The sequence below is a fragment of the Flavobacterium polysaccharolyticum genome (assembly GCF_038739875.1).
Classification (GTDB): domain Bacteria; phylum Bacteroidota; class Bacteroidia; order Flavobacteriales; family Flavobacteriaceae; genus Flavobacterium; species Flavobacterium polysaccharolyticum.
The window spans coordinates 115344-230686 of sequence record NZ_JBCGDP010000005.1 but is presented as its reverse complement, the minus strand read 5'-3'; the positions used below and the strand labels follow the sequence as shown (position 1 = coordinate 230686).

The 115343-nt window shown below is 35.1% G+C and carries 108 protein-coding genes (2 of these 108 cut by a window edge); 63 read left to right on the top strand and 45 right to left on the bottom strand.

Annotated elements, in window-relative coordinates; all coding sequences use genetic code 11:
* From WFZ86_RS07480 to WFZ86_RS07465, 4 genes are all read left to right on the top strand, one after another.
* Positions 1-518: the end of a phosphoglycerate kinase gene (locus tag WFZ86_RS07480; protein WP_342691362.1), read on the top strand. The gene continues 670 nt to the left of window position 1, outside the view; only the last 518 of its 1188 coding nucleotides appear in the window; its start codon lies off the left edge, out of view; it ends in the stop codon at positions 516-518.
* Between the two features lie 200 nt (positions 519-718).
* Positions 719-2734 carry a LysM peptidoglycan-binding domain-containing protein gene (locus WFZ86_RS07475; protein ID WP_342691361.1) on the top strand — a complete coding sequence of 672 codons (2016 nt, stop codon included), beginning with the start codon at positions 719-721 and terminating at the stop codon, positions 2732-2734.
* Positions 2735-2782: 48 nt separating this feature from the next.
* A complete protein-coding gene (locus WFZ86_RS07470) occupies positions 2783-3763 on the top strand; it encodes a DUF4837 family protein (RefSeq protein ID WP_342691360.1) in 981 nt (326 codons plus the stop codon).
* An 8-nt stretch (positions 3764-3771) separates the two neighbouring features.
* On the top strand, positions 3772-4218 hold the full coding sequence (locus WFZ86_RS07465) for a GNAT family N-acetyltransferase (RefSeq protein ID WP_342691359.1): 447 nt from the start codon (positions 3772-3774) through the stop codon (positions 4216-4218).
* A gap of 283 nt (positions 4219-4501) precedes the next feature.
* Here WFZ86_RS07465 and WFZ86_RS07460 read toward each other — a convergent pair whose 3' ends face one another.
* Together WFZ86_RS07460 and rnpA are read right to left on the bottom strand one after the other, a co-directional pair.
* Entirely contained in the window at positions 4502-6139 is a 1638-nt protein-coding gene (locus tag WFZ86_RS07460; RefSeq protein ID WP_342691358.1) for a S41 family peptidase, read from the bottom strand.
* A gap of 73 nt (positions 6140-6212) precedes the next feature.
* Positions 6213-6638, bottom strand: coding sequence for a ribonuclease P protein component (rnpA, locus tag WFZ86_RS07455; RefSeq protein ID WP_342691357.1), 426 nt, complete (start codon positions 6636-6638; stop codon positions 6213-6215).
* Between the two features lie 127 nt (positions 6639-6765).
* Between rnpA and WFZ86_RS07450 the strand changes: the two genes are divergently transcribed.
* The 3 genes from WFZ86_RS07450 to WFZ86_RS07440 all read left to right on the top strand — a co-directional run bounded on the left by WFZ86_RS07450 (position 6766) and on the right by WFZ86_RS07440 (position 9259).
* Complete coding sequence (locus tag WFZ86_RS07450) at positions 6766-7500, top strand: lysophospholipid acyltransferase family protein (protein ID WP_342691356.1); 735 nt, start codon at positions 6766-6768, stop codon at positions 7498-7500.
* Positions 7501-7512: 12 nt separating this feature from the next.
* Entirely contained in the window at positions 7513-8499 is a 987-nt protein-coding gene (locus tag WFZ86_RS07445) for an acyl-ACP desaturase (RefSeq protein WP_342691355.1), read from the top strand.
* A gap of 106 nt (positions 8500-8605) precedes the next feature.
* Positions 8606-9259 (top strand): HD domain-containing protein, encoded by a 654-nt coding sequence (locus tag WFZ86_RS07440; RefSeq protein WP_342691354.1) that lies wholly within the window; start codon positions 8606-8608, stop codon positions 9257-9259.
* Between the two features lie 51 nt (positions 9260-9310).
* On the opposite strand, the gene WFZ86_RS07435 is transcribed toward WFZ86_RS07440, so the two are convergent.
* The 7 genes from WFZ86_RS07435 to WFZ86_RS07405 all read right to left on the bottom strand — a co-directional run bounded on the left by WFZ86_RS07435 (position 9311) and on the right by WFZ86_RS07405 (position 16457).
* Complete coding sequence (locus WFZ86_RS07435) at positions 9311-9712, bottom strand: hypothetical protein (RefSeq protein ID WP_342691353.1); 402 nt, start codon at positions 9710-9712, stop codon at positions 9311-9313.
* 95 nt (positions 9713-9807) lie between these two features.
* Positions 9808-11478 carry a hypothetical protein gene (locus WFZ86_RS07430; protein WP_342691352.1) on the bottom strand — a complete coding sequence of 557 codons (1671 nt, stop codon included), beginning with the start codon at positions 11476-11478 and terminating at the stop codon, positions 9808-9810.
* Positions 11479-11494: 16 nt separating this feature from the next.
* Entirely contained in the window at positions 11495-12277 is a 783-nt protein-coding gene (locus WFZ86_RS07425; protein ID WP_342691351.1) for an enoyl-CoA hydratase/isomerase family protein, read from the bottom strand.
* A gap of 11 nt (positions 12278-12288) precedes the next feature.
* Entirely contained in the window at positions 12289-13761 is a 1473-nt protein-coding gene (locus tag WFZ86_RS07420) for a sensor histidine kinase (protein ID WP_342691350.1), read from the bottom strand.
* A 63-nt stretch (positions 13762-13824) separates the two neighbouring features.
* The gene (locus WFZ86_RS07415) at positions 13825-14373 is read right to left on the bottom strand and encodes a CopD family protein (RefSeq protein WP_342691349.1); all 549 of its coding nucleotides are present in this window, start codon (positions 14371-14373) and stop codon (positions 13825-13827) included.
* Between the two features lie 61 nt (positions 14374-14434).
* Positions 14435-15451 carry a ferrochelatase gene (gene hemH / locus WFZ86_RS07410; protein ID WP_342691348.1) on the bottom strand — a complete coding sequence of 339 codons (1017 nt, stop codon included), beginning with the start codon at positions 15449-15451 and terminating at the stop codon, positions 14435-14437.
* 130 nt (positions 15452-15581) lie between these two features.
* Positions 15582-16457, bottom strand: a complete 876-nt coding sequence (locus WFZ86_RS07405; RefSeq protein WP_342691347.1) for a helix-turn-helix domain-containing protein — start codon at positions 16455-16457, stop codon at positions 15582-15584.
* Between the two features lie 228 nt (positions 16458-16685).
* On the opposite strand from WFZ86_RS07405, the gene hemA reads away from it, so the two are divergent.
* The 10 genes from hemA to WFZ86_RS07355 all read left to right on the top strand — a co-directional run bounded on the left by hemA (position 16686) and on the right by WFZ86_RS07355 (position 26101).
* Positions 16686-17939, top strand: coding sequence for a glutamyl-tRNA reductase (gene hemA / locus WFZ86_RS07400; RefSeq protein ID WP_342691346.1), 1254 nt, complete (start codon positions 16686-16688; stop codon positions 17937-17939).
* A 47-nt stretch (positions 17940-17986) separates the two neighbouring features.
* Positions 17987-18955, top strand: a complete 969-nt coding sequence (hemC, locus tag WFZ86_RS07395) for a hydroxymethylbilane synthase (RefSeq protein ID WP_342691345.1) — start codon at positions 17987-17989, stop codon at positions 18953-18955.
* Between the two features lie 149 nt (positions 18956-19104).
* Positions 19105-20259 (top strand): PDDEXK nuclease domain-containing protein, encoded by a 1155-nt coding sequence (locus WFZ86_RS07390; protein ID WP_342691344.1) that lies wholly within the window; start codon positions 19105-19107, stop codon positions 20257-20259.
* Position 20260: 1 nt separating this feature from the next.
* Positions 20261-20932 carry a uroporphyrinogen-III synthase gene (locus tag WFZ86_RS07385; protein WP_342691343.1) on the top strand — a complete coding sequence of 224 codons (672 nt, stop codon included), beginning with the start codon at positions 20261-20263 and terminating at the stop codon, positions 20930-20932.
* Positions 20933-21014: 82 nt separating this feature from the next.
* A complete protein-coding gene (hemE, locus tag WFZ86_RS07380; protein ID WP_159689228.1) occupies positions 21015-22043 on the top strand; it encodes a uroporphyrinogen decarboxylase in 1029 nt (342 codons plus the stop codon).
* Positions 22044-22167: 124 nt separating this feature from the next.
* Complete coding sequence (locus WFZ86_RS07375; protein ID WP_342691342.1) at positions 22168-22551, top strand: hypothetical protein; 384 nt, start codon at positions 22168-22170, stop codon at positions 22549-22551.
* A complete protein-coding gene (locus WFZ86_RS07370; protein WP_342691341.1) occupies positions 22548-23090 on the top strand; it encodes a GNAT family N-acetyltransferase in 543 nt (180 codons plus the stop codon). The genes WFZ86_RS07375 and WFZ86_RS07370 overlap by 4 nt, the downstream gene beginning before the upstream one ends.
* On the top strand, positions 23080-23982 hold the full coding sequence (gene hemF, locus WFZ86_RS07365; protein WP_342691340.1) for an oxygen-dependent coproporphyrinogen oxidase: 903 nt from the start codon (positions 23080-23082) through the stop codon (positions 23980-23982). Before WFZ86_RS07370 ends, hemF begins: the two co-directional genes overlap by 11 nt.
* Before the next feature lie 366 nt (positions 23983-24348).
* Positions 24349-25725 carry a CmpA/NrtA family ABC transporter substrate-binding protein gene (locus WFZ86_RS07360; protein ID WP_342691339.1) on the top strand — a complete coding sequence of 459 codons (1377 nt, stop codon included), beginning with the start codon at positions 24349-24351 and terminating at the stop codon, positions 25723-25725.
* Positions 25726-25735: 10 nt separating this feature from the next.
* Positions 25736-26101 (top strand): DUF4421 family protein, encoded by a 366-nt coding sequence (locus WFZ86_RS07355; RefSeq protein ID WP_342691369.1) that lies wholly within the window; start codon positions 25736-25738, stop codon positions 26099-26101.
* Between the two features lie 42 nt (positions 26102-26143).
* Here WFZ86_RS07355 and WFZ86_RS07350 read toward each other — a convergent pair whose 3' ends face one another.
* Together WFZ86_RS07350 and WFZ86_RS07345 are read right to left on the bottom strand one after the other, a co-directional pair.
* Complete coding sequence (locus WFZ86_RS07350) at positions 26144-28009, bottom strand: hypothetical protein (protein WP_342691338.1); 1866 nt, start codon at positions 28007-28009, stop codon at positions 26144-26146.
* Between the two features lie 15 nt (positions 28010-28024).
* Positions 28025-28657, bottom strand: a complete 633-nt coding sequence (locus WFZ86_RS07345) for a hypothetical protein (RefSeq protein WP_342691337.1) — start codon at positions 28655-28657, stop codon at positions 28025-28027.
* A gap of 192 nt (positions 28658-28849) precedes the next feature.
* Between WFZ86_RS07345 and hemB the strand changes: the two genes are divergently transcribed.
* Together hemB and WFZ86_RS07335 are read left to right on the top strand one after the other, a co-directional pair.
* A complete protein-coding gene (hemB, locus tag WFZ86_RS07340; protein WP_342691336.1) occupies positions 28850-29845 on the top strand; it encodes a porphobilinogen synthase in 996 nt (331 codons plus the stop codon).
* Between the two features lie 2 nt (positions 29846-29847).
* The gene (locus WFZ86_RS07335) at positions 29848-30252 is read left to right on the top strand and encodes a c-type cytochrome (RefSeq protein ID WP_342691335.1); all 405 of its coding nucleotides are present in this window, start codon (positions 29848-29850) and stop codon (positions 30250-30252) included.
* A 161-nt stretch (positions 30253-30413) separates the two neighbouring features.
* Here the strand turns inward: WFZ86_RS07335 and WFZ86_RS07330 are convergent, their stop codons facing one another.
* Positions 30414-31121, bottom strand: coding sequence for a class I SAM-dependent methyltransferase (locus tag WFZ86_RS07330; RefSeq protein WP_342691334.1), 708 nt, complete (start codon positions 31119-31121; stop codon positions 30414-30416).
* A gap of 278 nt (positions 31122-31399) precedes the next feature.
* On the opposite strand from WFZ86_RS07330, the gene WFZ86_RS07325 reads away from it, so the two are divergent.
* The 7 genes from WFZ86_RS07325 to WFZ86_RS07295 all read left to right on the top strand — a co-directional run bounded on the left by WFZ86_RS07325 (position 31400) and on the right by WFZ86_RS07295 (position 38089).
* On the top strand, positions 31400-32275 hold the full coding sequence (locus tag WFZ86_RS07325; protein WP_342691333.1) for a LysR family transcriptional regulator: 876 nt from the start codon (positions 31400-31402) through the stop codon (positions 32273-32275).
* Positions 32276-32341: 66 nt separating this feature from the next.
* Entirely contained in the window at positions 32342-32812 is a 471-nt protein-coding gene (locus tag WFZ86_RS07320) for a methylated-DNA--[protein]-cysteine S-methyltransferase (protein WP_342691332.1), read from the top strand.
* 66 nt (positions 32813-32878) lie between these two features.
* The gene (locus WFZ86_RS07315; RefSeq protein WP_342691331.1) at positions 32879-33592 is read left to right on the top strand and encodes a 3'-5' exonuclease; all 714 of its coding nucleotides are present in this window, start codon (positions 32879-32881) and stop codon (positions 33590-33592) included.
* A gap of 11 nt (positions 33593-33603) precedes the next feature.
* Positions 33604-34038, top strand: coding sequence for a hypothetical protein (locus WFZ86_RS07310; RefSeq protein ID WP_342691330.1), 435 nt, complete (start codon positions 33604-33606; stop codon positions 34036-34038).
* 3 nt (positions 34039-34041) lie between these two features.
* The gene (locus WFZ86_RS07305) at positions 34042-35481 is read left to right on the top strand and encodes a nucleoside recognition domain-containing protein (RefSeq protein WP_024980599.1); all 1440 of its coding nucleotides are present in this window, start codon (positions 34042-34044) and stop codon (positions 35479-35481) included.
* 187 nt (positions 35482-35668) lie between these two features.
* Positions 35669-36130: an IS200/IS605 family transposase gene (tnpA, locus tag WFZ86_RS07300; protein WP_342691329.1), complete on the top strand. Its 462-nt coding sequence runs from the start codon at positions 35669-35671 to the stop codon at positions 36128-36130.
* A 357-nt stretch (positions 36131-36487) separates the two neighbouring features.
* A complete protein-coding gene (locus WFZ86_RS07295) occupies positions 36488-38089 on the top strand; it encodes a fumarate hydratase (protein WP_342691328.1) in 1602 nt (533 codons plus the stop codon).
* 125 nt (positions 38090-38214) lie between these two features.
* On the opposite strand, the gene WFZ86_RS07290 is transcribed toward WFZ86_RS07295, so the two are convergent.
* The 15 genes from WFZ86_RS07290 to metG all read right to left on the bottom strand — a co-directional run bounded on the left by WFZ86_RS07290 (position 38215) and on the right by metG (position 54367).
* Positions 38215-38748 (bottom strand): hypothetical protein, encoded by a 534-nt coding sequence (locus WFZ86_RS07290; protein WP_342691327.1) that lies wholly within the window; start codon positions 38746-38748, stop codon positions 38215-38217.
* Between the two features lie 9 nt (positions 38749-38757).
* Complete coding sequence (locus WFZ86_RS07285; RefSeq protein WP_342691326.1) at positions 38758-39450, bottom strand: pirin family protein; 693 nt, start codon at positions 39448-39450, stop codon at positions 38758-38760.
* A gap of 52 nt (positions 39451-39502) precedes the next feature.
* Positions 39503-40237: a dioxygenase family protein gene (locus tag WFZ86_RS07280; protein WP_342691325.1), complete on the bottom strand. Its 735-nt coding sequence runs from the start codon at positions 40235-40237 to the stop codon at positions 39503-39505.
* Between the two features lie 131 nt (positions 40238-40368).
* Entirely contained in the window at positions 40369-41058 is a 690-nt protein-coding gene (locus WFZ86_RS07275) for a LytR/AlgR family response regulator transcription factor (RefSeq protein WP_342691324.1), read from the bottom strand.
* The gene (locus tag WFZ86_RS07270; RefSeq protein WP_342691323.1) at positions 41055-42170 is read right to left on the bottom strand and encodes a sensor histidine kinase; all 1116 of its coding nucleotides are present in this window, start codon (positions 42168-42170) and stop codon (positions 41055-41057) included. Before WFZ86_RS07270 ends, WFZ86_RS07275 begins: the two co-directional genes overlap by 4 nt.
* A gap of 229 nt (positions 42171-42399) precedes the next feature.
* On the bottom strand, positions 42400-43056 hold the full coding sequence (locus WFZ86_RS07265) for a CoA transferase subunit B (protein WP_342691322.1): 657 nt from the start codon (positions 43054-43056) through the stop codon (positions 42400-42402).
* Between the two features lie 132 nt (positions 43057-43188).
* Positions 43189-43887 (bottom strand): CoA transferase subunit A, encoded by a 699-nt coding sequence (locus WFZ86_RS07260; protein ID WP_342691321.1) that lies wholly within the window; start codon positions 43885-43887, stop codon positions 43189-43191.
* Positions 43888-44103: 216 nt separating this feature from the next.
* Entirely contained in the window at positions 44104-46419 is a 2316-nt protein-coding gene (locus WFZ86_RS07255) for a penicillin-binding protein 1A (protein WP_342691320.1), read from the bottom strand.
* Positions 46420-46422: 3 nt separating this feature from the next.
* Positions 46423-46902, bottom strand: coding sequence for a gliding motility lipoprotein GldH (locus tag WFZ86_RS07250; protein ID WP_342691319.1), 480 nt, complete (start codon positions 46900-46902; stop codon positions 46423-46425).
* Positions 46886-48208 (bottom strand): PSP1 domain-containing protein, encoded by a 1323-nt coding sequence (locus tag WFZ86_RS07245; RefSeq protein ID WP_342691318.1) that lies wholly within the window; start codon positions 48206-48208, stop codon positions 46886-46888. Before WFZ86_RS07245 ends, WFZ86_RS07250 begins: the two co-directional genes overlap by 17 nt.
* Positions 48209-48667: 459 nt before the next feature.
* Positions 48668-48898 (bottom strand): ferredoxin, encoded by a 231-nt coding sequence (locus tag WFZ86_RS07240; protein WP_024980634.1) that lies wholly within the window; start codon positions 48896-48898, stop codon positions 48668-48670.
* The gene (locus WFZ86_RS07235; protein ID WP_342691317.1) at positions 48898-50139 is read right to left on the bottom strand and encodes a peptidase U32 family protein; all 1242 of its coding nucleotides are present in this window, start codon (positions 50137-50139) and stop codon (positions 48898-48900) included. Before WFZ86_RS07235 ends, WFZ86_RS07240 begins: the two co-directional genes overlap by 1 nt.
* A gap of 172 nt (positions 50140-50311) precedes the next feature.
* Positions 50312-51670, bottom strand: coding sequence for an oxygen-dependent tRNA uridine(34) hydroxylase TrhO (gene trhO / locus WFZ86_RS07230; RefSeq protein WP_342691316.1), 1359 nt, complete (start codon positions 51668-51670; stop codon positions 50312-50314).
* Positions 51671-51802: 132 nt separating this feature from the next.
* Entirely contained in the window at positions 51803-52213 is a 411-nt protein-coding gene (locus WFZ86_RS07225) for a BrxA/BrxB family bacilliredoxin (RefSeq protein WP_342691315.1), read from the bottom strand.
* 99 nt (positions 52214-52312) lie between these two features.
* The gene (gene metG, locus WFZ86_RS07220; RefSeq protein ID WP_342691314.1) at positions 52313-54367 is read right to left on the bottom strand and encodes a methionine--tRNA ligase; all 2055 of its coding nucleotides are present in this window, start codon (positions 54365-54367) and stop codon (positions 52313-52315) included.
* Positions 54368-54657: 290 nt separating this feature from the next.
* Here metG and WFZ86_RS07215 point away from each other — a divergent pair, with 290 nt between their 5' ends.
* The 3 genes from WFZ86_RS07215 (at position 54658) to WFZ86_RS07205 (ending at position 55701) form a co-directional block, all read left to right on the top strand.
* Positions 54658-54885, top strand: coding sequence for a CDGSH iron-sulfur domain-containing protein (locus WFZ86_RS07215; RefSeq protein WP_159689314.1), 228 nt, complete (start codon positions 54658-54660; stop codon positions 54883-54885).
* Positions 54886-54905: 20 nt separating this feature from the next.
* Positions 54906-55085 (top strand): hypothetical protein, encoded by a 180-nt coding sequence (locus WFZ86_RS07210; RefSeq protein ID WP_342691313.1) that lies wholly within the window; start codon positions 54906-54908, stop codon positions 55083-55085.
* Between the two features lie 76 nt (positions 55086-55161).
* Positions 55162-55701: a DMP19 family protein gene (locus WFZ86_RS07205; protein WP_342691312.1), complete on the top strand. Its 540-nt coding sequence runs from the start codon at positions 55162-55164 to the stop codon at positions 55699-55701.
* A 54-nt stretch (positions 55702-55755) separates the two neighbouring features.
* Here WFZ86_RS07205 and WFZ86_RS07200 read toward each other — a convergent pair whose 3' ends face one another.
* Entirely contained in the window at positions 55756-56259 is a 504-nt protein-coding gene (locus WFZ86_RS07200; protein WP_342691311.1) for an outer membrane beta-barrel protein, read from the bottom strand.
* A gap of 303 nt (positions 56260-56562) precedes the next feature.
* Here WFZ86_RS07200 and WFZ86_RS07195 point away from each other — a divergent pair, with 303 nt between their 5' ends.
* The 7 genes from WFZ86_RS07195 to proC all read left to right on the top strand — a co-directional run bounded on the left by WFZ86_RS07195 (position 56563) and on the right by proC (position 64561).
* On the top strand, positions 56563-57693 hold the full coding sequence (locus tag WFZ86_RS07195; RefSeq protein WP_342691310.1) for a mycothiol transferase: 1131 nt from the start codon (positions 56563-56565) through the stop codon (positions 57691-57693).
* 170 nt (positions 57694-57863) lie between these two features.
* Positions 57864-59135: a serine--tRNA ligase gene (gene serS / locus WFZ86_RS07190; RefSeq protein WP_342691309.1), complete on the top strand. Its 1272-nt coding sequence runs from the start codon at positions 57864-57866 to the stop codon at positions 59133-59135.
* A 141-nt stretch (positions 59136-59276) separates the two neighbouring features.
* Positions 59277-61055 carry a tetratricopeptide repeat protein gene (locus WFZ86_RS07185; RefSeq protein WP_342691308.1) on the top strand — a complete coding sequence of 593 codons (1779 nt, stop codon included), beginning with the start codon at positions 59277-59279 and terminating at the stop codon, positions 61053-61055.
* A 110-nt stretch (positions 61056-61165) separates the two neighbouring features.
* A complete protein-coding gene (locus WFZ86_RS07180) occupies positions 61166-61477 on the top strand; it encodes a DUF4286 family protein (RefSeq protein WP_159689293.1) in 312 nt (103 codons plus the stop codon).
* Positions 61478-61608: 131 nt separating this feature from the next.
* Positions 61609-62388, top strand: a complete 780-nt coding sequence (gene rsmA / locus WFZ86_RS07175; RefSeq protein WP_342691307.1) for a 16S rRNA (adenine(1518)-N(6)/adenine(1519)-N(6))-dimethyltransferase RsmA — start codon at positions 61609-61611, stop codon at positions 62386-62388.
* Entirely contained in the window at positions 62378-63730 is a 1353-nt protein-coding gene (mgtE, locus tag WFZ86_RS07170; RefSeq protein ID WP_342691306.1) for a magnesium transporter, read from the top strand. The genes rsmA and mgtE overlap by 11 nt, the downstream gene beginning before the upstream one ends.
* 54 nt (positions 63731-63784) lie before the next feature.
* The gene (proC, locus tag WFZ86_RS07165; RefSeq protein WP_342691305.1) at positions 63785-64561 is read left to right on the top strand and encodes a pyrroline-5-carboxylate reductase; all 777 of its coding nucleotides are present in this window, start codon (positions 63785-63787) and stop codon (positions 64559-64561) included.
* 139 nt (positions 64562-64700) lie between these two features.
* Here proC and WFZ86_RS07160 read toward each other — a convergent pair whose 3' ends face one another.
* Both WFZ86_RS07160 and nhaA read right to left on the bottom strand, forming a co-directional pair.
* Positions 64701-65570 (bottom strand): DUF4349 domain-containing protein, encoded by an 870-nt coding sequence (locus WFZ86_RS07160; RefSeq protein ID WP_342691304.1) that lies wholly within the window; start codon positions 65568-65570, stop codon positions 64701-64703.
* Positions 65571-65622: 52 nt separating this feature from the next.
* Entirely contained in the window at positions 65623-66789 is a 1167-nt protein-coding gene (gene nhaA / locus WFZ86_RS07155) for a Na+/H+ antiporter NhaA (protein WP_342691303.1), read from the bottom strand.
* A 115-nt stretch (positions 66790-66904) separates the two neighbouring features.
* Between nhaA and WFZ86_RS07150 the strand changes: the two genes are divergently transcribed.
* Positions 66905-67852, top strand: coding sequence for a 2-hydroxyacid dehydrogenase (locus tag WFZ86_RS07150; RefSeq protein ID WP_342691302.1), 948 nt, complete (start codon positions 66905-66907; stop codon positions 67850-67852).
* 79 nt (positions 67853-67931) lie between these two features.
* On the top strand, positions 67932-68213 hold the full coding sequence (locus tag WFZ86_RS07145; RefSeq protein WP_342691301.1) for a TM2 domain-containing protein: 282 nt from the start codon (positions 67932-67934) through the stop codon (positions 68211-68213).
* Between the two features lie 67 nt (positions 68214-68280).
* Here the strand turns inward: WFZ86_RS07145 and WFZ86_RS07140 are convergent, their stop codons facing one another.
* Together WFZ86_RS07140 and WFZ86_RS07135 are read right to left on the bottom strand one after the other, a co-directional pair.
* On the bottom strand, positions 68281-68889 hold the full coding sequence (locus WFZ86_RS07140) for a superoxide dismutase (protein ID WP_342691300.1): 609 nt from the start codon (positions 68887-68889) through the stop codon (positions 68281-68283).
* Between the two features lie 170 nt (positions 68890-69059).
* Positions 69060-69743, bottom strand: coding sequence for a ComF family protein (locus WFZ86_RS07135; protein ID WP_342691299.1), 684 nt, complete (start codon positions 69741-69743; stop codon positions 69060-69062).
* 97 nt (positions 69744-69840) lie between these two features.
* Between WFZ86_RS07135 and WFZ86_RS07130 the strand changes: the two genes are divergently transcribed.
* Entirely contained in the window at positions 69841-71382 is a 1542-nt protein-coding gene (locus WFZ86_RS07130) for a glycine--tRNA ligase (protein ID WP_159689264.1), read from the top strand.
* A gap of 54 nt (positions 71383-71436) precedes the next feature.
* Here WFZ86_RS07130 and WFZ86_RS07125 read toward each other — a convergent pair whose 3' ends face one another.
* Positions 71437-71967, bottom strand: a complete 531-nt coding sequence (locus WFZ86_RS07125) for a DUF3575 domain-containing protein (RefSeq protein ID WP_342691298.1) — start codon at positions 71965-71967, stop codon at positions 71437-71439.
* Positions 71968-72302: 335 nt separating this feature from the next.
* On the opposite strand from WFZ86_RS07125, the gene WFZ86_RS07120 reads away from it, so the two are divergent.
* The 4 genes from WFZ86_RS07120 to WFZ86_RS07105 all read left to right on the top strand — a co-directional run bounded on the left by WFZ86_RS07120 (position 72303) and on the right by WFZ86_RS07105 (position 76379).
* Entirely contained in the window at positions 72303-73115 is an 813-nt protein-coding gene (locus WFZ86_RS07120) for a LytR/AlgR family response regulator transcription factor (protein WP_342691297.1), read from the top strand.
* Between the two features lie 176 nt (positions 73116-73291).
* A complete protein-coding gene (locus tag WFZ86_RS07115) occupies positions 73292-73531 on the top strand; it encodes a 3-oxoacyl-ACP reductase (RefSeq protein WP_342691296.1) in 240 nt (79 codons plus the stop codon).
* Positions 73532-73625: 94 nt separating this feature from the next.
* Positions 73626-75656: a tetratricopeptide repeat-containing sensor histidine kinase gene (locus tag WFZ86_RS07110; protein WP_342691295.1), complete on the top strand. Its 2031-nt coding sequence runs from the start codon at positions 73626-73628 to the stop codon at positions 75654-75656.
* A gap of 24 nt (positions 75657-75680) precedes the next feature.
* The gene (locus WFZ86_RS07105) at positions 75681-76379 is read left to right on the top strand and encodes a response regulator (RefSeq protein WP_342691294.1); all 699 of its coding nucleotides are present in this window, start codon (positions 75681-75683) and stop codon (positions 76377-76379) included.
* Between the two features lie 46 nt (positions 76380-76425).
* On the opposite strand, the gene WFZ86_RS07100 is transcribed toward WFZ86_RS07105, so the two are convergent.
* Positions 76426-78228, bottom strand: a complete 1803-nt coding sequence (locus WFZ86_RS07100; RefSeq protein ID WP_342691293.1) for a GNAT family N-acyltransferase — start codon at positions 78226-78228, stop codon at positions 76426-76428.
* Positions 78229-78427: 199 nt separating this feature from the next.
* On the opposite strand from WFZ86_RS07100, the gene WFZ86_RS07095 reads away from it, so the two are divergent.
* The 3 genes from WFZ86_RS07095 (at position 78428) to WFZ86_RS07085 (ending at position 81461) form a co-directional block, all read left to right on the top strand.
* Positions 78428-79189, top strand: coding sequence for an exodeoxyribonuclease III (locus WFZ86_RS07095; RefSeq protein ID WP_342691292.1), 762 nt, complete (start codon positions 78428-78430; stop codon positions 79187-79189).
* Positions 79190-79329: 140 nt separating this feature from the next.
* A complete protein-coding gene (locus WFZ86_RS07090; protein WP_342691291.1) occupies positions 79330-80268 on the top strand; it encodes an OmpA/MotB family protein in 939 nt (312 codons plus the stop codon).
* 155 nt (positions 80269-80423) lie between these two features.
* Entirely contained in the window at positions 80424-81461 is a 1038-nt protein-coding gene (locus WFZ86_RS07085) for an NADP(H)-dependent aldo-keto reductase (protein WP_342691290.1), read from the top strand.
* A gap of 269 nt (positions 81462-81730) precedes the next feature.
* Here the strand turns inward: WFZ86_RS07085 and WFZ86_RS07080 are convergent, their stop codons facing one another.
* From WFZ86_RS07080 to WFZ86_RS07060, 5 genes are all read right to left on the bottom strand, one after another.
* Complete coding sequence (locus WFZ86_RS07080) at positions 81731-82369, bottom strand: hypothetical protein (protein ID WP_342691289.1); 639 nt, start codon at positions 82367-82369, stop codon at positions 81731-81733.
* Positions 82370-82829: 460 nt separating this feature from the next.
* Positions 82830-84803 (bottom strand): transglycosylase domain-containing protein, encoded by a 1974-nt coding sequence (locus WFZ86_RS07075; protein WP_342691288.1) that lies wholly within the window; start codon positions 84801-84803, stop codon positions 82830-82832.
* Between the two features lie 37 nt (positions 84804-84840).
* Positions 84841-85413: a 5-formyltetrahydrofolate cyclo-ligase gene (locus tag WFZ86_RS07070; RefSeq protein ID WP_342691287.1), complete on the bottom strand. Its 573-nt coding sequence runs from the start codon at positions 85411-85413 to the stop codon at positions 84841-84843.
* A complete protein-coding gene (locus WFZ86_RS07065; protein ID WP_342691286.1) occupies positions 85388-86644 on the bottom strand; it encodes a pyridoxal-dependent decarboxylase in 1257 nt (418 codons plus the stop codon). The genes WFZ86_RS07070 and WFZ86_RS07065 overlap by 26 nt, the downstream gene beginning before the upstream one ends.
* Before the next feature lie 72 nt (positions 86645-86716).
* Positions 86717-87745: a succinylglutamate desuccinylase/aspartoacylase family protein gene (locus WFZ86_RS07060; protein ID WP_342691285.1), complete on the bottom strand. Its 1029-nt coding sequence runs from the start codon at positions 87743-87745 to the stop codon at positions 86717-86719.
* Positions 87746-88309: 564 nt separating this feature from the next.
* On the opposite strand from WFZ86_RS07060, the gene uvrC reads away from it, so the two are divergent.
* The 13 genes from uvrC (at position 88310) to WFZ86_RS06995 (ending at position 106499) form a co-directional block, all read left to right on the top strand.
* Positions 88310-90103: an excinuclease ABC subunit UvrC gene (gene uvrC / locus WFZ86_RS07055; protein WP_342691368.1), complete on the top strand. Its 1794-nt coding sequence runs from the start codon at positions 88310-88312 to the stop codon at positions 90101-90103.
* Positions 90104-90123: 20 nt separating this feature from the next.
* Positions 90124-92328, top strand: a complete 2205-nt coding sequence (locus WFZ86_RS07050; RefSeq protein ID WP_342691284.1) for a patatin-like phospholipase family protein — start codon at positions 90124-90126, stop codon at positions 92326-92328.
* A 157-nt stretch (positions 92329-92485) separates the two neighbouring features.
* Positions 92486-93649, top strand: coding sequence for a homogentisate 1,2-dioxygenase (locus tag WFZ86_RS07045; RefSeq protein WP_342691283.1), 1164 nt, complete (start codon positions 92486-92488; stop codon positions 93647-93649).
* 116 nt (positions 93650-93765) lie between these two features.
* Positions 93766-94926 (top strand): 4-hydroxyphenylpyruvate dioxygenase, encoded by a 1161-nt coding sequence (gene hppD / locus WFZ86_RS07040; RefSeq protein WP_064715790.1) that lies wholly within the window; start codon positions 93766-93768, stop codon positions 94924-94926.
* 296 nt (positions 94927-95222) lie between these two features.
* A complete protein-coding gene (locus WFZ86_RS07035; RefSeq protein WP_342691282.1) occupies positions 95223-95996 on the top strand; it encodes a DUF3108 domain-containing protein in 774 nt (257 codons plus the stop codon).
* Position 95997: 1 nt separating this feature from the next.
* Entirely contained in the window at positions 95998-96933 is a 936-nt protein-coding gene (locus WFZ86_RS07030; RefSeq protein ID WP_342691281.1) for a tryptophan 2,3-dioxygenase family protein, read from the top strand.
* Between the two features lie 101 nt (positions 96934-97034).
* On the top strand, positions 97035-98255 hold the full coding sequence (locus WFZ86_RS07025) for a M23 family metallopeptidase (RefSeq protein ID WP_342691280.1): 1221 nt from the start codon (positions 97035-97037) through the stop codon (positions 98253-98255).
* 122 nt (positions 98256-98377) lie between these two features.
* Entirely contained in the window at positions 98378-100027 is a 1650-nt protein-coding gene (gene pgi, locus WFZ86_RS07020) for a glucose-6-phosphate isomerase (protein ID WP_342691279.1), read from the top strand.
* Positions 100028-100327: 300 nt separating this feature from the next.
* On the top strand, positions 100328-103606 hold the full coding sequence (locus WFZ86_RS07015) for a TonB-dependent receptor (RefSeq protein WP_342691278.1): 3279 nt from the start codon (positions 100328-100330) through the stop codon (positions 103604-103606).
* Positions 103607-103709: 103 nt separating this feature from the next.
* Complete coding sequence (locus tag WFZ86_RS07010) at positions 103710-104132, top strand: hypothetical protein (protein WP_342691277.1); 423 nt, start codon at positions 103710-103712, stop codon at positions 104130-104132.
* Positions 104133-104193: 61 nt separating this feature from the next.
* Entirely contained in the window at positions 104194-104679 is a 486-nt protein-coding gene (locus WFZ86_RS07005) for a septal ring lytic transglycosylase RlpA family protein (protein ID WP_342691276.1), read from the top strand.
* 135 nt (positions 104680-104814) lie between these two features.
* A complete protein-coding gene (gene dinB, locus WFZ86_RS07000) occupies positions 104815-105897 on the top strand; it encodes a DNA polymerase IV (RefSeq protein WP_342691275.1) in 1083 nt (360 codons plus the stop codon).
* 92 nt (positions 105898-105989) lie between these two features.
* A complete protein-coding gene (locus tag WFZ86_RS06995) occupies positions 105990-106499 on the top strand; it encodes a PAS domain-containing protein (protein WP_342691274.1) in 510 nt (169 codons plus the stop codon).
* A 175-nt stretch (positions 106500-106674) separates the two neighbouring features.
* Here WFZ86_RS06995 and WFZ86_RS06990 read toward each other — a convergent pair whose 3' ends face one another.
* From WFZ86_RS06990 to WFZ86_RS06965, 6 genes are all read right to left on the bottom strand, one after another.
* Positions 106675-107445 (bottom strand): Bax inhibitor-1/YccA family protein, encoded by a 771-nt coding sequence (locus WFZ86_RS06990; RefSeq protein WP_342691273.1) that lies wholly within the window; start codon positions 107443-107445, stop codon positions 106675-106677.
* A 136-nt stretch (positions 107446-107581) separates the two neighbouring features.
* Positions 107582-109012 carry a pyruvate kinase gene (pyk, locus tag WFZ86_RS06985; protein ID WP_342691272.1) on the bottom strand — a complete coding sequence of 477 codons (1431 nt, stop codon included), beginning with the start codon at positions 109010-109012 and terminating at the stop codon, positions 107582-107584.
* A 5-nt stretch (positions 109013-109017) separates the two neighbouring features.
* Positions 109018-109506: an IPExxxVDY family protein gene (locus WFZ86_RS06980; protein ID WP_342691271.1), complete on the bottom strand. Its 489-nt coding sequence runs from the start codon at positions 109504-109506 to the stop codon at positions 109018-109020.
* 114 nt (positions 109507-109620) lie between these two features.
* Positions 109621-110361 (bottom strand): ribonuclease III, encoded by a 741-nt coding sequence (rnc, locus tag WFZ86_RS06975; protein ID WP_342691270.1) that lies wholly within the window; start codon positions 110359-110361, stop codon positions 109621-109623.
* 6 nt (positions 110362-110367) lie between these two features.
* Positions 110368-111621 (bottom strand): beta-ketoacyl-ACP synthase II, encoded by a 1254-nt coding sequence (gene fabF / locus WFZ86_RS06970; protein WP_342691269.1) that lies wholly within the window; start codon positions 111619-111621, stop codon positions 110368-110370.
* Between the two features lie 190 nt (positions 111622-111811).
* On the bottom strand, positions 111812-112048 hold the full coding sequence (locus WFZ86_RS06965; RefSeq protein WP_007137004.1) for an acyl carrier protein: 237 nt from the start codon (positions 112046-112048) through the stop codon (positions 111812-111814).
* A gap of 176 nt (positions 112049-112224) precedes the next feature.
* Between WFZ86_RS06965 and purN the strand changes: the two genes are divergently transcribed.
* The 4 genes from purN to WFZ86_RS06945 all read left to right on the top strand — a co-directional run.
* Positions 112225-112788 (top strand): phosphoribosylglycinamide formyltransferase, encoded by a 564-nt coding sequence (gene purN / locus WFZ86_RS06960; protein WP_342691268.1) that lies wholly within the window; start codon positions 112225-112227, stop codon positions 112786-112788.
* A 51-nt stretch (positions 112789-112839) separates the two neighbouring features.
* Positions 112840-113322, top strand: a complete 483-nt coding sequence (gene rnhA / locus WFZ86_RS06955; RefSeq protein WP_342691267.1) for a ribonuclease HI — start codon at positions 112840-112842, stop codon at positions 113320-113322.
* A gap of 105 nt (positions 113323-113427) precedes the next feature.
* Positions 113428-114351, top strand: coding sequence for a PfkB family carbohydrate kinase (locus tag WFZ86_RS06950; RefSeq protein WP_342691266.1), 924 nt, complete (start codon positions 113428-113430; stop codon positions 114349-114351).
* A 68-nt stretch (positions 114352-114419) separates the two neighbouring features.
* Positions 114420-115343 carry the 5' end (the start) of an amidophosphoribosyltransferase gene (locus WFZ86_RS06945; RefSeq protein ID WP_342691265.1) on the top strand. 975 nt of this gene lie beyond the right edge of the window, so 924 of the gene's 1899 nt are visible here — the first part of the coding sequence; the start codon lies at positions 114420-114422; its stop codon lies beyond the right edge, outside the window.

Here is a 115343-nt window from a genome sequence, read left to right as displayed (position 1 = left end):
CTTTTGTGAAAGCCTTAGGAGGGTCTGTTGGTGACTCAATTTGTGAAGATGACAAACAAGATTTGGCTCTTGAAATTTTGCGTTTAGCTAAAGAAAAAGGGGTGCAAATTCATATTCCTGTAGATGTAGTGGCTGCTGATGATTTTTCTAATACTGCCAATACACAAGTAGTAGATGTTAAGCACATTCCAGAAGGATGGCAAGGTTTAGATGCAGGACCAAAATCATTAGCTAACTTTAAAGAAGTAATTTTAGCTTCTAAAACTATTCTTTGGAATGGACCATTAGGAGTTTTTGAAATGCCAACATTTGCCAAAGGGACCATTGCTTTAGGTGATTATATTGCAGAGGCTACTGCTAATGGTGCTTTTTCATTAGTTGGTGGAGGTGATTCTGTGGCTGCTGTAAAACAGTTTGGTTTTGAAAATAAAGTGAGCTACGTATCTACAGGAGGAGGTGCAATGCTAGAAATGTTAGAAGGAAGAACCTTGCCAGGAATTGCAGCGATTTTAGAATAATCATAAATTTTGTAATTTTAAAAATTGCATTACTATTCGAATAATCCTACTTTAACATATTTTTTTAAATGAAAATAGGCTTAAAAACCATAAATATTGTATATTTAACAATATTTATGGTTTTTTTTAGTTTTAACCAAGTATTTTTACGACCTAAATTGGTTAACATGCTGAAATAAAGCACATTCAATTCAAACTATATGAGTCTTAAAAATACCACACTAAGCTTATTTTTTCTTATCTCGTTTGCCGCTTTTTCGCAGCAAGTCGCTGAAGTTAAATCGATTCAAGCTTCCCCAATACCTCTTTCCTATTTAGATTCTATCAAACAAACTTTTGTACGCCATACAACGACAGAACAAGTCGATAGTTTATGGATGAAAGAGCTAACAAATCTAAATATTTATGACGATTTAACTAAGGATATTCAAACCATCAATACAGATCAAAATATTGATTTCGAATTACCCACTGATCTATTAAAACAACGATTAGCAGCTATGGATGCTAAGTCTCCTTTTCACATTGAATACAATCAAGGATTGGAAAATTTAATCAAATCCTTTTTGAAAAACAGGAAAAAAGCTTTCGCGAGATTAATGGCTACTTCTGAATATTACTTTCCTATTTTTGAAGAGGCTTTGGCGAAAAAGAACATTCCTTTAGAAATAAAATATTTAGCTATAGTAGAATCTGCTTTGAATCCAAAGGCGGTTTCTAGAGTTGGTGCAACAGGACTTTGGCAGTTTATGTATCATACTGGAAAACAATATAATTTGCGAATCGATTCGTATGTTGATGAGCGATCGGATCCGTTGAAATCCTCTGAAGCTGCAGCACAATATATGGCCAATATGTATCCTTTATTTAATGATTGGGATTTGGTATTGGCATCGTATAATTCAGGTCCCGGAAATGTTACTAAGGCGATAAGGCGATCGGGCGGACAACAAACGTTTTGGGACATAAAAAAGCATTTGCCAAAAGAAACTCAAGGTTATGTCCCTGCTTTTTTAGCAACGATGTACTTGTATGAATACCATAAAGAGCATGGTATAAAACCTGAACGTGCGACTTTCAAACACTTCGAAATGGATACGATTCGTATTCAAAAAGAGATCTCCTTTAAACAAATTGCGGATTTAATCGACATCCCTGTAGTCGAATTGCAATTGTTGAATCCTTCGTATAAAATGAATGTTATTCCTGTTTACGGCGATCAACCCAATTATTTGCGATTGCCACAAAACAAAATTGCCACTTTTACTTCCAACGAAGCCAAAATATATGCTTATGTCGCTTATGACAATAACCAACGAAAACAACCTTTGCAATGGTCAAAATCGGCTTTGGCGTCTAGAGGGAAAGCAGCAGATTCTTCGGATTTGGCTACTATCAATGAATGGTATAAAATCAAAAAAGGGGATAATTTAAATACAGTGGCTGCCGATTTTAAAGTTGCCGTTGCTGACCTTAAACGTTGGAACGGAATCAAAGGTAATAGTGTTCCCTTTGGTAAAATATTAAAAATTAAAACGTCTCGTCATGGTTTAGAAAGCAATTCAATAGCTATTGCTAGTACTTCCGTTGCTGGAGTTAAATCTGTAGACAAAGCTAAGGAAACTAAGTTAGATTCGCTGTTGGTTTCACCAAATGCAACTCAATATGTCTTGCAAAAAGGTGATAATTTGAATATAATCGCTCGTAAATACAATGTTTCAGTAGAGGACTTACGTACTTGGAATCCTACGACAGCGAACAATTTGAAACCAGGAATGAGTTTTCAGGTCGCAGCTAGCGAGGCTGTTACCATTCAAGAAGTGCTAAAACCAGAGGTAAAAGACATTACCTATACCGTTCAGGAAGGGGATAATTTAGGAACTATTGCCAAAAAATTCGGAACAACATCGGCTAATCTAATAGCTTGGAATGCTATTTCAAAACAAAAACTACCAATTGGAACGGCGTTGATTGTGGCTAAAAATGAGATTGCCATCATTACTAATAACGCTACAGCTGATTCATTTAAGAAGAAGGAATTGTTTCCAACAGCAAAAGCCAAAAAGACAACGAATGATTATTATGTGAAAAAAGGAGATTCTCTTTTTAGCATTTCCAAAAAATATCCTGGAGTTACTATTTCTGATTTAGAGAAATGGAATGGCATTACCAGTCAAGATTTAAAACCCGGAATGAAGTTGAAAATAAACGGATAATACAATAAATTGGGCTACATTTGGGTTTTATTTTATAAGATAAAAATTATGAATAATTCCCATTTTTTATACCTTTTAGTTTCGTTATTCTTGTTTTCTTGCGGGAAAAAACAAGAGCCATTATTACGTGAATCGGTTGGTAAAATCAATACGATTGCCGTAATTATGAATGATGCTTTATGGAATGGGGAAGTGGGTGATTCACTGAGAAATAAATTAGCAGCTCCAGTTTTTGGCTTACCTCAGGAGGAACCTTTGTTTACGATCAATCAATATCCTGATAAATTAGTAGAAGGTTTCATCACGGATAGCCGAACTATTGTGGTGGTTAAAAAAGGAGCAACTACAGGTTTTGAAATCAAGAAAAACCAATATGCTACACCGCAAACCGTTTTTCATCTTACCGGTACTACGAATGATACACTCTTGTATTTATTAGAAAAGCACAGTCCCGAAATAATTCAGATGATTAAAGAAGGTGAAATTCAAGCCAATCAAAAAATTAATAGGGAGTCATTATTCAATCCAAAAATTATAGAGAACAAATTTCATATTCGTCTGGATGTTCCTTCAGATTTTGAATATGCCGTTCAAAAACCTCGATTTATTTGGTTAAAAAAAGAAATTGTGAGCGGTAGTATGAGTCTGTTGTTGTATCAAGTTCCTCTGAATACCATCAGAGCCAAGAACCCTATTGCTTCAATCATCCGAATGCGTGATTCTATCGGGAAGTTATACATCAAAGGGCGCGAAGCACAAACACCTATGATAACAGGCGAAGGTTATGCACCGTACTGGTTTAAAATAAAATTAGATAATTGTCCTACTTTTGAAACTAAAGGGACTTGGGAATTAAAAAATGATTTTATGTCTGGACCTTTCATCAATTATGTGATTTTTGACAAAGAATATAACCGAATTTTGGTGTTAGAAGGTTTTTGTTACTCACCCGCTGACGAAAAAAGAGATGTTATGTTTGAGTTAGAATCGATTATTAAATCGGTTCAAATAATTAAAAGAAAAAAATAAAAGTTGTTATGAGTTTACAATGGGAAATTAAATCCTTCGAGGCGTTGACTGTTCATGAGCTGTATGATATTTTAAGATTGAGAAGCGAAATTTTTGTAGTAGAGCAAAATTGCGTCTATTTAGATTTGGACGGAAAAGATAAAAAAGCGCTACACCTTTTTGGAATTTATGAAGATAAAGTTGTAGCCCATGCTCGATTATTACCTCCAGGTATTAGCTTTCTCGAAGCCTCAATAGGTCGAGTAGTAGTTGATGCTACTTATCGAGACAAAAAGTGGGGTCATGAACTCATGCAAAACGCTATTGCTGGAATTGCGACTCATTTTAAGGAATCAGTCATCACGATTGGCGCTCAATTGTATCTGAAAAAATTCTACGAGAGTCATGGTTTTGTGGCCATTAGCGAGATGTATTTAGAAGATGATATTCCGCATATAGAGATGAAAAGGGGATAATCAAATAAATTATGATTCTTAGATTTCCATTTACACGATTGCTGTTTTTTGTCACATCGAGCGCAGTCGAGATGCAGTAATGGTTCTCGACTGCGCTCGAACTGACATTAGAGTTGTTTTAAACTAGATTTTTTTATTCTAAAACATTAGGAGAAGAATTTAAAGGACATTAAAACTAACTTATATGGCCTTAAATTTCTTATATGGTAAAAATTAGACATTGACTGGAATACTTATATGTCTAATATGTTTAAGAATTGATGCTAATTTTTACTGCGTTCTTTTACAACTTCAAAATACTATTGTACTCCGCCGAAGTAGTCAACACGCTTACCGCCTTTTTAATCTCAGGATTGCTTTTGATGTAGTATTGGTACAATCCTTCTTGGTATTGGTAGCGTTTGATAATCTCGTCTAGTAATAAATTTTTAATTTCTTTTTGATTTTTATCCAAAGCGTTCCATTCACTTTTTTGAATAGCATTCAGTAATTGTTGGTATTCTGCCGTAATGCTTTCGTCTATTTTTTCTTTTATGGCAGCAGCCAAAGTCTTTTTCAAATTCAACTCGGTTTCAGTATCCAAATTGAATTTTTTATTTTTCAAAAATTGTTTGAAATCATTGTAATCAGCATCTGTGATGGTAGGGATAGTGTTGCCTAAATTTGGATTTTTGTAATAATACGTAGTGGCATAATCAAAGATAGCCTCGTTTCTTACTACTGCATTGGCCACGGCACTTACTTGTGTTTCTGACAATTCAATGTCAGGTTGAATACCTCCTCCATCGTAAACGGTTCTTCCTTTTCTAGTTTTAAAGGCATTATAATTTTTTTCTTCCGTACGTGTAGCTACTCCATTTTTATCTTTTCGGGTATAATCTAAAGCTTGGATGCAACGACCAGAAGGCGTGTAGTAACGAGAAATAGTTACTTTTACTTGTGTTCCAAAAGACATATCGATAGGACGCTGAACCAATCCTTTTCCAAAACTTCGACTGCCTAAAACCACCGCACGATCCAAATCTTGCAAAGCACCTGCTACAATTTCAGAAGCTGAAGCACTTTTTCCGTTGACGATGATGACTAACGGAATCCTCAGATCTACTGGTTCGCGAGTCGTTTTATAGGTGTTGTTGTATTTTTCTACTTTCGATTTGGTAGTTACTATGGTTTCGTTTTTGGGCACAAACAAATTGCAAATATTCACCGCTTCATTCAACAGTCCACCAGGATTGTCTCTTAAGTCTAGCACGATGCGTTCGGCGCCTTCTTTTTTGAGTTGTTCCAAAGCATCTTTTACTTCTGAGGAGGCTTTTTTGGTGAAATGAGTCAATACAATATAACCCGTTTTTGCATCAATTTTCCCGAAGAAAGGTACCGATTTGATTTCAACTTCATCCAAAACCAATTGGGTGCTTAGTGTTTTTCCTTGACGGATATATTTAATGTCAATCTTAGTGTTTTTGGACCCTTTGAGCAATTGTGACGCATCGTCTTTGAAGTCTTTCAAAACTACATCTCCAATTTGGATAATAGCATCTCCTGCTTTGAGACCCGCTTTGTCGGCAGGGAAATTTTTATAGGGTTCTTTGATAATCAATTGGTCTTCCTTACGACTGATTAATGCACCAATTCCAGTATATTCACCGGTATTGTTGATTTTGAATTTTACTACATCTCCTTCATTAAAGTAGTTCGTGTAAGGATCCAAACTCGCTAGCATCCCTTTTATGGCTTTATCCATCAAATCGCCAGGATTGGTTTCATCTACATAATTAGAGTTGACTTCTTTAAAAAGCGTGGTAAAAATTTCTATTTGCTTGGCAATTTCAAAAAAATCATTTTTGAAACTTACCCCAACAAACAAAAAGGCTGAAGCCAAAACAGGAATGATGTATTTTTTTTGAAAAAATGCTTTCATAAGGGAAGTGTTGGTTTATAAATAGACCTCTAAATTAATAATAAAACAGGAATAATTAAGGGAATTCGTTTTTTTAGGACAATTCGGTGCTGGACGAATCGGTACCTTTAGCTTGAGCTTCTTTCTTTTGAGCTAACTGTGACACAAATTTTTCAAACAATTGAATCGTTTTAGTATTGATTTCATCGAAAGACAGACGTTCTTTGGTTTGGTAAAAAAACATAAAACCATAGGGTTCATCCAAATGTGGAATCAGCAAATGCTTGTTTAGTCGATAAGTTTCTCTCAGTACGCGTTTGAAGTAATTGCGATCTACCGCTTTCTTGAAGTATTTTTTAGAAACCGAAACACCCATTTTTATTTTCTGTGTGGTTTCTTTTTTCTCTTGGCAATAGACCAATCGCAAAGGATATTTCGATACCGATTTTCCTTCGGTGAATAATAATCCGATGGTAATTTTGCTTTTTAGCTTTTCTTCTTTTGGGTAATTGAAATTCATTGCATTCGAAAAAAGTGGGATAATCCTAGCGAACAAAGGTACAATTAAACCCCAAATGGATTATTGTTTAGGATTTAAATCGCATTAAAAAATTTAATTCGTACTTTTGACCCTTTATTTCAATAGCATGCAAAAAATAATTTCGTACCCCATATCCGTAATTTACTATTTGTGTTTTGGGCTTTGTTTGGTAATTTTTCATCCTATTCAATGGATTTGTTTTAATGTTTTTGGTTATCAAGCCCATAAGAAAAGTGTCGATTATTTGAATTTTTTTTTGGTAAAATGCACTAATATTTTGGGCACTAGGTACCGATTTGAGAATTTGGGAAGTGTACCCAAAAACGTTCCTCTAATTGTAGTAGCCAATCATCAAAGTATGTATGATATCATAGCAATTATATGGTATATGCGTCGTTATCATTGCAAGTTTGTTAGTAAAAAAGAGTTAGGAAGCGGAATTCCTAGTGTGTCTTATAATTTACGACACGGGGGTTCAGTATTGATTGATAGAAAGGATCCGAAACAAGCCATTCCAACGATCAAGGGCTTGTCAGAATATATAGAAAAAAATACCCGTTCAGCCGTTATTTTCCCTGAAGGAACACGAAGTAAAACTGGAAAACCAAAAGAGTTTGCACAAAGCGGATTAAAAATATTATGCAAGTATGCGCCTTCTGCTTATGTGGTGCCAATATCCATAAATAATTCTTGGAAGATGGTGAGATTTGGTGCTTTCCCAATGGGATTGGGAAACAAATTAACGTTTAGCATTCATGAGCCTATGGCGGTTAAAGATTATGCTTTTGAGGAGTTGATTCAGAAAACAGAAGCCGCAGTAGTAAGTAAAATTCAATTTTAATAAATAAATACCATGTCAATAAAAAACATCCGATTAGAAGTGATGCAGTTTTTAGAAAAAAACGTCGACAGTTTTGTAGATCAATTTCTAATTCCGGTAGAAAAAATATGGCAACCTTCTGATTTTTTGCCAAATTCTGAGAGTGATTCTTTCTTAGATGAAGTAAAAGAATTAAGAGAAATTGCCAAAGATTTACCTTATGATTTTTGGGTAGCTTTAGTAGGTGATACTATCACTGAAGAGGCATTGCCAACCTACGAATCTTGGTTGATGGAAGTCGAAGGAATAGACAATCAAGAGCGCAATGGCTGGTCCAAATGGATTCGTCAATGGACTGGTGAAGAGAACCGTCATGGCGATTTGCTCAACAAATATTTGTATTTGTCAGGTCGTGTGAATATGCGAGAAGTTGAGGTTACTACACAACATTTAATCAACGACGGATTTGATATAGGAACAGGAACTGATCCTTATAAAAACTTTGTATACACTAGTTTTCAAGAATTAGCCACTTATGTTTCGCATAATCGTGTCTCGCAATTGGCTAAGAATTTTGGAGATAAAAAATTATCCAAAATGTGCAAAATGATTGCTGGAGATGAAATGCGTCATCACCATGCCTATAGCGAATTTGTAAATCAAATTTTTAAAGTAGACCCTAGCGAGATGATGTTGGCTTTTCAATACATGATGAAACAAAAAATCGTGATGCCTGCTCATTTTTTAAGAGAATCTGGTCAAAAAATCAGCTCTGCTTTTGAACAATTTTCAGATTCAGCACAACGTATAGGGGTGTATACTGCCACCGATTATGTTGAGATTATGCAGAAATTAATCGATAAATGGGAAATCGATAAAATAGGTGGGTTGACAGACGAAGCTGAAAAAGCAAGAGATTATTTGATGAAATTACCGTCAAGAATGGCTAAAATTTCAGAACGTTTGGTAATCCCAGCTGAGTCTTACATTTTTAAATGGGTTGAACCTGCAAGATTGTAATCCTTAATTTTGAACTATTTTAGATTGAAAGTAAGATCATAAAGAGAACTGATTTTTGAGGATACGACCTTTAAAAATCAGTTTTTTTATAAAAAAAATACCCCAAATGAATACCGCTAAACTAATTCACGATACGATTCTTTTTGTAAAACAAACACTTGCCGATGCAGAGGGAGGACATGATTGGTTTCATATAGAAAGGGTATATAAAAACGCTTTGCTCATTGCTTCATCTGAGTCTTGTGATACACTTGTTGTTCAGTTGGGCGCTTTATTACATGATATTGCGGATAGTAAATTTCATAATGGCGATGAAACGATTGGACCAAAAACGGCTCGAAAGTTTTTGGAAGAACACCAAGTTTCAGAAGAAACTATTTCGCATGTAGTTCAAATTATTGCGAATATTTCTTTTAAAGGAGGTAAAACCAAGCGCAGTTTTTCTTCTATTGAATTGGATATTGTACAAGATGCCGATCGTTTGGATGCTATCGGTGCTATTGGAATTGCCAGAGCGTTTAATTATGGAGGATTCAAAAACAGAGCATTGTACAATCCTGAGATTGCTCCCAATTTGCATATGACGAAGGAAGAATATAAGTCAAGTCAAGCACCAACTATCAATCATTTTTACGAGAAATTATTGTTGCTCGCTGATAAAATGAATACGAAAACTGGCGCAGCAATTGCCATAAAAAGACATCGTTATATGGAAAACTTCTTGTCTCAGTTTTATGCCGAGTGGGAAGGGGAAGTCTAGTGTTCAGTGGCTAAAGTACAGCAATAAGGTAAAACCAAAGAATACTAAAAATTACTTATTCTCGCTGGCTTTTAATTCTAGCATAACATCTGATGCATTTTTAAAAGTAGGCTCGCTTTCTGTCAAACTTCCTGCTCTTTTTTTGTTCAATTTGAATGTCAAATCCATTTCTGAAGTAAAAAGTAAGGCGGTCAAAAAAGGATTATTCATATACGGACTCAACACGAAAAACGCTTCTTCTAACGAATGGAAACTTTCTATTTCTTCGGTTTTATAGCGCGCAATTATCGAAAACTCTAAGGTGTTTTGGGCTGTTATAATGGGACGAGCATAAATATTTTTTAACTCGGTATCTCCAATGGTTTTGGCCAAAGTCAATTTAGAAAAAGTACGATCTTCGATACTTGCAATTACTTTTTGCCAAAATTCAGAAAATATAGGTTGGAAGGACATAACAATGGGTTTAGGGTTATTCTATTTTAATTTACAAAACATAATAATATGACATTTGAATATCAAAAAAATATAATAATATGACATTTGTCAATTTACAAACTAATTTTTAAAAGCTGTTTTTTTTCTCCCTTCCTCCCTAAAAAGAACATACTATTTCCTGATTTAATACCGTTTGCGACCATAAAAGGAACTTCGTTTTCTTCATTATCTAGTATTTGTTGATATTCGAAAACGCCGTTTTGATTAATCTTGATAAGATTTAGGTTGTATTTGTTTTTTCTAGTATCTCTAAATTCGATACGATTATCATCTAAATTTTTGATTTTATCACTAGCATTGATGAAGAAATAGACATTGTCATTAACTAATGTTGAGGTGTAAGAAGTAAAAAAATCTACGTTATCACCCGTTTGTCGTTTATTGATGTTTCTTGACCAAAGCATATTACCATCTTTGTCAATTTTGACACTTACCACATCATCATAATGACTGATTTGTCGACTGGAATATCCCGCATATTGATTATAGCTGCCTGACGTTTGAGTGATATAGGATTCCTCGGCATTAAAAATTAATTCGTTTTTATCTGTAATTAGTATATTTTTAAAATTGAGAAATTTCAATTCCTTATTTTTTAGTTTACCATATTTATCAAGAATAAATTGCTCTGAAAAAGCATTAAATTTTGATTTCGTTACGGTAAGATCGATTGGGTTTAATTCAAAATAACTTACACCTTTATATCTTTTATCGTACATGTCAGAATAAAATCCAATATAGAAAAGTTTGTCGTCTTTAACGATGCTCTTTAAAGAGCCAATAAAATGTTCTTGGGTGTCAAAACTGTGAGAATAAACGTTGTCCTTAGTGAATTTTATCACTTCAAATTCGTATTTGATTTCTTTTTCTTTTAATTCCGTTGGATAAGATTTACTTAAGAGATATATGGAGTTTCCATCTTTTGATAATTCAATATTTTGTAAAAAGTGTTTTCGATCTTTTGTGTTTTTTTCGTAATTACGATCAATAATCTTATTTAAGTGATCGTCAAACAAAAAAATTTTTAACGCATCAGAATTGCCTTTTTTGTCGAAGTTGATTACAATTGAAAAGGTGTTTTTTTCTTTATTCAAGACCAAAGCCATTTTAGAATTTCCTTCTGCTGAACCTTTTTTTTCTGATTCATTAAATGAAAAACTAAAAGAAAACAAATCTGCTTCATTTGAAGAGTCGAAAGAACCATTTACTAATGATTTCATATTTGCATTTTCGTAATAGCTGCTTTTTAAAGAAAGTCCTCCTAGTTCTTTAACTTCATCACGCCCGAAACGAAATAGCTCTTTCTTCTCGGTACTAAAATCATTTATATTAATAGAATTTGCAACACAGAGATATGATTTTTCATTAATGTCATAATACATTTCAATGATTTTAATGTTTTTTTCTAATTTAAAAACACCTAATACAATAGGAGTTTTATGAGAAATAGGATGCTTTAATTGAAAATCGTATTCATTTATTAGTTTGAGGTTGGTGTCATAATTTTCAAAATAAAAACCTGGACTAGGACTTATTTTACCTCCTTTATAAGAACGGACAATCAAAACGCTTCCGTTTTCATTTTCTTCAGATAAAACAATGTAGGAATCTTTGAATTCATCTTTGAAAATTTCACTTTTCTGAATCTTAAAAGGTATGTTTTGGGCTTTACCCTGATTTAGAAAAAGAGCAATAAGTAAAATCGAAAATAATGATTTTTTCATAAACAGTTTAAAAGATTTACTTCCCTGTAAAATTAGCTTTTCTTTTTTCTAAGAAAGCAGTAGTTCCTTCTTTAAAATCAGTTGTTCCAAAGCATTTTCCAAAGTTTTTGATTTCGGTTTCGAAACCATTTTTGCCGTCTTTATAATTAGCGTTGATGGCTTTTATAGCTCGACCAATGGCAAAAGGAGAGTTTTTCATGATTTTTTGAGCGATTCCTTTGGTAAAATTCAATAATTTTGCTTGAGGTACTACATGATTTACTAAACCATAGTTTTTGGCTGTCTCTGCGTCAATCATGCTGGCAGTCATAATCAATTCCATAGCACGACCTTTCCCAATGAGTTGTGGTAAACGTTGTGTTCCTCCATATCCTGGAATTACTCCTAAGGAAACTTCTGGAAGGCCCATTTTGGCATTGTCTGAGGCAACTCTGAAGTGGCAAGACATAGCCAATTCTAACCCACCACCCAAGGCAAAACCATTGATAGCAGCAATCACTGGTGTTTTTGAGTTTTCGATTAAATCGAATAATTTTTCTTGTCCTTCGCTGGCCAGTTGAGCGCCTTCTTCAATGGTAAAATGTGCAAATTCAGAAATATCGGCGCCAGCTACAAAAGCTTTTTCACCACTTCCTGTGATTAAAATCACTTGAATTTCTTTGTTTTTCCCCAGTGTTTTTATGGCTTTGTGCAGGTCATTTATGGTGTCAATATTCAAAGCATTTAGCTTTGAAGGTCTATTAATGGTAAGGATTGCAATATTGTTTTCTAGTTCGATTAAAATATTTTCGTAGTTCATAACGCTATTTTTTAGGATTGAATAATAGGCAAAGTCACTTTAAAAGTTGTGCCTTTTGCTAATTGTGTATCAAAGGTAATTGTTCCGTTGTAATTTTCTATGATGTTTTTGATAATTCCTAGGCCGAGCCCCATACCGCTTGTTTTGGTAGTAAATTTGGGTTCGAATATTTTGGGGACAGTTTGCTCTGCAATTCCTACTCCGTTGTCTTGAACCAAAATGATGACTTGGTTGTGTTCTCTTTTTACGACCACTTTGATAGCTTTTTCTTCCTTGTTTTCTGGAATGGCTTGTATGGCATTTTTGACCAAATTGGTAATCACACGAATGAGTTGCGAGCGGTCCATACTTGAAATAATGGAAGGATACTGACTCTCAAAAACAATATAATCTTCATTGAAAATATCCAAAGCCAGCTCGACTACTTCCACCACATTCAGCGTTTCGTTTTGTTGTGCAGGCATAGAGGCAAAGTTCGAAAATGCCGAAGCCACAGCACTCATGATGTCAATTTGCTGAATTAAGGTTTCAGAATATTCATTGAGTTTTTGTTTGACATCTGGGGCAGTAGGGTCAAATTTTCTTTGGAAACTTTGTACCGTTAATCGCATGGGTGTTAACGGATTTTTGATTTCATGCGCGACTTGTTTGGCCATTTCGCGCCAAGCTTCTTCTCTTTCACTTTGGGCCAGTTTTAGGGCACTTTTTTCCAATTTATCGACCATTTCGTTGTAAGAACGAATCAATAAATTAATTTCTCGACTATTGGCATCCAAAACAATTTTTTCGTTTTTCTGCTCAATGTTGGTCTCGCTCATTTTGTCGGCGATTGTTTTTAACGATTTGGTGATATAGGTAGCCAAGAAATAAGCTAAAGCAAATGCTACAATGAGCATAAAAGAATAGACTTGACCTAATCGTATGAGGAAACTGTGAAGCTCTTTTTCATAAAAACTATCATCTTCTACATAAGGTAAATTCAATACGCCAAGGGGTTTGAATTTATCGTCTTTGATTTGGCTGTACGACGAACGATTTTTGACGCCGTCGACAGTTTTGATGTCTACAAAACGTTTATCAATCGAGGAACGAACCAGTTTCAGAATGTATTTTGGAATAGGCGGAGCCATTTTATCGATAGAAAATGACTCTTTTGATGATTTTAAAAGATGACCGTCTAGGCTATAAACATTGATTTCGATGTTGTGAATTTGGGATAATTCGTGAATTTTATCTTTAAAAATTAAATCTAAATTTTTCGGTGTCAATGGATAGGTGGTGGTGGACAAGACATAATTGATATGCTCTTTTATGGCAGTTTCTTTTCGCTCTAATCGTTCTTGATGATAATCTCGCGCTTCACTCTTGAATTGTAAAATTGAAATAGAGGCGAGCAAAACACTTGAAACTACAATAACAACAATCATCGATAGGAAAATCCTAGTGCGCAAGGAAAGCATCGACATTTTGAAGTTGTTTATCATAGTTTAGTGATGAGTGACTAGTATTTAGTGATTAGCTAATGACTAATCACTAAATACTAGTCACTATTTTCTCTCTCTTATTCTCTTGTAAAAACGAAAGCCTAACATTATAATGATTGAAAATAAAAAAATACCAATCACACCATACACCCAGTTAAACGCATTTTTGAGCACTACCAAAAACACCACTGCAAATAAAATAAGTGTTGCACCTTCATTCCAAATACGCATATAATTGGTGGTGTATTTTACTTCATTGTGTTGTAATTGTTTAAAAATTTGATGACATCTAAAATGATACAAATACAATAAAAACACAAAACAGAGTTTGACATGCATCCAGGGCATTTGCAACCAACTTTTGCCTAAATCGGTAAAAAGTAATAACCCAAAGGCGACAAAAAAAGTAATGACAGCCGAGGGCCAAGTGATGATATACCACAAACGATAGGCCATAAGGTTGTATTGTTTTTGCAAAATCTCTTTCTCGGGAGAAGGTTTATCGGCGGCTTCTATTTGGTACACAAACAAGCGTACAATATAAAAAAGTCCTGCAAACCAAGTGACTACAAAAATAATGTGTAAGGATTTGAGGTAGTTGTAGAGTTCCATTTATTTTGATTTCAAGTTCAAGGTTTGAAATTACTATAGCAACTTCAAACCTTAAACAAATTTAAACTTTCTTGAATTCATTAATCCAATTCGCTACCACACCACACCATTCGTCTTCATCATTCATACAAGGAACGGCCATAAATTCCTCCCCACCATGATGTAGGAACTGTTCATTGGCTTCCATGGCAATTTCTTCTAGTGTTTCTAAACAGTCGGCGACAAATGCTGGAGTTACAACTGCTAATTTTTTAATCCCTTGCTCTGGCATTTTATTGATTTCTACATCGGTATAAGGAGTAAGCCATTTGTCTCCGGCCAATCGCGATTGGAAGGTTTGGCTGTATTTGCCTTCTGGAATTCCTAATAGTTTCACTACTTGTTTGGTAGTTTCGTAACATTGATGACGGTAGCAAAACTCATGTGCGGGCGAAGGCGTGTTACAGCAAGAGCCATCAATTTTACAATGCGAATTCGTTACATCGGTTTTGCGAATGTGACGTTTTGGAATACCATGATAAGAGAATAACAAATGATCATATTCAAATCCTTCTAAATGTTTTTTGATAGAATTAGACAATGCTTGAATGTAATCAGGTTTGTTGTAGAAAGCAGGAACATTAGTAAATTTCATTTCTGGAAAATACTTTTGACGCAATTCTTCAGCCAAAACAACAATAGTAGTTGTTGAAGCCATAGCGTGTTGCGGATACAAAGGCAAAAGCATTACTTCGGTTACACCTTGATCTTTCAATTCTTGTAAGCCTTTTTGAATAGTAATTGTTCCATAACGCATCGCTAAAGAAACTGGAATGTCTACCAATTGTTTCACTTTTTGATGCATTTTTTTCGAAATTACAATTAAAGGAGAGCCTTCGCTAGTCCAAATTCGACTATACGCTTCTGCTGATTTTTTTGGTCGGGTTTGTAATATTATACCACGAACTAATAATGCACGTAAAAGATAAGGAACATCTATCACATATTTATCCATTAAAAATTCATCTAGATATGGTTTAACATCCTTTGCAGTTGGACTTTCTGGAGAACCTAAGTTTACTAATAATACACCTTTCATGTTTTTTATTTTATTTTTGGAATGAAAACTAGAGTTTATTGATTTTGGTTTCAAAAATAGATAAACACTGTTTTTATCGGTTATGGGACTTATTCTTTTTTGTGTCTATGTGATAGTTAAAACTAATGGTTTATAGTATGGACGAGTTAATTGACATTAAATATTTCTTTGGTGTCGTACCAAATTTCTTCTTGAAAGCAGCAATGAAATGACTTCCGGTACTATAACCAATTTTTAAACCTACTTCGTTTACATTATAGGAACCACTATCTAATAATTGACGGGCATAATCCATTTTGTAATCAAACAAAAATCCGTAAACGGTATCGCCGTAAATTTGTTTGAAGCCCATTTTTAGTTTTTTTAAATTTAATCCAATGGTATCGGCTAGTTCTTGTAAACCAGGAGGTTCAGCCATATTGGCAATGATAATTTCTTTCGCTTTTTTGATTTTCATCACATTGTCTTCATCAATCAAAAAAGGACATTGCTCAGCATTTGGATCCTCGGAACGGTTGAAATACAAGCTCAATAATTCATAGCCTTTGCCTTTGTAGTACAAGTTTTTAATTGAAGGATTCAAATTGTAATGAAACAACTGGGTTAATACAATAGCCATTGAAGGACTAATGTCTCCTTCTTTATAATATTTTTTATCCTTGTTTTCGTCGCTCAAAAAAGGAATGTGACTAGCTTCGGTAGAAAATAGGCCATGAAATTTTTGGATCGAAATCAAAATAGTAATCACCCAAGTGTTGGGCGCTAATTCTAGATTGAGTGGTAATTCTTTTTGAGGATTGTAGAACAAATACGATTTTTCTTCATTCATTTCTAAAGCATAACTGCCTTGATTGAATAAAAATTTTGCTTTGCCTTTCAATCCAAAATGAAATTGAATCAAACCATTGCTTACCTCATGATGCGTTTGAAAAGGAGTTGTCCCATCATTTTGAAAACGCAATAAGGTGAAATCTTCTTCTATTTTTATAATTTCTTGTGAACTCATAGCGACATTTTTTTATTAAAAAAAAGTTTTTCACGAATCCTATTTATTTAGAATCACTCTAAATAAATCACTCATTAAGCCTTATATTTGCTACAAAAATAAACGTTTTTGCTTGTAAATAACGAAATAAATCCAAAAAAGCATTGAGCGACACAAAAAGAACTTTTAGCGTTGTTTTTATACAAGCTATAGTTCTAGCTTTGTTCCACTTTTACAGGAACTGTATTTATGGAAAAAAATCAAGGCGCTAAGCACCACTATTTTTACTCGGTTGGATTAAGCTATAAAAAAGCCGATGCTGCTATTAGGGGTAAATTTAGTTTAGATGCATTAGCTAAAACCAATTTGCTTCAACAAGCAAAAAACGAGGGAATTCCAGCTCTGATCGTTACTTCTACGTGTAACCGTACCGAAATTTATGGGTACGCAGAACACCCATTTCAACTCATCAAATTGTTGTGTGAAAATAGTCAAGGAACCGTTGAAGAATTTCAAAAAGTAGCATACGTTTTCAAAAACCAAGACGCCATTAATCATATTTTTAGAGTAGGAACAGGATTAGATAGCCAAATTTTAGGTGATTTTGAAATCATCAGCCAGCTTAAAAATGGCTTTATCGAGTCTAAAGCTATGGAATTAACCAATGCTTTTATGGAGCGATTGATTAACTCTGTGATTCAAGCTAGCAAAAAAATTAAAACAGAAACCGAGATCAGTTCTGGAGCCACATCTGTTTCTTTTGCTTCAGTACAATACATTATGAAAAACGTTCCAGATATCGGGAACAAGAATATTTTGCTTTTTGGTACAGGAAAAATCGGTCGAAATACGTGCGAGAATTTGGTAAAACATACCAAAAACGAGCACATTACTCTTATTAATAGAACCAAAGATAAAGCAGAAAAATTAGCTGGAAAACTAAATTTGATTGTAAAAGATCATTCCGAACTCCACCTCGAATTACAAAAAGCCGATGTAGTTGTGGTAGCTACAGGAGCTCAAAATCCAACGGTGGACAAAGCGATTTTGAATCTGAAAAAACCCATGCTGATTCTAGATTTATCCATTCCTAAAAATGTAAATGAAAATGTAACCGAAATAGAAGGAGTGACTTTGATTCATTTGGATCACCTATCTCAAATGACCGATGAAACTTTAGAAAACAGAAAATTACACATTCCAGCTGCCGAAGCTATTATAGAAGTCATTAAAAATGAATTCATGGTGTGGACCAAGTCCAGAAAATTTGCACCCACTATTCATGCTTTGAAAGAAAAGCTCAATGCCATCAAAGAAGCTGAGTTAAATTTTCAAAGTAAAAAATTAGCCGATTTCAACGAAGAACAAGCCGAAATTATCAGCAACCGCATCATTCAAAAAATCACTACCCATTTTGCCAATCACCTGAAAGATGAAGACACCTTGGTAGATGAAAGCATTGAATGGATCGAAAAAGTATTTCAAATAAATCCAGCCCCCTAGCCCCCAAAGGGGGAACAACAAACGTTGTCGAATAACAGTATAAATTAATGAATAAGAAATCAAATTCCGCTCCAATAGCTCCCCCTTCGGGGGCTAGGGGGGCTATTCGTATTGGAACCCGCGATAGCGAACTCGCGCTTTGGCAAGCCCACACGGTCGAGAAAAAACTAAACGACTTAGGTTACAAAACAGATATTATCGCTGTGAAATCAGAAGGCGATATCATTTTGGACAAACCACTATACGAATTAGGAATCACCGGAATTTTCACCAAAACTCTTGATGTCGCTATGATTAGCGGTCAAGTCGATATTGCGGTACATTCTATGAAAGACGTGCCTACCGCATTGCCACAAGGCATTGTGCAAGCTGCTGTTTTAGAGCGTGCGAACACGCTAGATATTCTGGTACACAAAGGCAATCTAGATTTTCTAGAAGGTAGCGGCACCATCGCCACCGGAAGTTTGCGTCGTCAAGCGCAATGGCTGAACAAATATCCCAATCATCAAGTGGTCGATTTGCGAGGCAATGTTAATACCCGTATGCAAAAATTGCAAGACAGTGACTGGAATGGAGCCGTTTTTGCCGCAGCAGGATTAGAACGCATTAATTTAAAACCAACGGATTTTATCAATTTGGATTGGATGATTCCCGCACCAGCGCAAGGAGCAATGGTAGTGGTTGCCATGGCCGAGGACGAGTTTTGTCGTGAAGCCGTATCCGAATTGAACGATATCGAAACCGAGGTGTGCACCCACATCGAGCGTCAATTTTTACGCCGTCTCGAAGGAGGTTGTACCGCACCCATCGGAGCCTTGGCAACATATAACGAAGACGAAGACACCATTCATTTCGAAGGCGTCCTTTTTTCTATCGACGGACAACAAAAAATAGCCATCAACAAAGTCGTACCCATCGAGGAGTGGAAAAATCTAGGCTACCATTCAGCCGAAGAAATCCTCAACAATGGCGGTACCGAGTTGATGAAAACGATAAAAGAAACCTTGAAAAAGTAAGGAGCGAAACACAGGGCTTTTTTGCCAATATGGGTTCCCGCTGTCCTTCCTATCTTTTTTGTCCCGAAAAAAATCGGAACAAAAAAGGATATTCCCTCCCATCGGGGCTAGAGAATAACAAAAGGCTTTTTCAGAAAACAAACATAAAAATGAGTCAATTGCACCACAACATTTCTTCAGATGCTTACAACGAATTTCTTTCGGATGTAGCTACTGCTGTACAAGAACATAGAGTGCAAGCCATCCAATCCGTACAAACAATCTCGAATCAACTTTATTGGACAATTGGTGAACTCATTATTAAAAAGCAAGAAGAATTTGGGTGGGGTAAATCTGTAATTTTATTGTTGAGTCAAGATTTACCACAATTAATTGGAGAAGGTGTGAGTTGGTCTCCCCGAAATCTTCAGTTTATGAAGCAATTGGTAGCCGAATATTCAAATGTGAAACCACCGGTTTCACATTTTGAAAACTTCAATTTAGAAAATCCAAATGTGAATCAGCCTGATTCACATTTAGAAAAAGCAAATGTGAACCAAGCTGGTTCACATTTAAAATATGTAAAAAAGCTTTTGTTTTCAGTGCCTTGGAAACACAATATTTTAATTATTCAAAAAGTTAAAGACCCTAAAGCACGCATATTTTATTTAGAGCAAACCATCAAAAACAGATACAGTAGAGCGGTTTTGTTGCACCAAATAAAGGCGGGTGCTTATGAGTATTTTATCTCAAAACCAACACAGCATAATTTTGTCAAAACCTTACCAGAACATTTTCAGGAACAGGCACGGGAAAGCATAAAAAGCGTATATAGTCTTGATTTTCTTGACATCAATAAGCCGATCAAAGAGAAAGCATTAGAAAAAACAATGATCGAAAACATCAAACGTTTAATGCTAGAATTGGGTTATGGCTTTTGTTTTATTGGCAACCAATACCGACTTTCGTTGGGCGAAAAAGAGTATTATATCGATTTGCTTTTTTATCATAGAATTATCAAATGTCTGGTGGCAGTAGAATTGAAAGTAGTCGAATTTGAACCCGAATTTGTTGGCAAACTTGATTTCTATTTACAATTATTAGACGAACAATTAAAACAAGAGGACGACAAACCAAGTATTGGCATTTTGTTAGTTCCTAACAAAGACCATTTAGAAGTAGAATATACTTTACGGAACGCAAATAAACCAATAGGCGTTTCTGAATACATTTTGAGTAAGCAACTCCCACAAGAGTGGATTGGAAAACTACCAACCGCAGAAGAATTTCAAAGGATTATTATTACAGCCAAAAAACAACACTAAAATGAGTCAATCCATCCGAGTATTATCTACCAAAACACTTTTGCCCAATCAAAAGCAAGCTTTGCTGGACGCTCATTTTGAAGTAATCGAAACCAATTTTATTCAAACCACTGCCACGGATTTTTCTTTAGATTCGGTAAACGAGCATTTGATTTTCACCAGTCAAAATGCCGTGAAAAATTTCTTGAAACATCCCAAAGCAACTGAATTTAAGCATAAAAAAGTCTTTTGCGTCGGTTTAAAAACGAAAATAATGCTTAGTGAAGCAGGCTATGAAGTAGTTGCCTACACTGGTTATGCCGAGGATTTGGCTGAGATTATTGCGTTAATTTATGGTAAGGCGAGCTACACTTTTTTTAGCGGAAACCTTCGCAGAAATACTTTGCCTGAGGCTTTACAAAGTGCGGGTATTGTTTTCAACGAAATTCAAGTTTACACGACCACTTTATCTCCCCAAACGATTCAGGAAAAAGTAGATGGCATTTTATTTTTTAGTCCATCTGCGGTCGAAAGTTATTTAGCAGCAAACAAAATAAAAAACGAAATTTGCTTTTGCATAGGCGAAACCACCGCCGAGGCTTTAGAAAAAAATAAAATCAAGAACATCATTGTGGCCCATCAACCGTCTATAGAGGACGTGATAGATGATGTGATTCAGGAATACCATCCCTAAGGAGGTAAACTTAAAAAGAGAACTAAAACAATTTAATTTAAGGTGTTCAGACTGAACACTAAAATACTGAATACTGATTACTATGTTAAAGAACGACCTATTTTTAAAAGCATTACGAGGAGAAACAGTAGAACGTCCACCAGTTTGGATGATGCGTCAAGCGGGAAGATATTTACCAGAATTTCGTGCTTTGCGTGACAAATACGATTTCTTCACCCGTTGCGAAACGCCAGAATTAGCTGCTGAAATTACTGTACAACCTATTCGTATCGTAGGACCAGATGCAGCGATTTTGTTTTCGGATATTTTGGTAGTGCCTCGTGCTATGGGAATTCACGTTGAATTGAAAGACAATTTAGGGCCGATTATTCCAAATCCAATTCGTACTATGGAGCAAGTCAATCAAGTGATTGTTCCAAATATCGAAGAAACCTTAGGTTACGTAATGGATGCGGTGAAATTGACCAAAGAAATGCTAAATGATGAGGTGCCTTTAATTGGTTTTGCAGGTTCACCTTGGACAATTTTCTGCTATGCAGTAGAAGGAAAAGGTTCCAAAAGTTTTGATACAGCCAAAGGTTTTTGTTTTTCTAACCCAGTTGCGGCGCATACCTTATTGCAAAAAATCACCGACACCACTATTTTATACTTGAAAGAAAAAGTAAAAGCGGGAGTAAATGCCGTTCAAATTTTTGATTCTTGGGGTGGAATGCTATCACCAGTAGATTATCAAGAATTCTCTTGGAAATACATCAACCAAATCGTTGAAGCATTGGCTGAGGTAACACCAGTAATCGTGTTTGGAAAAGGATGCTGGTTTGCTTTAAACGAAATGGGAAAAAGCAAAGCTTCTGCTCTTGGAGTAGATTGGACGTGCACGCCACGAAATGCTCGTTATTTATCTGGTGGAAACATTACTTTGCAAGGAAATTTCGACCCTTCAAGATTATTGTCACCTATTCCAACCATCAAAAAAATGGTACACGAAATGATTGACGAATTTGGAACCGACAAATACATCGCCAATTTAGGACACGGAATTTTACCAAACATCCCTGTAGACCACGCCAAGGCGTTTGTCGATGCGGTAAAGGAATATAGAAAGAAATAGTTAGCTCATATCTTCTCCTGCAAGGTTTTTTTTAACCTTGTAGTTATGTTTGAAAGTCCAGCTAAAAAAGGAATACCTGCAAGGTCTTTTTCTAGACCTTGCAGGATAACACAAAATAATTAAAATGCTAAGCAAAGGATTGCGAGATAAAGAAAGTACCCGAATAGACAATTGTCTAAAGCAGTTACATTCTCTAGTATTGCCGCCTTTGAACTGGAATCTAGACCGAAAAGAGGCACTCGAAGTGGAGTTAAAAGACTTTGCAATGGATTTGGAAAGTCTGAACGATTTTACTCCAGAGGATTTGCTGCTTCATTTGCAACGCCTTCATTTCGATTGGAACCAAATGGAATCCTTTGCCGATTTTTTAATGGCTTTTTCTCCAGCAAGTCCCTTTTATTTTTCAGAAAAAGCACTTGCTGTTTATCGTTTTATCCAAAAAGAAAGTAAAGTGTTTTCGTTTGGGATAGCTAATAAAGTAACCGTTTTAAAAGGAAACTTATTATGAAGATACTAATTACTAAAAACATTAGTATCGATAAATTAAAACAGATTGATGCAGAACAATTACATCGCTTTATGATTGAGAATACCGAACGATTGAAAAAGTTTTTTCCCGTTACGCTTTCCAGTAATGAAACACTTGATAAATCCATAGAATATATCAAAAATAAAGAGAAAGAGATACAACAGAAAGTCAATTTTACTTTTGCAATTAGAGAAATTGACTCTCAAAAAATCATCGGATTAATTATCATTAAAAAAATTGATTGGACTAATAAAATAGGTGAATTCGCCTATTGTATCGGAAACACCTTTGAAGGAAAAGGCTTGGTTTCTAAAGCAGTAAAAGCAGTATTAAAATTTGCTAACGATGTTTTAGAATTGAAAACGCTTCAAATTATCGCGCACAAAACAAATTTAGGAAGCATTAAAGTGGCCAAAAATAATGGTTTTATTTGGCAAAGAACTTTGATTGCAGAGTTTACACCTACTAACGGACTTCCTTTAGATATGGAATTATTTGAATTAAAAAATGAAAAATAAATTTTACACTTACATACAAAACCTTCAAGACCAAATCGTAGCAGGATTAGAAGCGGTTGATGGTCAGGCCAAATTCAAAGAAGACCTTTGGAATCGCCCAGAAGGTGGAGGCGGAAGAACACGCGTAATCGAGAACGGTGCTGTTTTCGAAAAAGGCGGCGTCAATATTTCTGCAGTACACGGCAAATTGCCAGACAGTATGCAGCAATTACTCAAAGTTGGTGAAGCCGATTTTTTTGCTTGTGGATTGAGTTTGGTGTTGCATCCCAAAAATCCAATGGTTCCCACAGTACACGCCAATTGGCGTTATTTTGAAATGTATGATGACAACGGAAACGTAATTCAGCAATGGTTTGGAGGAGGACAGGATTTAACGCCATATTATCTATTTGAAGAAGATGCTGTTCATTTTCATCAAACTTGTAAAACCGCTTGCGACAAGCACAATCCTGAGTTTTATCCAAAATATAAAAAGCAATGCGACGCCTATTTCTGGAATGCACATCGTAACGAAGCGCGAGGAATTGGCGGTTTATTCTTTGATTATTGCAAAGCTTCTGAAACAATGAGTATGGAAGATTGGTACAATTTTGTAACCGAAGTAGGCAATAGTTTCCTTCAAGCTTACGTTCCCATTGTGGAAAGAAGAAAAAAATTGCCCTACAAAGAAGAACAACGCACTTGGCAGGAAATTCGTCGAGGCCGTTATGTCGAATTCAATTTGGTACACGACAAAGGCACTTTGTTTGGTTTAAAAACCAACGGAAGAATTGAGAGTATTTTGATGTCTTTGCCACCGCACGTGCAATGGGTGTACGACCATCATCCAGTCTCGGGTAGCGAAGAAGAAAAATTAATTACTACTTTAATGCAGCCAAAAGAATGGGTTTAAATTTTGGAAGAGTAAACGTTATTAAACCCTTATTTTAGTAACGTTTTTTTTCAAAAAATCATAGCAACACTATCCAAACAAGCTTTTTTAGCTTGTTTCTTTTTTTATATACTAATGTGTTTAAAAAAAGAGTTGATTGTTGCTTGTTTTGTAGCTGATTTTTCGCAGGTTTTTATATATGTTTTGGTGCTTTCTTTTTTTTGACTTTATAATTTTGTGAAAAATTAACCTGTTAAATGCTGTAATAAAAAAATAACTATCCGATTATTGTTTTTATAACAAAAATGTAATTCTCCCCAAAAGACAACAAAAAAACTACGTAATACTACTTATATTTATGATGAATTAATCAAAAAAATAAGTATTATGAAAAAATTATTACTTCAAATCGCATTGCTATTTACTGTTAGTATAAGTTTAGCAAGTTTTAAAAAGATAGAAAACCCACCAGTTGTAAAAGCCAACAAAAACACTAAAATTTCGGGATTGGTTTTGGAGAAAACGAGTATCAAGCTTGGCTTTATAAAACTTACAGATATGGCTCCTTTGGCGATAGCTAAACACAAAGGATTTTTTGAAGCAGAAGGTTTGAATGTGACCTTAGAAGCACAAGCCAATTGGAGAGACATCTTAGATAAAGTAGCAGATGGTCAACTTGATGGAGCGCATATGCTAGCTGGACAAATTGTTGCAGCAAATTCGGGTGTAGGTAGACAAGTAGCATTAGTGACACCATTTTCTATGGATTTAAATGGTAATGCCATCACTGTTTCTAATGATGTATGGTGGAAAATTGCCGATTATCTCCCAAAAGAATATGGAAGACCCATTCACCCAATAAAAGCTAGTGACCTAATCCCTGCAATAACTTTGTATAAAGAATTAAAAAAACCGTTTGTAATGGGCGTTGTTTCACAAGTCTCTAATCATAATTATTTATTAAGATATTGGTTAGCCGCAGGGGGTATTATTCCTGGATTTTACAACCAAGAAGATCAATTGGGTAACCTAGATGGGCAAATCAGAATTGATGTAGTAGCTCCACCACAAATGCCCACAGTATTAGAGCAAGGAAAAATAAATGCCTATTGCGTGGGAGAACCTTGGAACCAACAAGCAGTTGATGTAGGTGTTGGAGTTCCATTAATAACGAGCAAAGACATTTGGAAAAATCATCCAGAAAAAGTATTTGCAACTACCAAAGAATTTGCCGAAAACAATCCTAATACCATTATAGCGATTACAAAAGCACTAATAAGAGCTGGGAAATGGTTGGATAATCCTGAAAACAGAAAAGAAGCTTCACGAATTTTGGCTAAAGAAGCCTATGTGGATGGAGAGAAAAGAGTAATTGACAATTCAATGCTAGGAAGTTATGAATATGAAAAAGGAGATATCAGAGTTGAAGGGGATTTTAATGTTTTTTTTAAATATAATGCTACCTATCCTTACTATTCTGATGGAATTTGGTTTCTAACACAAATGAAACGCTGGGGGCAAATTACGGGTGATATGCCAAATGAATGGTATCATTCTAAAATCAAAGAAATCTATAAACCCGAAATTTGGTTAAAAGCAGCGAATCTTTTATTAGAACAAGGTGTTTTGCAAAAAAGCGAGATTCCACAAACGGATGGTTATAAACCTGCTACGGCGCAATTTATTGACCATATGGTTTATGATGGAAAAAAACCAAATGAGTATATTAATTCCTTTAAAATTGGTATAAAAAGTACTATCTAGTTTCCCAAAAATTAAAAATAATACAATTAACCAATCCATTTCTGTAACTTTGGCGCCCTCTTATTACTACAATTGGGTCATCAGCAATCATGTATTAGTCTCATCTGGAATTGCAGTGGGAGCTGGTTTCAATGATGTTGATGGCGATTTTTCTGGTGTTATTGAGTCTACTATTAACCTAAAATTAGGCTATAACTCAGATTCCTTTTTTACTTTTGTAAACTTAAATTATTCAAATTTTGTTCAGGACAACAACAATCCTGTTCGATTTAATGAAAACATTGCCACTTTTAGAGTGACTGCTGGCTATCGATTTGACCCACCAAAAAAAGTTAAAGAACTATATGACCAAGGCACTAAGGCTATTGGTTTGTAAAAAAGAAGACGATTTCAAATGTAGAAATCGCCTTCTTTTTTGTTATTTCTGACTGATTTCATCAATCAAGTCTAGTGTTTGGAGCATGATGTTTTTGTCTCCTTTTACCGTATTCAATCGAAGGTCAACTTTTAATTTATTATCCGTTACTTTTTTAGGAGATTCCATGCTAATGGTTTTGAATTTTGAAGCAAAAGCGTTCAAGTACTTTTTATCTTTTGTGTTATTTTTTTCGGTCTTCAAATAAGTGTCTGCCATTTTCTGAATATCAAATGCAGCCGAAATGGTGTTTTGCTTTAGACTTTTTTGAATGCCATTTTTAAAATTCCCCTCGTTGGTTTGGGTTTGTTCCAAAAGGTTGGTTACCACAAGCACATCTTGATTTTTTACGATGTAAACGGTACCAAATTCGTTTGTGTCAACTATTTCATAAAAACCGTTTTTAGGCAACAACATTTTTTTGCGAACTCCCAAATCAATCAATTTGTCATAAAATGTAGCATGGGTAGCGGTAAAAATCATTGTAAATTCAGGAATCGTTTTGGTTACCATTTTTTCAACTTCAACGGATTCGTAGTTTTCGTCGTATTCAACCGTTTTGGTTTTTACTTCCTTCGATTTCACTTCGTGAAGAAACAAACTAATATCACCATCAAATAAGGTTGCGGTTGCTTTTTCATCAACTAAGGTGGTAATCAAATCGGTTACAAAACTAAAATCTTCGTTCAGAAAGACGGTGTTCGAAAAAATTTCACCAATCATATGGGGCATATTTTCTAACAAAGCTTTCGAATTAAAATGATACGAAAAATAGCCTAGAGGTTCTTGTTCTGGGAAATAAGCAAAGATTTTTTTATTTATTTTTCGGTCGTTTATTTTTCCCATCATATCCGCAATTGGTTTTGAGTATTCGATGGTTTCTTCTATACGAGCGTTGTCATTGTCAAAATAAAAATCAAGATTCATCCCTTTGATAAACGTGTCAATTCCTTTTTGCAGGGGCAAGTATTTACCGTAGGCATTTAACTGTGTCAAAGTAGAAAAGGAAGAACTCAAATTGGTTAGGAATCCGCCATAATTTACCCACGACGAAATATCAGCGGTTGGATTTATTTTGGATGAAGTTGGGGCAACAAAACCTTTCTCGAAAAGTGATTTTGTAAAATTGATTTGTTTTATTTTTTGAATGCTATCAAAAGCAATTCTTTGGGTTTCGTAGGCTTTATAATAACTATCGTCGGTATAGGTGTCTTCTGTTGTTGCATCGTTGGTTTCGTATACAACCGGAGCATCAGCAGGAGGCGCAACATCAACCACAACTTCTTCTTGGACTTCTTCCACAGGAGAGGTTTCGGTTGGGTCGCCATAGGTTTCACCTGTTACTGTTGGCGCAGCAACCGAATCTACAACTACGTCTCGCTTTGGAGCAATATCGCTATATTTTTTGGTCAATTCAAAAAACACTAAATAGCTATCATTCCAAGCTATGGTAAACTTTTGGTCACTGGAGTTTAGCATCGCATAGGTGCCAAAGTCTTGAATTTCGAATTTGGTTATCGAATCAGAAAGTGCTTTTTTTTCATTTCTTTTGGTCAAAAAAGCTTTTAATTTTTCTTTGTTTCTAATTGGAATTGTGGCTTGATAGTAGGCGATACTGTCGGTAAAATTACCCACAACACTTGCGTTTTTTTCTAAATCAAAAAGAGCGGTAAATTCATTCGTATCAAAGTCAGCATTTTCTTTTTGCAACTTATTCAATAGCGGATGATTGGTTAGTTGCTCTATTTTGACTTTTTTGGTGAATTGTGCACCGTTGTATTGTACAAAATAGTCATAATTTTTGGAGGGTTGTTGGCAAAGGCCAATGTAGCTTATCGATAAAAAAAAGTAGGTCAATAACGATTTCATGGGTGAATTTTAGATTTAGGGATTGAGTTGAATAGTATTGTTCATTAATGAAGATTTCTTGAGTACGTTGTACATGCTTTGTTTCAAGAAAATGGTTTTTTTGTTTTTGGCGATTTTACTATTGCCGTTTGTTGCGCTTGTTATGTCTTTGTCAAAAGTGTAAACGGCGATAATATTGGCTTGTTCTAAGTCGGTCTTTTTTTTGGGATCTTTTACCAGTTTTTCAGGAACAGGATAAGAAGCAATACGCTCGAAGGTTTTGCCATTGCTGTTGAAATGTACTTGATTTTTTTGTTTATTAATCACATTCACCACTGCATTCAAGGCTTTGAGATTTTGGTAAGTGAATTGAATAGTAAAAATGTAGTGGTCAAAATCAGTTTTCGTGCTTAGGTTAGCAATACCTTCAATTTTTGAAGCGGTTTGTTTAAAGTTGAGTAATTTTTGAATAATCTCCTCTTCATTTGGAATTTTGACACCATCTACTTCCTCCAACCACATAGCCGATTTGGTTTTGAACCAAGATTTAGAAAAATCTATAATAAGCGTATAGTCACCACTTTGATTGTCGTGGTGTTTTATTTTTTCTGTAATTTCAAAACAACTAGTTAAGAGCCAACAGCAACATAAAACAAGAATTTTCTTCATTTCGCAAATTTAGACGAAATAAATAGAGCTATGGTATGTTTTATTAAAATAAATTGGACAAATTCACGTCCTAAAAGATAAAAAAAGTACTATTTATAGTGTCTTAGCGTTCTTTCTTTTCGCCTATTTTCCTTAATTTTACGGTTCCGATTCATAAAGTTGAATTGTGATCAAAATATAAAATATACCTACATGTTTCCACTACACAGAAACCGTCGCTTAAGAGTGAACGAATCCATCCGAAGCTTAGTTAGAGAAACCACTTTAAGTCCTACCGATTTTATGTTTCCCATGTTTATAGCAGAGGGCGAAAATGTACAAGTCGAAATTCCTTCTATGCCAGGAATCTATCGTCGTTCCATTGATCTAACAGTTGCTGAGGTTAAAGAAATTTATGCATTAGGCATTCGTGCGGTCAATATTTATGTAAAAGTTAGTGAATCGCTAAAAGACAATACGGGCAAAGAAGCTTGGAATCCTAACGGATTAATGCAACAAGCCATTCGTGCCATCAAAGCGGCTTGTCCAGAAATGATTGTTATGCCCGATGTGGCTTTAGACCCTTATTCTATTTATGGTCACGATGGAATCATTGCCAATGGCGATGTAGAAAATGACTCGACCAACGACGCTTTGGTAAAAATGGCCGTTTCACACGCGGAGGCAGGAGCCGATTTTGTAGCACCAAGCGATATGATGGACGGACGCGTATTGCGTTTGCGTCAAGGATTGGATGCCGCAGGCTATCATCATGTGGGGATTATGAGCTATTCGGCCAAGTATGCTTCGGCATTTTATGGCCCGTTTCGCGATGCGTTAGACAGTGCCCCAAGAGAAGCCGAAATCGAAGTGCCCAAAGACAAAAAGACCTACCAAATGGATTATGCCAATCGCATCGAAGCCATCAAAGAGGCCTTGTCTGATGTGGAAGAAGGTGCCGATATGGTAATGGTAAAACCTGGAATCGCCTATTTAGACATCGTGCGTGAGGTAAAAAATGCCGTGAATGTACCCGTAACGGTTTTCCATGTTTCGGGTGAATATGCTATGATTAAAGCCGCAGCAGAAAGAGGTTGGCTCGATCATGACAAGATTATGATGGAACAATTAATGTGTATCAAGCGAGCTGGAGCTAGTTTAATCTCAACTTATTTTGCCAAAGAAGCTGCGATACTCTTAAATCAATAAAAATGAAAAAAATAGTAATCATTGCAGTAGCTTTAGCCCTAACTTCTTGTAAAAAAGAAAGCGCCGAGCCCTTTGGCACTCCAACAACAACCAATTCAGCAACCGAAGCAAAAACCGAAACAGCTGCAACGCCCGAGGCATTAGGCAAAGAACTTTTTGAAACCAAAGGAGCCTGCATTGCCTGCCATAAAGTAGACACCAAACTTATTGGTCCAAGCTTGCAAGATATTGCCAAAACTTACAAAGAGAAAAACGGAGACCTAGTTGCCTTCCTCAAAGAAGAAGCAAAACCTATCATAGACCCAAGTCAATACGACATTATGAAGGCCAATTTCGCCATCACCAAAGCCATGTCCGAAGAAGAATTAAAAGGATTAGAAGCTTACATCTATTCCAATTTGAAATAAAAAAAATCCTGAGCGAATACGAAGGATTAGGAGCTATTTCCTGCTCTTCACTGTATCTTTCCCGCCGAACCCCGGCGGCAAAGGATGCCGTTACGATCAGGGCTATGATTCAGATTAACAAAAAACCACCTCCATTTCAGAGGTGGTTTTTTGTGTTTAATTTATTTTATCCCTCCAAATGCTCCAAAACAAGCATTTTTATGTAAAATTTCTGTACTCGAAAAACCGACTTTTTTCATTAAATCCAACTGATATGTCATTGAGCGCGGAGAATCTTCTTTTTCGATATAATCAAATACTTTCTGCTGGTATTCTATGCCTCCGTGCTGTTCCAAATACTTGCCATATCTTTCCCAAATCAATTGGTTTACTTCTTTATGATCTTGAACCAATAAATCTGAAATCATCAAACAACCGCCAGGTGTTAAACTGTTATACAACTTTTGGAAAATAAATTCCCATTCGGAGTCTTCTCTTAAATGGTGTAAGACGGCACCAGCCAAGATGATATCAAAATGATTTTTCGGCAATTCAATATCACGTATATCACCTTGAATCGTTTGTACTTTCCCTGTTGTTGCCTCCGAAACACGTTCTTGTGCTTTTTCTAGCATGTTCTGGCTCAAATCAATCAAAACAGCATTTAAGTTGGGCACTTTGGAAAGCATCTTCAAAGTATAATTTCCTGCTCCGCATCCTATGTCCAAGACATTGATAGCATTTGGTTGTATAACTTTTGCTGCGGATGTTAAAAGCTCTAACGAAATTTGCGCATCCATCGTTGCTACCTGACCTGTTTCTAAGTTTGCAAAGCGTTCGACATCATTATCAAAACGTTCCTTGATTTCGTTTACTGTTGATTTTTTCATAACATTTATTTTAGATTTTTTCTTCCAACAAATCGTATTATGAAACCTTTTCCGTTATGGAATAGTTTTTCGCTAAGCCCGATTCGCATTTCGCTTAATTCTAGAAAGCATTATCTAAAAAATTAAATTTTATTTCTTCAGAATAAAGAGTATAAATCTTTCGTCTCAGGAGCCTTCCAAATTTGGAGATATAGTTTCATTTGCTTTACAAACCTATAATTTTCATTTATGACTTAAAAATACTTATTTTGTCATAAAATAATACTTATTAGGTATACATGGAATTACGACATATAAAATACTTTTTGAAATTAGCTGAAGAACTAAGTTTTGTTCGCGCAGCCGAAAAACTATTCATATCTCAGCCGCCATTAAGTAGGCAAATCAAAGAATTGGAGACTGAAATTGGTGCCCAGCTTTTCGAACGCAATAACAAACGGGTAATTCTCACCGAAGCAGGGAAATTCTATGAAAAAGAAATGCGCGAAATATTGAAAAGCATAGAACGAGTAAATATTAAAGCAAAAAAAATAAGCGAAAATCAAAGCGGGGAATTCCACATTGCTTATGTGAGTTCTACTTTTTCGGGTGACATTTCAGATTTGGTTCAATATTTATCAGAACAGTTTCCTTATGTGAATTTTAGATTGTACGAAGTGCCAACAGTTAAGCAAATTAAAGCTTTAGAAGAATTTAAAATTGATTTAGGAATTGTTCGAGCACCGTTGCATTCGCCAAAAATTGAAACAGAATTATGGTTCAAAGACAGCTTTTCTTTAGTATTCAATAAAAAACGGTATCCAATACAATACGAACAGCAGATAGAAACACTGAGCGAAACTACTTTTGTATTTTTCAATAAAGAATATTCACCACAGTATTATGATAATTTGCTGGAAATCTGTGCTTTTTTTGGTTTTACGCCTAAAGTAATACACGAGTCTAACAACATTTCATCTATTATCCAGTTAGTCAAAAATGGATTAGGCGTTTCTATTGTACCAACAACTATTTTAAAAAGTCATAATTACCCAGAAATAGGATATATCGAAATTAAATCGGTTAAGCTTTTTACCGACATTTTATTGGCAACGCCAAAGGGACATCATTCCGATATAGCTACAACTGCTATTGAGTTTTTGAAAAAGAAATGAACGTTTTGCGTTGTGTAATTATAGCAGTAAGTTTTTAGTTTAACTTTACAATTCAATTTTGCAATTATGGAAACAGCCTACATTCAAACACCTTTAGGAATTACGACCGTTATTGGCGATGAAAACGGAATCTCGGTAATTTCTGTTTCAGATGAAGGTATGGCTTCCTCTGAAATACCATCAGTCTTACAAAACGCCGTTACCCAACTTAATGACTATTTTCAAGGCAATCGAACTCATTTTGATTTCAAACTTAACCCCAAAGGAACCGACTTTCAACAAAAAGTGTGGCAAGCCCTACTCGAAATTCCGTACGGAAAAACCTGTAGTTATATGGATTTGTCCAAAAAACTAGGCGATGTCAAAGCCATTCGTGCCGTAGCTTCGGCCAACGGAAAAAATCCGCTATGGATCGTAGTACCCTGTCACAGAGTCATTGGTACTGATGGCTCACTAACGGGCTATGCTGGCGGATTGTGGCGCAAAAAATGGCTATTGGAACACGAAAGTCCATCTGGCCAACAAACACTTTTCTGAAATTATAGCCACAAATTCCCGAATTTTATTTTCAATTATTTAAATTCGTGAATAAATCACTTACAAATGATCGAAAAAATAAACCTCAATAACATTCTTTTTCTAGACATAGAAACCGTTCCTGAAGTTGCTGATTTCAATACTTTGGATGACGAAATGAAGGCGCTTTGGGACCACAAAACACTATACCAACGCAAAGACGATTTTACACCTGAAGAATTTTATGACCGTGCTGGAATTTGGGCCGAGTTTGGAAAAATTGTGTGCATTTCGGTAGGTTATTTTATCATCAAAGGGGACATTCGTAATTTTAGAGTGACCTCTTTTTTTGGTGAAGAAAAGCAGCTATTGAAGGATTTCAGTAATCTAATCAACAATCATTTTAATCAGCCGCAACACGTGTTGTGTGGTCATAATGCCAAAGAATTTGATATTCCGTTTTTAGCCCGCCGAATGATCATCAATCAAATGCCCATTCCCGACAAACTCAATTTATTTGGTAAAAAACCTTGGGAGATTCCGCATTTGGACACCTTAGAATTATGGAAATTTGGCGATTACAAGCATTTTACTTCCTTAAAATTAATGTGTAAAGTACTTGGCATTCCTTCCTCCAAAGGCGATATCGACGGCAGCCAAGTCGGACATGTTTTTTATGTAGAGAAAGACATCGATCGCATCGTAACCTATTGCGAAAAAGATACTATTGCCGTGGCGCAGATTTTCCTTCGCCTTCGCAGAGAAGATCTACTGATTGAAGAGGAGATTATTCATGTGTAAATTAACCCTAAATGTATAAAAAAGCTTTTTTTTTAATTTTTAGTCTTGTTGGATTTATTTCATTATTTCTACCTTTTAATAAAGTTATAATCATCAGTTGTGCTTTGGATGGAGGTGGTTCTACGGACTATTATTATGATCCTTTTATTAAGTATTTGGTTGATTTTTTTACTTTCCGATCTATTACTTTTTTAGATGTTTTTGAATTTTTAGCGTTTATCTTAATAATTTTTTCACTTGTGATTACGCCTTTATTACTTTTTTATAATAGAAAAAAAATTAGTTTATTGTTGATTGTTTTAACATTAGGATTGATGATTATTTCTATTTACAATTCCTATGATAGTTTAGGTTACGGTTATTACATAATTTTTCTTCAACAAAGTGTTCTTTTGGTTCTGATTATTTTATCAAAAAACAAAATATTACATTTACAAAAATTATAAATTATGGTATTGAGTAGATTTTGGTTGGTTATATTTATTTCTTCCATCCTTTTTGTAGTAGTGAGTTTGTTTTCGGGCAATAGTTATACTATTGATCATGTTTTGAATGGCAAAAAAGACGATCCTATTTTACTATCGGAACACTATCTAGAGCAAATGCCTGTTTTTATCAAAGACAGTCTTAAAAAGGCACCCGATCAAACCATGGTCATCAACCGAGACACCCTAAACGCTGACACTACTTATGTGTATAAAAACAAAGTGGTAAAAGTATTTAGCGGCGTTCAAAAATCTGATGGGCTCTTGCCAACATGTAAAAGTACCTTGCTCGATTTGATTTTGCCATTGATGGCTTACCTAGCTTTTTTCTGTGGATTAATGGAATTATTAATCATTTCAGGAGCTTCCGAAAAACTAGCCAAAGTATTGAGTCCAGTGTTCGTAAAAGTATTTCCAAGCATTCCTAAAAATCATCCTTCGATTTCCTATATGACTTTGAATTTTGCTGCAAATTTCTTAGGGTTAGATTCAGCCGCCACACCTTTTGGATTAAAAGCGATGGAAAGTTTGCAAACCATCAATCCAGAAAAAGATAAAGCCAGTGATGCGCAGATCATGTTCATGTGTTTGCACGCATCGGGACTTACATTGATTGCTACTTCTATCATTGGTTATCGTGCAGCAGCAGGAGCTAGCAATCCAGCCGATGTAATGTTGCCTTGTATTATTACTTCTTTCATCGGAACCATTGCGGCTTTCTTAATTGTAGGTATAAAACAAAAAATCAATTTTAAAAGTGCTTCGTTAGTGTTAGGATTAATGGTTTTAATCGCCGCTATTGTAGGTTTATTGATGTATGTGAATCACTTGGATTTAATTGGTAAAAATTACTTTACTTCTAATCTTTCGGCTTTAATTTTAGTAGCCATTATTGCTTTTACGCTGATTTTGTCTTTTGTAAAAGAAAAGAAATTTACAGAGGCTGGCACCACCGTTTACGAAGCGTTTGTAACGGGAGCCAATAATGGAGTGAAAACAGGAGTGACCATTTTTCCTTATGTTTTGGGCATGTTGGTCGCTATTTCTTTGTTCCGAAATAGTGGTTTATTCGAAATTGTGAGCAATTGGGTAGCTTTTGCCTTTTCTAATATGGGAGTTAACAAACAAATCACCGATGCGTTACCAGTAGCTTTGCTTAGACCGTTTAGCTCGGCAGGATCACGCGGCTTTTTGATTGATTCGATGAATACTTTTGGAGCCGATTCGATGACCGGAAGACTCAGCAGTATTTTTCAATGCAGCGCCGAAAGTACTTTTTATGTGATTGCCGTTTATTTTGGTTCGGTAAACATCAAAAATACCCGTTATGCTTTAGGAACGATGTTGTTGGTAGATGTGATTTGTGTGATTACGGCTATTTTTGTGGCTAGCTGGTTTTTTTAGATTATTTGCTACAAAATGGACGAGCTAACTGGACTGAAGTCCAGCCCTAAAAAATGGGTCGAGCCGATGGCTCTTCTACAAACGTAACAGTTCCGTAGGAACGATTTATATTGTAGCAACGGATTTTAATCCGTTGATGTGTATGTAATGAAACAATCTAGTTCCGTAGGAACGGAACATATAATATATGGCCAACACCTATCATCAAGTTTATATTCAAGTAGTTTTTGCGGTGAAATATCGTGATGCAGTTATTGCTGATGATTGGAAAACTACGGTATTTAGTGTAATTGGTAATTTGATTAATGAAACTGGTTGTAAAACTATAATTGTAAACGGTGTTGAAGATCATGTTCATTGTTTCTTAGGATTAAAGCCCACAGTTTCCATTTCGGAGTTAATGAAAACGGTTAAAGCAAAATCATCGAAATACATCAACGATCAAAAATTAACCATCTCAAGATTTGAATGGCAAGAAGGATACGGTGCCTTTTCTTACAGTCAATCTCAAATTGATGCTGTTTATAAATATGTTGCTAATCAGGAAGAACATCATAAGAAAAAAACCTTCAAACAAGAATATTTAGAATTTCTAGATAAGTTTCATATACCTTTCGAAGAGCGATATGTTTTTGAAGAATTGATATGATAATTATGTGATTAAAATTGGCCGAGCCGATGGCTCTTTTTTATGACTTCTTATGTAAACTGGACTAAAGTCCAGCCCTACAAAATGGATCGAGCCGATGGCTCTTTTAAACTCGCAATAGTTCCGTAGGAACGACTTATATTGTAGCAACGGATTTTAATCCGTTGGGCGTATGTAAATATTGCATCAAAATTTTTATGTTGGGCGGATGTCATTATTGAAGCTATTAGGGAATAATAACAATTCTACAATAATGATGATTTAATTTATACCCATTCTAAAAGAAGAGCTAGCAAAAATCAATAGTAGGTATTTGAACAATTCTTATCTTTACCTTTCATAAAAAAATAATACAATATGGACTTTATATACCAGGATCCTTATCCTATTTTAAAAGACGAAACCCAATACCGAAAAATTACTTCTGATTTTGTAAAAGTTGAACAATTAGGCGAACGCGAAATTTTAACCATCGATCCAAAAGGTTTGGAGTTATTGGCTCAAGAAGCTATGAGAGACGTTTCTTTTATGTTGCGTACTTCGCATTTAGAAAAGTTAAGAGCCATTTTGGATGATCCAGAAGCGACCGATAATGATCGTTTTGTAGCGTATAATTTATTGCAAAATGCCGTAGTAGCTATCGATGGCGAATTGCCTTCTTGCCAAGATACGGGAACGGCGATTGTGATGGCAAAAAAAGGAGAAAATGTATACACTGGCGTCGATGATGCAGAGTACTTGTCTAAAGGGATTTTTAATACCTATCAAGAAAGAAACCTACGTTATTCTCAAATTGTGCCCATTAGCATGTTTGAAGAAAAAAATTCAGGATCCAATCTTCCGGCTCAAATTGATATTTATGCTAAAAAAGGCACTTCGTATGAATTTCTGTTTTTAGCTAAAGGTGGAGGTTCAGCGAATAAAACGTATTTATACCAACAAACGAAATCATTATTGAATGAGAAATCGTTAGATGCTTTTATTCGTGCTAAGATCATGGATTTGGGGACATCTGCTTGCCCACCTTACCACTTGGCTTTGGTGATTGGAGGAACATCTGCCGAAGCTAATTTGGCAGCTGTAAAAAAAGCTTCTGCAGGTTATTTTGATCATTTGCCTACTTCTGGAAACATGGCAGGTCAAGCTTTCCGTGATTTGGAGTGGGAAAAAAGAGTACAAATCATTTGCCAAGAAAGCCAGATTGGAGCACAATTTGGAGGTAAATATTTCACACACGATGTTCGTGTAATTCGTTTGCCGCGTCATGCTGCTTCTTGTCCAGTTGGATTAGGAGTTTCTTGTTCGGCGGATAGAAATATCAAAGGGAAAATTACGAAAGACGGTATTTTTGTAGAACAATTGGAAGTAAATCCAAAACGATTGTTACCAGAAATTCCTCCTCATTTAGAAGCGGCTGTCGAAATTGATTTGAACAAGCCTATGCCAGAAATTTTGGCGGAGTTGTCTAAATATCCTATCAAAACACGATTAAAACTAAACGGAACCTTAATTGTAGCTCGTGATATTGCACATGCGAAAATCAAAGAGTTGTTAGATGCAGGAAAACCGATGCCAGAATACTTTAAAAATCACCCTATTTATTATGCTGGACCAGCCAAAACACCAGAAGGAATGCCTTCAGGAAGTTTTGGGCCAACAACCGCAGGTCGTATGGATGTGTATGTAGAAGAATTCCAAAAAAATGGCGGAAGTATGGTGATGTTGGCCAAAGGTAACCGAACCAAAGACGTAATGAACGCTTGTAAAACCTATGGAGGATTCTATTTGGGATCTATTGGTGGACCAGCAGCAATTTTGGCAAAAGAGAATATTCTTTCTGTTGAGGTAGTGGATTTTGAAGAATTAGGAATGGAAGCCGTTCGTAAAATTACCATTAAAGATTTCCCTGCTTTTATTATTACAGATGATAAAGGGAATGACTTTTTCGAAAATTTATAATTCATAATCATCAAACTAAGGCTGTCTCTGTCGAGGCAGTCTTTTTTATTAACCCTATTTTTATTTGAAACCAGTACATTAGACCAAGAATTTTTGGGGCTTAATTTTTGTTATAAAAGGGTTTATTAAAATGTTTGAAGAGCATATTTCGCAGAGGTGTTTTTTTGATAATAACAAATTGATAAATTGGGTTGTAACGGGTACATAAAGGTTTCGTAACCCGAAGCATCCTCACAAGTTTTAGAAATCAAATAATTACCTTCTATTATATCTAATAATGTTAGCAAGGGTGAAAAAAAAGTGATTCCTATTTTGTGTTTTGAGCTATCCGTTATGTCTGAGTTGATAATATCCAATTGATAATTTATGAAAGGTAAATAATTATTGCCCAGAATATCTGGCACACGATACAAATTTCCATTCAGCTGATTTATATAATTCTGTGCTGCCATCCCTGTCAAATAATGTAATTGAGAGGCTTTTTCGTTATGACTCAAAAGCGCTCTAAAGGTGTTTTTAGGTTCCTCTTTTGAATTAAATTGCTGACTTTGCATCACAAATTCTTTAAAAGTATCTTCCCATACATATTGGTCCCATAAATAGGTTGATGTTTGGTCAATGATAAGTCTGTAGGCGAGTCTAATTTTGGCTTTATACATAAATAAAAATTATAATGGCACTTCAAATAACATCAGAACCGCATTCTCAGACAAGGCCTCCCATTCGATAACTTCGGTTTCTTTGAGTCCTAGTCCATCATTTGTTTCCAATAATCGGTTTTCAACTTCAAAAGCTCCACTGATTACATACACAAAAGCTCCATTATTTTTGTTTTTTAAGCTGTAACATCCGTCTTTTCTTCCATTAAAAACGCCTATAAACCCAATAGTATTTTGACTTTTATAAATTAAAGTAAGCTTATTTTTTGGATTAGAATCAAAAGCTAATGTAGTTAAAGTTGTTTTTGAGATGCTGTTTTCACTTTTCAGCCAAATTTGTAGATAACTAATGTTGTCCTTTGAGTAGGCGTTAGCTATTGAATATGAATATCCTTTTTGGGCTGTAGCATGAAGGATTTGTCCAATTTTAATAAAATGCGAATCGTTTAAATGATCATTGTACTGTATGGTTCCAAAGAGTGGAATCAGGAGTAGCTCTGTATTAGATTTTAAGTCAGTTGTCGTCTCTTGACTAGGGGCAAGGATTTCTTCGTTTATGACCTCAATCGTTCCAAATGACTCTCTTGAATCCGCTCTATACTCATTGAAATTAAAAGTAGAGAATCTCTTAAATTTCATTGCAAGGGTTGTTTCTCCTCTAGAAGTTGAGGTATAAATTTGAGCACTTTGTTGTTTTATCATTTTTCAGAGTCTTTACTTAAAAAAACAAGTTCAGTAGTATTACCTAAAGCGACTAAGTTGTTACATTGATGGTATGTGTCAATACAAATCCATCTGTTACATTTCCTGTTATGGTTGACATTTCGCTTGCGGCAGAGTCTGAGAACACATTGTCTGAGGCGTTATAAGTATAGCCAGACATTCCTTTGGTATATCCTTTTGAAGTTGCAGCATTTACTTGTACCACAGCGCTATCAGCTCCTTCTGGAAAAGCAATTTGGGTGATTAGGAGAGAGGTGCCTGCCGAGTTATAGATATGCACGTGAATGTGGGTAGCTCTGCTCTGATACCATCCTGGAAAGATAGAAGAAAAGGTTACTAATCCGTTCGCATCTGTCGTTTGTCTGCCTCTCAAAAAGTGAACAGCCGTGAAATCTGCTGTTTGCATAGAGGTTCCTCCATATTCTGAATAATATCCATCTTTATCACAATGCCAGATGTCTACGATAGCACCTGCAAGGGCGGCACAGCTAGATTTAGTGTTTTTGATGGTGATTTTGATCGTAAAAGCGACACCTGTTCTATCGCCAACAATATTGGTTTTAACCAAAGAATCTGGTGATTTTGTTGGGAATGGCCCAGCAGTTTCTGACGGGGTTACTGTACAAGTTCCAGAGCCAGAAGAAGGAGTACTATCTGAACTAGATACAGAAGAATCATCGTCTTTGCTACAAGCATTAATAACAGGAATAGTTAATGATCCCAATCCTACTAAGCCCAATCCTCTTAAAAAATCTTTTCTTTCCATGCGTTTACAATTTTAAGGTTATGGTGTAAAAATAGGTAAATATGTATAATTGTTAAAAAACATTGAGGTAACAGAAAGCATTTAAGAGGTAAATAGAATAATAAGTATTTATTTAACACGAATACTACGATTTATTCTTTGTTTAGCAAAGCTAAAAAAGAAGTTTCATAACTCGCACTTATTGGAATTTCTTCTTCATTAATGTAAATTATTTTGTTTCGTACTTTTTCTATTTTGGATATAGATACTATAAATGAACGGTGTACTCTACTAAACTCTCTTTCGGGTAGTTTTTGTAACAAAGCTTTCATCGTCATTCGGGCTACAATTGTCTTTTGATTTTGAATATGAATTTTAAGGTAATCATCTAGGCCTTCTATGAATAGAATATCAGATAATAGAATTTTTTTTAAACTGTAGTCGGCTCGAATAAAAAGGTATTGTTGTTCAGGATTTTGATGGTTCTGTTTCCATTGTGTAGTAGCTTTTTCTATTGCTTGTTCAAAGCGTGAAAAAGAAAAAGGTTTTAATAAATAATCGGTTGCACTTAGTGTAAAGCCTTCAACAGCATATTCAGAATAAGCGGTTGTAAAAATAACCATCGCTCTGTGAGGGATTTTTTTGTAGAAATCGATACCAGTAATAGAAGGCATATTGATATCTAAAAACAATAAATCAACAGGATATTTTTTTAGATATTTTAATGCATCTTCGGATTTTGTAAATGTTTTTACCAAATTAACAACGCCTGATTTGGCACAAAAATTCTCTATCACTTCCAGTGCAGGTGGTTCGTCATCTAGTGCAATTGCTTTTATCATCCTACTTTTAGCGTTAAGGTTATTACATACATTTTTGGATTATCATCAATAGATAAAACATGATTATTAGGATACAATAGTGATAAACGCTCAATGGTATTTTGCAAACCAATACCACTATCAGATTGAATAGAGTCTACTTTGTTATTCGAAACATAGAGCGTTAAATCATCATCTACAGTGGTAATTTTAATACAAATCTCTGAAATTTGATTTGGATTTACCCCGTGTTTGAATGCATTTTCGATGAATGAAATTAAAATAAGAGGCGTAATTGCTTTTCCGTAAGTATCTCCTGTTACTTCATATATGATTGTTACGGTATTGCCAAGTCGCGTTTTTTGCAATTCGATATAATTATTTATGTAGTTGATTTCTTTGTCTAGAGCAATGATATCATCATTTGCATTAGAGATAATATATCGCATTAACTCAGATAATTGAACTACAGCATCTGCCGTTTTATCATCCTTTTTTATTGCCAAAGAATAAATACTATTAAGTGTATTGAATAAAAAATGTGGATTGATTTGTGCTTTTAAAAAGGATAATTCAGATTTCATTTTATCTTCTTCCACTTTTTGTAACCTGAGTTTTATGGCAATAAATAAACTTGAGACTAATCCTATGAGGTATACCAAAATTGTATGATTGTATTGTGCGGGTCGCGTTCTTTTCACCATTGAGCAGTTCTGCTCAGGAGATGGTATTCTGTCCGAAAACGGATGTTCTTTCGGATTAAATTCTTCTGGTTTAGGAATAAATTTTTTGTCGGTTGTAAAAGGGGTATGGTGACCAAAATCCAAAAAATTCCTTTTTGGATTATCCAAGAAGGTTGAAATCAAAAGGAAAAAAAGTAAAAAGCACACAAGGAGCCCTATGTATTGTACTTGCTTTTTCTTGAAATACAATTGAGGGATTAACACATAGAAATTGAAGTAAAAAAAGGCAAGTAATAAGAAGTAAATGAAAAAATAAATTCTGTCATGAGCATTGTTTACCAAGTCAGGAAAACTAAAAAAAACACCATTTGAAGAAAAGGCATATGGCAAAAAAAGAAATGTAAAACACAACGAAACGTGCATTACATAATTTGAAATATTTCTTTTCATATATGTAAATTTTATTTTTCAGAGGTCACATATGGTATGCTTCGTCAGTTTTTTTGGAAGTTGTTTTTTTGGTTTAAATACAATGGACTACGGTGTAGTTGTTGGGCCTCTTTATTATTGCTTTCGATTTACTAATAAACGTTCTTTTCAAATATAAAATACTTACCGCATTAGTTCAAATTAATGCGGTAAAAAGAGTATTTATTGCGGTTAGTTGTATTACAACTATTTAATCAATCGCCATTTCTGGAATTTCGCCTTCGATGATTAAGTCGGCCTCCGTAGAAGCAATGATGTGTTCTACCGATACGCCAGGCGCTCTTTCCAAAAGCTTAAATCCTTTAGGAGTGATTTCCATAACTGCCAATTCGGTTACTACTTTTTTTACACAGCCTACGCCAGTTAATGGCAGGGTGCATTTTTTTAGGATTTTACTTTCTCCAGCTTTGTTTACGTGCATCATGGCCACGATAATATTATCTGCCGATGCCACTAAATCCATAGCGCCACCCATTCCTTTGACCATTTTTCCTGGAATTTTCCAGTTGGCAATGTCTCCGTTTTCGGCTACTTCCATAGCGCCGAGAATAGTCAAGTCCACATGTTGACCACGAATCATTCCAAAACTCGTAGCAGAGTCAAAAAAACTAGCTCCAGGAAGCGTTGTAATGGTTTGTTTACCAGCATTGATTAAATCGGCATCTTCTTCGCCTTCAAAAGGAAAGGGCCCCATGCCTAAAACACCGTTTTCGCTTTGAAATTCAACCGAAATATCTTCTCTTACATAATTGGCTACCAAAGTTGGAATTCCGATGCCTAGGTTCACAAAGTAACCGTCTTGTACTTCTTTTGCAATGCGTTTTGCTATATCTTCTTTTGTTAGCATAATTTTGTTTTTTGAAACATATAAGTCATATAAGTTTAGTATTGTCTACTAAATAGTTTTGAATCAGACAAGGAATTAGGAACATTTAAGTTTTAGCTTCAGACTGAATACTATAATACTGACCTCTGAACACTATCTTTTCCTAACCGTTCTTTGCTCTATTCGTTTTTCATATTTTTCGCCTTGAAAAATACGTTGTACTAAAATTCCAGGAATATGAATTTGATTCGGGTCCAAAGTTCCTGCTTCTACTAATTCTTCTACTTCAGCAATGGTAATTTTTGCGGCACCGCACATACACGGATTAAAATTTCTAGCCGTTCCTTTGAAAATTAAATTCCCAGCAGTATCACCTTTCCAAGCTTTCACAATGGCAAAATCAGCTTTGAAAGCTTCTTCCATAATGTGCATTTTCCCATTGAATTCGCGTACTTCTTTGCCTTTGGCAACTTCAGTTCCATAACCAGCAGGAGTAAAAAAAGCAGGAATACCAGCTTGAGCCGCACGACAACGTTCAGCTAAAGTACCTTGAGGAATCAAATCTACTTCGAGTTCGCCAGAGAGCATTTGGCGTTCAAATTCTGCATTTTCTCCCACATAAGAAGAAATCATTTTTTTGATTTGTTTTTTTTGTAAAAGCAAACCAAGTCCAAAATCATCTACACCAGCGTTGTTTGAAATACAAGTTAAATCGTTAACGCCTTTTTGAACTAAAGCTGCAATGGAGTTTTCAGGTATTCCGCAAAGGCCAAAGCCACCTAACATCAGTGTCATTCCGTTTTCGATACCTTGAAGGGCATCTTGAACATTGGAAACCGTTTTGTTTATCATATGTTTACAATTTATTTTAGGGATAATGTATTTATTCAATAAAACAACGATGTAAAATCTCTTTAATAATAGAAATTTCATCGCAGCCGCTAAATTAATTCAAAAAAAGAAGTAATAACGAAATCGATTGCGAAGATTGGTTTTAAAAAAAAAAAAATTTGAAATAAAGAAGCCATAACGATAGCTTTCTAACTGTCGTTATGGCCTATTGAATTTTTATAGTTCGAATTCCTCGGTAGTTTGTTCTGTAGCGGTAGTGTCAACCGCAACGGCTCTTCTTGGAGTGTAACAATCTACTTTAATTGAAAGATTGGCTGGTCGTTCAAAAGGTTCTTTGGAAACTTGTAAACTAGGGTCCTCATAACATTTTTTCATAAAATACCCCCAAACTGGCAATGCTGAGGCTGCCCCTTGTCCGTAAGTTAAACTTTTGAATCGAGCAGAACGGTCTTCACAACCTACCCAAACACCCGTAACTAAATTCGGCACCATACCCATAAACCATCCATCGGATTGATTTTGAGATGTTCCTGTTTTTCCAGCTATAGGATTTCTAAACATATAAGGATAGCCTGTCCAGCGGTTGTCTCCTGCTCCTCCTCCTTCTGTTCTTAATCTTGCTCCAGAACCACTTTCGGTTACACCTTCTAGTAATTTAATCACCGCAAAAGCAATGTCTTTATTCAACACATCATGCGATTCAGGAATTGGCTCGTAAATAACCACTCCGCTTTTATCTTCGATTTTGGTTAAAAACTGTGGTTTTACATAAACCCCTTGATTGGCAAAAGTACTGTAAGCAGCCACCATATCTTCAACTGTGATTTCAACAGCTCCTAGGGCAATAGAAGGTTGGGTAATAATCTCTGATTTTACACCCAATTTATGTGTTAATTCAATAACCGCTTCTGGCCCTACTTTGTCAATCAATTTAGCCGAAATAGTGTTGATAGAATGTGCCAAAGCTTGTTTCAACGTAACCATACCGCGGTATCTATTATCAGAGTTTCTTGGCTCCCAATCTTCGGTAACATGATGACGTCCTTTATGAATCATAAAAGGAGAATCAATGATAGAGTCACAAGGTGACATGTTCAATTGTTCAATAGCAGTTGCATAAACGAACGGTTTGAAAGTAGATCCTACTTGTCTCGCTCCTTGTCCTACGTGATCGTATTGAAAATATTTATAATTGATTCCGCCCACCCAAGCTTTGATGCTTCCGGTTTGAGGCTCCATTGCCATTAAACCAGATTGCAAAAAGTGTTTGTAATAACGAATAGAATCCATTGGAGTCATTACGGTATCAATTTCTCCTTTCCAAGAGAAAATCTTCATTTTTGTTTTTTGTTTAAATGAAGCAATGATTTCGTCTTCATTTTTTTCCATAGCTTTCATGACATTCCATCGGTTAGAGGATTTCATGGCTTGGTTCATAATGCGTTGCGTTTCGGCTTCGGTAATGTTTACGAAAGGTGCATTTTTGTTGTCTTTTTGTTGTAAAAAGAATTCTTCTTGCATGTTCGCCATATGTGCCGCTACTGCTTCTTCAGCATAGGTTTGCATTCTGGAATCAATGGTGGTATAAATCTTTAAACCATCTTTGTAGATGTCATAATCTGTACCGTCTGGTTTTTTGTTTTCTTCTACCCATTTTTTCATATAATCTCTTAGGTATTCTCTGAAATAAGTCGCAATACCATCTTTATGAGTTTCTAATTTGAAATTGAGTTTTATGGGTAACTTTTGCAATCTTTCTTTTTCTGATGTAGAGATGATGTCGGCTTTTTCCATTTGCAAAAGCACTACATCTCTACGTTTTTTTGATGCTACAGGATGTTTAACCGGGTTAAATTTTGAAGAATTGTTAAACATTCCTACCAAAACAGCAGATTCGTCTATAGTTAAATCTTTTGGCGCTTTGGAGAAATAGGTTTTTGCTGCCGAGCTAACTCCTACAGAGTTGTTTCCAAAATCATAGACGTTGCAGTACATCGCAATGATTTCGTTTTTGGTGTATTGTCTTTCCAAACGGATGGCGATAATCCATTCTTTTATTTTTTGAACAATACGAAAAGGTAGGAATTTCGAACCTTCTCCATGAAATAATTGTTTGGCCAATTGTTGAGTTAGTGTACTAGCACCACCACTAGTTCCTAAACTTACAATAGCTCGCATAGTTCCTCTACCATCGATACCAGAGTGCTCATAAAAACGAGTATCTTCGGTCGCTACCAAGGCATCTACAAAGTTTTTCGGCAAATCAGAATACTTTAATTGCGAACGATTCTTTTGGAAATATTTTCCTAAAACCACTCCATCTGACGAAATGATTTCGGTAGCCAAATTTGAGTCTGGATTTTCTAAATCTTCAAAAGAAGGCATAGAACCAAACAGTCCCCAAGAGGCAAAAAGGAAGAAAAGAGCCAAAATGCCCAAACCATAAAAGTAGATTTTCCAAAACTTCTTTTTATAGTAATTGATGTCTTTATCAATTGCTTTAGACGATGTATTATTTTTTCTAACTGCCATAATTTACTCTATTTTTTCTATTCTAAAACCTACGTCGGTAATGCCATCCAAAACGGATACACCAGGTACTTTGCCGTTTTCTCTCAAAGCTTGTTTGATGTATACTTTGAATTGTCCTTTAAATCTAACTTTTTCTTTGTAAAAAAGTTTACTTTCTTTTAAATCTGTAAAGCCATTTCCTAACAAGGTTCCGTCAGGGTTGGCCATTTGGTATTCTAAAGTATCTACTTTGGTGAAGCCATTTTTTTGTTCCATAGCCACAATCAAAAAGATATTATTGAATTTATAATTGTCATTGGCTCTCAAATTTACAAACAAATTGTATTGTTTTGTAGTGTCCAATGCAGGCAAATCGAAGGAAACAATACTGTCCTTGTTCCAACCGCTGCCTACTGTTTTGTATTCGTCAAAAACTCTTTTTTTGTCGCAGGCCAAAAAGAGTAAGACTACAGCAAATAAGATGCAACTATTTTTTATCCCCATTTTTAGTAATAATTATAGGTTTTCTTGGTTCGTTGGTTGGAGTATTCCCTTGCTTTTTGTCATTGGCATTGCCTCGACTTTTGTTGTTGTGAGGTCTTTTTTTGTTGCCATTTTGAGCAGCAGGTTTGTTAGGTGCTATAGCTGGTGCGGCAACTACAGTTGCTGTTGCTCCAGCGTTTGGCTTGCGTTTTTTCGAAGGTCTTTTTTTGGCTTTGGGTTGGTCAAAACGAGTTAAACTCTCTTGTCCCATAGCGTTATTAAAGTTTTTCTCTGGTTCGGCAACCACTTCTATAGCGTAATCTTCTAACGACGAAACTTTGTTTTTTAGTTTGTTTTCGGCAATGATTTCGTGAACTTGCTCAATTTTAAGCACGTGCCAATTGGCAAAGTTATTCGTGTAAGCAAACCACATTAAGCCTTTGAAAATATCTTGTTTTTGACAGATAGCATCTCCTTTTTCGGTCACTAATTTGGTGTCGAAATTTGGAAAATGCTTCAAAGCATCCATGTAGGTGTCTAACTCATAATTCAAACAACATTTTAATTTCCCGCATTGTCCTGCCAATTTTTGTGGATTCAATGACAATTGTTGGTAACGTGCTGCTGAAGTATTCACACTTCTAAAATCGGTCAACCAAGTAGAACAACATAGTTCTCTTCCGCAAGAACCGATTCCTCCTAAACGAGCGGCTTCTTGACGGAAACCTACTTGTTTCATTTCGACTCTTGTGCTGAATTCTTTGGCAAAATCCTTAATCAACATTCTAAAATCTACACGGTCGTTGGCGGTGTAATAAAAAGTTGCTTTGGAACCATCACCTTGAAATTCAATATCCGAAATTTTCATTTCTAATTTGTGCTGAATCGCCAATTCACGTGCACGAACTTTCATAGGTTCTTCTTTATCTCGAGCGGCAGACCAAATATCGATGTCTTTTTGAGAAGCTTTTCTATAGATTTTTGGAATTTCAGTTCCGTTTGGATTGACCCCTTTTTTCTTCATTTGAATTTTTACCAACTCCCCAGTTAGCGTCACAATTCCGATATCGTGACCTGGTGAAGCTACCGTTGCTACGATGTCTCCCATACTTAAAGTTAGTTTTTCGGTATTGCGGTAAAATTCTTTTCTTCCGTTTTTGAAACGTACTTCGACACAGTCAAAAGGCGCTTCGCCATTGGGTAAACTCATGTTCGAAAGCCAATCAAAAACGGTTAATTTGTTGCAGCTATCGGTGCCGCAAGTCCCATTATTTTTACACCCCTTTGGTGCGCCACCATCGGAAGTTGAACAACTTGTACAAGCCATAATTATATTGTGATGTTGCCAAAAAAGCAACTTGAGTTCTTACTTAAATTTAATCGGTAAAGATAGTATTTTTTAATTGTATGTTACAACGGTAAAAAATAAGGATGCGTCTTAAAATTATACTAAAATAATTGGAATTTTGAGATGACTTATCTTAATCTTGGATGTATTTCTATAACAATAAAGGATTTTCCAAAATTATTATGCTTTTGAACCATTTAAGGTATTTTAGAACATATAAGTTTGGGGTAAAATAAAAACCATCACAAAAAGGATTGTGATGGTTTAGATTATTGCGTTTATGATTGTTGCTAAAGTAGCGGATTGTGGCTCTTTAGCCCCGATAGTAGTGGAAATCCTTTGTGGGCTGGGGTTCAGCCCGCAAAGATTGCAACGGATAGCGGGACCATTGTTCCTTAAAAAAGCCTATTTTTTCTGCTCCTAAAAAACAAGCAAGTATTAGGTTTCTTTGACCGAAATGATTTTTACGGGACAAGCCTTTGCGGCGAGTTCGCAACTTTCTACGATGGTGTGATCGGGTGATTTTAGGGTGTAAAAACCTTTGGCATTGACACTTTTGATGAGTACCGATTTACCGTCTTTTTTGGACATTTGAAACTGTACGGGTGCCATTTCTACGCAGTAATTGCAACCGATGCATTTGTCTCTTTGTAGGGTGATGATGACCATTAGGCTTCTACTATTTTGTATAATTTGTCGGACATACGGATTCTAAACGGCAGTTTGAGGGTGCAATCGTCTCCTTTGGTAGCGCGCTCTGCCGAGGTATCGTTGACAAACATTTCTTCGATAATCATTTCTTGTGCGCCAGTGCTTGGACCCGTTACTAGAATTTTATCGCCCACTTTGATGTCGTAGGCTTCGATTTTGAATTGACCAATTTCGGCTTTGGGGAAGAAATGGGTACCTTTGCCCACATAGACTTTCTTTTGTGTAGCCACGGAGCCCGAAACATCGCTCCATTCTCCCAATTCTTGTCCTAAATAATAACCCGACCAGAATCCGCGGTTGTACACGGTGTTCAAAGCCTCCATCCAAACGGCAATTTTTTCTTTTGAAAAAGTACCATCATAGTAGGAATCAATTGCCTCTCGATAAGTTTTGATTACGGTAGCCACATATTCTGGAGCGCGGCCACGACCTTCGATTTTGAGGACTTGAATGCCCGAATCAATGACTTGGTCTAGGAAATCTAGGGTGCATAAATCTTTGGGCGACATCATATACTCGTTGTCCAATTCGATTTCGAAACCCGTTTCTTGGTCGATTACGGTATATTTTTTACGACAGTTTTGTTTGCAAGCACCGCGATTGGCTGAGGAGTTATGTGAGTGCAGACTCAAATAGCATTTACCCGAAACGGCCATACATAAAGCGCCGTGACCAAAGATTTCAATCTCAACCAAATTCCCGTTAGGTCCTTTGATTTGTTCTTTTTCGATTTGTTCGGTGATTTTTTTTACTTGACGCAAACTCAATTCGCGACTCAACACCATAGTGTCGGCAAAAAGGCTGTAGAATTTGATGGTTTCGATATTGGTCACATTCAATTGTGTAGAAATGTGAATTTCCATTCCCACGCTTCGAGCCATTGCAATTACGGCTTGATCCGAAGCAATCACCGCAGTGATGTTGGCTTCTTTGGCTTTATTGATTAAAGTTTTGACCACAGATAAGTCGTGGTCATAAATGATGGTGTTTAAGGTCAAGTAACTTCGTACGTTTTTGGCTTCGCAGCGTTTGGCGATTTCGGCCAAATCATCCATAGTGAAGTTTACGGAGGCGCGGGCACGCATATTGAGTTGTTCTACTCCAAAATATACGGAATCACATCCATTGTCTAAGGCAGCTTGCAAGGATTCGAAATTCCCAGCTGGTGCCATTAATTCTATTTTGTTGTTTGTTGTCATTGTGTGTATTGTTTTGACACAGATTTAGTTCATCCGTTACTATTTATTTTGGTTTCACTGATTTTCAATTCACAAATTAATTTGTGAAATCTGTTTCCAATTTATTTTGTAGAGTGAACCTTTGTCAACGATTTGAACTTTGACAAAGGTGATGGATGAAAGTTTGGAAAAACTATTTTAAAATTTTATACAATGTATCAGATAAACGTACTCTAAAAGGCACTTCAAAAGTTACTTTGTCGCCTGGTTGTGCAACCGTTTTTTCGATGCCGTTGACTAACATTTTTTCGAGTACAAGTTGTTCGTTTCCTGTAGTAGGGCCCGAAATTAAAATGGTATCGCCTAATTGTAGTTCATTATTTTCAATAACGAAAAGAGCAACTTGCGCTTTTACAAAGTAATGTTCGGCTTTGCCTAAAAGTGTTTTTTTGATTTTGATTCTTTGACGAATTTTGGTTGGAGTCGTGGCAACTGCCAATGGTGTGTCCGAAAGCTCGCCTGAATGCTTGAAGGGTAATTTATCTGATTTTCCTTTTCGGAAGACTTTGTTGCCAACTTGGATGCCTTTTCTCAACTTTACTTGCTCAACTAATGGCAAGTTGATGATGTCTAAACATTCGTTTGAACAACAATTTTGCATAGCTTCTTTGCATTCATCACATTGAATGAACAACAAATGACAGCCAACATTTTCGCAGTTGGTATGATTGTCGCAAGGTTTTCCACATTGGTGGCATTGCGAAACGATATCGTCTGTGATGCGCTCACCCAAACGATGGTCAAAAACGAAATTCTTTCCGATAAATTTACTTTCTAGATTTTCTTCTTTGATTTGCTTGGCGTAGTTGATGATACCTCCTTCTAATTGGAAAACGTTTTTAAAACCTTGGTGCTTGAAGTAAGCCGAAGCTTTTTCGCAACGAATTCCTCCAGTGCAATACATCACTAGATTTTTATCTTCTTTAAAGTCTTGTAATTGTTCGTTAATGATAGGCAACGATTCGCGAAACGTTTCCACATCAGGAGTAATAGCGCCTTTAAAATGACCGATTTCACTTTCGTAATGGTTTCTAAAATCGACTACAATCGTATTGGGATCTTCTAAGATTTCATTAAATTCTTTGGCTTTGAGGTGTACTCCAATATTGGTTACATCAAAGGTTTCGTCGTTTAATCCGTCGGCCACAATTTTGTCACGCACCTTTACAGTGAGTTTCAAAAACGAATGATCATCGTGTTCTACGGCTACATTCAAGCGAATGTTGCGCATAAATTCATAAGCTTCTAGCGTTTCGCGAAAGGCTTCTAAATTTTCGGCAGGGACAGACATTTGCGCGTTGATTCCTTCTTTGGCTATATAGGTTCTACCTAGTGCATCCAGTTTATTCCATTCGATAAACAAATCGTCGCGAAATTTTTTGGGATCTTCAATTTTGGCATACGCATAGAAAGACAACGTGAGGCGTTGTTTTCCGGCTTGGTCAATAAGCTCGGCTCTTTCTTCTGCGCTTAAGGTGTTATACAGTTGCATGCTATAAACGTTAAGTGAGAAATAAATTAGGAACTCTAATTGGAAGAATTCTGAGCAAAGATAAAATAAAAGCATTAAAAAACCTGCTAAAATGTAGTACTCTAGCAGGTTTATTATTTTTATAAAATTTGTTTAACAATATTCGTTAAAAGCATCTTTTAAGTTTTCTGCAATCATTTCTGCTGGACGACCTTCGATGTGATGACGTTCTAACATATGAACTAATTCTCCGTTTTTGAACAAAGCCATAGAAGGCGATGATGGAGGGAAAGGAAACATATGTTGTCTAGCAGCATCAACAGCTTCTTTGTCAACACCAGCGAAAACAGTGATTAAATGGTCTGGTTTTTTTGAACCATCTAAACTCATTTTAGCTCCTGGACGTGCATTTCTTGCTGCACAACCACATACAGAATTCACAACTACTAAGGTTGTTCCTTCTGCTTTTATAGCAGCATCTACTTCTGCTGCATTATGTAAATCTTGGAAACCAGCAGCAGTTAATTCTGCTTGCATCGGTAAAACCATATCTTGTGGATACATATTGTTTATTTTTTCTAGTTAAATTTTGAATGCAAAGTTACAAAGTTTGATAAAAACTTATCAGAACGAATTATAAAGTTTTGTTATAGTTACTGCTAATTAATTTATTGTTTCTCCGTTAGTAACTCCTTCGGCATCTGGATTAACGAAAACCAATTTCCCTTCGGTGTTAATAGTCATCAAAATCATACCTTGGCTTTCTACGCCACGCAAATTTCTTGGTGCTAAGTTTACCAAAACAGTTACGCGTTTTCCAATAATATCTTCGGGTTTAAAACTCTCTGCAATTCCTGAAACGATGGTGCGAACGTCAATTCCAGTATCTACTTTTAGAATCAATAATTTATTCGCTTTTGGCATTTTTTCGGCCTCCAAAATAGTTCCTACACGAATATCCATTTTGGCAAAATCTTCAAACTGAATCAACTCTTTCTGTGGTTCAGCTTTTTTATTTTCAGCGCTATTTGCCGTTTTCGTAGCTTCTAATTTGTCAATTTGTTTTTGAATCGCTTCGTCTTCAATTTTAGAGAAAAGCAATTCGGCTTCGCCAATTTGGTGACCTGCTGGTAATAAATTCCAATTGTCAAAATCTAAATTCCAATTATTGACATCGATGTTTAGCATACGCAACAATTTTTGTGACGTAAACGGTAAGAATGGCTCGCAAAGTGAACTCAGAGCAGCCGCAATTTGCAAGGCTACAAACATTTGGGTTTTGGTACGTTCCGGATCGGTTTTGACCATTTTCCAAGGCTCTTCGTCGGCCAAATATTTATTTCCTAATCGGGCTACATTCATCATTTCGCCCAATGCCTCTCTAAATCGGTATCTTTCGATAGAACTAGAAATAACAGCTGGATAAGCTTTCAATTCTTCCAAAGTTTGCTCGTCTACTTCAGACAATTTATTTGGCGTTGGAACAATTCCATTGTAATATTTATTCGTTAGCACCACCACACGATTGATGAAATTCCCAAAAATAGCCACCAATTCGTTGTTGTTTCTAGCTTGAAAATCTTTCCAAGTAAAATCGTTGTCTTTGGTTTCTGGAGCATTCGAAGTCAAGGCATAGCGCAACACATCCTGCTGATTAGGGAATTCTTCTAAATATTCGTGTAACCAAACAGCCCAGTTTTTTGAAGTCGATAATTTATTTCCTTCTAAGTTCAAAAACTCGTTTGCTGGAACATTATCGGGTAAGATAAAACTGCCTTCCGCTTTCAACATCGCTGGGAAAATTACACAGTGAAAAACGATATTATCTTTTCCGATAAAATGTACCAATTTGGTGTCTTTATCTTTCCAGTACGGTTCCCAATCTTTACCTTCTCTGGCGGCCCATTCTTTGGTAGACGAAATGTAACCAATTGGGGCATCAAACCAAACGTATAATTTTTTTCCTTCGGCACCTTCTACAGGAACATCGATTCCCCAATCTAAATCACGAGTAACTGCACGAGGTTCTAATCCGCCGTCAATCCAAGATTTTACTTGACCGTACACATTAGGTTTCCAATCGTTTTTATGGCCTTCCAAAATCCATTCTCTCAAAAACGCATCATAACGATCTAGAGGCAAGAACCAGTGTTTGGTCGATTTCAAAATTGGCGTTTCTCCCGTAATGGTTGATTTTGGATTGATTAAGTCGGTAGCGTTTAATGTAGATCCACATTTTTCGCATTGATCACCGTAGGCTTCTTCGTTACCACATTTTGGACAAGTACCTACTACAAAACGATCAGCCAAAAACTGATTGGCTTTGGCATCATATAATTGTTCGGTAATTTCTTCGATAAAATCACCTTTGTCGTATAATTTTTTGAAGAATTCAGAAGCCGTTTTATGATGAATTTCTGCCGAAGTTCTAGAATAATTATCAAATGAAATTCCGAAATCAGCAAATGATTTTCTAATGATTCCATCGTATTTATCAATCACTTCTTGAGGCGTAATACCTTCTTTTTTGGCTTTCATCGATATAGCCACGCCATGTTCATCACTTCCGCAAACAAACACAATATCCCTTCCTTGTAAACGCAAATAACGTGAATAAATGTCCGAAGGTACGTAAACTCCCGCCAAATGCCCAATATGAATGGGGCCGTTAGTGTAAGGCAATGCTGCTGTAATGGTATATCTTTTTGGATTCTGCATCTTAATTTCTGTTTTATTGAGTGCAAAAATAAGCAATAGAATTGAGAGTTGTATGGTTTTATTAGGAGCTATTTCCCGCTATTCGCTACAATCTTTTGTGCCGAAAAAAGGCACAAAAGGATTTTCACTACTATCGGGGCTAGGGTATTCCTTTTCAAAATACTTTTAGTGGAATCACTTAATAAAATAGAACCGATTTAAACTAGCTTTTTTACTCATAGAAATTGACCTTTCATGCAAAACCTTCATAATATTTTTTGCAATCTTTGGCGTCTAAACAAAACCATATTATGAGCAAGACAAAACTAACAATCAACAAAAACGGATCTATAAAAATTGAAGGCGATTTTGAAATAGTAGATCAAGACGGAAATGTTTATGGACTTGAAGGAAGAACCGCTTTGGGCTTGTGCCGATGTGGTTTGTCATCGAATAAACCTTTTTGTGACGGTTCCCACCGCAATAATTTTGAAGGCGAATCTAAAGCATTTGATTTACCTCCAATGAAGAAAAATTAGATTCAATAAACACTAAGGTTATGGCTAAGGGACCTGAAAAAAACACCAAAAACAAGGCGTTGCATACCAAATTGCTCAATCGGAAGAAAGCAAAATTGCAAGAAGAAAAAAGAGAAAAAGCCTTGCGATTAAAAGCTTTGGTGGCCAAAATAAATGCCCAAAAAAGAAACGACGAATCGGATAGCAATGACATCAAGTAACAGATGAATTTTAATTACATTCAAAATCAACTTTTTATTCGAAATTTGTTGTCAATTGCTTTAAAAACTAATCCATATGGAATTCGGTAAAATCATTATTTCAGAAACCGCTGCAGCAAGCGAAAACCCTCAAGACGTTGTCAACTCCAATATTTCTGTAATCAATTTGATGAGAGAAGAAAAAGTCGATGACGATTTAATTCACGAAGACGCCTTAATGAGCTATTATTTAGATTATTACACTTCACAATATACCGAAGGAAATTTTGCTCAATTTGTCTATAATTCGCGATGGAATCTAGAATTAAACGAACTTATTGAGGAAGGTCTGCAATTGTTAGGTGCTCACAATCATTTAGCACTGTTTCAACAGCAATGCAAAAAGGTTCAATTGATGAGTAGTGTCAAACGCGAAAAATTCTTCAAAAGCAAACTAGAAGGTGTAAATCCAATTAGAGACCTACTCAACAATGACACTTTTTTTGAAATAGAAGAAAACTTAGTAGCTTTAAATGCAAATTTTTTAAAAACCCATCCCAATACCGAAATACTTACAGTAGATGAAATGTTTGCTGTTTTAGAAGAATTTGTTGGACACGAAATCAAAAGATCTTAATCTAAAAAAAAGCCATTCATTACGAATGGCTTTTTAGATAATTATTTGTAACAATTAGAATTTATAAGTAATACCAATTTTAGCACCACTTGTAGCGTTACCTCCACCACCTTCGATGTTAATTCCGAAATTTTTATTGAAGAAATATCTTCCTCCAATTTGTACGCCAAGTCCAATATCTGAATCTTCGGTACCATTATAATTTCTATCATCGTAGTTGAAAATATAATAGTTCAATCCCAATCCTCCATAAAAATCCCATTGGCTAGGAATATTTAATACTTTATTGAAGTGATAGTTAACATTAGCACCAAGACCTGTTACAGAATAGTCGTAATATGTCCCTGCATAACGCTCATTGTGCGTGCGGTAAGATAGTTCTCCACCTATTGTAAAGTTACTACCTACACCATAGTCAAGACCAACATAAACTGGAGTTCCCCAACCAGAAGTTCCGATTCCGGCATTCAATTGTACTCTTCCATTTTCTAAAGGAGCTTGTGCAAAAACACTAATTGCTGAAAAGCAGAAAACTGCTAAAAAAAGAATTTTTTTCATTGTAATGGTTTAAAAGTTCGAGGCAAAAATAGACTATTTAAGTTATTTTCTTAGTTTTTTTGATATTTTGGCGTTTTGTAATTTCTAATGTCTTTATTATAAGATGTTTGTGTCTTGAAAAAACAAAATTATTTGTTGTATGTATAGCTTAAAATAAAACTAATCACACTAGTTTTTGTATGGTGAATAGCATGATTTAAATTTAAAGGAGTAGTTTTTAAAAATAGTATTATATTTACATTTTTTATTGGTTGTTACATTTAAAGTATTGTTATTCAGTTGTTTAATTTTAAAAATTGTAAAATGAAAAAATTACTAAGCTCACTCTTTTTTCTTATTGTGTTAACTATACAAGCACAGAAGCAAGTAGTTATATCTAATGATTGGGTGGCATTCCGTCAAACAGTAGATATTCAAACCAAAGTAAAAAAGAAATTCAAAGTGGTTGCATCTGTCAAAGTTGAAACAAATGAACCGAAGGCTTGGGCTGGAATTTGGTCAAGAATTGATAACAAAACGGATGAAGTAGGTTTTTTTGATAATATGGGGGATAGACCTATAAAATTAAATACTTGGCAAACTTACACCGTAGAAGGTACCATTGATGCAGATTCAAAAGCACTAAATTTTGGAGGCTTGTGTTCTTATAATGGTAAATTCTATTTTGACAAATTTGAACTTTTCATAGAAAATGCTAAAGGCATATTAGAGCCCTACACTATTATGAATGCTAGTTTTGAAATGCCGCTTAAAAATGGAGAAATTCAAAAATGGGAATTTGGAACTCGAAAAGGAAAGATTACAAAAGTCAAAGAATATAGCGCAAAACTTGATAAAAGCGCTGTTGCTGGGAATGCTAGTTTACTTCTTGAAGGTACCGGAATTGTCGTTAAAGAAACCGGTAAAATAGGAAATGTTGAAGGAGCTTCCCCTCAAATAGGCGCCATGATTTCGATGCTAGAGGATTTGAAGAGCAGGGTAGAACGTACAGTGAAAAATATGAACCAATATGAAACGGATTATTTGCATGATGAAAAAGCCAATAGAATCGGTTCGTTAATTATGCATTTGGCCGCTGCCGAAAAATATTACCAAGTCCTTACTTTTGAGAATAGAGATTTTACTCCCGATGAAAAAGCAAAATGGGGCACTGCTTTAGATCTAGATAAAGGTGGGCGAGATGAATGGAAAGGACATGAGATTCAATATTATTTAGATATTTATAATGAGGTAAGAAATAAAACAATATCAGAACTAAAAAAGAGAGATGATGTGTGGTTTAACCAACTTGTAATGAAGGAAGAAATAACGAATCATTACTGTTGGTTTCATGTAATGGAACATCAATCCAGTCATCTGGGACAAATTTTGTTTCTAAAAAAACGAATTCCGCCCCAAAAAGAAGTCATTTTAGAGCAGAAGATTAAAAATTAAATCCCCTGTCAATTCTTTATAAAAAACCTTCTTTGGACATAATTCAAAGAAGGTTTTTTATAAATCCAAAGCGAAAAACCTTTTCCTAAAACTTTGTCTAGTACTTATCAAACATTTCCTTAAATTTGTGGGCGCAAATAGCCATAAATACAAGAGTTAAAAACAAAACTATGTTACAAATCGCATTTATTAGAGAGAATCAAGAAAAAGTAATCAATGCTTTAGCCAAAAGAAACATTGATGCTAACAGTATTGTAAACGAAGTGGTACAATTAGACGAACAACGTCGCGCTACTCAAGTGGCTTTAGACAACACTTTATCTGAATCTAATAAATTGTCCAAAGATATTGGTGATTTGATGAAAAGTGGCGAGAAAGCAAAAGCTGCTATTCTTAAAGAAAAAACAGTTTCGTTAAAAGAAAAAAGTAAGGAATTGGCAGAAAAAGCAGATGCTTTGGCCGAAGAATTGATTCAAAAATTATATACTTTGCCTAACCTTCCAGCGGATATTGTACCGAACGGAAAATCGGCAGACGATAACCTAAACGTTTTTCAAGAAGGTGACATTCCTACTTTGCATGAAGGGGCTTTGCCTCATTGGGAATTGGTAAAAAAATACGACATCATCGATTTTGAATTGGGTGTAAAAATCACTGGTGCTGGATTCCCTGTTTACAAAGGAAAAGGAGCTCGCTTACAACGTGCGTTAATCAATTATTTTTTAGATAAAAACACAGCTGCGGGCTACAAAGAAATGCAAGTGCCTCATTTGGTAAACGAAGCTTCAGGCTACGGAACAGGTCAGTTGCCGGACAAAGAAGGGCAAATGTACCATGCTACTGTTGATGATTTGTATTTGATTCCAACGGCTGAGGTTCCCGTGACCAATTTATTTAGAGATGTTATTGTAAGTGAAAACGAATTGCCAATTTTATGTACCGCTTACACCCCTTGTTTCCGTCGTGAAGCGGGTTCTTATGGGGCACACGTACGTGGATTAAACCGTTTGCACCAATTTGATAAAGTAGAAATTGTTCGTATCGAACATCCAGAAAAGTCATACGAAGCTTTGGATGGTATGGTAGAACATGTCAAAGATATTTTGCAGGAACTAAAATTACCGTACCGAATTTTGCGTTTGTGCGGAGGAGATATGGGATTCACTTCAGCATTGACCTATGATTTTGAAGTGTTTTCAACTGCTCAAGACCGTTGGTTAGAAATTTCATCTGTATCTAACTTTGAAACCTTCCAAGCCAACCGTTTGAAATTGCGTTTCAAAGACAAAGATGGAAAAAATCAATTGGCGCATACCTTGAACGGAAGTTCTTTGGCTTTGCCAAGAGTTTTGGCCGGAATATTAGAAAACTACCAAACTCCAGACGGAATCGTAATCCCAGAAGTTTTACGTCCGTATTGTGGTTTTGATATCATTGACTAGAAATAGTTTTTATTTTTACCTCAGATTCGCAAATTTCATTTTTATTGTTCAATAAAATAATTTGCGACTTGAAAAGGCGAAGCAATTTGTGGTTATATGGTTTATCTTGGATAAAATAATGTTTAGTGAAAAAATCGAACAATGAAAAAACTCTTTCTACATATCGCGCTGTTTTTTTCATTGATTTGTTTTTCGCAAAACGAGCAGCTAGCTCAATATTTTTATGAAAAAGGAGATTTTGAAAAAGCTAAAGTGGCGTACGAAGAACTGCTCAAAAGTATCCCGCAAAACTCCCAATACTTTCTCAGAACGGTAGATTGCTACCAGCAATTACAACAATTTGAACTGGCAGAAAAAACAATTCAAACTCGTTATTCTAAATACAAACAAGCTTTTTTGTTAGTCGAAATGGGCTACAATTGGCAGTTGCAAAAAAATGAAGCCAAAGCCAAAAGTTATTATGAACAAGCGCTAGAAAGCATTCGCAAAAATCCCAACGAAGTGTATGGCGTTGCCAATGCTTTTGAAAAAAAAGTAATCCTAGAATACGCTGTAAAAGCTTATCAAACTGCAGCAGATTTGGATACGACCTTTAATTTCAATTATCAAATGGCTTTGCTTTATGGTCAATTAGGCAAAACTGATTTGATGATTACTATGTTTCTAGACGAAGCGTTCATCAATCCTCAAAATTCGAATTTGATTCAACATCAATTGTCCCGTTACATGTCGGACGAAACCGATGTCTCTTTTGCAGATGCCTTAAAAAAAGCTTTGATTTTACGTACGCAAAAAGACCAAGATATCTTCTGGAATCAGTATTTGAGTTGGTTTTATATGCAACAAAAAGAATTTGGCAAAGCCTTTATTCAAGAAAAAGCCATTTACAAACGCAATCCAGAATCATTGGCTGAAATTGTAAGCTTGGGACAAATGGCAATTGAGGAAGACCAAACCGAAGCGGCAACCGAAATCTTGGGCTTTGTTTTAGAAAACACCAAGGATTTGGAAACGTTGATAAAAGCCAATACGTATTTAATCGAAATGAAATTGGCCAAAGCAAAACCTGCTGATTTTGCTACTATTGATTTACAACTTAAAACGTTATTACAGCAATTTGAAATCAATCCGTTTACGCTGAAACTACAATTAATTCAAGCTCATTTTACAGCTTTTAGTTTAAAAAAACCAGAAGAAGCAAAAGCTATTATTACTAAAGCATTGACGCTACCTTTGAATGAATATCAAATTGCCGATACAAAAATGGAGTTGGCTGATATTTTTTTATTTGAAGAAAAATACAACCAAGCTTTGTTGTATTATTCCCAAATTGAATTGGATTTGAAGAACGATGTAATGGCGCATGAAGCCAGTTTAAAAGCGGCAAAAACGAGTTATTTTAAAACCGATTTTGACTGGGCATTGAAGCAATTTAAAGAATTAAAATCTGCCAATACGCAATTGATTGCCAATGATGCTTTGGAATATTTTTTATTGATTAATGACAATACCGTTGCCGATTCTACTCAAACAGCTTTAAAGCAATTTGCCAAAGGAGACTACTTGATGTATCAAAAACGCACCGATGAGGCTATTGCACATTTCCAAAAGATATTACAACAATTTAAAGGACAAGAAATTGAAGCGGTAACCCTTTTGCGATTGGGAAAATTGTATGAGACAATTGGTAATTATACTCAAGCTTTACAACAATATCAGGCTATTATTGCCCAACATAGCGATGGCATTTACATAGACGAGGCCTTATTTTTTGCAGCGGAACTCTACGTGAAGTACCTAAACGACCCCGAAAAAGCAAAGCCACTTTATGAAAAAATGATTTTTAACCATCAAGACAGTATTTACTTTGTTGAGGCAAGGAAAAAATTCAGACAATTAAGAGGCGATAAGAATCTTTAAAAATGGCAATTTCAATAGTAAAAATAAAAACTAGAGGATGTAAAAAATAAATAGTTTGTTCTTTCAAAGTCTTACTACTTAATACTCCAATCTTAATACTTTTTTAAACAATGATTATATACAACGTTACCATCAATATTCACGAAAGTGTACACGACAAATGGATGATTTGGATGCAGCACAAGCACATTCCAGAAATATTAGCAACAGGCAAATTTACAAATGCAAGAATGGTTCGCGTTTTGGTCGAAGAGGAAATGGGAGGACTTACTTATTCAGTTCAATACACCACAGATAGCAGAGAAACATTGCAAAAATATTATCAAGAAGATGCACCCGCTTTGCGTGAAGAAGGACTCAAATTATTCGGCGATAAAATGCTAGCATTCAGAACCGAATTAGAAGTGATTTCAGAACATTAAAAACGGTAGCTCCATTGGTGTAAATAATATTGTAACAACAGATTTAATCCGTTAACGATGTTATAAAAAAAGAATTTTAGAACGCATAAATACCCTAACGCCTTCCTGCCTTTGCGGTTAAAAAAATGATTATGGAAAAAGTAAAAGCCAAAAAACATCTCGGACAACACTTTCTAAAAGATGAAAGCATTGCCAAAGCCATTGCCGACACCTTGAGTTTAGAAAGTTATAACGATGTCTTAGAAATTGGACCAGGAATGGGTGTATTGACGAAGTATTTATTAGAAAAACCTATCGACACCTATGTTATAGAAATCGATACAGAATCGGTGACTTATTTGGATGCCAATTATCCAAAATTAAAGGATAAAATCATATCCGAAGATTTCTTAAAATACAATATCAATTCCGTTTTCGAAGGGAAACAATTTGCTATCATTGGCAATTTCCCTTATAATATTTCAACGCAAATTGTATTCAGAACCTTGGAATTTAGAGACCAAATTCCGGAGTTTTCGGGTATGTTTCAAAAAGAAGTTGCCGAGCGCATTTGCGAGAAAAAAGGAAGCAAAACCTACGGTATACTTTCGGTTTTGGCACAAGCATTCTACGATACCGAATATTTGTTTACGGTTGACGAACACGTATTCAATCCGCCGCCAAAAGTAAAATCGGGTGTGATGCGCATGCGTCGCAAAGAAAATTATACTTTACCTTGTAGCGAAAAACTCTTGTTTACCGTGGTAAAAACTGCCTTTCAGCAGCGTAGAAAAACCTTGCGCAACAGTTTAAAAACCTTAAATTTGTCCGATAAACTAAGAGAAGACCCAGTATTTGATATTCGTCCAGAGCAATTAAGTGTTGAAGAATTTATTGCCTTGACCCAAAAAATAGAAGCCGATGGAGTTTAAAATCAGCAAAGAACTCATTCAAGAGTTAGAGCAACTCATTCAAAGCAAGAACGATGTTAAATTGGAATTGTTATTGAATGACATGCACCATGCTGATATTGCCGAAATTCTAGACGAACTAGAATTTGATGAAGCTACCTATATTTTTAAAGTTTTAGATAGCGAAAAAACAGCTGAAATCCTTCTAGAACTAGAAGACGATTTAAGAGAAAACATCTTGAGCCGTCTTTCCCCAAAAGAAATCGCTGAAGAGCTTGATGAATTAGAAACCAATGATGCGGCCGACATTATTGCCGAATTATCTCAAGACATCAAAGCCGAAGTAATCTCAGAATTACAAGACGTTGAGCACGCCAAAGACATTGTCGAATTGTTGCGCTATGACGAAGATACAGCTGGGGGAATCATGCACAAAGAGTTAGTAAAAGTCAACGAAAACTGGAACGTGCTCACTTGTGTCAAAGAAATGCGAATTCAAGCCGAAAATATATCACGCGTACACTCCATTTATGTGGTCGATGACGACGGAAGACTAAAAGGACGTTTATCGCTCAAAGACTTATTAACCACTTCTACACGAACCGCAATCAGTGATGTGTACATAAGAAAATTGAATTTTGTCAACGTAGATACCGAGGATGTTGAGGTGGCTCGTATCATGCAAAAATATGACTTAGAAGCCATTCCTGTAGTCGACGAATTAGGTCGCTTAGTCGGCAGAATCACCATCGATGATATCGTTGACGTAATCAAGGACGAAGCCGACAAAGATTACCAGTTAGCAGCGGGTATCTCTCAAGACGTAGAGGCCGATGATAGCATTATGGAATTGACCAAAGCGCGTTTGCCTTGGTTGGTTTTAGCACTATTGGGAGGATTTATTACCGTTCGCGTGCTTGGTTTGTTTGAAGGCGCCATGCTCGAACACGGAAAATTATTCTTTTTCACTCCCCTAATAGCAGCGATGGCAGGAAATGTTGGGGTGCAATCCTCAGCAATTATTGTCCAAGGTTTGGCAAATAATACCTTAAGTGGCTCGCTGTTCAATCGTCTGGTCAAAGAAATTTCACTAAGTCTTTTGAACGGATTAATCTTAGCCAGTATCTTGTTTTTGGGAAGCCATTTTCTGCTGAATGTAGAGGTAATTATTGGCGTAATTGTAACAATTGCATTGGTTTCCGTGATAATTATTGCCTCATTAATTGGTACTTTTATCCCGTTGTTATTAGACAAATTTGGTATCGACCCGGCATTAGCAACAGGGCCATTTATTACCACTAGCAACGACATTTGCGGAATTTTAATTTATTTTTCTATTGCCAAATTGGTGTTAGGATTCTAATTTAATAACAAAAACCAAATTAACCAACCAAAAAACCAACCAAAGAACCAAACCATGAAAGTACACATCATCGGAGGAGGAAACCTTGGCGTTTCTATTGCCTTAGGTTTAGCCAAGTTTTCACAAGGACATCAAATCACCATCACACGACGCAACACGGCTAGCATTTTATATTTACAAGAACTCGGAATCACCGTCGCTACAGACAATACCTTAGCTATTCAGGAAGCCGATTTGATTATCTTAACCATCAAACCTTATCAAGTAGATACAGTATTGACCGAAATCCTTCCAGTAATTACGAACAAAACCATTGCTTCAGCTGTTAGTGGTTTGTCTATCGAAAATTTACAAAACAAAATAGGAGCTTCTCACAGCGCCATCCGAATTATGCCCAATATCGCTGCTCAATTTGGAGCATCAGCGACTTGTATAGCATTCAATGAAAAAAACAAAGAATCCGCTCAACCCGTAGTACAATTGTTTCAAGACTTAGGAACAGCGCCAATTATCGATGAAAAATTGATGGATGCAGCCACCGTTTTAGCAGCCAGTGGAACGGCTTTTGCCTTGCGTTACATCCGTGCGTCTATGCAAGCGGGTATCGAAATCGGATTCGATTGGCAAACAGCTTTAGCCATTTCAGCACAAACCGTAAAAGGTGCCGCCGAAATGCTCCTAGAAGAAAAAGGCCATCCCGAACAATTAATCGACCGCGTAACTACACCACAAGGCTGTACCATCGCAGGACTCAACGAAATGGAAATGCACGGTTTCAGTTCCTCACTCATTCGAGGCATCAAAACTTCTTTAAAACAAATCAAAGGATAAATTATTTGGGCGTGCCACCCTAAAGCAAAGGGGCCAACTCATGCTAGTCGTGAGTTGGCCCCTTTCCTTTAGGCTGTCGGGCTATCCGCGCTACTTCGGTAGCTAGCTCCTATCCCTCACGCGTAAAATTAAATGAATACTACAAATTCTTTTTGTTTTGCGCCCTTCTTTTTAACCATTTTTTAATCCAAAATATAGCCACTACTACTGCTAAAAGGAAAGGCCATACGCTAATTAAATTAATCAAGAAATCAGAAAAGGAATTGAAACCAGATACAATTCCATTCCAAATTTTTGAACCATAAGAAATGGTAGCTCCTTCATTTTCAGCAACAGTTTTATAAAATTCAATGGTAATTGTACTCATCGAAATCTGGTTTTGCAAATAAAGCAATTGTCCTTGTTTCGATTCTATTTCTTCACGAATAGCAGAAAGTTGTTTTTCTATTTCTAGGATTTCGATAACTTTAGTTGCCTTCTTTAATAACTCAAGATAACGGTTTTCAAGTCTTTTTTTGGCAATGAGTCGAGCTTCAATATCAATGTATTGTTCTGTCACATCTTCTGCAGAAACTTCTTTAGTATCAAAAAAAGTAACTCCTTGAGAAATTTCATTTAAAAATAAATCAAAATTTTGGCTAGGAACACGAACAGTCATTCGTTTATAAATCGAACCATATTCTTTTCCTTCGCTATCATTTTGTATGTTGCTTTTGTATTTTTTTGCCGCAAGAAAAATTTGTTGGTATGTTTTTTCTAAGTCATTGGTTTCAAAACGAACGGAGCCTGTTTTAATGATTTTTTGCTCTACAGGAATCTTTATATCCGACTCATTTGCCTCATAACTTGTTTCTTCAGCATTGGCTACTTCTGGTTTTACAAATTTTACTTGGTCAACTTTTGCTGGAAGTTTGACTGCTTGTATTTTAAAATCTTCTGAAAATTCTTCAGATTTTTTACAGCTTAAAAACAGAAGAGCAACAATTAAAAGGAATATTCTATTAGTCATTATCATTGATTTATTTAAGATTGAAATGGAAAAATAAATTATTTTGAGATACCTAAACCGCTTTTTTCTTTTTATTTTTCTTTGCTTTCAAATTGATTTTTAGCCATATAAAACCAAGGGTTCCTGCCAAAAACGAAGCAATTAGAATCGCAATTTTAGAATAATTGATGATTTCTTCTCCGTCATTTTTAAAGGCTAATAAGGTGATAAAAATGGACATCGTAAATCCTATTCCGCCTAACATTCCTGCACCAACAATATCTTTCCAACGCAGTTCTTTCGGTAAAGCACAAACGCCAAAAGTAACGGCCAAAAACGAAAACAACCAAATGCCCAAAGGTTTCCCAATGACCAATCCAGCAATAATCCCGATAGAATTTTCATGCGATAATCCTTCGTGCCAATCTCCCGTGATTGGAATTCCAGTATTGGCAATTGCGAATAAGGGCAGAATAAAAAAGGCAACAGGATTGTGTAAAAAGTGTTGTAAACGGTAGGAAGAAGTTTGTGGTCCACCATCCCCAAACGGAATAACAAAGGCCAAAATAACGCCTGTAATTGTAGCATGAATTCCCGAATTCAACATAAAATACCACATTCCTATTCCACCTAACAAGTAAGGAATCAAGTTGTGCACTTTTCGGCGATTCAAGATAAAAAGGAAACCCCAAATCGCTAAAGAATAAAATAAATTTAGAAAGGCAATGGAATCGGTATAAAAAACAGCGATGACGATAATGGCTCCCAAATCATCAATTACGGCCAATGCCGTTAAAAATATTTTTAGTGAAGCAGGAACCTTATTTCCTAACAAAGACAAAATTCCAATCGCAAAAGCAATATCAGTAGCCATAGGTATACCCGCTCCGTTTTGGGTAATCGTCCCAAAATTTAGCGCTAAAAAAATCCCAGCAGGAACAACCATTCCTCCCAATGCCCCAAAAATAGGTAGTGCAGCATTTTTGATATTGGCTAACTCACCATCATACATTTCTCGTTCTAACTCCAAACCAATCATCAAGAAAAAGATGGCCATCAAGCCGTCGTTGATCCAATCCGTAATTGTATGATGTCCCAAAGGAGTTTTCCAAAAGGCAATATAGTCAGTTTGTATGCTCGAATTGGCAAGAAATAAAGAGAGTACCGTTACAAATAGAAGTAATAATCCTCCAGCTTTTTCACTTTCAAAGAAGGCTTTAAATGTTTTCGTCAATTTCATAGATTATAATGTGTCTTTTTACTAATCGCTAATTTAAGCATTTTTAAAGGAACTACTTTCCAGAAAGTAAAAACCGTATTTTTTTCGTTAATTTGAAGGATAAAAAATAGTAGTTATGGACATCAAAATCCTTCATATAGACAGCAACAATCCCTTGTTGTGGGAACAATTACAAGAAGCGGGTTTTCACAACGAAGCCGACTTTATTTCTTCTAAAGAAGCCATTGAAGATAAAATTAAAGACTATCATGGCATCGTGATTCGTAGCCGATTTAAAATTGATAAAACGTTCATCGACAAAGCAACCAATTTACAGTTTATAGCCCGCGTGGGTGCTGGTCTCGAAAGCATTGATTGTGATTACGCTATAGCCAGAAACATTGCACTCATAGCCGCTCCCGAAGGCAATCGAAATGCCGTTGCCGAACACGCATTAGGAATGATTTTATCGCTTTTTAATAAACTCAACCAAGCCGATACAGAAATTAGAAAAGGGCAATGGAATAGAGAAAGTAATCGCGGTTATGAACTAGACGGAAGAACTGTTGGTATTATTGGTTACGGAAATATGGGAAAGGCTTTTGCCAAAAAACTGCGAGGCTTTGATGTCGAAGTAATTTGTCACGATATTTTACCAAACGTAGGCGATGCCAACGCCAAACAAGTTACACTTGAAGAATTACAACAAAAAGCCGATGTGCTAAGTCTGCATATTCCATGGACACCTGAAACGGATAAAATCGTGAATGCTGATTTTATAGCATCGTTTTCCAACCCTTTTTGGTTGATTAACACTTCTAGAGGAAAAAATTTAGTTACTGCTGACTTGGTTCAAGCTTTAGAATCTGGAAAAATTTTAGGTGCGGGCTTAGATGTTTTGGAGTATGAGAAATTGTCTTTTGAGACTTTATTCCAAGACAAAAACACTCCCGAAGCGTTTGATTATTTACTAAAAAGTCCAAAAGTTTTGCTTTCGCCACACATTGCAGGCTGGACTTACGAGAGTCATGAGCGATTGGCTCAAGTGATTGTAGACAAAATAAAGTTGCTTTATGGTAAATGATAATCTTTTGGTTATGAAAAATATGTAACTTTTTTTATAGATTTACAACTAACTAAATCAATAACCAAATTTTACCATCATGGAAGAAACGAAACACGAAGCATGGAATACCCCTTATCCTAAAGCACAACCAGAAAACAAAAAAATTATTGCTGGAATTTTAGCAATACTTTTTGGATCTCTTGGAATTCATAAATTTGTTTTAGGTTATACTCAAGAAGGAATTGTTCAATTAGTAATTGGAGTAGTTACTTGTGGAATTGGAGGTATAATCGGTTTTATCGAAGGAATCATCTATTTGACCAAAACAGACGAAGAGTTTTATCAAACATACCAAGTCGGCAAAAAAGGATGGTTTTAAGCTATCGATTCAAAACAAGAAAGGCTGTCCTAAATTTAGACAGCCTTTTTATTATAGTAAATTATATTTACTTTTCTAAAACATAACGTCTAGTTACTTCCGTCCAGTTGATTACATTGAAAAAAGCTTCAATATAGTCTGGTCTTCTGTTTTGGTAGTGCAAGTAGTAAGCGTGTTCCCAAACATCCATTCCTAAGATTGGAGTTCCTCCACAACCAACACCTGGCATTAATGGATTGTCTTGGTTTGGTGTACCACAAACGTCTAATTTACCCCCTTTTTGCACACATAACCAAGCCCATCCAGAACCAAATTGTGTTGCTCCAGCTTTAGCAAACTTAGCTTTGAATTCTTCAAACGTACCGAAAGAAGCTTCGATAGCTTCTAATAATTCGCCTGTTGGTAGTCCACCGCCATTTGGAGACATTACAGTCCAGAACAAATTGTGATTGTAATACCCGCCACCATTGTTACGAACAGCGGCATTAGTTTTGTCTAAATTAATTAAAATATTTTCGATTGTTTTGCCTTCCATATCCGTTCCTGCAATAGCTGCATTCAGGTTTGTTGTATAGGCATTATGATGTTTAGAATGGTGGATTTCCATTGTTCTAGCATCAATATGTGGTTCTAATGCATCGTATGCATAAGGTAATTGCGGTAATTCAAATGCCATGATATCGTAATTTATAGATTGATAAAAATTTATCCAAATTTATACAATTAACTTTATACTTTAAAAAACATTTTTGTTATAATTCCTATTTTGTTTTGAAATCCTTATTTTTTACTAGTATAAATATAATATGCTCATTTTTAGATTTTAATTTCATCAAAAATATAATTTTAGGAATGTGCCATAGCCATACAAACAATGCTAATTTGAGCTCCAGGTATTTCCAAAAGCGCTCTGGAACAGGATTCTAGCGTGGTGCCAGTAGTTAAAACATCGTCTAATAATAAAAAATGTTTGTTATGTTCTTTCTCTGAAAAACGAACATCGAAAACATGATTTATTCCTTCGGTTCTTCCCAAAAGATTTTTCTTGGATTGGGTTTTCGAATCTATGGTTCTAATCAAAATTTCTTTAGCAATGGGAATATTTAGTTCATTTGATAAAGCTTCTGCAAAAGTGTCTACTTGATTGTAACCTCTTTTTCTCCATCTTTTTTTATGAATTGGAACTGGTATAATTGTGTCTACATTTTTTAGAGCCGGATTATTTTTTAAATCTTCAGCATACCAATATCCCAATTGTGTCCCAATTTCTTGATGGCCACGGTATTTTAAATTATGAATCAATTCTTGCACCATCCCTTTTTTATGAAAATATAAAAAAGCTGAAGCATGAATTACAGGAATCCTGCCATAAAATTTCTTGAAAGCTTCATTCTCTGTATGGATATGATGATTTGTTTGTGGCAAATCGTGCCTGCACTTAGTACAAATTACTGTTTCATTTGTCATTAAAAAAGAGTGACATCCTGAACAAACAGGAGGGAAAAATAAATTTACAAGGTTTTTGAGCATCTAATCCAATATTTATTGATAAAAATAAGCAAATCAATGCTTCAAACTTTTGCTTTTTTGTTTTTTTTAAATCCACTTTTTATATTTTTGCATCACTATGGCAAAACAAGAAGATTTATTTAAGAATGTAGTTTCGCACGCAAAAGAGTACGGATTTATTTTTCCGTCAAGCGAAATATACGATGGTTTGAGTGCAGTTTATGATTATGCACAAAACGGTGTAGAATTAAAAAAGAACATACGCGAATATTGGTGGAAATCGATGGTACAAATGAACGAGAACATTGTAGGTCTCGATGCTGCCATTTTGATGCATCCAACCACTTGGAAGGCTTCAGGCCACGTAGATGCTTTTAATGACCCATTGATTGACAACAAAGACTCTAAAAGAAGATATCGTGCTGATGTTTTGATTGAAGATTATGCCGAAAAACTAAATATTAAGGCTAAAAAAGAAATCGAAAAAGCAAAAGTTCGTTTTGGAGAAGCTTTTAATGAGCAAGAATTCATTACGACCAATCCAAGAGTAGTAGAATATTTAGCCAAAGAAAGAGAAATTCTAGAAAGAATGGGACGCTCTTTGGGTAATGGTGATTTAGAAGATGTAAAAGCCTTAATCGAAGAATTAGAAATTGCTTGTCCAGAATCAGGTTCACGCAATTGGACCGAAGTACGTCAATTCAACTTGATGTTTGGTACTAAATTAGGTGCTTCTGCTGATACGGCAATGGATTTATATTTGCGTCCAGAAACAGCTCAAGGAATTTTTGTGAATTTCTTGAATGTTCAAAAATCAGGTAGAATGAAAGTTCCTTTTGGAATTGCTCAAACCGGAAAAGCTTTCAGAAACGAAATCGTAGCGAGACAATTTATTTTCCGTATGCGTGAATTTGAACAAATGGAAATGCAATTTTTTGTACGTCCTGGAGAAGAAATGCAATGGTACGAACACTGGAAAGCTACTCGTTTGAAATGGCATTTATCGCTTGGTTTAGGAGCAGAAAGATACCGTTTTCATGACCACGAAAAATTAGCGCATTATGCTAATGCGGCTGCAGATATCGAATTTGAATTCCCATTTGGTTTCAAAGAATTAGAAGGAATTCACTCAAGAACCGATTTCGATTTGAAAGCACACGAAGAATATTCAGGTAGAAAATTACAATATTTTGATGCCGAATTGAATCAAAATTACGTGCCGTATGTTGTAGAAACTTCAGTTGGTTTGGACAGAATGTTCTTGGCAGTTTTTGCTACTTCTTTAAAGGAAGAAACCTTAGAAGACGGTTCAACAAGAACGGTATTGAAATTACCAGCGGTTTTAGCACCAACTAAAGCGGCGATCTTACCTTTAGTGAAAAAAGACGGTTTACCAGAAATTGCTAAGCAAATCATTGAAGATTTGCGTTGGGATTTCAATGTGTCTTACGATGAGAAAGATGCAGTAGGAAGACGTTATAGAAGACAAGATGCCTTAGGAACACCTTTCTGTATCACAGTAGATCATCAAACAGCAGAAGACCAAACGGTGACCATTCGTCATAGAGATACGATGAAACAAGACCGTGTAGCTATTGCAGATTTAAAAGCCATCATCGAAAATGAAGTATCGATGAAAAACTGGTTGATGAAGATGTAATTAATTTCCATATTGATAAAAAAAGCTTCTCAATTGAGAAGCTTTTTTTATTTGCTAAAAACGATAACCTAGTGTTATTCCACCTCGACCAATAACTTCTGGGCTGTTATCACTAAATAAATTACGACCTATTCCAGCATTGATTTCGAAAACAAATCCTCTTTTGTGAATCCATTTAGATCCGATGCCAAACCCTAAGGCCAAATCAGTATATCTGTCTTTATCAATATTATCAACGTTTCCGTTAGAGTCAGAATAATATATCTTATTCTCTACACCAGTACTGATAGAGCTAAATCCCTCAACAAAAAAGCCAGCTGCTTGTTTTTTTCCGAAATAAGCTCGATAATATGGCGATAAAATAAAATTGGTATCAAAATCATCTTCATTACTGACAAAAAACAATGAGATTCCTAATCCAGAATCATTAGTTATAATGCGTTCGTATGTTGCTTCTACAGCACCTAAAACTAAAAACAAAGCGTTTCCTTTTAATTCGTTTTTCTTAAATGAAATAGCTTCATTTTCTTGAGCAATTCCAGTCATCGAGAAACCTAATGCTAACAATACTAGTATTTTTTTCATATGTGTAAAATGTTTTTTTTTATTTATTTCAAATGTAAGAAAAAAATGTAAATTGAATATTATGATAGTGTTTTCATTATTTTTTCAATGCTATATTAATAGATAACTCATTGTTTAAGTGTGTTTTATATGATTTTTTTGTAATTTGTTTGTTTCTATCAACATTTAAGGGGTTTGTTTTAACAAAATAAATAAAAGAAAAAGGATTGTATTAATTTTAAAGGTCTAAATTGTGTTTTTTGTTTAAAATAGTACTTTTACTTACTTTACAGTAACCACCATCAAGATTTAGAATATAGACAACCGATTTCTAAACTGAATATAAGCGTTGTTGAATGAGTTATACTTATATTATTATTGACGATTCGCAAGAAAGTGCTTTACATACCAAGGCGGTAGCTCAGGCTTTTTCGGAGCTAGAATTCCAAGGTATGGCTTTTACATTCGAGCAAGGCTTGAATTTAGTAATAGAAAAAAAGCCTCATCTTGTTTTTTTAGAAATTGTGCCTTCTCATAAGAAAAGCAATTTATCTCTCGCATTTATAAGTGAGATGCATCGTTTTTTGACAGTTTTACCAGAAGTTATTATTACCACGGACAAAAAAGATTGGGCTTTTGAAGCTATATATTATAGTGTTTTTGATTATTATCTCAAACCAATACAAACAATACAAATCTCTAGATCTATTCATAAGTTAAGGAAAAAGGTGTGCGGCGATTTATCTAAAAAAGAACTCAAGGTTGAGGTGCAAAAAACAGCTTTGATTGAAGAGGAGAATCAACAACAATTGCTGACCAAGCCATTAACTATTTGCATCAAATCTTATGGGGATTACCGCTACATAAACGCGAATGATATTTGTTATTTTCAGGCGGATAATAATTCTACAGACATTCATCTAAATTCTGGTGAAATGATAACTGCATTTAAAACGCTAAAACATTTTGAATCTATTTTGACTTTTCCATTTATTCGAATTCATAAAAGTTACATCGTAAACCGAAATTCCATCACGAGAATTCAAATGGGTAACTCCTTGTGTTTCATTAAGAATAGCAATATAAAATTGCCTTTTTCTAAGTTGTATAAGCCAAATATTGACTTAATTATTTCGTATTTTTCAAAAGAAAATTATGTAGAAATCTGACAATCAATATGTTTACTTGATATTGACTAGTACGTGCTAACGAATGGCTGTATTCTACCAAAAAAGGTGTTTTTGTGTAGGAAAAAATAGGTGTACCTACTTAGATTTACAAAAGAATTCCGAAACAACAACGGAAGTAAAAGTCAAATCTATTCAAAAACATAAAGCCACAAATTATGAAAAAAGCTATCTTAACTACCGGATTATTTACATTAGTAATGGGATTAACTTCATTTACTACACCAAAACAAAAAACTACAATTGATAAAGAGATAAATTTATTAGATATAAACGGTTCACAATCAGCAGGAGGAAATAAAAAAGTTGATATAAACGGTTCGCAATCAGCAGGAGGAAATAAGAAAGTTGATATAAATGGATCACAATCAGCAGGAGGAAATAAAAAAGTTGATTAATTTATAGTATTATTGTAAAAGGGGTGCCGAAATTTGGTCACCCCTTTTTTTTTGTTATTTCTTTTGTTATTTTTGATAAAATTGATAAAATATATTGAAAACCAAATCTTTACTTTTTTTTGCTTTATTTCTTTTTTTAACTAAATGTTCAAATAAAGAAAGCAATACTATTGCAACAGATTATTCTTTAAATGACAGTCTTACTTATTATTTAGAAAAGGCTAACGATGATAATCTAACAATATTGTTCAAGAAAAAGTACAATAATAAAGCTTTAGAAATTGTTCAAAGACAAACTAACGATTCCTCTTCAAGGGCAAATTTATTCAAAGTAGCAAATCGTTTTTTTAATATTAATGATTGGCAAAGTTTTAAAAATGTTTCGAAAGAGGTCTTAGAAAAATCACTTGAAAAAAAGGACACAATATTTATTGCTAAGTCATATTCTTATATTGGAGATTTTTACAGTTCTCAAGGTAACTCGGATAGTGCTTATGTTTATTATTATAAAGCTGAAAAGTTGTATTCTCTTTTTAATGATGACTTAAATCTCGCAAGAACTCTTTTAAATAAAGCTTTACTTCAATTTAATGAAAGTGATTTTTTAGGTAGTGAAAGAGCTGTTATAAAAGCTTTAAGAGCAGTTAAAGGTGAGAATTCTAATGATATAGTATATGATTCTAATAATTTACTGGGTATAATATACAATGAGCTTGAAGAATATGACAAATCTATTGATTATCATGCAAAAGCTTTAGCTAATGCTACTGATGATAAAATTCCTTCAGTTTATCAGTCCCGAGCGACTTCTTTGAATAATATTGGTTATGTTTATCAAAATCTAAAAAACTATCGAAAAGCTCAAGAGTACTATCAAGAAGGCTTAAAACAAAAAAATCTAAAATACGATAAGCCATCTTTGTATGCCATGCTTTTGGATAATTTAGCTTATTCAAGATTTAGACTCAATGAAGAAAAAGAACTTCCAGAGTTGTTCTTAAAATCTTTGAAATTAAGAGATAGTTTGAAACTAACATCTGGTATTGTAGCCAATAAAATCCACCTTTCAGAATATTATAGTTATCATAATGATAGCATTCAGGCAGTTCGATATGCAAGAGAAGCCCTTTCCTCTGCACGCAACGATAAAAACTTTAGAAACGTTTTGGTTGCTTTAAAGCAAATGGGGATGGTTGAACCTCAAAATGCAACGCTTTATTCTAAAGAATACATACATATCAATGACAGTCTTCAAAAAGCAGAACGAAAAATGGGAGAAAAATTTTCTCGTATTGAGTATGAAACAGATGTCATAAAAAGTGAGAACACCGACTTGGTTGTTCAAAACCGAAATCTATTTTATGTTTTTAGTATTCTGACGCTAATAAGTGTTTTTACGTTTGTTTTTGTATCCCAGCGTAATAAGCATCGTTTGTTGATGTTTAAAGAACAACAACAAATTGCTAATGCTGAAATCTATAATTTGATGATTTCTCAGCAAAAAACGATTGAAGATAATAGAGCCAAAGAAAAGAAAAGAGTAGCTAGAGAATTGCATGATGGAGTTTTGGGAAAAATGTTTGGTGTTCGAATGAATCTTGATACCATGAATACTGCTCAGGATGAGTATGCTATCAAAAGCAGATTGGAATATTTGGCTGAGTTAAAGCAAATCGAACAAGATATTCGTGAGATTTCGCATGATTTAAATAGAGAAAACACCGAATTAATTAATAACTTCGTAGTGATTCTGACCAATCTTATCGAAAATCAAAGAAAAGCTTTCAAGAGTAAAGTCAATTTTACACTAGATAAAAATATAGAATGGGCTAGTATTTCGAATGAAATAAAGATTAACTTGTATAGAATCGTTCAAGAAGCTTTACAAAATTGTAATAAATATGCAAATCCGTATTTGATTACAATTGATTTTAAAAAAATAAATCATTCAGATCGAATTCAGTTGTTCATAACAGATGATGGAGTTGGATTTAATTTAAAAAGAGTAAAAAAAGGAATTGGCCTCCAAAACATAGAATTTAGAACCAAAGAATGTAAAGGTAAATTAGAAATAAAAACAAAACCTGGTGAAGGAACCGCTCTTACTGTCGAAGTCCCCATTTGAACTATATAAAAGTAAACTTAACCAATGAATTCAATGACCCAAGCCCCCAATTTACTTACTACCAAACACATTTTTATTGTAGATGATCATCCGTTTATTATTCAGGGTTACAAAAATGCCATAACTCGGTATCGTCCCGCCGAATATGAGTTTTTGATTGACCAAGCCAAGGATTGTCAATCAGGATATAATATGATTACGAATCCAGAAACTCACCCTTTTGATATTGCTTTTCTAGATATTAGTATGCCAGTTTACGAAGAAAAAGGGATTTTTTCGGGAGAAGATTTGGCCAAATTGTTGATGGAATCCATGCCAAATTGCAAAATTATTTTGCTAACTATGTATAATGAAATATTACAGATTAAAACCATCATAAAAACTATTAACCCAATTGGATTGGTAATAAAAAATGATTTGACTTTTGAGGAATTATTATTTGCATTTGATAAAGTCATTAAAAATGAAAAATATTATAGTCAATCTATACTCGAAATGATTAGTCAATTAGAACATGTCACCATCGAAATAGATCAGTTTGATAAGAAGATTTTGTTTCAATTATCAAAAGGAACCAAAGTAGCCGATATTCCTCAATATGTGCCGATTTCTTCTAGTGCTATTCAACGAAGAATAGGAGATCTGAAAGTGTTACTAAAGCTTAAAGATGCTTCAGATGAAGAGCTAGTAAAAGTAGCTAAATCCAGGGGATTATTGTTGTAGTACATTTATAAAGCAAAAAAAAAGACACTCTCAGTGTCTTTTTTAATTATTCTTCTTTATCGTTCATTTTTCGTTCCAATTCGGCTTGGTATTCTTCCATGACTGGTTTCATGGTACTTTCTGGTATGTCTTCGATACGAATGTAAATCAAACCATCTATGGCGTTGTTAAAAAGCGGATCAACGTTAAAAGCAACCAGTCTGGCGTTTTGTTTGATATATTTTTTGATTAATACAGGAAGACGCAATACGCCTGGTTCTAATTCATCAATGATTTTATCAAATTTATTCAAGTCGGCATCGGTTTCATTAAAAACAAAATCCTTATCAACATCCTTTAGTTTTACTTTGTATTCTTTTTTTGGATGCACATATTGTGCAATGTAAGGATCATAATAGTGGGATTTCATGAACTCAATCATTAACGATTTTGAAAAGTCCGAAAACTGATTGCTTATACTTACCCCACCAAGTAAGTATTTGTGCTCTGGATAATGCAACGTCGTATGAATAATTCCGCGCCATAACAAGAACAGAGGCATGGGTTTTTGTTGGTATTCTTTGATGATAAAAGCGCGCCCCATTTCGATTGACTTATGTAGCATTTCGTGCAATTCGGGTTCAAAACGGAACAATCCATTCAAATAAAAACCATCCATACCGTATTTGGGGTAAATTTCACAACCTAATCCCATACGATATGCACCAGCAATTTTTTTCGTCTCATCATCCCACAAAAAGAGATGGCGATAATATTGATCGTATTTATCTAAATCGATAGACTCGTTGGTTCCTTCTCCTACCTCTCTAAAAGTGATCTCTCTTAATCGCCCTATTTCATGTAGAATATTTGGAATATCTTTTGCCTGTGCAAAAAACACTTCATAGTTTTTACTTTGCAGTAGTCTACAATCTAATTTTCTTAGGCTTTCTACCTCACGAATCATTTTTTCGCTATTGGCAGGAGTCACAATTTTCTTAGGGCTTTTATTCCCTTTAAGCGGATTGGTATTTAAGAAATTATTGTCTTTTTCAAACGGATTGGCAAGCATGTATGTTTTCTTTCTTAAAAACTCCGAGTATTCTTCAATAGATTCGTACTCATTTTGCTCTGCCACAGATATCGGTTTACCTATTCGAACTTTGATGACTCTTTTCTTCTGAGTTAACAATTCCGAAGGTAGTTTGGCTGTTCGTAAGGTGTCGTTTATTTTGGATAAAAAGTAAAATAATTTACTGTTTTTGGCATGAAAGTATATAGGAACCACAGGTACTTGTGCTTTGCGAATTACCTTCAATGCACCTTCTTCCCATGGCTTGTCTACCATTAATTTGCCGTCTTTATAAGTAGAAACTTCACCGGCAGGAAACATTCCCAGTGGTTTTCCGTCTTTCAAGTGACGCAACGTTTCTTTTATTCCTACTACGCTTGATTTGGCATCTTTATGGTTTTCAAAAGGATTAACCGGCATGATGTAAGGTTTCATGGGGTCAATGCGGTGCAATAAGAAATTGGCAATAATTTTAAAATTAGGCTCTTTTTCGAGCATTAATTTCAATAATAAGATACCATCAATGCCACCAAGGGGATGATTAGAAATTGTAATATAGGCACTGTCCTTTGGTAACCGTTTGAAATCTTCTTTTGGAATTTCAAATTTAATTTGAAATTCATCTAATATAGCATTTAAGAATACAACATCACTCAAGTGTTTATTCCTGTCGTAGATTTTGTTTAACGTAGAGATTTTCAAAACTTTCATCAGTAACCATCCCGAGAAAGTGCCAAAAACTCCGTATTTATCCGTTTTTATTGCCTTTGCAACTTCTTTTGCGGTGACTAAACCCATTTATTTTTATGTTTTTGAGCAAGCTGCAAAGATAGAAAAAAAGCCCAATTTATTTGGCTTTTGTCAAACAAACTTCGACTTTTTTAGTACTTTTGGATTCTTCAAAAAATCAAGATATTGGTTTTGTTTTTATATTGTATTATTGTCAAAACCTATGTTTTGCTTCAATAGTTCATCAACTTTTAACGCAGTACACACCATGAAAATCATCTCTTACAATGTTAACGGAATTCGCGCTGCCATCACCAAAGGGTTCTTAGAATGGCTACAACAAGCCAATCCCGATGTTATTTGCCTTCAAGAAATAAAAGCCACTGAGGATCAAATACCCGTAGCCGATATCGAAAAAGCAGGGTATCCCTATCAATACTATTTCTCGGCTACCAAAAAGGGCTATTCTGGAGTAGCCATTTTGTCCAAAATAAAACCCAATGCGGTGACTTATGGCACAGGAATCGAACATATGGACTTTGAAGGGCGTAACCTGAGAGTTGATTTTGATGATTGCTCCGTGATGAGTTTGTACTTGCCTTCTGGCACCAACATTGACAGATTAGACCACAAATTCAAGTACATGGATGATTTTCATCAATACATATCTGAACTAAAAAAAGATATTCCTAACCTCATTATTTGCGGGGATTACAACATTTGTCATAAACCAATCGATATTCACGATCCCATTCGCAACAAAAATGTTTCGGGCTTCCTTCCAGAGGAGCGCGCTTGGTTAGACCAATTCATCAACTCAGGTTTTATTGACAGTTTCCGTCATTTCAATCAAGAGCCCCATCAGTATTCGTGGTGGAGTTACAGAGCAGGAGCCCGTGGCAATAACAAAGGCTGGCGTATCGATTACAACTTGGTGAGCGACTCTCTACAACATAAACTCAAAAGAGCCGTTATTCTACCAGATGCTATGCACTCCGATCATTGCCCCATTTTGGTAGAAATCGAATAATTTTTAGGAGCTAATCCTGCTGTCCACTATATCTTGCTTGGCGAACCCCGCCAAGCAAGGATGCCGTTCCCATCAGGGCTAGGGCAGAGGTCAGAAAACAAACATCGTACACAAAAGTAAAATAGTTTAAATTCAACCCCATGATCAAAAAAACCTTCCTTGGACTGACACTGCTGCTTTTAGCCAGTTCCTGCGTGTCCAAAAAAATCTACAACGAGCTAGAAAATAAATTAGCCAATCTTCAAAAAGAACACGCCGATTTAACCAATGAAAATGGCGAATTACAAAAAGCAAAAACACAATTAGAATCCGAAAAAGAAGGATTAACATCTGAGTTAAACAAAACCAAATCCGATTTAGAGAAGCTAAAAGCAGATTATGCCGCTGCACAAAACAAGTACAAAGTACTCCAAGATTCGTATGCTGCACTAGAGAAAAACAGTGGAGAAGCTTTGCAAACCAACTTGAAAAAAAATCATGAACTTCTTGCTGAACTTGATGCGAAAAGTAAAGCCTTAGCTCTCGAGAAAGAACGTTTAAGCAAAAATGCTCAGCGTTTGCAAGAACTCGAGGATTTGATTGCAGCCAAAGAAGCCGCTATGAAAAAATTAAAAGATACGCTCTCCAAAGCGTTGAATGGTTTTGAAGGAAAAGGTTTGACCGTTGAGCAAAAAAACGGAAAAGTCTACGTTTCTATGGAAAACAAATTATTGTTCAATTCCGGTAGTTGGGCTGTAGGTTCCGAAGGGAAAAAAGCAGTGGTAGAAGTAGCCAAAGTATTGGGAGATAATCCTGATATTGCTGTTCTAATCGAAGGACATACAGACGATGACGGTTTCAAAGGCACAGGTCCAATAGCGGATAACTGGGATTTGTCTACCAAAAGAGCCACAGCTATAGTAGCTATTTTGAGCGAAAACAAAAAAGTAAACAAGCAAAACCTAACAGCAGCTGGTCGTAGTGAATATGCTCCGTTACTAAGCAACGCCACCCCTGAAGGAAAAGCAAAAAACCGCCGAATCGAAATCATTCTGACGCCACGTTTAGACGAAATCTCAAAAATGTTAAACGAGTTTTAGAAAAAAGCTTGTCTTAAAGAAAAAGTGCAAAAGGCTCTCCGTTTTATGGTGAGCCTTTTGTGTTAAAATTAACGAATGTCCAACTTTTGTAGGACAACTAATTTTTACCTTTGTTTTCCTAATTTTTGGTTTCACAATATCAATATTTACATTAAATGAAATACACCACTTTACCTAATACTGATATTCAAGTCAGTAAAATTTGTTTAGGCACCATGACTTTTGGTCAGCAAAATACAGAAGCCGAAGGACACGCTCAAATGGATTATGCTTTAGAACAAGGCGTTAATTTTTTTGATACCGCTGAGATGTACTCAGTACCAGCGCGTCAAGAAACCTACGGCAGCACCGAACGTATTTTAGGAACTTGGTTCCAAAAAACAGGCAATAGAGACAAAGTAGTCTTGGCTTCAAAAATTGCGGGACCCAACCCTAACTTTACCTATATGCGAGAAAAGAATGATTTTTCTCCAGCGAGTATTCAATATGCTTTAGACCAAAGTTTACTTCGTTTACAAACAGATTATATTGATTTGTACCAGTTGCATTGGCCAGAACGTAAAACCAATTTTTTTGGACAACGCGGTTTTAAAGTACAAGACGATGCTTGGGAAGACAACATTCACGCAGTTTTAGAAACATTAAACGGTTTTATCCAACAAGGAAAAATAAAACATATCGGATTGTCGAATGAAACGCCGTGGGGAATTATGCGCTTTTTGGAAGAAAGTAAATACCATAATTTGCCAAGAATCAAAACGGTTCAAAATCCTTATTCGTTGTTGAATCGCTTGTACGAAAATGGTTCAGCAGAGATTGGAATCAGAGAAAACGTGGGACTTTTGGCCTATTCGCCAATGGCGTTTGGGGTGTTATCGGGTAAATTTTTAACGGGCGAATCACATCCTAACGCAAGAATCAATTTGTTTCCTCAATTTTCAAGATACAATAGCGAACAATCGGCTGCGGCTACGCGTTTGTACAACGAAATTGCACAGCAAAACGGATTGACGCTAACGCAATTGGCCTTAGCTTTTATTGAGCAACAACCTTTTGTAACCAGCACGATTATTGGCGCCACAACAATGGAACAACTGAAAGAAAACATCGATACGATTAACGTAACTTTAAGCGAAGAACTACTGCAAGCGATAGATGGCGTTCAGGCAAAAATTCCAGACCCAGCGCCTTAAGAAAGAACTAGAGATTCAATAAAAAAAGCTGTAATCGTTGTTATGATTACAGTTTTTTTTATGCTTTTAATATTTCCTAGAAAAAGGTTTTTTTAACCTATAGCCTCGATTGTTATAATTCGCTTTTCTGCTTATCTCTACTTGTATCTGCTGGAACTTTTAAGAGATTTAGAGTTTAGTAAGACATTAAAAAAAATGCGCAAAGTCAGAGAAATTTGCGCAGCTTTTCATAAGAACACTTAGGGGAGCGGTGCCCTATTTAGCTTAAGTTATTTTTTTCTATATTTATTAAAATCAATTTCAGATTTCTTTTGATAAGCCAATTTTAAACTATCAGCTTTTTGAGTATCCTTATTGAAACCAAAACCATATCTATAAAATATTTCTAAAAATTTTAAACTGAGAGTGTCCTCATTTTTACTTCCTAATTCAATAAAAGAAAGACAATAGTTTCTTACTCTCGGTTCTAAAGTATTAATCTTTTTGAAATATTGAATATAACTTGCGTCTGTACCATCACAATAATGAATATCCTGATCCGTATAAAATTCATATAAATTTTCAAAAGCATTTGTACAATAATTATATTTTTTGTGTTTCTCAATCATAAATAACGTATAGGGTAAGAGTTCGTGTCTTTTAGATATATTATAGTCATAATATAGTAATAATTCGTTATATGACACCTCATTTCCATTTTGCATCACATAATATTTATCATCTTTAACTCGATCTTCTTTGAAGTAACTCGATTTTTTAAATTCTGCTTTTGTTTTAGCAATAACGGGTACTCCTCCTGGTTTAATGTTTATAATATTTGTATTCTCATTATTTTTTGTAGTTTGATTTTTTTGACACCCAATCATAAATATGATGAATGAGAATAATAACATTTTTGTCTTTAGCATAATTTATAACTTTAAAGAATTATTTATTACCTACGTTGTATTTAAATTCACCATTTTGAAATTTATTATAACCCGCCCGCGCTAGTGCGAGCGTCTCGCTCGTACCCACAAACGTAATCAATTTATTTTGTCTATTAAAAAAAACAAAAAGCACAACTTTTTCAAGCTTATAGTTTGTTTTTCTGCTCAGCTTTATGGGCACGAGCCTGAGGCATCGCGCTAGCGGTTGAACTTATTTTTGCTTGTACCAGCTGGGGGAAATTTGAATAAAAAAAAGCTGTAATCGTTGTTAATGATTACAGCTTTTTTATGGTTTTAATGTTTCTTAGAAAACAAGTTTTCACTCTTTAGCCCCGATTGCAGTGGAAATCCTTATGGCCCGTGGTTCGGGGCATAAGATTGCAACGGAAAGCGGGACCGTTGTTTCCTGAGAAAGCCTATTTTTTCTGCTCCTAATTATTTAAAATTCAAACGGCAGTTCTGTGGCCAAGGAATCAACCGGAATTTGTGTACTGTCTGGCACTCGCAGTTTGATGAAGGATTTGGCTTGACCGGTAATGAAGAAAGGTTTCGATTTGTAAATGGAATCCTCTGGCGCAAGTAGGCCTCGTCTGTTCATTAAATTAGTTAGGTACAATTGCTGTTTTGCGGCATAGTCTTTCAGGTTACCTTCGTCATTGAATTGGTACATAAATTTGCGAGGACTTGGGATGATTCTAGCCAAGTACAAACATTCGTTCAAGTCTAATTCGGCAGGTGTTTTTTGGAAATAAAAACGGCTTGCCTCGCCAATACCATACACGTCAGGTCCCCATTCGATAATATTGAAATATACTTCGAGCATTCGCTCTTTGCTTACCACTCGGTTGTTTTCGAGGATGTAAACCAATAAAATTTCTTCTAATTTTCTAGACAAGGTTTTTTCGCGGGTCAAGAATACATTTTTGACCAATTGCATACTGATGGTACTCGCACCACGAGCGAATTTTTTGGTTCGAATGTTTTTGATAATCGATTGTTTGAAGGCTTCGTTGATGAAACCTCTGTGGTGAAAGAAGGAAGGGTCCTCGGTAGTGAGCACACATTTTTGTAAATAGGGCGAAATTTGGTCCAAAGGGGTGTAATCTGGATTTTCTGTTCCTACTTGAATTGGGCGTTGCAATACGTTTTTGATGATAGCTCGGTACACAAATTCGCCATTGAGTTTCGTTAAATTGGCTTTGCCGTATTTGGTAATTCGGAGGTTTTCTTTATTTAATTTGCTGTCAAAAACCAGTTGATACGGTTTGTTTTTATTGAATTTGAAATCCAAGTTGTATTCAAAATTTCCTTGGGCTTCCATCCCTTGAAAGTTGGTGAATAAACCATCAGGAAGCGAAACGATGAAATCTTGCGCCTTCATTTTTGGGATGCTTACTTGCAATTTATAGATGGTATCCGATTCGGTTTCGTAAGCCATATACGGATTCAATTTTATTTTATTGAGTTGCAAAGTTGAGCTTTTGTCAATAGAAATAAAATCAGAACCCAGAAGAAAACGGTAGTCAAAACGCGCTTTTTTGATTACTACATCTTTATTGGCAATTTTGGGATGATTTACGTGTAAATTGGTTATGGTAGCAAAACCATCTAAATGGAATTCGCCCATCGTTTTTTCGATGTTGTCAACATTCAAATGAATCGAATCAAAACTCGATTTGAGATTGTAGCGCTCGTCTACATAAGGCAAACGAATGGCGCCAGTATCTTTATTGAAAATGCGAATATCGGCTTTTCTGTTTCTTGGGTCGGCCAAGCCTTTCATACTCAGATGTTGCTTGAAAGTACCCGTTTCTACCGTGATTAAGGAGTTGAGCTCTTGATTGTCTAAGGTAAGTTTTTCGATATCGATGATTGCTTTTTTGCCATTATCGTCAATCTTGAAGGCTAATTTTTCGATGCTCATATCTGTTGGAACCAAGTTGAGCAATCTCGAAATCATTCGGTAAGCTGTTGCGGCATAATCGGTTTTGCTATCGGAGTTTTCTAGATTGAGTTCTTCATCTTTTTTCAAAAAAGCATCAAAATTTTTGACCTTTCCTTTTTTTACCAATTGAATGTATCCTTCTTGTAGTTCCAAAGATTGCAATTGAATGTTACCAATAAAAAGATTCCAAAAGCTTATGCTGGTTTTTAATTTTTTGATATTCAAAAGGGTATCTGCATTTTTTGGAGCCAGCACTACATCGTACAAATCAATACCGTTTAATCCATCAAAAGAGGCTTTTTTTACGGTAAAATTACTGTTGTATTGTTGTGTCATTTTGGTCGAAACTTTATCTAACGCTTGGTTTAAAAGGGAGTCTCTAAAGAAAATAAAACCGCCCACCACAAGTAGTAGTACAGCTAAAAGTATTTTGGCTGCCAAAAGCAGTTTTTGTTTGTTTGTTCTCATATCTCGGTTTTCACTTCGGGTGCAAAAGTATCTTATTTTATGTTAAGATAAATTTAAAAATGGTGCTCGGACTTACACAATAATCCAATTGAATATCATTCTCAAAAACATCGTTTATTTGTTCTTCGGGATCAAAGAAGGATAGTCCAATTTTTAAAGTTTCGGGAGAACATTCGGAGAGAAATTGGTCATAAAACCCTTTGCCATAGCCTACTCGGTTGCCCAATTTGTCATAGGCCAATAAAGGTACAAACACCACTTCTATTTGTTTTGATGGGACTTCAATGCCTGAAACGGGTTCTGGAATTTGATAGTCGTTTTTAACGATTTTGGTGTTTTCTGTCAATAAAAAATGCGTCATTTTTCGGGTCTCGAAATCGCTTTTTGACAGAATGATTTCTTTGTCTTTTCCAGCTAAAATGTGTAAAAGATATTCGGTGTTGATTTCCTTTTGAGGTTCAATAGGTAAAAAAATATGAAAATAGGTTTTGTCCCAAATAGGAAGTGATAAAGCTTGGTTGGCGATTTCCAAGCTCATCGATTCTATGTCATTTTCACTAAGTGCTTTTCTGAGTGCTTTGTATTTAAGCCGTAATTCCTTTTTCAACATGCATAGTTGCTTTTAATTGGGCTATAAAAGTAGTCAAATGTTCGACTTCTACATGGTCCATAAGCACTATTTTGTACCATTTGTTTTCGGCGTTGTGTTGTTGGGGTACCAAATCAAATCTTTCAGCTAAGGAATGATCAATGTTTTTCGCTTCGAGCGTTACGATGTTCATAAAAGGTTCACGGAAATACGGAATGTTGAGTTGGTCCAATTCATTGCATAAAAATTGTGTACGCATTTGCAGCACGCTTACTTTTTCGAACCAGCCGTGAGGACCATAAGCAAATAGAATCATCCAAACCGCAACGGCATTAGAACCCGAGCGACTTCCGCAAAGCGTTAAATCCATACCTTCTACATACTCGGCTTCTTTAGTCAAGACATTTTCTATCAATCCTTTTCGGCAAATAAAAATTCCTGTACCATAAGGCGATTGCAGCATTTTGTGCGCATCGATGGTGATAGAGCTAATTTTTGGATTACTAAAATTAAGGGTCGATTGAGGATTGCTGAATGGATAGACAAATCCACCGTAAGCCCCATCAATATGGAGTTTGTATTCTAAATGGTGTTTTTCGTAAAGCGCACAATACACTTCTGGATTATCTACAGAACCAAACATAGTGGTTCCCATATTCGAAACAGTAATAAAGTATTTTTTGCCCTTATTTTTGGCATCGATTAGCAATTGTTCCAAAGCATTTGCATCGATTTCTCTTTGATGAAAAGAAACAGGAACTTTAATCCAGTCGAGCATTAAAACATTGGAGCCTTTGGCAATGGAGTAGTGCGTATCTTCAGAAGCAACGATGGCAATTTCGTTTAGTTGCGCTCCTTTTTGGTTCATAAAATAATTACGATACATCCAAATGGCCTGAATATTCGCCTCTGTTCCACCTGGAGAAATATAGCCATCGTAGGAATTGGGAATGGCTTTGAAAATATCGACCGCAATTACATCTAGAACTTCACGCTCTATTTGTTGGGTTCCTTTGAATGCTTTTTCGGAGATGCCCAAGGTATGGCAACCAATATGATTGGGATTGGCTACATAGGTTTGCAGAGTGGGAGCTTCTTTCAAAAAAGGCGCATCGTCATAAAAAACTTTTCCGTCTAGTTTTGATGCTGGATAACCCAAAGAAATGTCTTTAGAGAAATTTACATTTTCTTCTAATGCTTTTTGAATGCGCTCTTTGCGTTCTTTTTGATCTAATTTTTTCCAGTGCAACATACCTTTATTTTTTCTACAAAGGTAAATGGCGTTTTAGAATTAGAATATGACTTTTGTTAGGTTTTGGACGATTTAAGACAGCTCCATAAACGAGGCAATTTGTGCTTCGGGTTGGCTTGTTGCTTTGTTTTTTTCGGGAACCAACGAAGTAGACAAATGAAAAATGGCATCTCCTTCGTAAACTATAGGCGATTGATTGCTGTTGATTACGTAACCATCATTGGGCGCTTTGATTTTGCGTTCAAATTTCCCAAAAGGATCAGTTATGGTCGCGAGAACGGTTCCTTTTTTTACAAACGTACCTATAGTATTGTAGTCGTGAAGCATTCCGGAACATTTGGCTCTAACCCAATTTGATTTTTCGATGTAAATGGTTTTGTTTTCTGGAATTTCGATAGTGTGTTTGGGGTCTAACATATCTAGGTAGGCTAGTACTCGTTTTACGCCATTAATCCCTTCATTGGCCACTTCTTTATTAATGTCTAATGATTTTCCACCCTCGAAAAGGAGCATTTTTATATTCATTTTGGTACTTGAGTTTCGGAATGAACCTCCAATATTTTTGGAATACAAAGTAAACGGTGCATTGAAGGTATCGGCTAATAGTTTTAACTCGGGGTCGTTTTCGGCTAAGCGAATTTGTGGAGCATTGAATCTACTCGCGCCTCCTGCGTGAAAATCAATAGCATAATGAACTTCGGGCATAACTTCGTTTAGAATATGAAAGGCAAATCTACTCGCCAATGAACCTTTTTTACTTCCTGGAAAAGAGCGATTCAAATCACGACCATCAGGAAATTCTCGGGAACGATTCACAAATCCATACATATTAATAATAGGAATGCAAATAATGGTGCCGCGTTTGGGTTTGTTTATTTTTTTGCTAATGAGTTGTCGAACGATTTCTATGCCGTTGATTTCATCTCCGTGAATACCCGCAGAGAAAAGCACGACGGGCCCGTCAAGTTTAGAGCGACGAACAATAATAGGGATGTTGAGTTTTGTAGTCGTGTGAAGTCTCGCCATCTCAACGTTGATGGTTTTGTTTTCTCCCGGTAAAATGCTTTCGCCAAAAATCGTTATTGGTTTTAAACTTCTCATAGCCAACTTTAATGGGCTAAATATAAAAATTATTAAGCATTACCTGTTGGTCGAAATTCAAATAAAATAAAAACTTAACCACACTTCGATGCCTCAGTGCAAGCTAGAGCCACAGATTTATAGCATTTAGCCACGAATTCACTAATTGTCATCGAAATGGGATGTCACAAATTCCATCAACTTTAATGATTTGTGTCATTACTACCTATTTTGATTCTTAATTTATTAGTGAATTTGTGGTGAAAATTTTTGAATACGAATTTTAAGAAAGTTAGCCGAGAATTCACTAATTGTCATTAAAACCTATTATGATTCCTGCTTTTATTAGTGAATTTGTGGCGAAAATTTTTGAGTACGAATTTTAAAAAGTTAGCCACGAATTCGATCAACTTTAATAATTTGTGTCATTACTACCTATTTTGATTCCTGATTTATTAGTGAATTCGTGGCGGAAATTTTTGAATACGAATGTTCTGAAGAAAAAGCCAACGCAGAAGTTTTAGAAAAATAGAATTACTAAATTTGTTCAGAATAAAAAGCGATAGCGAATTTTCTAAAACTACAATGACGCAACCCTCGATAGCCCTTCAAATACAAACCCTTCCTGATAATCCAGGAGTTTATCAATATTATGATAAGGAAGGTAAAATTTTATATGTAGGCAAAGCCAAAAATTTAAAAAAAAGGGTATCCTCTTATTTTAATAAAATTCACGATACGGCTAAAACCAATGTGTTGGTCAAAAAAATTGTGACCATAAAGCACATTGTAGTTCCCACAGAATCCGATGCGTTGTTGTTAGAAAATAACTTAATCAAAACGCTCCAGCCTCGTTATAATGTTTTGCTTCGCGATGACAAAAGTTACCCTTGGTTGTGCATCAAAAAAGAACCTTTTTCGCGCATTTTTTCTACCCGTAGAATGATCAAAGACGGTTCCGAATATTTCGGTCCTTACACGAGTTTCAAGACCGTAAATACGATTTTGGAATTAATCAAAGAGTTGTATCCACTCCGAACTTGTAATTTTGATTTGAACCAAAACAATATCAATAGTGGTAAGTTTAAAGTGTGTTTAGAATACCATATTGGCAATTGCAAAGGACCTTGTGAAGGTCACGAAAGCTTGGAACATTACCAAAAACAAGTAGATGCCATACGTGAAATCCTTAAAGGGAATTTCAAAGAAAGTTTAAAGGATTTTAAGCGAATGATGGTCGATTTGGCCAGCGAAATGCGGTTTGAAGAAGCACAGAAAATAAAGGAAAAAATTGAGGTTCTAGAAAATTACCAATCCCGTTCTACGATTGTCAATCCGAAAATCACGAATATCGATGTGTTTTCGATTGTTTCGGATGAAAGTGCGGCTTTTGTCAATTTCTTGCAAATTTCCCACGGTTCGATTATTCGTTCGCATACAATGGAAATCAAGAAAAAATTAGCAGAAAACGATGAAGAGTTGTTAGAATTAGCGATTGTAGAACTTAGAGAACGCTTTCATTTATTGTCCAGAGAAGTGATTGTTCCTTTCGCCATAGATTTGGGTGAAAACATCAAAATTACAGTACCTCAATTGGGCGACAAAAAACAGATATTGGATTTGTCTATTCGTAATGCTAAGTTTTATCGCATCGAACAACTCAAACAATTGCAGATTGTCGACCCAGACCGTCACACCAATCGCATTATGGCGCAAATGCAAAAAGACTTGCGATTGCCTGTAGAGCCAAGACATATTGAGTGTTTTGATAATTCAAATATTCAAGGAACGAATCCTGTCTCGGCTTGTGTGGTTTTTAAAGATGGGAAAGCAAGCAAAAAAGATTACCGTCATTTTAATATCAAAACCGTCGAAGGACCCGATGATTTTGCTTCGATGACGGAGGTAGTGTACCGTCGATACAAACGATTATTGGACGAAAATGAACCTTTGCCACAATTGATAATTATTGATGGAGGAAAAGGACAATTATCTGCTGCTTTAAAAAGTATTGACGAACTTGGGTTGAGAGGGAAAATTACTATTATTGGTATTGCCAAACGATTAGAAGAACTCTTTTTCCCTGGAGATTCCATCCCTTTGTATTTGGATAAAAAATCCGAAACACTAAAGGTGATTCAGCAATTGCGAAACGAGGCTCATCGATTCGGAATAACACATCATCGTGACAAAAGAAGCAAAGCCGCCTTAAATTCATCGATTGAAAGCATTCCTGGTATAGGCGAAAAAACAATGACTACCTTAATTCAACATTTTAAAAGTGTTAAAAGATTGCAAATGGCCACAGAAAAAGAGATTTCTGATGTTATAGGAGTGTCGAAAGCCAAAAAAATTTCCGACTTTTACAAGACAAAATAACGGTGTAACATTTCCGATTTATGAAGAAACTCTCGATTATCCTTATCTTATTGCTTTGTAGTTTCTCATTATTTGCGCAAAACCAAGACAAAAGACCAAAAATAGGTTTGGTATTAAGTGGTGGTGGCGCGAAAGGGTTTGCGCATATAGGTGTTTTAAAAGTTATTGAAGAAGCAGGAATCAAGATTGATTATATTGGCGGAACTAGTATGGGTGCAGTCATTGGTGGTCTTTATGCATCTGGGTATACTGCCACACAAATTGATTCTATTTTTCATACCACTAATTTTGATGAATTAATCAATGATTACATTCCCAGAGCATCAAAAAATTTCTACGAAAAAAGAAATGATGAGTTATATGCTATTGTTTTACCTTTTAATAAATTCAAAATTGGTATTCCTGAGGCTCTTTCTAAAGGTATGTACAATTTTAATCTATTAACAAGACTCACTCGAAATGTAAAAGATATTAAGGATTTTAATCAACTTCCAATTCCGTTTTTGTGTATTGCCACTGATATCGAAAAAGGAGAACAAGTACTCCTTAATAAAGGGAATTTAGCGCAAGCCATGTTGGCCAGTTCGGCTTTTCCCTCTTTATTTTCACCTGTAGAAATAGACGGAAGAGTTTTGATAGATGGAGGTGTTGTAAATAATTATCCCATCAAAGAGGTGTTAGATTTAGGTGCAGATATTATTATTGGAGTAGACGTTCAAGATGGATTGAAAGACCGAACCTCGTTGAGAAATGCTACTAAGATCTTGGTTCAAATTAGTAATTTGAGCATGATTGAACGGATGAAGGAAAATATAAAGAAGACAACCATTTATATCAAGCCAGATATCAAAGATTATACTGTAGTTTCTTTTGACAAAGGCAAAGAAATTATTGTTAAGGGAGAGGAGGCAACTTTTGCGGTTTATGAACAGTTGAAAGCATTGACTAGTGAAACACAACGGTACCAAAAGCCGAAAATGAAAGTGAGTTCAGATAGTGTTTTTGTAACGGATATTAAAGTGAATGAGCTTAAAAATTTTACTAGCGCTTATGTAAAAGGAAAACTTCGATTCAAGCCAGGTACAATAATTACATATGACAAATTACAAAGTGGTATAAACACCATAAACGGAACGCAAAACTTTAACGCCATTAATTATGCTCTCGAACCCGATGGCTACGGGGAAACTTTAGTGTTAAATCTCAAAGAAAATGAAACTAAAACATTATTGAAACTTGGTCTTCATTACGATGGATTGTATAAAAGTGCAGTTTTGGCGAACATTACCCAAAAAAATCTTTTTTTAAAAAATGATAATGCCTCTCTGGATTTGATTATTGGAGATAATTTGCGATATAATCTAGATTATTACGTTGATAATGGTTTTAATATCAGTTTCGGTTTCAAATCATCATACAGTCAGTTTAACAGAAATATTTCGAATGCCATTCAGCCTGGAGGAATTATTAACGGTGATTTGTCGTTAATCAATATTGATTTTAAAGACTGGAATAATCAGGCTTATTTTCAATCTGTTTTTGTTCAAAAATTTTTGATTGGCGCTGGTTTGGAGTATAAGTATTTAAGAATTATTCCAATAACCATTGCCCAAAATACGCCTGATGTAGATAACAGCACTTATTTCAGTGCGTTTGGGTACTTAAAATACGATGCGTTTGACAATAAATATTTTCCGACCAAAGGCTGGACTTTTGCAGGAGATGTTCATTCGTATTTAATGTCTTCTAATCAAACCAACACTTTTAACCCTTTTACTATATTGAAAGCGGATTTTGCTGTAGCATTCAAAGTTCTTCCTAAATTAGTTTTTAAATTTCAAGCCGATGCAGGAGTGTCCATAGGAGAAGAAAGTGTTCCTTTTTTTGATTTTGTTCTTGGAGGATATGGTTTTACACCAGTAAATAATTTCAAACCTTTTTATGGTTACGACTTTTTGAGTATTGGTGGGGACAGTTATATTAAAACTGCTGGGACTTTAGATTATGAATTCTATAAAAAAAACCATTTTAATTTTTCGGCCAATTTTGCCAATGTCGGAGAAGAAATTTTTGGTTCCCTAGATTGGTTCTCGATTCCTAAATATTCAGGATATGCAGTAGGATATGGTTTAGAAACAATACTAGGTCCTATTGAGGTCAAGTATTCTTGGTCTCCAGAAGCTCCCAAAGGATTCGCATGGTTTAGTATAGGATATGTATTTTAATCGTAAATTATATCAAAAAAAATTACGACATTTGCTTTCATGAAAACAAAATGGCAAGGTTTATTAGATTATCTGCAATTTCTTATTAAGAGAAATCCAGAATGATTACACTATTTTTTAAGGAATACAATTAGGTTGAATCTAAATTTTTTAAAAAATGCCAATATATCATAAACTAGGAGATTTTCCTCAAAAACGCCACGTACAATTCGAGAAACCTGATGGTGGATTGTATTACGAGCAACTATTCGGTACCGAGGGTTTTCACGGTCATTCGTCACTATTATATCATGTACACCGACCTACTCAGGTCAAAGAAATACTAAATTCTTATTCGGTAGAACCCAAAATTGCTATCGGTAAAAACATCAAATCTTTATTGCTAAAAGGATTTGAATTGTTACCAGAAAATGATTTCTTAGAAAGCCGCAAGCCTATGTTGGTCAATAAAGATTGTACCATTGGTTTAGCAGCTCCAAAAGAATCCTTACGTTCTTATTTTTATAAAAATGCCGATGCCGATGAAATGATTTTCATCCACAAAGGAAGCGGAACCCTAAGAACGATGATGGGTAATATTCCTTTTGAATATGGAGACTATCTCATCATACCTCGCGGAATGATTTATCAAATCGATTTTGATACTACTGAGAATCGCTTGTTTTATGTTGAATCTTTCGCGCCTTTTTATACACCAAAACGATATAAAAACGAATCGGGTCAGCATTTAGAGCACGCTCCTTTTTGTGAACGCGATTTCAAATTGCCAATAGCCTTAGAAACGCACGACGAAAAAGGAGATTTCTTAATCAAAATCAAAAAAGAAGGGATGATGCACGAAGTGGTATACGCCACGCATCCTTTTGATGTTATTGGTTGGGATGGCTATAACTTTCCTTATGGCTTTAGCATCCACAACTTCGAGCCCATAACTGGTCGCGTGCACCAACCACCACCAGTACACCAAACCTTCGAGACGGCTACTTTTGTAGTGTGTTCTTTCGTGCCTCGTTTGTACGATTACCATCCAAAAGCTATTCCTGCACCTTACAATCACAGCAACATTGATAGCGATGAGGTATTGTATTATGTAGATGGCGATTTTATGAGCCGTAATAATATCGAACAAGGTCACATCACTTTGCATCCAAAAGGAATTCCTCACGGACCAGCACCAGGAGCTATGGAACGAAGCATTGGTCAAACCATCACACAAGAATTAGCCGTAATGGTCGATACGTTTCGCCCTTTAATGGTTACCGAAGAAGCGATGGGTCTTGATGACGGACAGTACTACAAATCGTGGGTGGAAGCCCCCTAGCCCCCAAAGGAGGAATAATATCAATTATTCCAAAATAAAATTTTTAAATCAATTTAACTATAAATCCTATTTACCCCTAATAGGAATTCCCCCTTTGGGGGTTAGGGGGCTTAATTATGGCAAAAGAAGTACAATCAGTAGAATACGGATTAGAGAAAATATTTGAAGGAGCACAAGATTTCCTTCCATTAATGGGAACCGACTACGTAGAATTTTATGTGGGTAACGCCAAACAAGCGGCTCATTTTTATAAAACCGCTTTCGGATTTCAGTCGCACGCGTATTGCGGTTTAGAAACAGGCTCAAGAGACAAAGTTTCTTATGTGCTAAAACAAGACAAAATCCGTTTGGTGTTGACTACCGCTCTTACTAGCGAATCCCCAATTGGAGAACACGTAAAAAAACACGGCGATGGCGTAAAAATCGTGGCACTTTGGGTAGAAGATGCTCGTAAATCTTTTGAAGAAACCACCAAACGTGGCGCAAAAGTATATATGGAACCTACCGTAGAAAAAGACGAATTTGGAGAAGTAGTTCGCGCTGGAATTTATACTTACGGTGAAACCGTTCATATGTTTGTAGAACGTAAAAACTACACTGGTGCTTTTCTTCCAGGCTTTGTAGAATGGAAATCGGATTATAATCCTACTTCTGTTGGACTAAAATACATCGACCATATGGTAGGAAATGTAGGTTGGAACCAAATGAACGTTTGGGTAAAATGGTACGAAGACGTGATGGGATTTGTGAATTTCCTTTCCTTTGATGACAAGCAGATACATACCGAGTATTCTGCTTTGATGAGTAAAGTAATGAGTAATGGTAACGGAAGAATTAAATTCCCAATCAACGAACCAGCCAAAGGAAACAAGCGTTCTCAAATTGAAGAGTATTTAGATTTTTATGAAGGAGCAGGCGTGCAGCACATTGCCATTGCTACTGATGATATTATTACTACAGTAACTGAGCTTAGAGCTCGTGGTGTAGAATTTTTGTCAGCGCCACCTCATGCGTATTACCAAGCCATTCCAGAACGATTGGGCGAGCACATGAGCATGATGAAAGAGGATTTAGCCGTTATCGAAAAGTTGGCCATTATGGTCGATGCTGATGAAGATGGGTATTTATTACAAATCTTTACTAAGCCAGTTGAAGATCGTCCTACCTTGTTTTTTGAGATTATTCAACGAATGGGAGCCAAAGGATTTGGTGCAGGTAATTTTAAAGCGTTATTCGAATCGATTGAAAGAGAGCAACAATTACGAGGAACGTTGTAAAATTAAGTTTTTTTTGCATTATCAAAAAAAATAACCAAACCAAAAGCTAATTTTTTGCAAATGTTGTGTTAAACTCAATTTTTACGCAAAAAAATATGGATTTGTGTTTTACCTTTGTACTCACAAATGAAAGGGGTGGTTTCCTTTCATGGGTATTATAAATTTCATAATTTATAGTTTTTTGGTTAGTTAATAGCATAAAAACTCAGTCATTAATTTGACTGGGTTTTTTTGTTTTAATACATTTGGAATCATTTTTGCCACGAGAATCTCAAAAAAGCTCAAAAAATTACTTAATGCGAAAACTAATACTCCTCCTTTTTTTGGTCTTTACAGTTAGCTTTGATTCTCAGGATCCGTCGGCATTCGATTCGGGGGAATGGTTTAAATTCAGGATACATTACGGTTTTGTAAATGCTGGTTTTGCTACATTAGAGGTTAAAGATGCTATCATCAATCAAAAATCCGTTTATCATGTTATAGGTAAGGGATACACCACTGGAATGTCTCGCTTCTTTTTTAAAGTAGATGATTTGTACGAAAGTTATTTTGACAAATCCACAGGCTATCCGTACCAATTTGTTCGAAAAATAGACGAAGGGGGTTATACTAAAAATCAAGAAGGTTTTTTTAATCAATCCACCAATAAAGTATTGGTGAAAGATTATAAACACAAAAACGAAAAAACATTTTCATTCCCTAAAGGCACTCAAGACATTGTTTCTACTTTTTATTATCTCAGAAATTATCCTACTATTGATAAACTGAAAGTAGGGGAATCTGTTGCGATTGATATGTTTTTTGACGATGAAACTACAAAGTTTAAGTTAAAATTCTTAGGTCGTGAAGATATTACAACTAAATTTGGCGTGATTTCAGCAATGATATTTCGCCCTTTAGTGCAATCTGGCCGTGTTTTCAAAGAGAAAGAGAGTTTAACGGTTTGGATTTCAAATGATCAAAATAAAATTCCTTTACGAATCAAAGCAGAACTGGCAGTTGGGTCTATCAAAGCTGATTTGGATGCCTACAAAGGATTAAAGCATCCCTTTAAAGTAAAAGCAAAATAGAATGAATCTTACAGATAATACCTCTTCATTATTAGAACAACTCGATCAAAAATTTAAAGCAATAGATCAAAAAACAACCACTCATTTGGAAGGTCTTTTGTGGTCTAAACCCATTACTTATTGGGATTATATACAAACGGATGCTTTATTGAATCTACAAACCCAACGCACAACTTTGCCTGATGAAATGGTGTTTATTATGTATCATCAAGTGAATGAATTATTGTTCAAAATGATTCTTTGGGAAATGCAACAAATCTCATATTGCGAACAAATTCAGACGGCTTTTTTTACCGAAAGATTAATGCGAGTGAGTCGTTATTTTACGATGCTAACTACTTCATTCGATATTATGGGCGACGGAATGGAGGTTGAACAATACATGAAATTTAGAAATACCTTGACGCCTGCTAGTGGTTTTCAAAGTGCACAATACCGAATGATTGAATTCGCGTCAACAGATTTAATTAATTTAATAGATGCGAGATTTCGCGCTACTATTGACCGAAATACTCCTTATGAACATGCTTTCGAGCATTTATATTGGCAAGCTGCTGGAAAAGACCATAAAACGGGTGAAAAGTCATATTTGTTACAGGAATTTGAGCGTAAATACAAGCCATCTTTTCTTGCTCAAATGAAAGAGTACAATACCATTAATCTTTGGCAAAAATTCAAACAATTGCCTGATGAGGCTCAGCAAGATCCTGCGTTAATCAATGCTATGAGAGAATATGATTACACAGTAAATGTTACTTGGGTAATGCAGCATTTAAATACAGCCAAAAAATATATTGAGTCGAGTGGATTGGGAGATGGGGAAGCTACAGGTGGAAGCGATTGGAAGAAATACATGCATCCTAAATACCAAAGACGTATATTTTTTCCAGAATTATGGAGCGCAGATGAATTATCCAATTGGGGAGTTGAACAATAATCGTGTATCTATAAAAGGAATAGTTTTTTGTTTCGATAAAAAACGAATCACTTCGCCTAAAACTTAAATGAATTAAAATAATTGAATAAATAAACATTATATTGAAACGTTTCGCAATCCTTTTATTATGTTCCCTAGTTTTTTTCTCGTGTACGAAAAAAGATGAGGTTTGGAGTGAAGTCAAAACCAAACCCATTTCAAAAAAGAAAGAATTTGGCTTTACTTATTCTGATTTTAATGTTGTTCATGACACTTTAAATAGCGGAGATACTTTTGGAAGTATTGTTCAAGGACAAAATATTGGTAACAAAAAAGTATTTGAATTAGTGGAACAAATCAAAGATTCATTTGATGTAAGAACCATTCGAAACAATAAGCCCTACACACTTTTGCGTTCTAAAAATAAAACAAAAGAATTACTTGTTTTCGTGTACCAACCAGATGCTCTTCATTATTATGTAGTAGATTTTAGAGATTCAATAGCAAAAGCCTACAAAAAGACAAAACCCATTACAATCAAAAGAAGAACCATAGGTGGTGTACTGAAAAGTTCTCTTTCTGAAACGCTTGAAAGTGCCAAAGTAGAAGGCGGATTAGCAAGTAGAATTGCAAAAATTTATGCTTGGTCTATTGACTTTTTTAAATTAAAAAGAGGAGATCGTTTTGCGATTACATTTACGGAACGATACATAAACGATTCTATTTATGATGGAGTAGATAGTTTAGAAGCTTCTTTTTTTGAATACAAAGGAAAAATTATTTATGCTTTTCCATTTGTTGCCAATCCTTCGTCTAACAGAATAGAATATTATGACGAAGAAGGTAAAGGACTGAAAAATTTCTTTTTGAAAACACCCATTAAGTTCAGCCGTTTATCATCACGTTTCTCTGCTAATCGTTTTCATCCTGTTCAGCTTACGTGGAAAGCCCACAAAGGGACGGATTATGCAGCACCTCACGGTACGCCTATTACAACAACTGCTTCAGGAGTTGTTGAGCAAACTGGCTATACTGCTGGTAATGGTAATTTTGTAAAAGTCAAGCATAACGGAACGTACTCCACACAATATTTACATATGTCTAGAATTCTAGTGAGAAGAGGACAACGGGTGACTCAAGGACAGCCTATTGGCCTTGTAGGTAGTACTGGATTGGCGACAGGGCCACATGTGTGCTATCGCTTTTGGAAGAATGGTGTTCAAGTGGATCCTTTACGTTTGAAGTTGCCTAATGGTGAGCCTTTGACAGGAGCAACCAAAGAACGTTTTTTCAAACAAATAACGCCTTTAAAATTTGAATTGGATAGTATTGCCAATTTGTAAAAGACCTTCGTTTTTATTATAACGTTTTCGTAGATTGTTGTTTGTTTAAACTAAGGATAACCATCAATTTAAAGTTAATTGCTTAATTTTGCATCTATTAAAAATGCATTAAATTTAAGTACATGGCCTTACATACAATCAATCCAACGCAGACTAAAGCTTGGGAAAAATTACAAAAACATTTTGCAGAATTACAATCGGTTACGATGCAAGAGTTGTTTCTAAAAGAGACCAACAGAGCAGAGCAATTCAATATCATTTGGAAAGACTTTTTATTAGATTATTCCAAAAATAATATAGATAAAGAGACTATTCAGTTATTAGTAGAATTAGCCAATGAATGTGGTTTACAATCTGCTATTTCAGATTATTTTGAAGGAGCATTAATCAATCAAACAGAAAACCGTGCAGTTTTGCATACGGCACTTAGAGCCAAAGCAGATGCAGTTATAAATGTAGAAGGAGTAAATGTAATTCCAGAAGTCTATGAAGTAAAGGCTAAAATAAAAACGTTTACTAATGAAGTGGTTACAGGTGTTAGAAAAGGTTACACAGGTAAAACTTTTACAGATGTTGTAAATATTGGAATAGGAGGTTCGGATTTAGGACCTGTGATGGCAGTTGAAGCCTTACAATTTTATAAAAACCATTTGAATGTTCATTTCGTATCTAATGTTGATGGAGATCACGCGAATGAGATTATCAAAAAATTAAATCCAGAGACAACATTATTTGTAATTGTTTCTAAAACCTTTACTACACAAGAAACTTTGACGAATTCTGAAACCATTAGAAAGTGGTTTTTACAATCGGCTACGCAAGAAGATGTTGCTAAACATTTTGTAGCGGTTTCTACAAACATGCAAAAAGTTACCGAGTTTGGTATCAATCCTGATAATGTTTTCCCAATGTGGGATTGGGTTGGAGGAAGATTTTCATTATGGAGCGCTGTGGGCTTGTCTATTAGTCTAGCCGTTGGTTATGACAATTATGAAGCCTTGTTAAGCGGAGCAAATGAAATGGACGAACATTTTAAAACCACTAGTTTTGAAAATAACATTCCTGTTATTTTAGGTTTGTTGAGTGTTTGGTATAATAATTTCTTTGGTGCTGAAAGCGAAGCTTTGATTCCTTATACACAATATTTACAAAAATTGGCACCTTATTTACAACAAGGAACGATGGAAAGTAATGGTAAAAGTATAGGTCGTGACGGAAAACCGGTTGATTACCAAACAGGGACAATAATTTGGGGAGAGCCGGGTACTAATGCGCAACATGCCTTTTTTCAATTAATTCACCAAGGTACAAAATTGATCCCTACTGATTTTGTTGGTTATGTGGAGCCATTGTACGGTGATTGGAATCATCATGATAAATTGATGTCTAATTTCTTTGCTCAAACTGAGGCCTTGTTGCATGGTAAAACTGCAGCTCAGGTACAAGCCGAATTCGATAAGCAAGGACTTGCTCCAGAAAAAGCTGCGTATCTATTACCTTTTAAAGTATTTACTGGAAACAAACCAACCAATACCATTTTGATTCAGAAACTTACCCCTAAATCCCTTGGAGCATTGATTGCAATGTATGAACACAAGATTTTTGTACAAGGTGTTGTTTGGAATATTTTTAGTTTCGATCAATGGGGTGTAGAATTAGGTAAGCAATTAGCGAATTCTATTTTAGAAGAAATTGAAACAGAGTCTGTTAAAAATCATGATAGCTCTACAGTATTTTTATTGAACTATTTTCTTAAAAATAAGAAAAAGTAACAGTAAAAAATTATGTTAAGAAAAAACCTCGAATAATAACTTATTTGAGGTTTTTTTTATTTATTATGGTCCAAATACAGGTTGTTTTGCAAAAGAGAATGTGATAAAAATGCTCCGAAAACAAAATAATTTTAAAAATAGTATGCATTCATAGTAAATTGTTATTATTTTAACATAAAAACTAAATATGTGCTAATTGTTTATAGGTGAAGTCTTAAGTTATTCTTGTTAACATTAACTTAACATAAGATTGTCTTAAAAGTTGGAATTTTGCCAAGAATATTAATCAAACAAAAAAGCATGAGAAATCTATTTAAGTTATTTTTATTACTTGCATTTTTTGTATTTTCAAATCCCGATGTTTATGGACAAGGAAATACGACCTCTTCGATTAATGGTGTAGTCTTTGATGATGATAAAGACCCTCAGCCATTACCTGGAGCAACAATTTTGGCGGTACATACCCCATCAGGAACTCGTTACACTACAACTACTGATTTTACTGGAAATTATAGAATCTCAAATATGAGAGTTGGAGGACCTTATGAAATTACGATTTCTTACGTTGGTTTTAAAGCATATAAAGATAATGATGTGAATCTTCAATTAGGGGAGTCAAAAAGTGTCAAAGTTTCTTTAGCAAGTGAATCTAATCAACTTAAGGAAGTTGTAGTTAAAGCTTCAAGAGATAATACTTTTAATTCTAAAAAGACGGGTTCTCAAACTGTTGTTGATTCTAGAAAAATTAGTGCTTTACCGTCGCTTTCTAGAAACATTTCTGATTTTGCGAGATTGACCCCTCAAGCTCAAGTTAGGGGAGATGATGTACTGTCAATAGGTGGTCAAAACAATCGTTTCAATGCTATTTATATTGACGGAGCCGTAAGTAATGATGTTTTCGGTTTGGCTGCAAATGGTACAAATGGAGGTCAAACAGGAGTTAGTCCTATTTCGATTGATGCAATTGAACAGTTTCAAGTAAGTGTTTCTCCATTCGATGTTAAACTTTCTGGATTTGCAGGTGGAGCTATAAGTGCTATCACAAGATCTGGAACTAATAATTTTGAAGGTTCTGCTTATTTCTTAAATAGAGATGAGAATTTAGCAGCAAAAACTCCACCTTCTTTAGCAGGAGCAGCAGGAAGACAAAAATTAGCTGATTTTTCTGCTCAAACTTATGGTATTAGAGCAGGTGGTGCAATCTTAAAAGATAAATTGTTCTATTTTGTAAACTATGAAAGACAAGATAATGAGACGCCTCAACCTTTTGATATTTCAACTTATACAGGATCAATAGGCGGTTCTCCATTTAATCCTCAAACAGCTTTGGCAAATATTGAACTTTTGAAGGCAAAATTAGCTAATGATTATGGATATGATCCAGGTTCATTCAATAATAATGTTAGGACTTTGGTTAGTGATAAATTAATTGCCAAAATTGATTGGAACATTAGTGATGATCATAAGTTATCTGTTAAGCATAGCTATGTTAAAGCTGAAAATTTTGCGCCAAGTAGATCCTCAGCTACTGCAATTAGTTTTATTAACGGTAGTCAACTTTTTAACTCAACTACTAATTCAACTTCTTTGGAGTTAAGTTCTAAATTTGGAAATAAATTTTCAAACAACTTAGTGGTAGCTTATACTGGGGTTCGTGACGATCGTGATCCTTCAGGAAACCCTTTTCCTTCTGTGCAGATTGTTGATGGTCCAGGAAGTATTTTCTTTGGAGCAGAGGCATCATCAACAGCCAATTTGTTGAATCAAGATGTATTAACAATTACTGATAATTTTGAAATACAATCAGGTATTAATACAGTAACAATTGGAACGCATAATGAATTTTCCAAATCAAAGAATGTATTTTTTAATAATAATTTTGGGTCTTATAGATTTGCAAATTTTAATGCCTTCATGACCAATGGAAGATCAGACAGATTTAATATGAATTATTCATTAATTGGGGGAGACGGAGATGCATCTCTTGGAGCTGCTGAGTTTGGAGCGAAACAGTTTGGATTATATATTCAAAATGATATGAAGCTTTCGGATAATTTTAGAGTAAATTTCGGCATTAGAGTTGATATGCCTGTGTGGGAAGACGGTTTGGTTAATAATGACTTTAACACCCGTACAGTTGGATTGTTGCAAGCAGCTGGTAAAGATTTGAAAGGAGCGAGAGTTGGTCAAGGTATTGACAATACTGCTCACTTTGCGCCACGTTTAGGATTTAATTATGATGTTAAGGGTAATAAATCAACTCAAATTAGAGGAGGATTAGGCGTGTTCACATCAAGATTACCTTTAGTTTGGCCTGGAGGAACTTACAATAATAATGGTATTACTCAGGGGGCTGTGCCACAATTGACTGCAGGTCAGCTGCCTGTATTTAATCCTAATCCAAGTGTGAATAGTCAACTTAGTGGTTTACCAGCTTCTGTTCCAAGACCAGGTTCTGGAGGTAGAGGGGGAAATATTGATTTATTTGCCAAGGATTTTAAATTGCCTCAAGTTTTTAAAGCAAGTTTTGCAGTGGATCAAAAACTTCCTTTTGGGTTTGTTTTAAGTGGTGAAATTACTTACAATGATAATATCACTGCAGTAAAATATGAAAATTTAAATATTAGAGCAGCTTCAAGCAATCTAACAGGGGTAGATACAAGGCCTCGTTATAATGGTACCAGTAGAGTAGATCCAATTTATTCTGGGATTTATTTAGCCTCTAATACAAAAGAAGGGACTGCTTATAATTATTCTTTTACATTAGCTAAGAACTTCAGATCAGATTTTATAGATGGTAGTATTTCTGGAACTTACTCATATGGTAAATCTACAGTTTTAATGGATGCAACATCTTCTCAAAACGTTTCTCAATGGGAGTTTACTGAAACAGTAAATGGAGCCAATTCTCCAACCATTTCTAGATCAGATTTTGATCAAGGTAGAAGAATTGTTGTTAATGGTAATGCTACTTTTAAATGGTCTAAATTTACAAAAACAACAATTGGTGCTTTCTATGAAGGGGCTCAAGGTACTCCATTTAGTTATGTTTACAATGATGGAGGACGTTTACTTCAAGATACTTTTAGAAACTCAGCATTAATTTATGTTCCAGCTAATAAAGCGGATATTAATTTAGTAACTGTTGCAAGTAATTCCTTAACACCAGACCAACAATGGGAGGCATTAAGTGCTTTCATTGAAGGAAATGAATATCTTAGAAGTAGAAAAGGAAATTATGTAGAAAGAAATGGTGATCGATTAAAAACAAGCCATATTGTTGATTTAAAATTAACTCAAGATTTCACCATTAATGTTGGTAAAAAGAAGCATTCAATTGCATTTACGGCAGATATTTTCAATTTTACAAATTTGTTAAACAAAAATTGGGGTAAAAGATATTTTGTGAGTAATGATCAAGTGCTATTATTGCAACAAGTTGGTTTTGTTACTGGAACAAATACACCAACTTTTAATTATAATCCTACAGTTGCTAACAACATTAATCAAGTTGATGACGTTGGTCTTAACTCTTCTAGATGGCAAATTCAAACAGGTGTTCGTTATACTTTTAACTAATGTTTGATTTTTAAATTCATAATTAACCCTCATTCAAATGATATGAGGGTTTTTTTTACCTCTTTTTTTTCATATATTTGAAATTCTAAAAAACAGATATTATATGTACGAATTTATACAAAAGTTTCACTCAGGATGGGCTTATTTAGTTTTATTGATTTTAGTGATAGCAGTCGCCAATGCTTTGATTGGGTTTTCTTCCAAAAAAGAATTTACAGCAAAAGATAGAAAAATAGCTTTGTTTGCATTAATCTTTACTCATGTACAATTAGTTATCGGTTTGATTACCTATTTTGTTTCTCCATTAGGTTTAGCCTCTTTCGGGCAAATGTCCGATAAAGCTTTACGATTAACTTCATTGGAACACCCTTTAATCAATATAATTGCAATTGTTTTAATTACAGTGGGTTGGTCTAAACATAAAAAACTAACGGATTCTACTGCGAAATTTAAAACATTTGCTATTTTCTATGGCTTAGGATTACTTCTTATTTTGAGCAGAATTCCTTGGTCTCTTTGGCTTTAATTTTTTAAAACTACTGATACTATCAGTTGTTTTAAAGTAGTATTAATTTAAAAAAAGTTAAATGAAAAAATTATTTGCCATACTTTTTTTATTGGTTATTATTGGAATAGCATATAGTCAAGCCCCTTCTGTGATAAAAGAAAAAGTGACTAATTCCAAAGACACAATAAAAAAAGAAAAGACCAATATTTTACCTGAAACCTTGATAAAAGATACTGTCTTTGATCCTAATGTAAAATATGTTTTGTACAAAAAAAATGGACATGCTTCCTATTATGCGGATAAGTTTCATGGTCGTAGAACAGCAAGTGGGCAACGATTTGATATGCATAAAATGACTGCAGCTCATAAAAAATTACCCTTTGGATCCAAGATTAGAGTGACTAACGAGGCTAATGGAAAGTCTGTGATTGTAGAAGTTAATGATAGAGGCCCATTTGTTAGATCAAGAGAAATTGATTTGTCTAAAAAAGCATTTATGGCTATAGCATCGTCCAAAGGTGCAGGTTCCATGAAAGTAACTATAGAAACTATCGTGAAAAAATAATTTTTTTTTAATTTATTTAATAATAGCTTAAGAGAGCTAAACGTTAAATTTATCAAAGCCTAGGATTTGAAATTCTAGGCTTTTTTATGTTTAGTAAAACTTGTCTAATTTTGTTGATAATGAATATATTTGGGGATGGATTCTAACAATTTTCAACGAAAAATTATTCACATAGATATGGATGCTTTTTATGCATCTGTGGAGCAAATGGATAATCCTGCATTGAAAGGTAAGCCTATTGCTGTAGGAGGTAACGAAAATAGAGGTGTAGTTTCTGCGGCTAGTTATGAAGCTAGGAAGTTTGGGGTCCGAAGTGCTTTAAGTGGTGTTTTAGCTAAAAAATATTGTCCTGAGTTGATTTTTGTTCGACCACGATTTGATCGTTATAAAGAGATTTCAAAACAAATCCAACGTATATTTTACGAATATACGGATCTTGTTGAACCGCTTTCTTTGGATGAAGCTTATCTAGACGTAACACATAATAAAAAAGGAAATCCTAGTGCTACTTTGTTAGCAAGAGAGATTAGAGCAAGGATTTTATCCGAAGTCGGCCTTACTGCTTCTGCAGGGATTTCTATAAACAAATTTATTGCAAAAGTCGCCAGTGATTATAATAAACCGAACGGGCAAAAAACAGTTAGTGGTGATGAAATTGTTTCTTTTTTAGAAGATTTACCTATTCAAAAATTTTATGGAGTAGGAAAGGTGACCACAGATAAAATGTTTCAATTGGGTATTTTTACTGGATTAGACTTAAAAAACAAATCAGTAGAGTTTTTAGAGCAACATTTTGGTAAATCGGGGCGATATTATTATCAAGTAGTTAGGGGAATTCACAATAGCCCCGTTCAGCCTAAGAGAACTACTAAATCTGTAGCTGCAGAGCATACATTTGAAGTGAATCTGTCTTCAGAAATTTTTATGCTCGAACAATTAGAATCCATAACAGTTCAGGTAGAGAAGCGTTTACAAAAACATGCTATTTCTGGCAAAACAATTACATTAAAAATAAAGTATAGCGATTTTTCGCAGCAAACTAGGAGTAAGACCATGCCTTATTTTGTATCCGACAGAAATTTAATTTTTGAGGTAGTCAAAGAATTACTGTATCAGGAACGACTAAAGGACTCTGTTCGTTTGTTAGGTATTGCTTTAAGTAATTTAAATACTGAGCAAAAGAGAACAGTAGCGGTACAGCTTCAATTTGATTTTTAGTATTTAATAATGTTCAACAACAGTTAAAAGATAAAAAATGTGTCGTCAGGTTTTAAAAATCAATTACATTTGACTAATTAAATTACTTGAAAATGTTGAATATTAATGAATATGAAAATGCTAAAGCCAAGTATTTTAATACTTTAGCTTTGAAAACAACTTCGGTTTTATCGATGAGTTTTCATGAAGAATTTTTAGGAAGTATCAAAAAATCATTTGATGATTTTAATCGGTTGTATGAAATTTTACCAAAAAATAATACTCAAACAAATAATCTTAGAGAGGCACTTTTGGAGGATGTTGTTATTGTGACCGATACTAATCTAAAAATTGTTTTTGCGTCTAATAATTTGTCAAAAATGAATGGTTATTCTGAGAGTGAAGTTATTGGGAATAGCCCGAAAATGTTTCATGGTGAAAAAACAAATAAAGTAATTTCAAGGCAAATTCGTGAAAAAATTGATCAAAAATTACCTTTTGAATCTGAAGTAATCAACTATAAAAAAAATGGAAAAACCTATGATTGCTTGATTAAAAGTTATCCTATCTTTAATAAGAAAGGTGATTTAACGCATTTTATAGCTTTTGAAAAAACTATTTAAAATAAAGAGGTTGCTCGAAAAATAAAACCCTGAAAATTGAATAATTTTCAGGGTTTTTTATTTACTATATTTTAGTAAAAACTATTTGATAACACAACTTTTTATTAAATTCTCGCTGAAATCTAAAAACATAGTAATTGATTATAGCTTTCGGACAGTCTCTTCTTTTTTATACTTAATCTTTACTTGAAATTTTTGAAAGTAGTCTTAGGAATTCAATATAAAGCCATACTAGTGTGATTAATAATCCCATCGCTCCGTACCACTCCATGTATTTAGGCATTCTTTGATCTACTCCCTGTTCTATTCTATCAAAATCTAAAAACAAATTTAAGGCAGCAATGATAATTACAAAAACACTTATTCCAATACTCATAAGTGAATTATCATGATGTATAGGAGTAAAACTTGTAAACATTGAAAAGAGCCAAGAAATTAAGTAATAGGTTGCAATGGCCAAGGTTGCTGCAATAACCACAGACTTGAATTGTTCCGTAACTTTCACAATTTTGTATTTGTACAAGGCTAGGCAAACTAAAAAAGTTACAAATGTTGCTCCTACGGCCTGAAGGACAATGCCAGGGTATTTGATTTCGAAAATGGCAGAAATGCCTCCAATAAAAAGTCCTTCAAAAACGGCATATCCTGGAGCTAAATAAGGGGATAATTGTGGTTTGAATGCAGCAATCACTACCAAAATTAATCCAACGATAGCTCCGCCAAAAGCTGGTACGATAGGATTCATATCATTAAATGCCATCCACCAAGTGATTGTAGCTGCAGCTGTAAGTAGCAAAAACAGTATGAGACTTTTGTTTATAGTTCCAGATAAAGTCATCTCGGAGGTATAGTCAATGATTGTTGCTTGGTGCACTTCGTCTGAGTTACCTTGATTTTTAAATGTTTTGTTGTTTAAAAACGGATTATTCGAATTATTAAAGGCCATAAGTGTTGTTTTATAGTTATGGAATAAAAATTAATTAAGGTTAAAGATATAAATACTCCTGATTATTCTGAAATAAATTGTAAATAAAAAACGCTCCGTTTTTTGGAGCGTTTTTCTAGTTTCAATACTTTAAGAATTATGCTATTTCAGAAACTCTCAAAGTGTTAACCATTCCTTTATCTTTGATTGGCATTGCAGCTAAATTGATTAGAAAATCTCCTTTTTTGACAAAACCTTTCTCTTTTACAATTTCGTTTACATCGGTTACGGTATCATCTGTACTGACATCTTTAGTATACATAAAGGATTTAACTCCCCATAATAGATTAAGTTGCGTAAGGATACGTTGGTTTGAAGTAAATACCAAGATATGAGCATTAGGTCTCCAAGCAGAAATTTGAAATGCAGTATAACCGCTATTCGTCAATGTACAAATCGCTTTTGCATTGATTGAGTTGGCCATCATTGCAGCATGGTGACATATTGTTTTGGTAATATAACGATTGGTTTTTACTTGTGGTGTGTTTTGAGGGACATTAATCAGAGGAGAATCTTCTACGGCTTCTAATATTTGTGTCATTTTTTGAATAACTTGAACGGGATAGTTACCAGTAGCTGTTTCTCCAGATAGCATTACGGCATCTGCACCATCCATAACAGAATTTGCTACGTCATTTACTTCGGCACGAGTTGGAGTTAAGCTAGTTATCATTGTTTCCATCATTTGGGTGGCAACAATTACAGGGATTCTTGCGGTTTTAGCTCTTCTGATTAATTCTTTTTGAACTAATGGTACTTCGTGAGCAGGAAGCTCAACTCCTAAATCTCCACGAGCTACCATTAAAGCGTCGCAAAAAGCTACAATTTTATCCATATTCTCTAGCGCTTCTGGCATTTCGATTTTGGCAATAATTGGAATTTTAAACTCAGAATGCTCAGCGATTAATTCTTGTAAATCTTGTAAATCTCTTGGAGTTTTAACGAATGAAAGTGCAATCCAATCTAATTTTTGTTCAATTGCAAATTTTGCATCTGCAATGTCTTTTTCAGTCAATGCTGGAAGAGAAATTTTTGTATTAGGTAGGTTAACTCCTTTTTTTGATTTTAATTCTCCACCTTGAATTACTTTGGCAAGCACTTCGCTTTTTTTGTCTGTTTCAACGATTTCGAAAATAAGTTTTCCATCGTCTAAAAGTATTCTTTCGCCAGGATTTACGTCATTTGGAAAGTTTTGATATTTCATGAAAACCTTTTTTGAAGTTCCAATAATATCTTCTGCTGTAGTAAATGTGATCAGATCTCCCTCATTAACAAATGCTCCATCTTCCATAATACCAACACGTAATTTAGGCCCTTGTAAGTCACCTAGAATAGCGGTTGTATATCCAAATTCTTCGTTTAATCCACGAATGATGCTAATTTTGTTTTTTACATCTTCATAATCAGCATGTGAAAAGTTTACTCTAAATACATTAACTCCTGCCTCAATCATGTCTTTGATGACTTCTTTTGTACTACATGCAGGCCCAAGTGTGGCTACAATTTTCGTTTTTTTGTTTGTAAGCATTGGTATTAAAAAATTAAATTGTTTTTTGATTTTATGGTTTCTGTTTTTACACTATAGACCATGCTTATGGTTTCTATAGTGTTTAAATCAGCAACTGTTTTTGTTATATTAAAATTGCTATGACAAGCTTCAATCTTTAAGAAATAGTCTGCTTTTTTTAATTCAGGTATTAAGTATACTTGGGCAGAAATTTCAATATTTTGATCGAAAAATAGATTGGATTTTTTCTTGTTATCGCTTTGAATTACTTCATTTTTGTTTTGAATCAGATACCAAGTAATGTCTTTTTTACAATCATAGAAAGAATATTTTGAAAAAAAAGAGTTTCCTTCTTTTATATCGATCAAAATATCTTTTGGACTTTTGCCAAGATTAATGTTTAAGACTAGATTAATGAAATACGCCAAACGGTAATCCTCTAAAGGACTGTGTATGGCAATGATTGAATAATCTATTTCTTCAAACTCATCTAAACTTACTTTATGAACTGCCATTTCAAAAATAAATTAGCAGTAAAGGTACTACTTCTATAGAAGATTTTCTAAGAAAGAATGATATGATTTTGTTAAATCGTTAACGAAAACGATATAGTTTTAAGAAAAATAAGGTTATTTCTTGTTTATTTTTTCTTGAAATGCAAAATAAGCTCTTTGGGCTGCTTTTTCTTCAGCCTTCTTTTTGGAAGTAGCTCTTGCTTTAGCAATTACTTTATCGTCAATACTCAATCGAACACCAAATAAGCGTTGTCCATCAATCGCATTATCTTCAAAGATGTCAAAGTGAAAGAGTCTTTTTTCTTTTTGGCACCATTCGATCACCAAGCTTTTGTAACTGATTACTTTGCCCTCTAATCGGCTGATATCAACATAGGGAATGATTACTCTGGAATTGATAAATTTTTCGCAAAAAACATATCCTTTGTCTAGGTAGATGGCACCAATTAATGATTCGAAGATATTGCCATGAATATTATCTCCGAAATGCTGCACAGGAACCTTACTTTCAATGAATTGAATTAAGTTTAAGTCTTTCCCTAGTTCATTTAAGTGTTCTCTACTTACTATTTTGGAGCGCATTTTGGTTAAATAACCTTCGTCTCCATAAGGTGCTTTGTTGAATAAATAGCCAGCAATGACAGAACTTAGCATAGCATCTCCCAAGAATTCTAATCGTTCATAGTTCATGGGATTGCCTTCTTTATCAAGTTTGTTGGAAGAACGATGAGTAAAAGCTTTTCGGTAGGGTTCTAATTCTGTTGGTGGAAAACCCAGTATTTTTTCGAGAGCATTAAAAAAAATCCCGTCTTCTAGAGAACGGGATTTTGAAAATATTTTTTTTAAAATACGCATACGCAATTAGTCAACTAATTTTTTAAACAATACACATGCATTGTGTCCGCCAAAACCAAAAGTGTTACTCATAGCAACATTTACCTCTCTTTTTTGTGGTGTATTTAGAGTAAGATTTAGTGATGGGTCGATTTTATCATCAACAACACTATGATTAATGGTTGGTGGAATTATTCCATGTTGCATGGCTAATATAGAAGCTATGGCTTCAATAGCGCCAGCAGCGCCCAATAAGTGACCAGTCATCGATTTGGTTGAGTTGATATTGATATTTTTTGCATGGTCACCAAATACTGCGCTAATGGCTTTTAACTCGGCCACATCTCCAAGAGGGGTAGAAGTTCCATGTGTATTGATGTGATCTACGTCTTCTGGATTCATACCTGCATCGCGAAGTGTGTTTTTCATTACGGCAATTACTCCAATTCCGTCTGGGTGAGGGGCTGTTAAGTGATAGGCGTCCGATGACATTCCTCCGCCACCAATTTCGCAATAGATTTTAGCGCCTCTTGCTTTTGCGTGTTCGTAATCTTCAAGTACAAGTGCGCCAGATCCTTCGCCTAAAACGAAACCATCTCTGGTTGCATCAAAAGGTCTAGATGCAGTCTCAGGACTTTCATTTCTGGTAGATAGAGCGTGCATCGAACTAAAGCCTCCCATTCCTGCAATTGTTACTGCAGCTTCAGAGCCTCCTGAGATAATCACGTCACACATGCCTAATCTGATATAGTTAAACGCGTCAATTAATGCATTAGCAGAAGAAGCACAAGCCGAAACAGTTGTATAATTGGGGCCCATGTAGCCATTTCGCATCGAAATGTGAGCTGGAGCAATGTCAGCAATCATTTTTGGGATAAAAAAGGGATTGAATTTTGGTGTTCCATCACCTTTTGCATAGTACATTACTTCATCTTGAAATGTTTCTAATCCTCCAATTCCAGCACCCCAAATAACACCAACTCTTTGCTTGTCAATATTTTCGTCTGTTAATCCAGCATCTTTAATAGCTTCATCACTTGCGGCAATAGCGTATTGTGCAAATTTATCTAGTCTGCGAGATTCTTTACGATCCATGTAGTCTTCAATATTGAAGTTTTTAACTTCGCATGCAAACTTTGTTTTGTGTTTTTCGGTATCGTAATATGTAATTGGAGCAGCGCCGCTCACTCCGTTCAAAAGACCATGCCAGTATTCTTGGATGTTATTTCCAATTGGAGTTAGTGCACCTAATCCTGTAACTACAACTCGTCTTAATTCCATAACGTATGTGTTTTGTTAGCTTTAAACAAATAAAACCCACGCATTCTTTTATTGTATGTAGAGTACAAAAGAGACATGGGTATTACAATATATTTATTTCTAAGAAGGAAAATGCCCTCTCCTAATGTGTTAAATTGATTTTAAAAATAATAACACCCGTTTACAAGGAATGCAAACGGGTGATGATTTATTATTTTTTTGCTTCCTCGATGTAAGAGATAGCTTGACCAACAGTAGCAATGTTCTCTGCTTGATCATCTGGAATTTGAATATCGAATTCTTTTTCGAATTCCATAATAAGCTCAACAGTGTCTAATGAGTCAGCTCCTAAATCATTTGTGAAGCTTGCTTCTGTTACAACTTCGTTTTCGTCAACACCTAATTTGTCTACGATAATCGCTTTTACTCTTGATGCAATGTCTGACATAATCTTTAATTTTAGAATTTAATTTGTTGGCAAAAATAAAAAACTTTATTTTAAAACTACTATTTAGTTAATAAATGTATCAGAGAAACACTAAAATTTATTTTAACAAAGGAGATGCAAAGCTATTTTTTTTCGTTTTTTATGCCGTTTTTTGCAAAATAAAATTGAGTCTGTACATGAAAAAAATAGTAATTTTTGCCTCAGGATCGGGAACAAATGCCGAAAATATTATAAAATATTTTTCAAATTCCTCAAAAGCTAAGGTGATGAGCGTGTTAACGAACAATCCGTCTGCAAAAGTGATTGAACGTGCCTCAAATTTTTCAATTCCCACACAAGTTTTTTCAAAACAAGAACTAAACGAAGGTTTTTTATTACAAAAATTAAATCTTCTTCAGCCTGATTTGATTGTGTTAGCAGGTTTTTTATTAAAAATACCTCAAAATCTTATCGATGCTTATCCTAATAAGATTATAAATATACATCCTGCTTTGTTGCCAAAGTTTGGAGGCAAGGGTATGTATGGTATGCATATTCACCAAGCGGTTGTAGCTCATAAAGAAAAGGAAACGGGAATTACGATTCATTATGTTAATGAAAATTATGACGAAGGAGCTATTATTTTCCAATCCTCAGTCGTTCTTACTTCCGCGGATACTTCCGAGAATGTTGCTGTTAAGATTCATGAATTAGAGCAAAAACATTTCCCAATAGTTATAGATAAGATATTAAATGGCTAAGTTTTTTAGTAGTCACCGTTTTTAATTAAATAAAAAAATCACATTTATACTATGTCTCATCAAGTTCATATTTATACCGATGGAGCGGCCAAGGGGAATCCTGGCCCTGGAGGGTACGGTGTGGTTATGGAATGGGTAGGAAAACCATACAAGAAGGAATTCTATGAAGGATTTCGATTAACTACAAACAATAGAATGGAGTTATTGGCAGTTATTGTAGGCCTTGAAAAGTTGAAGAATGACAATACCACAGTTTTGGTGATTTCTGATTCTAAATACGTAGTAGATTCTGTAGTGAAAAAATGGGTTTTTGGTTGGGAGAAAAAACGATTTGTTGATAGAAAAAATGCAGATTTGTGGATACGCTTTTTGATAGTCTATCGTAAACATCAAGTAGATTTCAAATGGATTAAGGGTCATAATAATCATCCACAAAATGAGCGCTGTGATGAATTGGCAGTGATGGCATCTCAACAAAAACAACTTTCAATAGACTCTTATTACGAAAAAGAAGAACAAAAAAAAATGATTTAATCAGTTGAAAATCAGTATTTTTTTGTTTTGAGGCTTTGCTGTTTTCAATCGTTGCAACTTTACACTTTATAAACTATCTTTGCGCCTTAATTTGAAACACAGCAAATGAATAAATTACTGATTGTTGGAACAGTAGCTTTCGACGCAATTGAAACTCCTTTTGGGAAAACCGATAAAATTTTAGGTGGTGCGGCAACATATATTGGTCTGTCTGCGTCTTTTTTCAACTTACAATCTGCAATTGTATCGGTAGTAGGGGATGATTTTCCTCAAGAACATTTAGATTTATTAACTTCTAGAAATATCGATATTTCGGGAATTGAAATTGTTAAAGGTGGTAAAACATTTTTCTGGAGTGGTTTGTATCATAATGATTTGAACTCAAGAGATACTTTGGTAACAGAACTTAATGTTTTGGCTGATTTTCAACCAAAAGTACCTCAAAATTTCAAAAATGCTGAAGTAGTAATGTTAGGAAATCTTCATCCATTGGTACAAAGTAGTGTTTTGGATCAAATGGAAACTACTCCAAAATTAGTAGTCTTGGATACTATGAATTTTTGGATGGATTGTGCCCTACTTGAACTGCTTGATGTAATTAAGCGTGTAGATGTAATTACCATAAATGATGAAGAAGCTAGACAACTTTCAGGAGAATATTCATTAGTTAAAGCTGCTGCTAAAATTCATACTCTTGGACCTAAATATGTAGTGATTAAAAAAGGAGAACACGGAGCTCTTTTATTCCATAATAGCGAAGTGTTTTTTGCGCCAGCATTACCATTAGAAGAAGTGTACGACCCAACAGGAGCAGGAGATACTTTTGCTGGAGGTTTTTCTGGGTATATTGCTCAAAGTGAAAATATTTCTTTTGAAAACATGAAAAACGGAATCATTTACGGCTCGAATTTGGCTTCATTTTGTGTGGAGAAATTTGGAACTGAAAGGATGGTTGGTTTAGATGAAAACGAAGTGAATCAGCGCTTGAAACAGTTTAAAGCTTTGACTCAATTTGATATCGAACTATAATGACTTAAGCTCAGGAAACTGAGCTTTTTTTAATAAACAGCATAATTACAACACAACAATAAAATACCATGAGTGACGCTTTACAACACGAATGTGGAATAGCTTTAGTACGACTTCTTAAGCCGCTTGAATACTACAAAGAAAAATATGGATCTGCTTTTTATGGCATCCAAAAAATGTATTTGCTTATGGAAAAACAGCACAATCGCGGTCAAGATGGTGCTGGATTTGCAAGTATAAAACTAGATGTTGAACCAGGGCAAAGATACATCAGCAGAGTGCGTTCGAATCATGCGCAGCCCATTCAAGATGTTTTTGCTCAAATCAACTCCAGAATTAATGAAGAACTTTCTGCACACCCTGAATATGCGGATAGCGTTGCGCTTCAAAAAGATAATATTCCTTATTTAGGAGAATTGTTTTTGGGGCATGTTCGTTATGGAACTTTCGGCAAAAATAGTATTGAGAGTGTGCATCCTTTTTTACGCCAGAATAACTGGATGCATCGTAATTTGATTTTAGCAGGAAATTTCAACATGACCAATGTTAAGGAACTTTTCGAAAACTTGGTAGAGCTAGGTCAGCATCCTAAAGAAATGGCGGATACCGTTACTGTAATGGAAAAAATTGGTCACTTTCTTGATGACGCAGTGACTGATTTGTATCAAGATTGCAAAAATGAGGGTTTAAATAAACGAGAAGCTTCACCCGTAATAGCCGAACGATTAAATGTTGCAAAAATTTTGCAACGTGCTGCCAAAAATCTTGACGGAGGCTATGCTATGGCAGGTCTTCTAGGGCATGGAGATGCGTTTGTTTTTAGGGATCCTGCTGGAATTCGTCCTGCGTATTTCTATCAAGATGAGGAAATTGTTGTGGTAGCTTCAGAGCGACCAGTAATACAAACAGTATTTAATGTTCCTTTTGAAAAAGTACATGAAATTGATCCAGGAGCTGCCTTGATAATTAAAAAGAATGGAACAGTTTCTATG

Coding starts and splice junctions, on each gene's coding strand:
- WFZ86_RS07030 (WP_342691281.1), top strand. CDS start 95,998: ATGAATCTTACAGATAATACCTCTTCATTATTAGAACAACTCGATCAA.
- proC (WP_342691305.1), top strand. CDS start 63,785: ATGAAAGTACACATCATCGGAGGAGGAAACCTTGGCGTTTCTATTGCC.
- hemB (WP_342691336.1), top strand. CDS start 28,850: ATGTTTCCACTACACAGAAACCGTCGCTTAAGAGTGAACGAATCCATC.
- WFZ86_RS07405 (WP_342691347.1), bottom strand. CDS start 16,457: ATGAGTTCACAAGAAATTATAAAAATAGAAGAAGATTTCACCTTATTG.
- WFZ86_RS07375 (WP_342691342.1), top strand. CDS start 22,168: ATGCTAAGCAAAGGATTGCGAGATAAAGAAAGTACCCGAATAGACAAT.
- WFZ86_RS07450 (WP_342691356.1), top strand. CDS start 6,766: ATGCAAAAAATAATTTCGTACCCCATATCCGTAATTTACTATTTGTGT.
- WFZ86_RS07095 (WP_342691292.1), top strand. CDS start 78,428: ATGAAAATCATCTCTTACAATGTTAACGGAATTCGCGCTGCCATCACC.
- WFZ86_RS07125 (WP_342691298.1), bottom strand. CDS start 71,967: ATGAAAAAAATACTAGTATTGTTAGCATTAGGTTTCTCGATGACTGGA.
- WFZ86_RS07195 (WP_342691310.1), top strand. CDS start 56,563: ATGAAAAAATTACTAAGCTCACTCTTTTTTCTTATTGTGTTAACTATA.
- WFZ86_RS07350 (WP_342691338.1), bottom strand. CDS start 28,009: ATGAAATCGTTATTGACCTACTTTTTTTTATCGATAAGCTACATTGGC.
- WFZ86_RS07415 (WP_342691349.1), bottom strand. CDS start 14,373: ATGGAACTCTACAACTACCTCAAATCCTTACACATTATTTTTGTAGTC.
- WFZ86_RS07255 (WP_342691320.1), bottom strand. CDS start 46,419: ATGGCAGTTAGAAAAAATAATACATCGTCTAAAGCAATTGATAAAGAC.
- WFZ86_RS07210 (WP_342691313.1), top strand. CDS start 54,906: ATGGCTAAGGGACCTGAAAAAAACACCAAAAACAAGGCGTTGCATACC.
- WFZ86_RS07465 (WP_342691359.1), top strand. CDS start 3,772: ATGAGTTTACAATGGGAAATTAAATCCTTCGAGGCGTTGACTGTTCAT.
- WFZ86_RS06990 (WP_342691273.1), bottom strand. CDS start 107,445: ATGGCCTTTAATAATTCGAATAATCCGTTTTTAAACAACAAAACATTT.
- WFZ86_RS07240 (WP_024980634.1), bottom strand. CDS start 48,898: ATGGTCATCATCACCCTACAAAGAGACAAATGCATCGGTTGCAATTAC.
- WFZ86_RS07370 (WP_342691341.1), top strand. CDS start 22,548: ATGAAGATACTAATTACTAAAAACATTAGTATCGATAAATTAAAACAG.
- WFZ86_RS07015 (WP_342691278.1), top strand. CDS start 100,328: ATGAGAAATCTATTTAAGTTATTTTTATTACTTGCATTTTTTGTATTT.
- nhaA (WP_342691303.1), bottom strand. CDS start 66,789: ATGAAATTGACGAAAACATTTAAAGCCTTCTTTGAAAGTGAAAAAGCT.
- WFZ86_RS07275 (WP_342691324.1), bottom strand. CDS start 41,058: ATGATAAAAGCAATTGCACTAGATGACGAACCACCTGCACTGGAAGTG.
- WFZ86_RS07050 (WP_342691284.1), top strand. CDS start 90,124: ATGAAGAAACTCTCGATTATCCTTATCTTATTGCTTTGTAGTTTCTCA.
- WFZ86_RS07045 (WP_342691283.1), top strand. CDS start 92,486: ATGCCAATATATCATAAACTAGGAGATTTTCCTCAAAAACGCCACGTA.
- hemF (WP_342691340.1), top strand. CDS start 23,080: ATGAAAAATAAATTTTACACTTACATACAAAACCTTCAAGACCAAATC.
- pyk (WP_342691272.1), bottom strand. CDS start 109,012: ATGCTTACAAACAAAAAAACGAAAATTGTAGCCACACTTGGGCCTGCA.
- pgi (WP_342691279.1), top strand. CDS start 98,378: ATGGCCTTACATACAATCAATCCAACGCAGACTAAAGCTTGGGAAAAA.
- metG (WP_342691314.1), bottom strand. CDS start 54,367: ATGCAGAATCCAAAAAGATATACCATTACAGCAGCATTGCCTTACACT.
- WFZ86_RS07010 (WP_342691277.1), top strand. CDS start 103,710: ATGTACGAATTTATACAAAAGTTTCACTCAGGATGGGCTTATTTAGTT.
- hemE (WP_159689228.1), top strand. CDS start 21,015: ATGTTAAAGAACGACCTATTTTTAAAAGCATTACGAGGAGAAACAGTA.
- rsmA (WP_342691307.1), top strand. CDS start 61,609: ATGGAAAAAGTAAAAGCCAAAAAACATCTCGGACAACACTTTCTAAAA.
- WFZ86_RS06950 (WP_342691266.1), top strand. CDS start 113,428: ATGAATAAATTACTGATTGTTGGAACAGTAGCTTTCGACGCAATTGAA.
- WFZ86_RS07135 (WP_342691299.1), bottom strand. CDS start 69,743: ATGCTCAAAAACCTTGTAAATTTATTTTTCCCTCCTGTTTGTTCAGGA.
- WFZ86_RS07390 (WP_342691344.1), top strand. CDS start 19,105: ATGAGTCAATTGCACCACAACATTTCTTCAGATGCTTACAACGAATTT.
- WFZ86_RS07150 (WP_342691302.1), top strand. CDS start 66,905: ATGGACATCAAAATCCTTCATATAGACAGCAACAATCCCTTGTTGTGG.
- WFZ86_RS07185 (WP_342691308.1), top strand. CDS start 59,277: ATGAAAAAACTCTTTCTACATATCGCGCTGTTTTTTTCATTGATTTGT.
- WFZ86_RS07290 (WP_342691327.1), bottom strand. CDS start 38,748: ATGTATAAAGCCAAAATTAGACTCGCCTACAGACTTATCATTGACCAA.
- WFZ86_RS07070 (WP_342691287.1), bottom strand. CDS start 85,413: ATGTTGAAAAAGGAATTACGGCTTAAATACAAAGCACTCAGAAAAGCA.
- WFZ86_RS07200 (WP_342691311.1), bottom strand. CDS start 56,259: ATGAAAAAAATTCTTTTTTTAGCAGTTTTCTGCTTTTCAGCAATTAGT.
- WFZ86_RS07085 (WP_342691290.1), top strand. CDS start 80,424: ATGAAATACACCACTTTACCTAATACTGATATTCAAGTCAGTAAAATT.
- WFZ86_RS07425 (WP_342691351.1), bottom strand. CDS start 12,277: ATGAACTACGAAAATATTTTAATCGAACTAGAAAACAATATTGCAATC.
- WFZ86_RS07180 (WP_159689293.1), top strand. CDS start 61,166: ATGATTATATACAACGTTACCATCAATATTCACGAAAGTGTACACGAC.
- hemA (WP_342691346.1), top strand. CDS start 16,686: ATGGAAAAAAATCAAGGCGCTAAGCACCACTATTTTTACTCGGTTGGA.
- WFZ86_RS07360 (WP_342691339.1), top strand. CDS start 24,349: ATGAAAAAATTATTACTTCAAATCGCATTGCTATTTACTGTTAGTATA.
- dinB (WP_342691275.1), top strand. CDS start 104,815: ATGGATTCTAACAATTTTCAACGAAAAATTATTCACATAGATATGGAT.
- WFZ86_RS07140 (WP_342691300.1), bottom strand. CDS start 68,889: ATGGCATTTGAATTACCGCAATTACCTTATGCATACGATGCATTAGAA.
- WFZ86_RS07445 (WP_342691355.1), top strand. CDS start 7,513: ATGTCAATAAAAAACATCCGATTAGAAGTGATGCAGTTTTTAGAAAAA.
- rnhA (WP_342691267.1), top strand. CDS start 112,840: ATGTCTCATCAAGTTCATATTTATACCGATGGAGCGGCCAAGGGGAAT.
- WFZ86_RS07270 (WP_342691323.1), bottom strand. CDS start 42,170: ATGAAAAGAAATATTTCAAATTATGTAATGCACGTTTCGTTGTGTTTT.
- WFZ86_RS07160 (WP_342691304.1), bottom strand. CDS start 65,570: ATGACTAATAGAATATTCCTTTTAATTGTTGCTCTTCTGTTTTTAAGC.
- WFZ86_RS07265 (WP_342691322.1), bottom strand. CDS start 43,056: ATGCTAACAAAAGAAGATATAGCAAAACGCATTGCAAAAGAAGTACAA.
- rnpA (WP_342691357.1), bottom strand. CDS start 6,638: ATGAATTTCAATTACCCAAAAGAAGAAAAGCTAAAAAGCAAAATTACC.
- WFZ86_RS07280 (WP_342691325.1), bottom strand. CDS start 40,237: ATGGAAAGAAAAGATTTTTTAAGAGGATTGGGCTTAGTAGGATTGGGA.
- WFZ86_RS07460 (WP_342691358.1), bottom strand. CDS start 6,139: ATGAAAGCATTTTTTCAAAAAAAATACATCATTCCTGTTTTGGCTTCA.
- WFZ86_RS07100 (WP_342691293.1), bottom strand. CDS start 78,228: ATGGGTTTAGTCACCGCAAAAGAAGTTGCAAAGGCAATAAAAACGGAT.
- WFZ86_RS06965 (WP_007137004.1), bottom strand. CDS start 112,048: ATGTCAGACATTGCATCAAGAGTAAAAGCGATTATCGTAGACAAATTA.
- WFZ86_RS07090 (WP_342691291.1), top strand. CDS start 79,330: ATGATCAAAAAAACCTTCCTTGGACTGACACTGCTGCTTTTAGCCAGT.
- WFZ86_RS07320 (WP_342691332.1), top strand. CDS start 32,342: ATGGAAACAGCCTACATTCAAACACCTTTAGGAATTACGACCGTTATT.
- WFZ86_RS07285 (WP_342691326.1), bottom strand. CDS start 39,450: ATGATAAAACAACAAAGTGCTCAAATTTATACCTCAACTTCTAGAGGA.
- WFZ86_RS07060 (WP_342691285.1), bottom strand. CDS start 87,745: ATGAGAAGTTTAAAACCAATAACGATTTTTGGCGAAAGCATTTTACCG.
- WFZ86_RS07295 (WP_342691328.1), top strand. CDS start 36,488: ATGGACTTTATATACCAGGATCCTTATCCTATTTTAAAAGACGAAACC.
- WFZ86_RS07145 (WP_342691301.1), top strand. CDS start 67,932: ATGGAAGAAACGAAACACGAAGCATGGAATACCCCTTATCCTAAAGCA.
- WFZ86_RS07205 (WP_342691312.1), top strand. CDS start 55,162: ATGGAATTCGGTAAAATCATTATTTCAGAAACCGCTGCAGCAAGCGAA.
- WFZ86_RS07075 (WP_342691288.1), bottom strand. CDS start 84,803: ATGAGAACAAACAAACAAAAACTGCTTTTGGCAGCCAAAATACTTTTA.
- WFZ86_RS07225 (WP_342691315.1), bottom strand. CDS start 52,213: ATGTATCCACAAGATATGGTTTTACCGATGCAAGCAGAATTAACTGCT.
- WFZ86_RS07235 (WP_342691317.1), bottom strand. CDS start 50,139: ATGACAACAAACAACAAAATAGAATTAATGGCACCAGCTGGGAATTTC.
- WFZ86_RS07475 (WP_342691361.1), top strand. CDS start 719: ATGAGTCTTAAAAATACCACACTAAGCTTATTTTTTCTTATCTCGTTT.
- hemC (WP_342691345.1), top strand. CDS start 17,987: ATGAATAAGAAATCAAATTCCGCTCCAATAGCTCCCCCTTCGGGGGCT.
- WFZ86_RS07305 (WP_024980599.1), top strand. CDS start 34,042: ATGGTATTGAGTAGATTTTGGTTGGTTATATTTATTTCTTCCATCCTT.
- WFZ86_RS07065 (WP_342691286.1), bottom strand. CDS start 86,644: ATGTTGCACTGGAAAAAATTAGATCAAAAAGAACGCAAAGAGCGCATT.
- WFZ86_RS07130 (WP_159689264.1), top strand. CDS start 69,841: ATGGCAAAACAAGAAGATTTATTTAAGAATGTAGTTTCGCACGCAAAA.
- WFZ86_RS07470 (WP_342691360.1), top strand. CDS start 2,783: ATGAATAATTCCCATTTTTTATACCTTTTAGTTTCGTTATTCTTGTTT.
- WFZ86_RS07430 (WP_342691352.1), bottom strand. CDS start 11,478: ATGAAAAAATCATTATTTTCGATTTTACTTATTGCTCTTTTTCTAAAT.
- WFZ86_RS07440 (WP_342691354.1), top strand. CDS start 8,606: ATGAATACCGCTAAACTAATTCACGATACGATTCTTTTTGTAAAACAA.
- WFZ86_RS07345 (WP_342691337.1), bottom strand. CDS start 28,657: ATGAAGAAAATTCTTGTTTTATGTTGCTGTTGGCTCTTAACTAGTTGT.
- tnpA (WP_342691329.1), top strand. CDS start 35,669: ATGGCCAACACCTATCATCAAGTTTATATTCAAGTAGTTTTTGCGGTG.
- WFZ86_RS06995 (WP_342691274.1), top strand. CDS start 105,990: ATGTTGAATATTAATGAATATGAAAATGCTAAAGCCAAGTATTTTAAT.
- WFZ86_RS06980 (WP_342691271.1), bottom strand. CDS start 109,506: ATGGCAGTTCATAAAGTAAGTTTAGATGAGTTTGAAGAAATAGATTAT.
- WFZ86_RS07335 (WP_342691335.1), top strand. CDS start 29,848: ATGAAAAAAATAGTAATCATTGCAGTAGCTTTAGCCCTAACTTCTTGT.
- WFZ86_RS07260 (WP_342691321.1), bottom strand. CDS start 43,887: ATGATAAACAAAACGGTTTCCAATGTTCAAGATGCCCTTCAAGGTATC.
- WFZ86_RS07385 (WP_342691343.1), top strand. CDS start 20,261: ATGAGTCAATCCATCCGAGTATTATCTACCAAAACACTTTTGCCCAAT.
- WFZ86_RS07245 (WP_342691318.1), bottom strand. CDS start 48,208: ATGGCTTGTACAAGTTGTTCAACTTCCGATGGTGGCGCACCAAAGGGG.
- WFZ86_RS07435 (WP_342691353.1), bottom strand. CDS start 9,712: ATGTCCTTCCAACCTATATTTTCTGAATTTTGGCAAAAAGTAATTGCA.
- mgtE (WP_342691306.1), top strand. CDS start 62,378: ATGGAGTTTAAAATCAGCAAAGAACTCATTCAAGAGTTAGAGCAACTC.
- WFZ86_RS07105 (WP_342691294.1), top strand. CDS start 75,681: ATGAATTCAATGACCCAAGCCCCCAATTTACTTACTACCAAACACATT.
- WFZ86_RS07080 (WP_342691289.1), bottom strand. CDS start 82,369: ATGCTAAAGACAAAAATGTTATTATTCTCATTCATCATATTTATGATT.
- uvrC (WP_342691368.1), top strand. CDS start 88,310: ATGACGCAACCCTCGATAGCCCTTCAAATACAAACCCTTCCTGATAAT.
- WFZ86_RS07115 (WP_342691296.1), top strand. CDS start 73,292: ATGAAAAAAGCTATCTTAACTACCGGATTATTTACATTAGTAATGGGA.
- fabF (WP_342691269.1), bottom strand. CDS start 111,621: ATGGAATTAAGACGAGTTGTAGTTACAGGATTAGGTGCACTAACTCCA.
- WFZ86_RS07315 (WP_342691331.1), top strand. CDS start 32,879: ATGATCGAAAAAATAAACCTCAATAACATTCTTTTTCTAGACATAGAA.
- WFZ86_RS07420 (WP_342691350.1), bottom strand. CDS start 13,761: ATGATAAACAACTTCAAAATGTCGATGCTTTCCTTGCGCACTAGGATT.
- WFZ86_RS07330 (WP_342691334.1), bottom strand. CDS start 31,121: ATGAAAAAATCAACAGTAAACGAAATCAAGGAACGTTTTGATAATGAT.
- WFZ86_RS07005 (WP_342691276.1), top strand. CDS start 104,194: ATGAAAAAATTATTTGCCATACTTTTTTTATTGGTTATTATTGGAATA.
- WFZ86_RS07310 (WP_342691330.1), top strand. CDS start 33,604: ATGTATAAAAAAGCTTTTTTTTTAATTTTTAGTCTTGTTGGATTTATT.
- WFZ86_RS07325 (WP_342691333.1), top strand. CDS start 31,400: ATGGAATTACGACATATAAAATACTTTTTGAAATTAGCTGAAGAACTA.
- rnc (WP_342691270.1), bottom strand. CDS start 110,361: ATGCGTATTTTAAAAAAAATATTTTCAAAATCCCGTTCTCTAGAAGAC.
- WFZ86_RS07250 (WP_342691319.1), bottom strand. CDS start 46,902: ATGGGGATAAAAAATAGTTGCATCTTATTTGCTGTAGTCTTACTCTTT.
- WFZ86_RS07215 (WP_159689314.1), top strand. CDS start 54,658: ATGAGCAAGACAAAACTAACAATCAACAAAAACGGATCTATAAAAATT.
- trhO (WP_342691316.1), bottom strand. CDS start 51,670: ATGCAACTGTATAACACCTTAAGCGCAGAAGAAAGAGCCGAGCTTATT.
- WFZ86_RS07120 (WP_342691297.1), top strand. CDS start 72,303: ATGAGTTATACTTATATTATTATTGACGATTCGCAAGAAAGTGCTTTA.
- serS (WP_342691309.1), top strand. CDS start 57,864: ATGTTACAAATCGCATTTATTAGAGAGAATCAAGAAAAAGTAATCAAT.
- purN (WP_342691268.1), top strand. CDS start 112,225: ATGAAAAAAATAGTAATTTTTGCCTCAGGATCGGGAACAAATGCCGAA.
- WFZ86_RS07035 (WP_342691282.1), top strand. CDS start 95,223: ATGCGAAAACTAATACTCCTCCTTTTTTTGGTCTTTACAGTTAGCTTT.
- hemH (WP_342691348.1), bottom strand. CDS start 15,451: ATGAAAGGTGTATTATTAGTAAACTTAGGTTCTCCAGAAAGTCCAACT.
- hppD (WP_064715790.1), top strand. CDS start 93,766: ATGGCAAAAGAAGTACAATCAGTAGAATACGGATTAGAGAAAATATTT.